86 protein-coding genes and 1 pseudogene (1 of these 87 running past the window's edge) are annotated in these 115,343 nt (G+C 60.2%); 39 read left to right on the forward strand and 48 right to left on the reverse strand.

Annotation, left to right across the window (positions count from 1 at the left end):
* The 3 genes and pseudogenes from RGCCGE502_RS27505 to RGCCGE502_RS27515 all read right to left on the reverse strand — a co-directional run.
* Positions 1–712: pseudogene (locus tag RGCCGE502_RS27505) on the reverse strand (calcium-binding protein); the annotation flags it as partial.
* 90 nt (positions 713–802) lie between these two features.
* Positions 803–2,548, reverse strand: a complete 1,746-nt coding sequence (locus RGCCGE502_RS27510; protein WP_016557488.1) for a type I secretion system permease/ATPase — start codon at positions 2,546–2,548, stop codon at positions 803–805.
* 122 nt (positions 2,549–2,670) lie between these two features.
* Complete coding sequence (locus RGCCGE502_RS27515) at positions 2,671–12,258, reverse strand: peroxidase family protein (RefSeq protein ID WP_016557489.1); 9,588 nt, start codon at positions 12,256–12,258, stop codon at positions 2,671–2,673.
* 385 nt (positions 12,259–12,643) lie between these two features.
* On the opposite strand from RGCCGE502_RS27515, the gene RGCCGE502_RS27520 reads away from it, so the two are divergent.
* The 6 genes from RGCCGE502_RS27520 to RGCCGE502_RS27545 all read left to right on the forward strand — a co-directional run bounded on the left by RGCCGE502_RS27520 (position 12,644) and on the right by RGCCGE502_RS27545 (position 19,692).
* Complete coding sequence (locus tag RGCCGE502_RS27520; protein ID WP_016557490.1) at positions 12,644–14,053, forward strand: sensor histidine kinase; 1,410 nt, start codon at positions 12,644–12,646, stop codon at positions 14,051–14,053.
* 122 nt (positions 14,054–14,175) lie between these two features.
* Positions 14,176–14,925, forward strand: a complete 750-nt coding sequence (locus RGCCGE502_RS27525; RefSeq protein ID WP_016557491.1) for a GntR family transcriptional regulator — start codon at positions 14,176–14,178, stop codon at positions 14,923–14,925.
* Positions 14,926–14,993: 68 nt separating this feature from the next.
* Positions 14,994–16,556, forward strand: coding sequence for a putative N-acetylmannosamine-6-phosphate 2-epimerase (locus RGCCGE502_RS27530; protein ID WP_040675797.1), 1,563 nt, complete (start codon positions 14,994–14,996; stop codon positions 16,554–16,556).
* Between the two features lie 60 nt (positions 16,557–16,616).
* The gene (locus RGCCGE502_RS27535; protein ID WP_040675798.1) at positions 16,617–17,948 is read left to right on the forward strand and encodes an extracellular solute-binding protein; all 1,332 of its coding nucleotides are present in this window, start codon (positions 16,617–16,619) and stop codon (positions 17,946–17,948) included.
* 53 nt (positions 17,949–18,001) lie between these two features.
* Positions 18,002–18,868, forward strand: a complete 867-nt coding sequence (locus RGCCGE502_RS27540) for a carbohydrate ABC transporter permease (protein ID WP_016557494.1) — start codon at positions 18,002–18,004, stop codon at positions 18,866–18,868.
* Positions 18,869–18,870: 2 nt separating this feature from the next.
* Positions 18,871–19,692 (forward strand): carbohydrate ABC transporter permease, encoded by an 822-nt coding sequence (locus RGCCGE502_RS27545; RefSeq protein WP_016557495.1) that lies wholly within the window; start codon positions 18,871–18,873, stop codon positions 19,690–19,692.
* Between the two features lie 359 nt (positions 19,693–20,051).
* On the opposite strand, the gene RGCCGE502_RS27550 is transcribed toward RGCCGE502_RS27545, so the two are convergent.
* On the reverse strand, positions 20,052–20,372 hold the full coding sequence (locus RGCCGE502_RS27550) for a sunset domain-containing protein (protein WP_016557496.1): 321 nt from the start codon (positions 20,370–20,372) through the stop codon (positions 20,052–20,054).
* 625 nt (positions 20,373–20,997) lie between these two features.
* Between RGCCGE502_RS27550 and RGCCGE502_RS27555 the strand changes: the two genes are divergently transcribed.
* The 9 genes from RGCCGE502_RS27555 (at position 20,998) to RGCCGE502_RS27590 (ending at position 37,688) form a co-directional block, all read left to right on the forward strand.
* Positions 20,998–22,389, forward strand: coding sequence for a nucleotide sugar dehydrogenase (locus tag RGCCGE502_RS27555; protein ID WP_016557497.1), 1,392 nt, complete (start codon positions 20,998–21,000; stop codon positions 22,387–22,389).
* 109 nt (positions 22,390–22,498) lie between these two features.
* Positions 22,499–24,148: a glycosyltransferase gene (locus RGCCGE502_RS27560; RefSeq protein WP_019280311.1), complete on the forward strand. Its 1,650-nt coding sequence runs from the start codon at positions 22,499–22,501 to the stop codon at positions 24,146–24,148.
* Between the two features lie 15 nt (positions 24,149–24,163).
* Positions 24,164–25,294 (forward strand): PilZ domain-containing protein, encoded by a 1,131-nt coding sequence (locus RGCCGE502_RS27565; RefSeq protein WP_016557499.1) that lies wholly within the window; start codon positions 24,164–24,166, stop codon positions 25,292–25,294.
* Between the two features lie 110 nt (positions 25,295–25,404).
* On the forward strand, positions 25,405–29,106 hold the full coding sequence (locus RGCCGE502_RS27570; RefSeq protein ID WP_244441805.1) for a right-handed parallel beta-helix repeat-containing protein: 3,702 nt from the start codon (positions 25,405–25,407) through the stop codon (positions 29,104–29,106).
* On the forward strand, positions 29,103–30,275 hold the full coding sequence (locus RGCCGE502_RS27575) for an alginate lyase family protein (RefSeq protein ID WP_016557501.1): 1,173 nt from the start codon (positions 29,103–29,105) through the stop codon (positions 30,273–30,275). The genes RGCCGE502_RS27570 and RGCCGE502_RS27575 overlap by 4 nt, the downstream gene beginning before the upstream one ends.
* The gene (locus RGCCGE502_RS27580) at positions 30,272–33,235 is read left to right on the forward strand and encodes a tetratricopeptide repeat protein (protein WP_016557502.1); all 2,964 of its coding nucleotides are present in this window, start codon (positions 30,272–30,274) and stop codon (positions 33,233–33,235) included. Before RGCCGE502_RS27575 ends, RGCCGE502_RS27580 begins: the two co-directional genes overlap by 4 nt.
* Positions 33,219–33,494, forward strand: coding sequence for a hypothetical protein (locus RGCCGE502_RS36850; protein WP_141652429.1), 276 nt, complete (start codon positions 33,219–33,221; stop codon positions 33,492–33,494). The genes RGCCGE502_RS27580 and RGCCGE502_RS36850 overlap by 17 nt, the downstream gene beginning before the upstream one ends.
* Before the next feature lie 12 nt (positions 33,495–33,506).
* On the forward strand, positions 33,507–36,374 hold the full coding sequence (locus RGCCGE502_RS27585; protein ID WP_016557503.1) for a tetratricopeptide repeat protein: 2,868 nt from the start codon (positions 33,507–33,509) through the stop codon (positions 36,372–36,374).
* A gap of 24 nt (positions 36,375–36,398) precedes the next feature.
* Positions 36,399–37,688 (forward strand): tetratricopeptide repeat protein, encoded by a 1,290-nt coding sequence (locus RGCCGE502_RS27590; protein ID WP_040675799.1) that lies wholly within the window; start codon positions 36,399–36,401, stop codon positions 37,686–37,688.
* A 32-nt stretch (positions 37,689–37,720) separates the two neighbouring features.
* Here the strand turns inward: RGCCGE502_RS27590 and RGCCGE502_RS27595 are convergent, their stop codons facing one another.
* Entirely contained in the window at positions 37,721–38,602 is an 882-nt protein-coding gene (locus RGCCGE502_RS27595) for a right-handed parallel beta-helix repeat-containing protein (RefSeq protein ID WP_244441815.1), read from the reverse strand.
* Between the two features lie 389 nt (positions 38,603–38,991).
* Between RGCCGE502_RS27595 and RGCCGE502_RS27605 the strand changes: the two genes are divergently transcribed.
* A complete protein-coding gene (locus RGCCGE502_RS27605; protein WP_016557507.1) occupies positions 38,992–39,363 on the forward strand; it encodes a hypothetical protein in 372 nt (123 codons plus the stop codon).
* Between the two features lie 168 nt (positions 39,364–39,531).
* Here RGCCGE502_RS27605 and RGCCGE502_RS27610 read toward each other — a convergent pair whose 3' ends face one another.
* Entirely contained in the window at positions 39,532–41,586 is a 2,055-nt protein-coding gene (locus RGCCGE502_RS27610; RefSeq protein ID WP_016557508.1) for a 3-hydroxyacyl-CoA dehydrogenase NAD-binding domain-containing protein, read from the reverse strand.
* 107 nt (positions 41,587–41,693) lie between these two features.
* The gene (gene paaN / locus RGCCGE502_RS27615) at positions 41,694–43,352 is read right to left on the reverse strand and encodes a phenylacetic acid degradation protein PaaN (protein WP_016557509.1); all 1,659 of its coding nucleotides are present in this window, start codon (positions 43,350–43,352) and stop codon (positions 41,694–41,696) included.
* Between the two features lie 100 nt (positions 43,353–43,452).
* Between paaN and paaG the strand changes: the two genes are divergently transcribed.
* From paaG to RGCCGE502_RS27635, 4 genes are all read left to right on the forward strand, one after another.
* Positions 43,453–44,247 (forward strand): 2-(1,2-epoxy-1,2-dihydrophenyl)acetyl-CoA isomerase PaaG, encoded by a 795-nt coding sequence (gene paaG / locus RGCCGE502_RS27620; RefSeq protein WP_016557510.1) that lies wholly within the window; start codon positions 43,453–43,455, stop codon positions 44,245–44,247.
* Positions 44,244–44,693, forward strand: coding sequence for a hydroxyphenylacetyl-CoA thioesterase PaaI (gene paaI, locus RGCCGE502_RS27625; protein ID WP_016557511.1), 450 nt, complete (start codon positions 44,244–44,246; stop codon positions 44,691–44,693). The genes paaG and paaI overlap by 4 nt, the downstream gene beginning before the upstream one ends.
* Before the next feature lie 33 nt (positions 44,694–44,726).
* Positions 44,727–46,037, forward strand: coding sequence for a phenylacetate--CoA ligase PaaK (gene paaK, locus RGCCGE502_RS27630; protein WP_016557512.1), 1,311 nt, complete (start codon positions 44,727–44,729; stop codon positions 46,035–46,037).
* A gap of 102 nt (positions 46,038–46,139) precedes the next feature.
* Positions 46,140–46,736 carry a TetR/AcrR family transcriptional regulator gene (locus RGCCGE502_RS27635; RefSeq protein WP_016557513.1) on the forward strand — a complete coding sequence of 199 codons (597 nt, stop codon included), beginning with the start codon at positions 46,140–46,142 and terminating at the stop codon, positions 46,734–46,736.
* A gap of 24 nt (positions 46,737–46,760) precedes the next feature.
* On the opposite strand, the gene RGCCGE502_RS27640 is transcribed toward RGCCGE502_RS27635, so the two are convergent.
* From RGCCGE502_RS27640 to pcaF, 9 genes are all read right to left on the reverse strand, one after another.
* On the reverse strand, positions 46,761–47,375 hold the full coding sequence (locus RGCCGE502_RS27640) for an acyltransferase (RefSeq protein ID WP_016557514.1): 615 nt from the start codon (positions 47,373–47,375) through the stop codon (positions 46,761–46,763).
* A 1-nt stretch (position 47,376) separates the two neighbouring features.
* Positions 47,377–49,452 carry a phenylacetic acid degradation bifunctional protein PaaZ gene (gene paaZ / locus RGCCGE502_RS27645; RefSeq protein WP_016557515.1) on the reverse strand — a complete coding sequence of 692 codons (2,076 nt, stop codon included), beginning with the start codon at positions 49,450–49,452 and terminating at the stop codon, positions 47,377–47,379.
* A 17-nt stretch (positions 49,453–49,469) separates the two neighbouring features.
* Positions 49,470–50,225: a Phenylacetic acid catabolic protein gene (locus RGCCGE502_RS27650; RefSeq protein ID WP_016557516.1), complete on the reverse strand. Its 756-nt coding sequence runs from the start codon at positions 50,223–50,225 to the stop codon at positions 49,470–49,472.
* Between the two features lie 28 nt (positions 50,226–50,253).
* Positions 50,254–51,330 (reverse strand): 1,2-phenylacetyl-CoA epoxidase subunit PaaE, encoded by a 1,077-nt coding sequence (paaE, locus tag RGCCGE502_RS27655; RefSeq protein WP_016557517.1) that lies wholly within the window; start codon positions 51,328–51,330, stop codon positions 50,254–50,256.
* Positions 51,331–51,355: 25 nt separating this feature from the next.
* Positions 51,356–51,880 carry a 1,2-phenylacetyl-CoA epoxidase subunit PaaD gene (paaD, locus tag RGCCGE502_RS27660; RefSeq protein ID WP_016557518.1) on the reverse strand — a complete coding sequence of 175 codons (525 nt, stop codon included), beginning with the start codon at positions 51,878–51,880 and terminating at the stop codon, positions 51,356–51,358.
* Positions 51,881–51,895: 15 nt separating this feature from the next.
* A complete protein-coding gene (gene paaC / locus RGCCGE502_RS27665; RefSeq protein WP_016557519.1) occupies positions 51,896–52,675 on the reverse strand; it encodes a 1,2-phenylacetyl-CoA epoxidase subunit PaaC in 780 nt (259 codons plus the stop codon).
* Positions 52,675–52,959 carry a 1,2-phenylacetyl-CoA epoxidase subunit PaaB gene (gene paaB / locus RGCCGE502_RS27670; RefSeq protein WP_016557520.1) on the reverse strand — a complete coding sequence of 95 codons (285 nt, stop codon included), beginning with the start codon at positions 52,957–52,959 and terminating at the stop codon, positions 52,675–52,677. The genes paaC and paaB overlap by 1 nt, the downstream gene beginning before the upstream one ends.
* Positions 52,960–53,061: 102 nt before the next feature.
* Positions 53,062–54,066 carry a 1,2-phenylacetyl-CoA epoxidase subunit PaaA gene (gene paaA / locus RGCCGE502_RS27675; protein WP_016557521.1) on the reverse strand — a complete coding sequence of 335 codons (1,005 nt, stop codon included), beginning with the start codon at positions 54,064–54,066 and terminating at the stop codon, positions 53,062–53,064.
* 25 nt (positions 54,067–54,091) lie between these two features.
* On the reverse strand, positions 54,092–55,297 hold the full coding sequence (gene pcaF, locus RGCCGE502_RS27680) for a 3-oxoadipyl-CoA thiolase (protein ID WP_016557522.1): 1,206 nt from the start codon (positions 55,295–55,297) through the stop codon (positions 54,092–54,094).
* Between the two features lie 658 nt (positions 55,298–55,955).
* Between pcaF and RGCCGE502_RS27685 the strand changes: the two genes are divergently transcribed.
* The 13 genes from RGCCGE502_RS27685 to RGCCGE502_RS27745 all read left to right on the forward strand — a co-directional run bounded on the left by RGCCGE502_RS27685 (position 55,956) and on the right by RGCCGE502_RS27745 (position 68,810).
* Positions 55,956–57,392 (forward strand): undecaprenyl-phosphate glucose phosphotransferase, encoded by a 1,437-nt coding sequence (locus tag RGCCGE502_RS27685; RefSeq protein ID WP_016557523.1) that lies wholly within the window; start codon positions 55,956–55,958, stop codon positions 57,390–57,392.
* Between the two features lie 47 nt (positions 57,393–57,439).
* Entirely contained in the window at positions 57,440–58,489 is a 1,050-nt protein-coding gene (gene rfbB, locus RGCCGE502_RS27690) for a dTDP-glucose 4,6-dehydratase (protein WP_016557524.1), read from the forward strand.
* Positions 58,486–59,382 carry a dTDP-4-dehydrorhamnose reductase gene (gene rfbD, locus RGCCGE502_RS27695; RefSeq protein ID WP_016557525.1) on the forward strand — a complete coding sequence of 299 codons (897 nt, stop codon included), beginning with the start codon at positions 58,486–58,488 and terminating at the stop codon, positions 59,380–59,382. Before rfbB ends, rfbD begins: the two co-directional genes overlap by 4 nt.
* The gene (gene rfbA / locus RGCCGE502_RS27700) at positions 59,379–60,263 is read left to right on the forward strand and encodes a glucose-1-phosphate thymidylyltransferase RfbA (RefSeq protein ID WP_016557526.1); all 885 of its coding nucleotides are present in this window, start codon (positions 59,379–59,381) and stop codon (positions 60,261–60,263) included. The genes rfbD and rfbA overlap by 4 nt, the downstream gene beginning before the upstream one ends.
* Positions 60,260–60,820 carry a dTDP-4-dehydrorhamnose 3,5-epimerase gene (gene rfbC / locus RGCCGE502_RS27705; RefSeq protein WP_016557527.1) on the forward strand — a complete coding sequence of 187 codons (561 nt, stop codon included), beginning with the start codon at positions 60,260–60,262 and terminating at the stop codon, positions 60,818–60,820. The genes rfbA and rfbC overlap by 4 nt, the downstream gene beginning before the upstream one ends.
* 70 nt (positions 60,821–60,890) lie before the next feature.
* Complete coding sequence (locus RGCCGE502_RS27710) at positions 60,891–61,274, forward strand: VanZ family protein (protein WP_016557528.1); 384 nt, start codon at positions 60,891–60,893, stop codon at positions 61,272–61,274.
* A 92-nt stretch (positions 61,275–61,366) separates the two neighbouring features.
* Complete coding sequence (locus RGCCGE502_RS27715) at positions 61,367–62,404, forward strand: LacI family DNA-binding transcriptional regulator (RefSeq protein WP_016557529.1); 1,038 nt, start codon at positions 61,367–61,369, stop codon at positions 62,402–62,404.
* A gap of 210 nt (positions 62,405–62,614) precedes the next feature.
* On the forward strand, positions 62,615–63,694 hold the full coding sequence (locus RGCCGE502_RS27720) for a Gfo/Idh/MocA family protein (protein WP_081647323.1): 1,080 nt from the start codon (positions 62,615–62,617) through the stop codon (positions 63,692–63,694).
* Between the two features lie 11 nt (positions 63,695–63,705).
* Positions 63,706–64,608: a sugar phosphate isomerase/epimerase family protein gene (locus RGCCGE502_RS27725; protein ID WP_016557531.1), complete on the forward strand. Its 903-nt coding sequence runs from the start codon at positions 63,706–63,708 to the stop codon at positions 64,606–64,608.
* A 65-nt stretch (positions 64,609–64,673) separates the two neighbouring features.
* Positions 64,674–65,906, forward strand: coding sequence for an ABC transporter substrate-binding protein (locus RGCCGE502_RS27730; protein WP_016557532.1), 1,233 nt, complete (start codon positions 64,674–64,676; stop codon positions 65,904–65,906).
* Between the two features lie 110 nt (positions 65,907–66,016).
* A complete protein-coding gene (locus tag RGCCGE502_RS27735; RefSeq protein ID WP_016557533.1) occupies positions 66,017–66,919 on the forward strand; it encodes a carbohydrate ABC transporter permease in 903 nt (300 codons plus the stop codon).
* Positions 66,916–67,743, forward strand: coding sequence for a carbohydrate ABC transporter permease (locus tag RGCCGE502_RS27740; RefSeq protein ID WP_016557534.1), 828 nt, complete (start codon positions 66,916–66,918; stop codon positions 67,741–67,743). The genes RGCCGE502_RS27735 and RGCCGE502_RS27740 overlap by 4 nt, the downstream gene beginning before the upstream one ends.
* A complete protein-coding gene (locus RGCCGE502_RS27745; protein WP_016557535.1) occupies positions 67,740–68,810 on the forward strand; it encodes an ABC transporter ATP-binding protein in 1,071 nt (356 codons plus the stop codon). The genes RGCCGE502_RS27740 and RGCCGE502_RS27745 overlap by 4 nt, the downstream gene beginning before the upstream one ends.
* A 42-nt stretch (positions 68,811–68,852) precedes the next feature.
* Here the strand turns inward: RGCCGE502_RS27745 and RGCCGE502_RS27750 are convergent, their stop codons facing one another.
* The 3 genes from RGCCGE502_RS27750 to RGCCGE502_RS27760 form a co-directional block, all read right to left on the reverse strand.
* Positions 68,853–69,884, reverse strand: coding sequence for an aldo/keto reductase (locus RGCCGE502_RS27750; protein WP_016557536.1), 1,032 nt, complete (start codon positions 69,882–69,884; stop codon positions 68,853–68,855).
* 341 nt (positions 69,885–70,225) lie between these two features.
* Positions 70,226–70,411: a hypothetical protein gene (locus tag RGCCGE502_RS27755; RefSeq protein ID WP_016557537.1), complete on the reverse strand. Its 186-nt coding sequence runs from the start codon at positions 70,409–70,411 to the stop codon at positions 70,226–70,228.
* 240 nt (positions 70,412–70,651) lie between these two features.
* Positions 70,652–71,494 (reverse strand): class I SAM-dependent methyltransferase, encoded by an 843-nt coding sequence (locus RGCCGE502_RS27760; protein WP_016557538.1) that lies wholly within the window; start codon positions 71,492–71,494, stop codon positions 70,652–70,654.
* A 111-nt stretch (positions 71,495–71,605) separates the two neighbouring features.
* Here RGCCGE502_RS27760 and RGCCGE502_RS27765 point away from each other — a divergent pair, with 111 nt between their 5' ends.
* Complete coding sequence (locus RGCCGE502_RS27765) at positions 71,606–73,639, forward strand: transcriptional regulator family 1 (protein WP_016557539.1); 2,034 nt, start codon at positions 71,606–71,608, stop codon at positions 73,637–73,639.
* 66 nt (positions 73,640–73,705) lie between these two features.
* Here RGCCGE502_RS27765 and RGCCGE502_RS27770 read toward each other — a convergent pair whose 3' ends face one another.
* The 7 genes from RGCCGE502_RS27770 to RGCCGE502_RS27800 form a co-directional block, all read right to left on the reverse strand.
* Entirely contained in the window at positions 73,706–74,533 is an 828-nt protein-coding gene (locus tag RGCCGE502_RS27770) for a shikimate dehydrogenase family protein (protein ID WP_016557540.1), read from the reverse strand.
* On the reverse strand, positions 74,530–75,603 hold the full coding sequence (locus RGCCGE502_RS27775) for a Gfo/Idh/MocA family protein (RefSeq protein ID WP_040675802.1): 1,074 nt from the start codon (positions 75,601–75,603) through the stop codon (positions 74,530–74,532). The genes RGCCGE502_RS27770 and RGCCGE502_RS27775 overlap by 4 nt, the downstream gene beginning before the upstream one ends.
* A gap of 16 nt (positions 75,604–75,619) precedes the next feature.
* Entirely contained in the window at positions 75,620–76,348 is a 729-nt protein-coding gene (locus tag RGCCGE502_RS27780) for an amino acid ABC transporter ATP-binding protein (RefSeq protein WP_051158738.1), read from the reverse strand.
* A 55-nt stretch (positions 76,349–76,403) separates the two neighbouring features.
* On the reverse strand, positions 76,404–77,048 hold the full coding sequence (locus RGCCGE502_RS27785) for an amino acid ABC transporter permease (protein WP_040675804.1): 645 nt from the start codon (positions 77,046–77,048) through the stop codon (positions 76,404–76,406).
* A 9-nt stretch (positions 77,049–77,057) separates the two neighbouring features.
* Complete coding sequence (locus tag RGCCGE502_RS27790) at positions 77,058–77,726, reverse strand: amino acid ABC transporter permease (RefSeq protein WP_016557544.1); 669 nt, start codon at positions 77,724–77,726, stop codon at positions 77,058–77,060.
* Positions 77,723–78,178, reverse strand: coding sequence for a type II 3-dehydroquinate dehydratase (gene aroQ, locus RGCCGE502_RS27795; protein WP_016557545.1), 456 nt, complete (start codon positions 78,176–78,178; stop codon positions 77,723–77,725). Before aroQ ends, RGCCGE502_RS27790 begins: the two co-directional genes overlap by 4 nt.
* Before the next feature lie 102 nt (positions 78,179–78,280).
* Entirely contained in the window at positions 78,281–79,111 is an 831-nt protein-coding gene (locus RGCCGE502_RS27800; protein ID WP_040675883.1) for a transporter substrate-binding domain-containing protein, read from the reverse strand.
* Positions 79,112–79,355: 244 nt separating this feature from the next.
* Between RGCCGE502_RS27800 and RGCCGE502_RS27805 the strand changes: the two genes are divergently transcribed.
* Positions 79,356–81,242, forward strand: a complete 1,887-nt coding sequence (locus RGCCGE502_RS27805; protein WP_016557547.1) for a bifunctional sugar phosphate isomerase/epimerase/4-hydroxyphenylpyruvate dioxygenase family protein — start codon at positions 79,356–79,358, stop codon at positions 81,240–81,242.
* A 15-nt stretch (positions 81,243–81,257) separates the two neighbouring features.
* On the opposite strand, the gene RGCCGE502_RS27810 is transcribed toward RGCCGE502_RS27805, so the two are convergent.
* The 4 genes from RGCCGE502_RS27810 to RGCCGE502_RS27825 all read right to left on the reverse strand — a co-directional run bounded on the left by RGCCGE502_RS27810 (position 81,258) and on the right by RGCCGE502_RS27825 (position 86,603).
* Positions 81,258–81,932 carry a GntR family transcriptional regulator gene (locus RGCCGE502_RS27810; RefSeq protein WP_016557548.1) on the reverse strand — a complete coding sequence of 225 codons (675 nt, stop codon included), beginning with the start codon at positions 81,930–81,932 and terminating at the stop codon, positions 81,258–81,260.
* Positions 81,933–81,964: 32 nt separating this feature from the next.
* Positions 81,965–82,660, reverse strand: a complete 696-nt coding sequence (locus RGCCGE502_RS27815; RefSeq protein WP_019280321.1) for a GntR family transcriptional regulator — start codon at positions 82,658–82,660, stop codon at positions 81,965–81,967.
* 227 nt (positions 82,661–82,887) lie between these two features.
* On the reverse strand, positions 82,888–84,783 hold the full coding sequence (locus RGCCGE502_RS27820; protein ID WP_016557550.1) for an ABC transporter ATP-binding protein: 1,896 nt from the start codon (positions 84,781–84,783) through the stop codon (positions 82,888–82,890).
* A gap of 11 nt (positions 84,784–84,794) precedes the next feature.
* Entirely contained in the window at positions 84,795–86,603 is a 1,809-nt protein-coding gene (locus tag RGCCGE502_RS27825; protein ID WP_016557551.1) for an ABC transporter ATP-binding protein, read from the reverse strand.
* A gap of 435 nt (positions 86,604–87,038) precedes the next feature.
* Here RGCCGE502_RS27825 and RGCCGE502_RS27830 point away from each other — a divergent pair, with 435 nt between their 5' ends.
* Positions 87,039–88,445: an FAD/NAD(P)-binding protein gene (locus tag RGCCGE502_RS27830; protein ID WP_016557552.1), complete on the forward strand. Its 1,407-nt coding sequence runs from the start codon at positions 87,039–87,041 to the stop codon at positions 88,443–88,445.
* Here RGCCGE502_RS27830 and RGCCGE502_RS27835 read toward each other — a convergent pair whose 3' ends face one another.
* The 5 genes from RGCCGE502_RS27835 to cyoA are packed head-to-tail and all read right to left on the reverse strand — an operon-like array spanning position 88,446 to position 93,545.
* Positions 88,446–89,201, reverse strand: a complete 756-nt coding sequence (locus tag RGCCGE502_RS27835) for an SURF1 family protein (RefSeq protein ID WP_040675885.1) — start codon at positions 89,199–89,201, stop codon at positions 88,446–88,448. It lies immediately after the preceding gene.
* A 47-nt stretch (positions 89,202–89,248) separates the two neighbouring features.
* Positions 89,249–89,650, reverse strand: a complete 402-nt coding sequence (gene cyoD / locus RGCCGE502_RS27840; protein WP_016557554.1) for a cytochrome o ubiquinol oxidase subunit IV — start codon at positions 89,648–89,650, stop codon at positions 89,249–89,251.
* Positions 89,647–90,267 (reverse strand): cytochrome o ubiquinol oxidase subunit III, encoded by a 621-nt coding sequence (cyoC, locus tag RGCCGE502_RS27845; protein WP_016557555.1) that lies wholly within the window; start codon positions 90,265–90,267, stop codon positions 89,647–89,649. The genes cyoD and cyoC overlap by 4 nt, the downstream gene beginning before the upstream one ends.
* A 4-nt stretch (positions 90,268–90,271) precedes the next feature.
* Positions 90,272–92,275, reverse strand: a complete 2,004-nt coding sequence (gene cyoB, locus RGCCGE502_RS27850; RefSeq protein ID WP_016557556.1) for a cytochrome o ubiquinol oxidase subunit I — start codon at positions 92,273–92,275, stop codon at positions 90,272–90,274.
* A gap of 46 nt (positions 92,276–92,321) precedes the next feature.
* Complete coding sequence (cyoA, locus tag RGCCGE502_RS27855) at positions 92,322–93,545, reverse strand: ubiquinol oxidase subunit II (protein ID WP_040675806.1); 1,224 nt, start codon at positions 93,543–93,545, stop codon at positions 92,322–92,324.
* Positions 93,546–93,923: 378 nt separating this feature from the next.
* Between cyoA and RGCCGE502_RS27860 the strand changes: the two genes are divergently transcribed.
* Positions 93,924–95,258 carry an MFS transporter gene (locus RGCCGE502_RS27860; RefSeq protein ID WP_016557558.1) on the forward strand — a complete coding sequence of 445 codons (1,335 nt, stop codon included), beginning with the start codon at positions 93,924–93,926 and terminating at the stop codon, positions 95,256–95,258.
* Between the two features lie 103 nt (positions 95,259–95,361).
* Here RGCCGE502_RS27860 and RGCCGE502_RS27865 read toward each other — a convergent pair whose 3' ends face one another.
* From RGCCGE502_RS27865 to RGCCGE502_RS27910, 10 genes are all read right to left on the reverse strand, one after another.
* Positions 95,362–95,832, reverse strand: coding sequence for a cyclic nucleotide-binding domain-containing protein (locus RGCCGE502_RS27865; protein WP_016557559.1), 471 nt, complete (start codon positions 95,830–95,832; stop codon positions 95,362–95,364).
* 90 nt (positions 95,833–95,922) lie between these two features.
* Positions 95,923–98,637: an ABC transporter ATP-binding protein gene (locus tag RGCCGE502_RS27870; protein ID WP_016557560.1), complete on the reverse strand. Its 2,715-nt coding sequence runs from the start codon at positions 98,635–98,637 to the stop codon at positions 95,923–95,925.
* A gap of 195 nt (positions 98,638–98,832) precedes the next feature.
* Positions 98,833–99,966 carry a glycosyltransferase family protein gene (locus tag RGCCGE502_RS27875; protein ID WP_040675888.1) on the reverse strand — a complete coding sequence of 378 codons (1,134 nt, stop codon included), beginning with the start codon at positions 99,964–99,966 and terminating at the stop codon, positions 98,833–98,835.
* A complete protein-coding gene (locus RGCCGE502_RS27880; protein WP_176705737.1) occupies positions 99,963–101,210 on the reverse strand; it encodes a glycosyltransferase in 1,248 nt (415 codons plus the stop codon). Before RGCCGE502_RS27880 ends, RGCCGE502_RS27875 begins: the two co-directional genes overlap by 4 nt.
* A gap of 10 nt (positions 101,211–101,220) precedes the next feature.
* Entirely contained in the window at positions 101,221–102,429 is a 1,209-nt protein-coding gene (locus tag RGCCGE502_RS27885) for a glycosyltransferase family protein (RefSeq protein ID WP_016557563.1), read from the reverse strand.
* 89 nt (positions 102,430–102,518) lie between these two features.
* Positions 102,519–103,691, reverse strand: a complete 1,173-nt coding sequence (locus RGCCGE502_RS27890; protein WP_016557564.1) for an ABC transporter permease — start codon at positions 103,689–103,691, stop codon at positions 102,519–102,521.
* Positions 103,692–104,690: an ABC transporter permease gene (locus RGCCGE502_RS27895; protein WP_016557565.1), complete on the reverse strand. Its 999-nt coding sequence runs from the start codon at positions 104,688–104,690 to the stop codon at positions 103,692–103,694.
* A 3-nt stretch (positions 104,691–104,693) separates the two neighbouring features.
* A complete protein-coding gene (locus RGCCGE502_RS27900; RefSeq protein ID WP_016557566.1) occupies positions 104,694–106,604 on the reverse strand; it encodes an ABC transporter substrate-binding protein in 1,911 nt (636 codons plus the stop codon).
* Entirely contained in the window at positions 106,598–108,490 is a 1,893-nt protein-coding gene (locus RGCCGE502_RS27905; RefSeq protein WP_016557567.1) for an ABC transporter ATP-binding protein, read from the reverse strand. Before RGCCGE502_RS27905 ends, RGCCGE502_RS27900 begins: the two co-directional genes overlap by 7 nt.
* A 153-nt stretch (positions 108,491–108,643) precedes the next feature.
* Positions 108,644–109,987, reverse strand: coding sequence for an adenylate/guanylate cyclase domain-containing protein (locus RGCCGE502_RS27910; protein WP_016557568.1), 1,344 nt, complete (start codon positions 109,985–109,987; stop codon positions 108,644–108,646).
* 469 nt (positions 109,988–110,456) lie between these two features.
* Here RGCCGE502_RS27910 and RGCCGE502_RS27915 point away from each other — a divergent pair, with 469 nt between their 5' ends.
* Complete coding sequence (locus tag RGCCGE502_RS27915; protein WP_016557569.1) at positions 110,457–111,797, forward strand: nucleotide sugar dehydrogenase; 1,341 nt, start codon at positions 110,457–110,459, stop codon at positions 111,795–111,797.
* Here the strand turns inward: RGCCGE502_RS27915 and RGCCGE502_RS27920 are convergent.
* Entirely contained in the window at positions 111,787–112,965 is a 1,179-nt protein-coding gene (locus RGCCGE502_RS27920; protein ID WP_016557570.1) for a DUF3095 domain-containing protein, read from the reverse strand. The two genes, RGCCGE502_RS27915 and RGCCGE502_RS27920, sit on opposite strands and share 11 nt — an antisense overlap.
* Before the next feature lie 126 nt (positions 112,966–113,091).
* On the opposite strand from RGCCGE502_RS27920, the gene RGCCGE502_RS27925 reads away from it, so the two are divergent.
* On the forward strand, positions 113,092–113,571 hold the full coding sequence (locus RGCCGE502_RS27925; RefSeq protein WP_016557571.1) for a class I SAM-dependent methyltransferase: 480 nt from the start codon (positions 113,092–113,094) through the stop codon (positions 113,569–113,571).
* Between the two features lie 382 nt (positions 113,572–113,953).
* Here the strand turns inward: RGCCGE502_RS27925 and RGCCGE502_RS27930 are convergent, their stop codons facing one another.
* Together RGCCGE502_RS27930 and RGCCGE502_RS27935 are read right to left on the reverse strand one after the other, a co-directional pair.
* Positions 113,954–114,838 carry an FkbM family methyltransferase gene (locus tag RGCCGE502_RS27930; RefSeq protein WP_016557572.1) on the reverse strand — a complete coding sequence of 295 codons (885 nt, stop codon included), beginning with the start codon at positions 114,836–114,838 and terminating at the stop codon, positions 113,954–113,956.
* Positions 114,835–115,343, reverse strand: the final stretch of a protein-coding gene (locus RGCCGE502_RS27935; RefSeq protein ID WP_016557573.1) for an adenylate/guanylate cyclase domain-containing protein. The gene runs 1,213 nt beyond the window's last position; the window shows 509 of its 1,722 coding nt (coding positions 1,214–1,722); its start codon lies off the right edge, out of view; its stop codon occupies positions 114,835–114,837. The genes RGCCGE502_RS27930 and RGCCGE502_RS27935 overlap by 4 nt, the downstream gene beginning before the upstream one ends.

The raw sequence follows: 115,343 nt of genomic DNA on the forward strand, positions 1-115,343 counted from the left end.
TCAGCATCGACAGGTTGACCAGGCCATTGGCCAGAACGTTGCGGCCGAGCGACGCCGGCAGCCGGTTGGCGCGGGTCTCGTCATCGTCGTCGTCGCCGCCATCGCCGCCATTGCCGCCATGCTGGCCAGGGCCGCCCGGCAGTGGCCCCCCGTCATGACCGTCGCCGTCGCGGCCGCCGGTGTCGCCGGGACCGCGGCCACGACCTCCACCATGGCCGCCGCCACCGTGGCGGGCCCGACCAGGATTGGGGAAGTGGAAGCTCTCGCCGTTGATGCCGATGCGGCCGTCATTGTCGTTGGCGTTGAAGGCCCGTATCACCGTGTCGGCAAGGTTCGGATTGCGCGGCAGCGGCAGGTCCTCGAAGCTCAGCCGCACCGAGGCGACATGGCGCTTGCGGATGACGCCCGAGGTGCTCGCCATCAGCTCATCGGTCATGTCGCGCAGGAAGGCGGCGACATCGTCGATCGCCGCCAGATTGGTGGCCTCGGGACCGGGCGGCTCCACCGGCGCCGGGCCGGCCGCCTTCTGCTCATGCGCCGGCTCGGGCTTGTCCTTGCCGCTGCCAAGCACCGCGCCGAGCACCCCGAACAGCAAAGGCAGCGAGTAGATCCGCCGGTCGGCGCCCTTGTCGGCGGCAAGCCGGAACCGGTTGGCAGGCGCAACGGCCGCCTGGCCGTCGTCGGGCAGTCCGAGGATCAGTTTCTCCTCCATGACGCTCTCCAATCCTTGCTCTATCCTTTTTTAGGCTTGGCCCTCTTTGGGCCCGGCCCTGTTCAGGCCATTCCTCTTTGGGTCTGGCCGCTATTCGGCGGCGGCATTGGCGATCCGGTCGCGGTCGGCGGCCGGCGGCGTCTTGCCGACGACCAGCGGACGCTTGGCGGTGGGCTGGATGATCTCGTCCTTCGGCCCGAAGGCGGCAAGCCGGCCGTTCTGCACCAGCCCGACCATGTCGACGGCGGAAAGCGCACTCGGGCGATGGGCGACGATGATGACGATGCCGCCGCGCTCGCGCACCTTGGCGATCGCCCTGGTCAGCGCCTCCTCGCCCTCGGCGTCGAGGTTGGAGTTCGGCTCGTCGAGCACCACCAGGAAGGGATCGCCGTAAAGCGCCCGCGCCAGCCCGATGCGCTGGCGCTGCCCGGCCGACAGCGCCGTGCCGTGCGGACCGAGCTCGGTCTGGTAGCCGTCGCGCAGGTGCACGACCAGCTCGTGGATGTCGGCGGCCTTCGCCGCCCGGATGATCTTGCGCGCATCCGGCACCTCGGCAAAGCGCGAGATGTTCTCGGCAATCGTCCCCTCCATCAGCGCCACGTCCTGCGGCAGGTAGCCGACATGCTCGCCGAAGAAGGCCTCGTTCCACTGGCTGAGATCGGCGCCGTCGACCCGAACCGAGCCGCGCAGCACCGGCCAGATGCCGAGGATCGAGCGCGCCAGCGTCGTCTTGCCGCCGCCTGACGGACCGATCAGGCCGAGCGCCTGGCCGGCCTTCAGCGTGAAGCTGACTTCGCTCAAAAGCACCGCGCCGCTGGTCGGCGCCACCGTCGTGATGTTGTCGACCGTTAGGCTCTCATGCGGCGCCGGCAGCTCGACATAGCCGCTCTTGTCGTTCAGCACCGCCAGCGTCTCGTTCAGCCGCTGGTGGCTGCGGCGCGCCCCGACCACGCCCTTCCACTGGCCGATCGCCAGGTCGACCGGCGCAAGTGCCCGCGCCGTGACGATCGACGAGGCGATGATCGAGCCCGACGACAGCTCGCCGCGGATCGTCAGATAGGCGCCAAGCCCGAGGATCGCCGACTGCAGCATCATGCGCAGCACCTTCGACAGCCCCGACAGCGTGCCGCCGACGTCGGACGTCTTCGTCTGACAGTCGAGGTGGCGGCGGTTGGCCTTCTCGAAGCGATCGACGGCCCGCCCGGTGATCCCCATCGCATGCATGATGTCGCTGTTGCGGGCGTTCGAATCGGCAACCGAGTTGCGCGCCACCGAGGCCTTGATCATCGACTGCGAGTGCCGCCGCGTCAGCACCTCGGCAACAACCGTCAGCACCGTCAGCACCACGGCACCGCCGACCGTCAGCAATCCCAGCATCGGATGCAGCAGCCAGACGAACACCAGATAGACCGGCATCCACGGCAGGTCGAACAGCGCCACCGGGCCCTGGCTCGACAGGAAGCCGCGCAGCGTGTCGACGTCGCGGCCGCGCTCCATCGCCTCAGACGTCGAATAGCCGTAGCGCGGCATCTCGATCACCACCTTGTGGGCGATCGGCGCAAGCTCGGCATCCAGCCGGGCGCCGAGCCTGATCAGGATCTGCGAGCGGATGATGTCGAACATCCCCTGGAACAGGTACAGGCTGATCGCCAGGATCGACAGCGCCACCAGCGTCGAGATCGAGCCGCTGGTCAGCGCCCGGTCGTAGATCTGCAGCATGTAGAAGGCGCCCGTCAGCGCCAGGATGTTGATGATCCCCGACAGCCCGAACAGATAGGCAAGGATGCCGCGCAATCCGGGGATCCTGTATTGTGGCTCGCTCTTCTTCTTCGTCATCGCATACCCCCCACATCAGCACCGCGGACCATCAGGGCATCAACCCGTCGCCCGGACCCGGCGCATTGAACAGAAAGTCCCCGACCGGGATTGCCCCGGTCGGGGAGGCGCGCTCGTCCCCTCTAGGAGACGCCGTTGAAGTCGCTGGCCGTCAGGTTGTAGTTGCCCTTCAGCATCAGCACGAAGTCGGCATCGGTGTTGCTGTCGACATTGCCGTGGATCACCGTGAACTCGTTGCCATCAAGCACCTCGTGCGTCACCACCACCTGGCCGGCCGCCGTCAGCGCACCACCCGAGGCCAGCGTGAAGTGCTGCACCCCATCCATCCCGCTGTTGGCGTCGATCGCCGCAAAGTCGATCTTGTCGCCGGGCTGGAAGCCGTGGATCGTGTCGCCATTGGCGGCGCCTGCCGACAGGAAGCGGAAGGTGTCGTTGCCGAGCCCGCCGTCCATGACGTTGACCGCGGCCGTTGCCGTGATCGTGTCATGGCCGGAACCGGTGATGACGTTCTCGAAGCCGTAGACCACATCCGTCCCGGTCGTGCCTCCCGACGTGCCGCCCGACACCTGGCCGCGCTGCATGAAGCCGTTGCCGAGGTCGACCGTCAGGTTCGCCGTCGCCACCGCATAGTCCAGCGTGTCGGTGCCGTCGCCGCCCCAGTACTGGTCGTCGCCGTCACCGGCAGAGGCGATCACCGTGTCGTCGCCGTCACCAGCCCAGACCTGATCCTCGCCGGCACCGCCCTCGATGAAGTCGTTGCCCGCTTCGCCATGGATCATGTCCTTGCCGGCATTGCCGAACAGCATGTCGTCGCCGGACCCGCCGTGCAGCTCGTCGTCGCCGGCCCCGCCGGTGACGCTGTCGTTGCCGTCACCGGCCGTCACCACGTCGTCGCCGTCCTCGCCGCGCAGGATGTCGGAGCCCGCATCGCCGGCAACGATATCCCCACCACCACCGCCAAGGATCGTATCGGCACCAGCCGCACCAAGCAGAACATCCCCGGCAACAGTCCCGATCAACGTCCGCGCTGCGACCGGAAGCGGCATGCTGCCGTCGTCGTCATCGTCCCCGCCAGACGAGGTGTCATCATCGTCGTCGTCATCACCGCCCGAAGACGTGTCGTCATCATCATCATCGTCATCGTCGTCATCGTCACCACCCGATGAGGAGTCATCGTCATCGTTGTCGTCGTCGTTACCTCCAGGGCCGCTGTTGTCATCATCATCATCATCATCATCATCATCGCCGCCACCATGATCGTCATCGTCCTCTTCAAGCGGCTCGGTTTCAAAGATAGTTTCGGAGAGACCCGTCAGGCCGGTATTGCGGGCCACGATGTCGGCAAACTCCTGGCCGTCGATGAAGTTCTCGTAGAAGTCAAAATTGTCAAAGCGGTTGAGGTAGTAGAACCGGTCGGCTTCCTGCAGCCGGTCGAACTGCTCTTGCAGCACGACCCAGAAGGTCTGACCGACCATGCCTCCATTAATGTGCTTCTCGGCAAGGCCACCAACCCAGAGGTCGACACGGTCGATACCCTTGACTATGCCGGTGCCATTGGCCTGGATCGCAACCTGAATATCAGGGTTGATCGCCTGGAAGCTCGCGATGTCGCCAGACTGCAGCACGAGGTCCGGATAGGCCTGGCGGAACTGGTTCATGACTGCCTCCGACAAGCCGTTGCGCGCCTGGAAGTCTTCCCAGGAGGTATAGGCCGAGAGGTTTCCGGCGTAACCAAGCGCTTCCTTGACATAGGGATCGGTCGATGCGGCCAGATCTATGCGCACCTGGTTCAAGGTACCGAGCCCGACATCCCAGGCGCGGGCGACGTTGAAGGAGAACAGGTCAGCGTTGATGCGGACGAGATCGTTGCGCACCGCATCGACGATGTTGAAGTCCACTTCCTCCGCATTTTGGGTGACGATACCGCCAAGGATCGAATTGACCCCGAGCTGCTCGTATCCGGGTTGTGGCACGTAGCCCGGAGGCAACGGACCCTTGAAGACGCCCGGATCGTTGCTCGGATTGAGGAAGGCGTCATAGAGCGCCACCTGCCTCGGCTCGCCATCCGGCCCGATCACCGTCATCGTCTGGCCGATCAGCGAATGGCCGACGCGATAGACCGCTGCGGCGAACTCATGCGAGATCGCGGCCGTGGCATTGGGGTTGTATTCCTCAAAGCCATGATCGCCATCGCCCCTGATGCCCCCGATCAGCATGTCAGCGAACTCGCCGAACACAACGCGCTGATACTCGGCCTCGTTCACCATCTTGGCCGCCTGGAAAAGCTCCTCGGCCGTTCCCTGGAAGCCGGACTGCTCCAGAAGGTTCACATGAAAGTTGTGATTGCGGGCCCAAATCGTGTGCATCGAGGTCAGCGCAAAGTTCTCGTTCCCGCGTCCATCGCCGACGACATAGTGATCGAGCTGGCTGATGAAGGGGTTGGCGTCGAGCAGCAGCGCATGTCCACTGCCCATGAAGTTCGACGTCATCTGCGGCAGCATCGCTTCATTTATGTGACCGGTAGCATCGACCAGGCCGGCGAAATAATCGCGGAAACTCATCTGTCCGCCTGGTAACCCCGCACCATCAAAGATCGTGTTGGCCTGCCAGTGATGGATGATCAGTTCACGCAGCGTCGGCAACAGCCGGAACTCCGTGTTGGACGGATCCACCGCACCCTGCAGCAGGTGCGAACCGAAGCCCTGGTTCCCATCGCTTTCGCGGAGGAACTGACCAACCAGTTCATGCGAGCCGTACGCCTGGTTCTGGTCGACGAAGGGCGAGGTCTTGTTGAGATGCTGCGTCACGCCATTGTTGTCGATGTCGTAGACGGTGCCGCGCGTCAGATCCGCGGGATTGCCGGAACCAGGTGCACCATTGCCAGGCGCACCGATCTGGATCGATCCGTTGCCACCCTTCGGCAGGAAGTCGAGGCCATGGTCGAAATACTGGCCGAACGCCATGAAGAAGATGTTGGCGTTGGAGGCGTTCTTTGCAAGGTTGGCTTCCTGGGACCCGAGCACGTTGCTGATGCTGCGTGGATCGAGCCCTTCGAAGATCGGGTTGATCTGGTTGTTGCCGGTCGCCGCTTCGTACTCGCCAAAGTGCGCATTGGTGATCCGGATGAACGGCTCGTCGGCGGCACCCCAGTCGGAGTGCTGTTCATTGTTGCCGTGGCCAGACAGGCTGCGTACGCCGCCGAACCCGTCCGTGTCGTCGTCGTCTTCGAAGGCGGGAAGACCGTTCACCAGGTTCTTGAGGCCGGCGAGGTCGGCTGCGGTATATCCGAAAGGACCCGAATTCGTGTCGTCGTCCGCAGAGGCGAACTGCGGCGGAACGACACCGGTGAACGTGATTGAATGCGTGCCGTTTGCAAGCGTCCGAGTTCCGTTGGCATTGTCGCTAAGCGTATAGCCCGAAATCGCCGATCCGGGGGCAAGTTCGACAACATCCTGCGGGCGAAGCGTGCCGACGATGGTGTCGTCACCGCCGTTGGAGCGGAAGACGATGCGATGCTGCGAGTCGAGGCCGGTGATGTCGACGGTGTCATCGCTGCTGGTGCCGTCGATAGTGATCGTGCTTGGATCGAGATCCGTACCCACGAAATCGCCCGAAACGACAAAGGTGTCGTTGCCGCCGCCGCCGTTGATATCGATCTCGTCGATTCCGTCCAACTCCGCCACCACGATTGCCGGCCCGGCACCGACCCTGCGAGAGATGACGATTTCGGTCGTCGCCTGGAGCGAGGTTGCCGGAAGACCGGTCCTTGCCAGATAGTCGGCTACGTCCTCGATAAGAAACGTCTCGTCGTTGTTGTCGCCCCGAATACGCAAACGATCCACGCCGGCTCCGCCGTCAATGATGTCGCGACCATCCCCGACCTCCCAGGCAACCGTATCGTCGCCTGCACCGGCATTGATCACGTCATCTCCCAGACCCCCGACGAGGTCATCGTCGCCACCGAGCGCGTTGATCGTGTCATTGCCGCCAAGCGCATCGATGGAGTCGGCACCTTCGGTTCCGATGATAGTGTCGGCGCCGTCCGTTGGGATGGTGTCCGGCAGGCCCGCTTCCACCTCGGCAAGCGTCACAGTACCATCGTTGAACTGAAAGTTCTCGATGCTGATGACGGCATCCTCCTCATTCGTGCCAACGACCTCCAACTGGCCTTCGGCGTTGATCTCGAACGTGAAGTCGGCGCGATTGCCGGCAAAGACAGCGGTATCATCGCCTTCTCCGCCATCGAGAATGTCGTTGCCGTCACCACCTGCCAGGGTATCATCACCGAGCCCGCCAAATATTTCGTCGTCACCGGCCCCACCACTTAGGTCGTCGTCTCCAGCCAGTCCGAAGATGATGTCGTTGCCGCCGAGGCCGTCGATCGTGTCAGCGCCAGGCGTTCCGACCAGAACGTCATCGCCCTCCGTCGCTACAAGGTTCGTCGCTGGAACAAGCGGATCTGTCGGTATTGAAGCGACAGAGTAGGGAATGCCGTTGGCATCGGTATAGCGGACGATGGCGCGAACGCGGACGTCCGCGCCGACTTCGAATTCACCGTCATTTGCGGGCGTGAAAGATGGACCACGGAAGCCGGTATCGACGAAGATGCCAGGATCCGTTTCGATCTGCCATTCGATGATCAGCGGCGGGAAGATCTTGCCGCCATTCGGATTATCCGAATCCGTTACACCCGCCAGCGAGCCGTCGGGCGCCATCTGCACCTTGAGCAGCTGACCGATCTGGGCAACCCCTTCGATTAGCGGATTGCCTACCGGTGCTTCGTCGTCAACCTCGACGAGCTCCACCGTCTGATCGGCGAATTGCAGGCGCTCGATATTGCTGACCTTGTCGACGCCATCGTTGACGGCAACGCCACCGACAACAGCATTGACCAGGTGCCGAACGATCGTCTGTTGGTCGCCGTCATCGTCAAAATCAATGCCTTCGATCTCGTATTCGCTGCGACTGCCGCGGAAGACAGCCGTGTCGATATCACCGTCACCGTCGGCCGTGAGGACTTCGCGCACAATGTGCATTTGATCCGGTCTGACAGTGCGGCCGACCAGAAGCTGGAAAAGAGACTTGCCAATCCATGACGGTGCGGGAGCTTCGGCTGCGGTGAACACGTGCCGGAGACTGTCGACAGTAGCGATCTGATCTTCAGCGGAATTCGTCGATCCGGTTGTTATGCGGATCCGCACGTTGAGCCACCGGTCACCGTCGATAATGTCGTCGCCGCCGTTGCCCTGCAGCAGGTCGTGGCCACCGCCCCCAAGCAGGATGTTGCCGCTCTCATAAAAGCCCGTGGTGGGGTCAATATCTACGATCTCAGAGAGCCCGGCGATGCGAGCCAGCCCCTCGGCATCGAGACCATCATTGAAGAAGATATTCTCTGTCGTGGCGACCGTGTCTCCGGGTGCAATTTCGCCAAATGTGCGCTCATCACCAATGAGGGTGTCATTGTGATTCCATCCCGAGAGAGCTTCGACCTTGTCGAACCGATTGCGAAGAATGTCCTCCTGCTCGGTAGTGAAGATCGGAATGTTCATGTCGGCGTGGGCGTCGCGTGCAACGCCCTTGAAGATTGCCCAGTCGAAACCGAACATGCCTTCATTGCGCATGACGCTTTCGCCCTGCACCATGATGTCGTCACCCGACTCGCCGTCGAAATCGTTCTCCTCATTGCCGGCGAACATCACGTCATGGCCCTTGATGACGCTGTTAAAGAACAGCTCCGAATTGTCGCCGGCCGTTGTGTCGAAGCCGCCACCGCCTTCGATCCAGTCATCCCCTTCATTGCCCATGAGCAGATCGACACCTTCGCCGCCGACGATGAAGTCATCGCCTTCACCGCCGAAAACCTCCGTGTCATCGACACCGACAAAGATTGCGTCCTTGCCGATACCACCCATCAGGATGTCGATACCGTTGGAGTTGGCAATAACGTCGTTGCCTTCGTCACCCTTGATGAAGTCGCCGCTGTCGCCGCTGTCGGTAAGGATGTCATCCCCCGCACCGCCGTTGACCAGATCGACGCCTGCGCCAGATTCGATCCGATCATCTCCGGCATCGCCCCAGATCCCGTCATCCCCGAAATCCGTGATGATCGTATCGTTGCCGTCTGTGCCACCAGCAACAATGTGCTCGCCGCCGGTGAAGCGGAGATAGTTCGCGTCCACGCCTGGTGTACCGGGGTCGTCGCGCGCTACCTTGCCGAGGCCCATGGCTTCAAGTGCGGCGTCTGTACCAAGCGGATCAACACCTTCCGCAGCACCGTTGTAGTCGGCCTGGTTGGCCGCGTTGACTTCGAGGACGAAATCATAGTTGCCGAACGAATCCACGCCCATATGACGGTTGACGATGTCGTCAGCAGTACCCCGAATGCCGTCCGGCCCGGGCTGGGCAATGTCGGTGTTCGCCATGATCATCTTGGCGAACGAGTTCTGCTCCAGCATATTCAGGAAGTTCTGCCCCTGTGTGCGGGTCAGATAGTAGAGCCGATCGCCATCCTGCAGATTCTCAAGCTGAGCTTCAAAGATCGCATTGAATGTCGAACCGAGAAAGCCACCGAACGGCATCTTCTTTTCGGCAAGTCCGCCGATCCAAAGGTCAATCGCATTAAGTCCGCTGTTGGCAGCCGTCCATGTGCCAGTGCTATTGAGGAAGCCCAACCTGTCCGCATTGAAGGCGTCAGCTGCGGCGCCCGTCAGGCTTTCGTCGCCAAATACCAATGCCCAGGCGGCATCCCGCTTGCCTGCCACCGTCGCTTGCGCGGTGATCGAGGCGTGGGTTCCGTAGGCTGCGATGAAGTTCACGACCGATATCGGATTCTTCAGATTGGCCGCGAAATCAGTCCAGCTGTCATAAGGCGTGAGGAAGCTCGAGCCGGTTGCCGCATAGAGCTGCGTGCGCGCGTCGTTCAATGTCGGGATGCCTGTATCTCGACCTCTGGCGATGTTGATGGATGCAAGATCGAGCGGTAGGCCGAGCAAGCTGTTTCGCAGCGCGCCCGTAATAAATTCGTCGATTTCATTGCCACGTTCGACCGTCATGCCACGAACGATTGCGCCGGCGGCCTGATCAGCTGTCACTGCGCCATCATTGTTGAAGGCGACAGGATTGAGGAATGCCGTGATCAGTCCCATGTTGTCGGTGCTTGTCACCGCACCATTCGCGTCGATGAAAACGCGTGGCATGTTCTCCGTCAGCATCGAGTGACCAAAGCGGTAGACGGTGTTGGCGAACTCCGAGAAGATCGAGGGATTGATGTCGGTGATGTTGTTGAAGACAAACGGGTCAATCGCCGGCTGAATCTTGCGGGCGAACTCCTCGAAGACCAGATGCTGATACTGCATCTCGGTGGCAAACCGCGCGCCCTGGAACAGACGTTCGCCGTCCCAATCGAGCGTATCGGCAAAGGTGAGTTGCTGAAGCGCCGTCATGGTGGCAAAATCGACAGGCAGACCGGTCAAGTCCTCGCCGACCAGCCATTCGTTGATAAAATCAAGGTCGCCACTCTTCAGAATAGTGAGTTTCTGAGAGTCGATCTGGCGATTGTGTTCCGAGTGGAAGATGTGGTGGACAGCGGTCAGTCCGATGTTCTCGTTGCCGCGGCCATCACCCGTGATGAAGTGACGATCAAGAAGCTCGTTGTCGTATTGCGCGACGTTCGACGTGAGCCTGACATCGTCGATGAGGACTTGCCCGGTCCCACCATGGGTGACGACAATTTTAAGTTCCTGACCAGCAGCGCCGGCCGGAACAGCACCTGAACTCAATGTCACCGGCAGCCAGCCGCCCTCTGCAGGCGTCGGCAGCGCCAGGGTCGAGAGGATGATTCCATTCGCGGTAACGAGTTGAACCGTACCTCCACCGAATGTCTGGTCGGTCCGGTCACCGACATTGAGCGTCAATGAATAGGTCCGGCCAGCCTGCAGAAGAACACCAGTATCGTGCGCCAGAACGGCCCCGGTATCGAGGAAAACGACATTGCCGCCCCCGTGTCCCGTTTCCGCGCTAACAGAGGTTGTCGGGTCGTAGACCCCGCCGAACCCTCCTGTGATCTCCCAGCCGAGGGGAGCCGTGGTGGTCCAATTGCCGAGCAGCGGATCGACATTGACGCCGGCGGCGCCATCACTGAGGTCGACCGCATCAAAGCCATCGAGGACCGGCGGCGGTGTGCCGATACCGCTATCCCCATCCGCAGCTTTGAACTGCCCGGTCTGGCTATCGAAGGGGTTCGCCTGGTGAGCGATATCATCAAGGAAGGCGTGGCCGGTGCGAACGGCACCGACACTGAACGTATTCACAGGGGTGGCGCGATTGCCCTCCACAACGATATCGTCTTCAGTATTGGGAACGCCGTCGGCTCCCAATCCGAGTACGATCAAGGGTAAACCATTGTCGCCGCGAATGAACTCGCCGTAAGCGTCGGTGCGCAGCAGCGGAAGATTGATGATGTCACGATCGGTCAGCTCGATGCCGAGCAGCTCACGCGCCTGATCCTTGATGTCCCTCCAGGTTGGAAGTCCGTTTGCCGAACCATCCAGCAGCTTTCCTGTGGCCACTGGCATATCGACCAGCGCTTCGTTGGGCCTCATGACGTATTCACGCAGGAAGACCTGATGGGAGGCGTGTGACGTGTAGGTCTGGTTCTGGTCGACGAAGGATGTTGTCGTATTGGTTTGCGACCCGTCCGCCGTGGGTGCCGCGCGTGTCAATACCATGAAGTTTGCACTCCCGCCCGGGACGTACAGCGGATCGTCGGGTTGCAGCGGAATGAAGACGGTGCCGTTGTTGCCTTTCGAGATGAGATCGAGGCCGTGGTCAAAAAACTGTCCGAAGAATGTCATCCAGGCATTGAACGGAGCAGATAGGCCTTCGTCAGGCGCAATGTTTGGAATAACGAGCGTGCCTTGATCATTGACTGTGAGACCGAGCTCTTCGGCGAAGGCAATGAAAGCCGCCATCGGATTGGCAGCAACAGCTGTCGCATGAGCGAGTGTTTCTTCGGCCGCTGTGAGCGCTTCAGCCGCAGTCTGGATCGCGTCCAGGGCCACCGGGTCTCCCGGGACATAAGCCGCGACCGCCGCATTGACCGCCGTTTCCGCATTTGCCACGGCCGTCTGAGCAGCTAGAAGCGCGGCATTCGCCTCAGCCTGGGTGACCCGTGCAGCAAGCAGCCGCTCGAGATCTCCTTGCGGATCTTCTGAACCTGCGTACGTCAACGCTGCAAAAATCGCCGCTGGATTGTTGATGCTCATGTCAACGACGAGATTGGAAATGATGCGAGGATCGGCGTCAGCGACGTTTCCCGTATGTCCTCCGTTGAGGCCGCTCGGCACACCGACAACGCCATAGTCGTTATTGGTGACAACCGGCGATCCTGGAGGGCCGAGTGGCATGGTGTCGCCATCGGCATCGTTGACGAAACTGCCGTCGAGCAGCCTCGGCATCTCCTCGTCCGCCGCACCCCAGGTCTCCCGGCCCGGCACCACATTGTTGTAGGTCCCATCGACCGTCCTGAGACCGGCTGGAACATGGGGATCTGGAATCGCGAGCATGGCGCCCGGTGTTCCCGCAGGTACGACATTGCCCTCGGCATCTACATAGATTTCGGTCAGAGCCGTCCCGTCAGCGTGCGCCTCGGCAATCTTGATCTGACGAAGAATGAACATCATGTCCTGCAGGTTCAGTGTAAACGCGGTCATTTCCCTCTCCCCTAGAAAACAAATTCCCTCACCCGTCCGACAGCATGTATAGCCGGCCGACTTTGTGGTATTTCTTATTTTATATTTATAGATTTCGCGTATTGAAGCCGTCAGAGAACAAGGTCGAGCAAATATCAGGACTATAGTATTTGGACACAAACAACGAAGGTCGTAATTCTCGACCATGCCTTAGGTCAGGAAGAACTGTCCCACGGGACAGTAATCGGCGGACCCAGGGTCACCGCACGTCGCTTTGACTGATCGTCTGTTGGAATAACCGAAAGTGTGTTGCCAGCGGGGAAAATATTCGCAAACATTAATATAATCATCGGCGTCGAGGTTCGGGGGGAGCATGACGTTAACTGAGAGCGAGACGAAACGGGTAATGCCCACGAGCATGGTCGCCACATGGCGATGGATCACAGATCGGGTGCGCAAGGCACGCCTCGAGGTGAAATTCATTCTCGTCGCTTCGCTGGTCGTACTTGCGCTGATGTTCCTCCTCGGGCTTTGGACCACGAAAAGCATCGAGCGAGCGATCATGCAGGGCGCAGGCAGCGTCGGAGCGGCCTATCTCCAGACCTTCGTCGAGCCGCTTATTTCTCAAGAAGAGGTCCGTACGAAAACCCTGTCCCCGGAAGTAAAAGCCAAACTCGACCAGCTCCTCGGCGACAGCCCGCTTGGCCAGCACGTGCGCGAAATCAAGATCTGGAACCCCGATGGCAGCCTGTTCTATTCGACGGCGGGGCAGAAGGTGGACAAGGAGCAGGTTTTTGACGAGTTAAAGCGGGCGATGAATGGCGAAGTCGTCGTTTCGCGCACCATGATCGCAAAGCACACCTACTCCGGAGACGAGCGAAGGTCCGAATACATCGAGGTCTATGCACCGTTGGTGCGTGACGCCTCTGGCAAAACGATCCTCGTCGGAGAGTTTTACGAACGGCCGAACTACCTGCTTGCGGAAATCAAGGGCGCGTGGCGGTCGACGCTGATGATCGTGCTCCTGGTTACCGTTCCGATGCTCGCGCTTCTTTTTATGATCGTTCGCAGCGGCAGCCGCACGATTGACGACCAGCACACGGCGCTGCGCGCGAGCCTCAGGCACGCGCTGGAACTGTCGAACCAGAACCGGCGCCTGCGGCTTGAGGCCGAGCGCGCAAGACGGGAGGCTGGAAAGCTCAACGAAAAGATTCTCGACCAGATCGGCAGCGACCTTCACGATGGCCCGATACAGGTGCTGACACTCGTCAAGCTCAGATTAAGTGACATGAGGCCATCGACCACGGGAAGCGACACCCTGACCGTCCCTGCCGAAAGCATGGGCAAGCTGCAGCAATTCGTGACAGCCGTGCTGGAGGACATTCGCAACATATCCTCCGGCCTCGTCCTGCCGGAGCTCGACAACCTTTCGCTCAACGAGACCATTCTGCTTGCCGTTCGCCGTCACACGGACCTGACCGGCAATCGTGTAGCGGTGAAGGGCCAACTCGATGTCAATCCCAGCCGCGGACATTTGAACATCTGCGTCTATCGCTTTATTCAGGAAGCCTTGATGAATGCTCATCGGCATGCACCCGGCAACATCCAGCAGCTGCGCTATGGCATGCGGCGAAATCGCATCGTGATCGCCATCGCCGATATCGGCAGCCCACCGAAATCACCAACCCTGGCCTCGCAGCGGATCCGCCTCGGAAAGCTGATGCAGAAGCGCCGCATCCGCGCCTTCGGGGGAAAAATCCGTACGATCCGCCGCAGCAACGGCACGCTCGTCATCGTACTGCTGCCGCTGGAGTGACCTAACATGAGGTCCAGGGATCGAGGCTGCTCTTCGGCAATTGCACGAATACGATAATACCAGTATAGCTCCAGAGATTGATTTCCAGGGTCTTTGGCAATCGATCCGCCGGAAGGAGCGCCATGTCGGATTTAAGCTTGATCGAACGTGTCAGTAAGGAGCTCGCCCTGACCGCGCCCGATGTGCCACTGTACAAACGGCTCAAGTCGGCGATTGAGGCTGCCATTCGCTCCAACGCTGTGAAGCCCGGGGGGCTTCTCCCGGGCGAGCGGGCGCTGGCGGAGAGCCTGTCGCTATCGCGCGTGACGGTCCGGAAGGCGCTGTCACTGCTGGAGGAGGAAGGACTTCTCAACCGGCGCCATGGGTTCAGGACAGAGGTTGGCTCACGTGTCGAAAAGTCGCTTTCGACGCTGACAAGCTTCTCTGAGGATATTCGAGCGCGCGGCATGGAACCCGGATGTATCTGGCTTTCCAAACAGATAAGCCGGCCATCGCCGGGCGAAATGATGGCGCTTGGTATTTCTGCAAGCGCAACGGTCCTCCGTATGAGACGCGTTCGCACCGCAGACGGTTTACCGATTGCAGTCGAAAGTTCGACTGTACCGACGCGCTTCATTCCATCGCCTGATCTTGTTCGCGACTCGCTGTACGAGGCGCTGGCCGCGCGCAGCTTCATGCCACAACGGGCCATCCAGCGGATGCGATCAAGAGCAGCCTCCAGCGAGGACGCCTTGCATCTCAATTGCGAGCCCGGCGCACCGCTGCTCGTGACCGAAAGACGCTGCTTCCTGCCCGACGAACAGATCGTCGAATATTGTGAAACCCGATACAAGGGCGAGGTCTATGACTTCGTATTCGAACTGCAGAGATAAGACCAGTTACAAACTGGTTGTATTCTGGTATTTTCCATCTATCGTGATGCCGAAATGGAGTGTCGCGGGTGCTAAGGGAAGACATCAGGAATAGCCTCATCGTATCCTGCCAACCGGTTCCGGACGGGCCGATGGATCACGCCGATTTCGTAACGGGCTTCGCGAAGGCGGCCCTTGATGCCGGCGCCCGTGCATTGCGGATCGAGTCGGTTGACTACGTCAAAGCCGTGCGAGCCGCCGTGACTGCCCCGATTGTCGGGATCGTCAAACGGGATCTTTCAGACAGTCCGGTGCGCATCACGCCCTTCGTATCCGATGCTGAGGCGCTGGCCGACGCCGGTGCCGATATCGTCGCTTTTGACGCCACCGATCGCGCCCGTCCGGCGTCCGTGAAAGAGCTGGTCCACGCGATAAAGGCGAAGGGCAAGCTTACAATGGCGGACTGCTCCTCGCTCGAGGATGCAAGGCGCGCCCTTGCTGCCGGCGTCGATTTTGTCGGCACCACGCTTTCAGGCTACGTTGGCGGACAGGAACCGGTCGAACCTGATATCGAGCTGATTGCCGCCATGCGTCAACTCACGCCGTTTGTCATTGCCGAGGGACGCATCCGCTTTCCTGATCAGGCAGTATCGGCAGCAAAGGCCGGAGCATTTGCCGTGGTCGTCGGCTCCGCGATCACCCGAACCGAGCATGTGACCGGCTGGTTCAGGGAAGCGATCGGAAACGCATACCAGTCGCACCCTGAAACGGGGCACGACGCTGTCCTTTCGATCGACATAGGCGGCACGAAGACAATGGCGGCCCTCGTCTGTGGGGACAATGTTGTCGAGGAGGTCGTCGTTGCGACCGAACGCGGCGCCGGGCCAGATGCTTGGATCTCGACGATTTTTGAAACCACATCCGGCTGGGCCGACCGATACCAACGCATCGGCATCGCCGTCACCGGCGTGACCGAGGCTGGTACCTGGTCAGCCCTCAACCCGGCGACGCTTCCCATTCCTGACCGCTATCGTCTGGTCGACTGCGTCGAGACGCTATTTGGCAAGCCGGCGTTTGCCATTAACGATGCGCAGGCCGCTGCCTGGGGCGAGTACAGGTTCGGGGCCGGGACGGGCGTCAGCCGTCTTGTCTTTCTGACAATCTCGACCGGGATTGGCGGCGGGGTCGTCATCGACGGCAAGCCGCTGCTTGGCCTCGCCGGACATTTCGGGCTGATCCGCTCTCAATCTGAGGGACAGTCGCCCTTCGAGGACCAGACCTCGGGCAGGTGGATCGCCAGCGAAGCCGCGCAGAACGGCCACCAGATCGACGCCGTTGGCGTGTTCGACCGCGCGCGAAACGGCGAAGGCTGGGCGGCCGAGATCGTTTCCCGCTCCGCCCTGCGCGCTGCGACCCTCTGCAGGGATATTCAGCTGATGCTCGATCCCGACGTGATCGTCATCGGCGGCGGCATCGGCCTTGCGGAAGGTTATCTCGACCTGATGCGCAGCCACTTCAAGGAATTGTCGCCGAGGCTCGCACCCCGTCTGGTGGCGGCAAGGCTCGGCCGGCATGCGGGCATCATTGGCGCTGCGGACCTTGCTGGAGAGAGCAGGGCTGGGGAGGGCAGGGCTGAAAAGGCAACCGCTTGAGGGAGCAGGACTGCGGCGGCGAAATAGCGACTTAAAACCAAACAAAGAAAGGGAACGATGATGACATTCAAAAGCAGGTCAATTGCGCTTGCGGCAACACTCCTTGCGGGGGTCGCTGTGCCCGAAATAGCCAACGCCACCGTAACGGTGCTTGGCTGGCCGGGCGGTTCGGAGGAAACCGCGCTTCGAGCCACGGTCGAAGCCTACAATGGCCAGGCCGGCATCAGCGATACCGATAAGGTCGAGCTTCTGTTCTTCAACCGGGACGGCTTCTTCGACAAGCTGCAGGCCGACATGGCGGCCGGCTCCAGCGCATTCAACGTCAATCTCGTCGCCACCTACTCGATCGGTCGCTACGCGTCCTACATGGAACCCGTGGACCTCGGTCCTGACGCCGCGAAGGTCTTCGGTGAGTCCGTCCTCAAGACAATGCAGTTCGACGGCAAGCAGTATGGTGTTCCGACCGATCTTTCCCTGCATTTCATGTACTACCGCAAAGACCTGATAGATGCCCTGTTGAAGGATGATGCGGCAAAGAAGACCTACGGGGACATTGCAAAGAAAGTCCTTGGAAAGGAGCTTCAGCCGAAGGATCCCGACAGCTGGACCTGGGATGACTGGGCGGCAACGTCCCTCTATTTCAGCAAGCAGGCGAATTCCGCAAGCCCCGTGCGCTACGGCACCGTCCTGCAGATGAAGAACCTGCTGTTCAACATGATGGTCTTTCAATCCCTTCCACGATCCTACGGCGGTGACTGGATGGACAAGGACGGCAAAATTACCGTGGACTCGGACGCCTACAGGACGGGTCTAGAGCTCTACAAGAAGCTCTACGATGCCGGCGCCTCGCCAAAGGACTCGCTGAGCTACGAATACGCCGAAACCAACGCCGCCTTCGGCTCGGGCCAGGCTGCGACCGCGCTGCAGTGGAACGCTGCGGCAGCCGACCTGACCAACGCCGAAAAAACCCCGGCTGTCGCTAATGTGACCGGCATCGTCGCCCCTCCAGCCGGCCCCAACGGACGCGCTGACCACATTCATGGTCTTGGCCTTGGCCTCAACAAGAATGCCAAGAACAAGGAAGGAGCGGTCAAATTCCTGAAGTGGCTGGCGAGCGAAGATGCGGCATTGCTCTATGCCAAGAGCGGAGGTTCCCCGGCACTTTCCCCCGACGTCGTCGCCAAGGTCGCCAAGGAACGTCCCGACCTCGTCAAGCTCGGCGAATTTGCCAGCAAGTACGGCTACGTGATGAATGGCGCCACCTCCGCCAACGCGCTGTCGGTCTACGAACTCCAGGCGAAGGAATTCACCGGCTACTGGGCCGGTCAGCAGGGGCTTGACGATGCGCTCGCCCATGCAAAGGCGGGCATGCAGGATCTCTTGAAGAAATAGAACGAGAAAGGCGTCAGTCCTTCGGCTGGCGCCTCCACTCCCGGCGGATCATGATGGCTATTGTAAAACATGCCGAGGGCAGGGCCTACCTCACGCCGCTTGTGGCGTTCCTGCTTCTCTTTCTCGGCTTTCCTTCTCTCGTCAACCTGATCTATTCAGTCTCCACGGTCAGTTTCGAAAATCTGCGCAGTCCAAGCCTGACCGGTCTCGGCAATTACACGTCGGTGCTTGCTGACCGGGAATTCTGGCAGGCCGTCTCCTTTTCCATGCGGTTCGGCACTCTGACCGCGCTCCTCGAATGCCTGATGGGGCTGTTCCTCGCAATCTTCCTTGCGCCGCTTCTTGCCAGGCGATCCTTCCTGATGGCGCCATTGATGCTGCCGCTGATGGTTGCTCCGGCGATGGTCGGCCTGATGTACCGTCTCGTCCTGCACGAGTTCGCGGGACCGGTGCCCTACTATCTGTTCCTGTGGTTCGGGGACAGCCCGGCTTTCCTCGATGTCACCAACGCCTTCCGTACCCTTGTTGTCGTCGAGACGCTGCAATGGACGCCGTTCGCCTTCTTGCTTTTCTACATGGCCTACGGTGCTATCCCCCTGGATGTCCGAGAGGCTGCCGCGCTCGACGGAGCACCATGGTACAAGATCCTTTGGTGGATCGAGCTTCCGCTGATGGCGCCAACACTCGTCATCGCCTTCTTCATCCGCTTCATCGATGGCTTTCGCGTGTTCGACAACGTCTATGCCCTGACCGGAAGCGGCGCGGGCGGTTCGACGACATCGCTGTCGATCTACATCTACCAGGCATTTTTCAAGCAAGGAGCGATCGGAAAGGCAGTCGCAGCGTCGGTCGTGCTGTTCATCGCATCACTCGCCGTGCTGCACGGGCTGAACTGGCTTGCCGGCCGTAGGAGGACATAGCGATGCTCAACGCCGTTCGCTGGATCGTTTTTTTGCTAGCCGCTTTTGTCATGAACTTTCCGGTGATTGTCACGTTCGTGACCTCGCTCAAAAGCGCGCGGGAACTGTCAATGAATGCCGGCCTCCTGGTCAGCCAACCGACACTCGAGAACTACCTTGGCGTCCTGACACAGACGGATCGTTTCAATATCTATTCCTATCTTCTCAACAGCACGATCGCTTCCCTGATCGGCACGAGCCTTGCCATCGTCCTGGCATTTCCGGCCGCCTACGCCATCGCCCGGAGCGAGGCAGGCAAACGAACGCTGCTGCCTGTCATCATCAACCTGCGGGCCGTACCGCTGATCATCTTCGCAATCCCGCTTTACATGATGTATCAATGGCTTGGGCTTCTCGATACCCAGCTCGGACTTGGGCTTATCCTGACGATCGTCAACACGCCGCTCGCACTCATCATCATGGTCAATGCGATTTCCGACGTCCCGCTCGAGCTCGACGAGGCTGCGAAAGTCGATGGTGCGAGCTCCCTTCAGGTCATGCTCATGATCATCCGGCCGGTCGTCCGGCCGGCGCTGGTGACCACTTTCATTTTTGGCTTCATCACCGCCTGGAACGAATTCCTGTTCGGCCTGATGCTGACAACCAGTCGTGCCGTTCCGATGACAGTCGGCGCCTCGTTTTTCTTCGCGGCCAGCGGCGGTGGCGTCCGGTGGGGAACGGCTTCGGCCGTGATGATGCTTGGCGCGCTACCACCGGCCGCGCTCGGCCTTCTCATGTACCGGCAGATCTCGGGTTCGATGACCGCCGGCGCCATCAAGGGATAACCGTTCCTGCACCGGCGGCTCGTGACCAAGGTCTTGCAGCGCATCAAACGTTCCGTTCGCAGAGCGGCGATGTCGTGCAAAAAAACGGCTCGCCTGAGCTGCCAAGCTTCTCTATGGCGTGAATGGCGCGTGCAAACGAATGCGGCTGATCTATGGGAACGAAGTCCGCAAGGTCTCTCAATCTCCTGGAACAAAGGCACACACTCAAACGCTCCGCGGTCGCCGCGGCGGTGAGTGGGGTAGTAGACCTCCAAAATGTCGTTAAGCGGCTCCGCAGCACGGATCCTTTGCTACAACGCGCCGTGCGTCCTTGGCTCCGGTTGAACTGAAGAACCCCTATCGCCTCCAGCTCCGCGCGTCTAATACCCGGCCTTGCGCCATCCCGCGGCGCGCGCTTCTTGTTCGGAGCAGAACCAGCGCTCCCCGTATTGAGGCGATATCTTCGTTGCCTCGTAGTAGTGTTGGCCTGGAACGTGATAGATGCGTTCGCCCGAATTGATGCTGACGTTGCCCTTGATGTTGCAGGCCGTGCCGCGTTGAATGATCACACCGTTTTCGATGATCATCGGCTGTGACGGCGCAGCGAACGGGGAAGTCACGGCGTCCGGTAGAACCGTATAACCGCCGGCTCCCAGAAAGGCCGCTGCCGAACATAACCCCACAACTGCTGCAAACTTCATGCATCACCCCTATAACCTCTCAGGGTTGTAGCACGACGCCGTTAGCGCCGCGTATACGAGTTCTCTTAAATGCGAGATGAAAAGATTTGCGCCGACAGCAGAATTGCAAAGCGCTCTGTGCGGGGGTTTTGCACGCTGTGCTTGGCTTGGCCATATTTGCGCAGTTCAAGCGAGAGACGCAAAGGCGGTTATGCCGCGTCGCGGGACTTACATGTTGCGGGCTGCAGCAAAGGACTGCGGACATCGGCGCTACTCTGCACTTGCAGTATAATTCACCAGAACTGACTATTCGCGTCAAGATTTCCAATATACATTTGAGGTAGCCAAATCTCGCACCGATGCTTGAATGTTAGACTTTATATTTCTATTGAAAGGTGGCGCATACTCGCGCGTAATTGCCTGATTTTCCTGATTTAATCCAGTATAGGATTTGTACCTGAAGCTTTATATTATAGCCCGTTTGTTTTTATTAGTTGCATACGGAGTTATTTGCGCCTAGCATGTAATCGCCGCGATACCAAGGACGATCAATAATACGTCCGGGTGGGGTTTCCTTAAACTGCAAGAATTCGTTCCGTAGAAGCCATTCATCGGAAAGTTTAACACGCGCAGACAGAGGCCGCCCATGGAACTTGATCTTCATTCCATTCACCATGCTTCGAAGCAAAAAGTTGCCCTTCTTGACACGTATTATCCGGGCACCGAGACGCGCACCCATCGGGTCAGTGTCTTTGGTGCCGGCTATGTTGGTTGTGTATCTTCCGCATGCCTTTGCAATGACGGATTCCCCGTAGTGGCGGTTGATCCCGACCCCTTCAAGGTTGAGCACCTCGCCGATGGTCAGGCCCCGATCGTAGAGCCAGGTCTGGACGAGCTGCTTCAGAACGCCCACGCCGGCGATCTGTTAAATGCCACACAATCGGCAGCCGACGCCATCAACGACACGGATATCTCGTTTTGCTGTGTCGGCACGCCAAGCCTTCCCGACGGAACCCTGGATACCAATCATGTGCGCCAGGTTTGCGAGGATATCGGCAAGGCGCTTCGGCACAAGAACGACTTCCACATCGTCGTCATGCGGTCGACCATCCTTCCCGGGACGATGGAAGAAATCGTCATCCCGACACTGGAGAGGGCTTCCGGCAAGGTCGCTGGACGTGATTTTGGTGTTGCCTACTATCCGGAATTTCTTCGTGAAAGCACGGCGATTGCCGATTACTACAAGCCCGGCGCCATCGTGTTTGGACAGTATGCGGACGATACGCGTTCGATTGATGTCCTCAGGGAACTTGTCGGCAGCATCGGCGTAACACCACACGTCATCCCGATGCGGAGCGCTGAAATCGTCAAGTATGCCAACAACTGCTGGCATGCTGTGAAAATCAGCTTCTCCAACGAGATCGGCAATATCTGCAAGGCCAAGGATATCGATAGCCATGTGGTGATGGACGTGCTCTGCTCGGACACCCGCCTGAACATTTCCCGTGCCTACATGAAACCGGGATTTGCCTTTGGCGGCTCCTGCCTTCCCAAGGATCTCAGGGCATTGACGGCGCTCGGCCGATCGATGAACGTCCCGACACCGCTTCTGGACGCGGCCAGGCTTGCCAACAACGTTCAGATCGATCACGCACGTTCGCTCGTTGATGCGGCACCACATGAAAAAATCGGGTTCATCGGCGTGACCTTCAAGGCTGACACCGACGATCTCAGGGAAAGCCCGCTCCTCGCGTTGGTCGAGGGCTTCCTTGGCAAGGGCAAGGAGGTGACGATCTACGATCCAAACGTTGCCAGGGATGCCAGCCAGGGCCGCAACTTCCTCAAGCACATCGCCGTCCTTCTGCGCGACGGCATGGACGAGGTCATTGCGTCCTCCGAGGTCATCGTCGTCGGCAACAAGTATCCCGGCTTGAAGGATGCGCTCGAAGCCGCCGGCATGCCTGTTACCGTCATTGACCTCGCCCGCATCGAACGGCCCGAGAACGGGAACATCACCTACCACGGCTTGTGCTGGTGATTGTTCCGCGCCGGCCGCGGCAGGTGGCCGGCGCACCGTCCGGGTTCTGAAGGGGAACGCGTCGGGCTTACCGATATCTATCAGGTCATAATCAATAAGGCAGATGCCAATGGCGGGGATACGAGACGCCGATCACGAAGGACCAGTAGCGACGCCAGTGGATCGTCTGCTTGGCGCGAAGTCATACACGCGCGAGGCCCGTTCCGCCTCGCGCTTCGTCGCCTGGAGCGAGACGCTCGAAGCCCATCTCGCCTATATTGTCCTCGTCGTCTGCATCGCCTGCATTACCCCGATCGACAGTCTTGCAAGCGCCCACTCGGGAGCCCTGTTCGGCCTCGGCTTGCTTGCGCTTTGGCGCTATGGCTGGGGACTGACGCATTTCGTGCGGTCGAACATCTATCGCTCGCTCGTGTTTCCCAAAATGCGCAAGGTCGCCGATGACTGCATGCTGGACAATGATGGCCGGGCGACGAACCAGCATGCCTTTCTGCTCGTCACCAGCTACCGCATCGATGGGGATACGACCGCCGCCGTCTATCGCGCGGCATTCGAGGCTGCAAAGGGGGCGCCCTGTGAGGTCACCGTTGTGGCCTCCATCGTCGAACTCGGCGACCAGCGGTTGGTCAAACTGCTTCATCGGCTGATCTGTAGCAATGACACGAAGGTGTCGCTGATTATCACCCGCATTGCCGGCAGCGGCAAACGCGACGCGCTGGCCTATGCCTTCCGGGCAATATCGCGACAAGACCCCGGAGAAAACGACATTGTCGCAGTCATCGACGGCGATTCGATCGTGCCACCCGACCTTGTCAGCAAATGCCTCGGCTTTTTCCGGGCAAATAGCCGTGTTGGAGCGCTGACGACCGACGAGGTTTCCCGCGTCCACGGCAAGGCGAAGTTTCATATCTGGTACAGCCTGCGTTTTGCCCAGCGCCACATTCTCATGTCGTCGAACGGGCTGTCACGCAAGGTGCTCACGCTAACCGGGCGCATGTCTATGTTCCGGGCGTCGATCATCTGCAACCCCGACTTCGTAAGGCAGGTCGAGTCTGACTACGTCGACCACTGGCGCTTCGGACGACTGAAATTCCTGACCGGTGATGACAAGTCGAGCTGGTTCTGGCTCCTGCGCAACGGCTACCAGATGCTTTACGTTCCTGACGTCGTTGTCGCAACCGTCGAGGAACCTCCGTCGAAACTGTTTTTCCCGGCTGCGACGCAATTGATGGCGCGCTGGTTCGGCAACATGCTGCGGACGAATTCTCGGGCATTAGCGCTCGGACCGCGCAAAGTCGGCTACTTCACATGGTGGACAATCTTTGATCAGCGCGTTTCGATGTGGACCTCCCTTGCCGGACTGGCGATGGTGTTTCTTGTCGGCCTGTTCGAAACGCCATTCGCGTTCCTAATCTACATTCTCTGGGTCCTGGTCACTCGCTACATATTGACGCTGATGCTGTTCAATTCCAGGCCGAGGGCGTCTGCCCTCTACCCCTTTTTCATCTATTTCAACCAGATCTACGGATCGATCATCAAGACCTACATCTTCTTCCATCTGAACAAGCAGCGGTGGACCCGTCAGAAGACAACGCTTGCAGATGGTCGCTCCCGTTTCGCAGGCCGCCTTGGCGAATTTTCGTCCGCTTTCGTGCAGGCCACCGCAGTCACGGTATTCATCACCATCGTCGCTCTCGTCCTCGGCCAGATTGCTGTCCCGGACGCATCCATATTTGCAATGGCCTACGGCCTGGACAGATAGATTGAGGAAGCGGATATGAACGTCGTTAAATTTGAAGCCGATGTACAACGCCAGCATCCACGTTTTAAGCTTCCCTTGAAATGCGTCATCGAGGGCTATCGCTATGATTGCCTCGACTGGTCGGTCGGTGGCATAGGCGTCGCGACCGGCAAAACCGTGTTACCAGAGTTCACGACATTTCCGGTCGACCTGGAATTCCCGTTCGACGGCTTTGTCTTCACCTTGAGGGTTAACGCGCAGATTCGCTATTGCGATCCGGTCAAGGGACGAACCGGATTCCAGTACATGTCCCTGACGGAAGACCAACTCCGATTTCTCCGGTATGTCAGGGATGCCCATCTGACGGGCGAGGTTGTCACTCTCGACGACCTCCTCGATCTGTCGAGCCGATCCATCGACCACCACAGCCGGAAGAAGGAACCAGAACCTCAGCGACAGTCGGGACGCCATCGCTACACGGCCCTCGCGAAACGGTCGCTCCGCATTGGGTTGCTGGCAGCTCTCTGTCTGGCGGTCGTCCTGTTCCTGTGGGGTGCGCTCTATCAAAAGCTTTGGACATTCCGCGCCGACGAGTCGCTCGTGACGATCGATTCAGCTGCCGTGATCGCGCCGTCCGACGGAGTCGTCACCAACGTTGTTACCCAAGGGGCTGTCAAGGCAGGCGATCCGGTTGCCACGATACTGCCAACGGCGAACAACAAAAGTATCAGCGTGCTTGCCCGCTGTGACTGCATTGTCCAGGACGTCCAGGTGGAACTGGACAGCCAGGTGCGGGCCGGGCAGCGGCTCCTTTCCCTGCGCATGGCGAATGCGAAACCTCATATCGTGGCGATGGTCGACTACACCCAGGCGCAGCGTCTCTTCAGGGGCGCCCGGGTGCTCGTCGATCTTCCCCATGGACCACGAATCCCTGATGCATCGATCCGAGATTTGCCGAAACTTACAACCACCGACCTTGAATCCGGCAACCGCATTCCGATCAACATCGACGTCGGCAATGCAGATCTGTCTTCGTTCGTCGGAACGCCCGTGACCGTACGCTTCGTGCAATTGCCGTGGACGGGCCTGCCGCTTGCCGAAGCGGTGAGTGAGGCGGTCGGGACGATCGATACCGGGAGCGCGCCGCCTGCGCAAACGAAGGGGTGAGCTTCTGAGCAACAGCACGTCGCGTCAAACGAGCTCGACAGTCTGCAATGACGAGGAAACTGACGGAGTCCATGCGTATGACCTGCAAAAAGCGATCCCTTGCAGAATTGATGACTGCTAGCCTGGCTGGCGTCGTCCTGTTCGCTGCCAGTCTTGGCCCGGCATTAGCGCAGGCAGCTGATGGCGCCGGCGAAATCGTCGACAGGATCCGACAGTCCGTCCTTGACGTCGACAAGGCCAAGATGCCTGCCGAGCGCGTCAAGGCCTATGAGCGGGCCCGCGACGAACTGACTGCGCTCACTCAGGCGGCACAGAGCGGTGACGAGGCTGCCCGAACGGGCATCGAAGATCTGAAGACGGATGGCATCACGCCAGATGTCGTGACATCGGGATCGCTGAGCGCGACACTGTCCAGTCTGACCGACAAGGGCCTCGATCCCGACGAGCGGATCGCCACGCGGTTGAAGATCGACGATCTGATCGAAGCGCTGTCGGCCCCGGAGCTCAAGGTATCGGCCCTTGCCTTTTATGCCCGCCAGATCGCAAGCGATCATGACGCGGCGCTTGCCCTCCTCGAGCGGGCGATTGGTGAGACCGCCAAATTGACCGGGGCGGAAGAAAAGAATGCAGCCCTGAACGACATCGCCCAGGTTGGGTCCTATGTCGAACCGATGCTGACGTCGAAAATCATCAACAAGGCGATCAGTGGCATGTGGCCGACTCGGATGCGTGGGTTTGCTCGCTACGATGTTGCCCTTAGGATCCTCGGCGATCGGAAAATCGGCAAGAAGGATGTCAGGGACGCCAAGTTCGAAGAGATTTCCGCCGCGATCGGAACCGAGCTCAACGCCGGCCGGATGGAGCAAGCCCTGCTTCTCGCCCTTGCTGTCGATCCGGAATCGTCAAGACACCGCGCGGATGCCGTGAACGAGGTTCTGAACGCTGCGCTCAAGGTGAACGCCGTAAACCTTTTCCCGGTGCTGGCAACCAGTCTCTCCGACAGGAGCGACCAGGAAGACCTCATCGTTCGCATCGTCAAGAACCGTGTCGATGCCAATCGCCTGATCGATGCGACCGCGATGACCGATGCGATGGACAGCGGCCCGGGGCTCGCGGAGATCGACTTCATCCTTGCGACCGAACTCGATGATCGCGGCCTGACAAAAATGGCCAGTGAGCAATATGAACGAGGTACGATCGTCGCCAAAGGGTTGAGCGGCGAGGCGAAGGAAGCAGCGCTGATCGCTGCCATCAGTGGCGCGACCGATCTGAAGCGCTTTGACGATGCCACCTCGTTTGCCGATCAACTGAAGGACATTGCAGGCGCGTCAAATGCCCTCGGCAACCTTGCGAAAGCTTTTGCAGACAGCGACGACCTCACGAAGGCTGAGGCGCTTCTGCCGAAGATTGCGGAACTGAAGGACCGGGAGCAAGCCCTCTCAGGCATAGGACGCGCCAAGGCAAGGGCGGGCGATCTTGATCAGGCCGCCAGGATCGCGAACGAGATCGCAAACGATGAAGACAAGGGCCGCGTACAGTCGGAAATTGTTCGCGTCATTGCTCGCAGCGGGAAAATCGATGATGCGCTCGGCCTCGCAACCTCTATCAGGGAGCCGGAGTATCGTGTTGAAGCGCTGCTGCGCCTCGCAAAGGAAATGTCCGGAAAGAATGGTGGGGACCGGGCCCGCGACGTCATCGGTCAGGCGATCAGTTTCACCGGCGGCATAGGCAAGGCAGAACAACGCGATGACCTTTATTTCGACATCATCGACTACCTGTCCAAGTCCAACCAGATCGAGCTTGCCAAGACCCTCGTTGGCAAGATCTCCGATGAGAAGTTGAAGGCCAAGGCGGCCGGACGCATTGCCAGCCGCGCCGCCTTGTCCGGCGATGCCAAGAGTGCGTTCGCCTATCTCGAGACCCAGCCCTCAGCGGGCGGCGAAGCCCTCAGGGCCGAGGTGCTGGTCGCAGCCGCAAGCGATCCGGCCTATGTCAAGACAGCTGTCCTGTCGACCCGCGACATTCGCGATCCGATGCTGCGCGTCAAAACGTTTCGCGCCATCGCTGAAGTTCAGCTTGCTCATCTCGACCGCCTTGGTTTCGGGATGGGCAAGGGCGAGCCGGCCGACTACCGGGCACAGTTGACCTTGCCGCAGGATGACGAGGAAACCCTCGCAAGCGTTTCCACGTCGGTCTTCAGCGACGGCAGGATGTCGCTCCATACGACGTCGATGCCGCCGCCGCTTGCCGGATACGGCTATCCCGATATCAGCAAGACTGCAGCGACCACGCGCGCAATGATTCCGCTGCCTGTCGCGGGCCGTGTATCGATAACGCTTGGGAACCTCAGTCCCTATGAAAGCAAGTTCATGGAGGATCTCGCCGGCGGATTTACCGGCCTCTCTCATGCCGCACGGGCGCAGGGCCTGCTTTATCCGCGGATCATTGTCATCCAGAGCGGGATCTATACCCTCGGCAGCCTGGCGACGCAGCTTGACAGCGTTGCCGGCGCGCAGCTCGTAGAACGGGATGGCGATGTCGTGACGCTTCGCGCTCCCTTGCTTGTCGGAGAGGCAGCGAGCCTTATCCTATCCGGACAGGAGGCTTCCGTCTATCGCCTGTCCGCAACCGCCGGAGCCTTCGTCGCAGTCGCCGGCAAGCTCTACATCCAGGACACGACAGTGACGTCGTGGGACGAGATTTTGCAGGAGGCGAGGAGCTCCAACAAGGCCACGCGCGGAACGTTCCGGCCGTTCATCGTCGGCTGGAGCAATTCCGAAATGTATGTTGGCGGATCGGTCCTTAATTCGCTGGGCTATGCAGCCTCGAAGTCCTTCGGGCTGACTTTTTCAGCTGGTCCGAAAGCCATAGCCAAGGCGCGCGATACATTGAAAAACCCGACCGGCATTGTCGTCGAGAATTACTTCCACAATTTCGAATACGGCTTCTACTCATACGAAGCCGACGACATATCGCTTGTTGGCAACGAATACGCGAACAACGTTCTTTACGCGGTCGATCCACACGACCGCTCACAGCGACTGCTGATCGCGCTCAACACCGCCCATGATACCATGGTGAAGCACGGGATCATCATCTCGCGGGGCGTCGACGCAAGCTGGAAGGTCGGCAATGTCGTCTTCCACAACAAGGGTTCCGGCCTGATGCTGGACCGCGACAGCGTCGACAACCTTCTCTACGGCAACTTCTCCTTCGAAAACGACCAGGACGGACTGACCTTCTTCGAGAGCAGTTGCAATCTTGCCGTCGCAAACGCCTTCGTCGACAACGGCCGGTCCGGGATCAGGCTTCGCAACAGCTGGGATATCGCCGTCAGGGACAATACAATCGTCAGCAACAAGCTCGAGGCGATCAGCGGCTACATCAGCGATCTGGCTCTCGCGGAGGACGAGCACAGGCGTGATCTGGTGATGGATCCCTATGTGCCGCTGACGACCTTCACGGCGACGGGAAATCTGATTTCCGCCAATGGCAAAGGGATCAAGGCGGATGGCGTTTCCGGTGTGACGCTTTCGCAAAACGAATTCCAAAACCAGGAAGGACGTCTGCTCGACGGCGACGCTCGTCCCTTTGAGGGACACGTCCTGCGCTTCAACGGGCATGAACCCGTCGCCATCGCATCCACATGTCGGCCGCTGCGTCCGGCGAACTACCAATGTGCATTCAGAAAGGCCAGGCTGCTCGGGGAAAACGATAGCCTCTTCTTTGACAGCAAGGCGGCCGGCAACTGCACGGATGCGCATGGCTCGGTGCAGTTCGACGGCTTCCACACAAAAGGAGACAACACGTGAAAAAAGTGGCTCCCACCTTCATGGCTGTGCGCCACGGGCTCGCCATCCTGGCGCTCTTCTTAGCGAGCGGGGCAATATTGCCGCTTGACACGCTGGCAGCTGGTTCGCAGCCGATGGACAGCGGCTACCAGGGTCTCTTCGACGTTGCAGCTCGCAAGGCCTTCCTCGCGCAGAAGTCATCGTCGGACGCACGCACGGCATGTCTTGCGGTCGACGCTGATGCCAAATGGATGGACATTGACGTCATCAAGGGACTGACCACGACCGAAGGCTACGGAACCGACCGGTCCGGCAATCAGTATGCCTTTGCTGTCATGGTCCTGTCTGGCCGCGCGCTCGCAGGCGACAAGCGTGCGGAGGACATGCTGAAGCGGTTTCTGCTGAAATGGGCCGACGCCGGCGCATTTTCCGAAACCGAGAAGGTCCATGACGCCTATTACGCCCTGAAACGGCTGATGCTGCCGACCGTCGTTGCCTTCTCCATCATCCGCGATGGCCTCAGCGATGAAGACAAGCAGAAGCTCGTTGCCTGGATCGATCCGCTGGTTCGGCGCACCGACCAGATATTCGAAGGGAGCGTTGACTACAACAATCACCGCTATCTGGCCGATAGCGTGCTGATGGCCTGGGGAAGCCTGACCGGCGACAGGGCGCTCTATCAGAAAGGCATCGACCGCTTCCGCATCATCCTTGATGATGCGCGTGCGGATGGCAGCCTGCCTCTCGAAACCCGCCGCGGAGCGCGCGCGCTCTGGTATATGCGCCAATCCTTGACGAGCATGACCGTCATGGCCGAAGTCGCAAACGGCGCGGGCGACAATCTGTTCGATTCCACGGCCGCGGCCGATGGTTCTAAAAAATCCATGTGGACGGTGCTGTCCTACTGGATGAACGGCATGACCAACCCGATCCTCGTCAACGCCTACTCGGCGGAGAATTATATTCCAGGTCCGGAGCAGGATTTCCTGAAGCCGGATTTCGGCTTTCTGGAAAACCGGGGCAACGGGCGCCACTATCTCGCCTTCCTCGAAGCCATCGCCGTCCGCGAGCCAGAGAACTTTCCTGGCCGGCGTGCGAGTGCTCTCCTCGAGCGGGAAGGCGCCAACGAACGTCCTCTCATCGATGAATTCGCCGGTGGCAACGCCACCTGCTTCTGGAGGCAAGGATGACCGATCGCCGGAAACGCCGCCCAAATGTTCTTGTTGCAGCCTTATGTCTCGGCCTTTCGACGCCGGTCCTGGCAGCCGATGAACCGACGGCAGAACCGGCACAGCAGGTCGATCTCCTGATCCAGCAGCATGACAGCGACGGCCTTGTTAAGCTCGCCAGGCAATTGCAAAGCGGGAATGCGGTCTCGGTCGACAATCCGCTCAGGGTTCCAGACTTTCCAAAGGCACGCCAGGCACTCGAGGCCGCCGTCACGATGCCGGGTGCAAGACAGGCCGAAGCCAAGCTTTTTCTCGCCAAGATGATGCTTGGCGGTGAGGGGGGACCAGTCGATGTCGACCGCGCGATTTCCTTGCTCGCCGATGTCATCAAGACAGGCAATGCCGAAGCCGCCTTTCTTCGCGGACAGAGGCTAGCATCGCGTCCAGAGCGGATCGCAGAAGCCCGTGATGACCTCAGTCTTGCCCTGCGCCTCGGTGACGCGGCGGCAGCATTCGAGCTTGCGAAGCTCGCCGGCTCTACCCCTGAACAGGCCGCCGCTATGACGCAATTCGGCATCGATCTTCTTGGCCAGCGGGCAGCGCGCGGCGACGCTGGCGCCGCATTCGATCTTGCCGGTTACTATCGCAGACTGTCGGATAAAACAGAGGACCAGGAGAAGGCGCTCTCCTGGTATCGCAAGTCGGCGGAACTCGGACAGCAGACGGCCGCCCTGTGGGTCGCACGGCTGCTTGGAAATCCGGACTCCCCTCTGTTTGATCCGGCCGCTGCGGTCAAGCAGTACGAGGCGGCCGCGCGCGCTGGGTCGATAGAGGCTGCACAGGAGCTGGTGAGGGATTTCGCAGATGCCGGTACGCTCGCCGTTCCGCCCGCAGTTTACGACGTATGGATCGGAAAGCTGATCGACGCCAAGGATGCGACGGCGGTTCTCTACTATTCCCGGTCTCTGCAGGAGACGGCCGAGCAGCGACGGACGTCATCGGACGCCCTTTACGGAGCAACCATGTCCGGTCGTGTGGCTCCCGAGGACCTGGTCCGGATCGGCGAGAGCTTCCGGGACGGCACCGGGGTCGTCATCGACCAGACGCGCGCGGCAAACATTTTCAGGCTTGGCGTCGAAAACGGATCGGGCGCGGCGCTGACACGGTTCGCGCATCTTGTCATCGATGTCCCGTCTCTGCGCAGCCATGAAAATGTGGCCCTTGCCGCCGCAAAACTGTCGGAGCTTTCATCAAAAGGCAGCGTTACCGGGCAAATGCTGCTTGGCGACATGTATGCAAAAGGCGTCCTTGGCGCCGTCGACGAGACGAGAGCCATCGACTACTACCTCAAGGCACTTGCGCACGCCGAGTCGGTCGAGGTCCTCAATCGCCTTGCCGACGTCTACCTTTCCTCTCCCGACAGCGACACGCGCATGAAAGCATTTCCCTTCATCGAACGCGCCTCGCGTGCCGGTAGCGAAAGCGCCATGCTCAAGGAGGCCCAGGCCTATGCGGACGGCAAGCTGGTTCGACAAGACTTCGACAAGGCCGTGACGCTCTACAAGAAGGCAATCGCGCTTGGTGCGACCGACGCCCTGGTGAACCTTGCCAATCTCTACCTTTCGCGGGGCGGAGAAAGCGCCTTTAAGGACGCGCATGAAGCATTCTCGAATGCGATCTCTGCGGGAAACCGGGAAGCCCCGGTCGAAATGGCGAGATTTCTCAAGGCGAACGGCAAGCTCGACGAAGCGATCAGCCGACTGACCACAGCGGCCCGGAAGAAAAACAGTCCGGCCGCGGTCGAACTCTACGAATATCTGTCGGAGCGGGCCCAGGATCCTGATGTCGGCGCCGAATGGCTGCGCCTCGCGCTCAAGACCGTCAGCGATGTTCCACGCGAGAAAGTACGCCTGGCAAGTGCCATGCTCATGCCCTCTGATGTCAGGCTGAATGGTAAGGCGTCGATCATGCTGCGTGAACTTGCCGGTGCCAAAATTCCCGGCGCCGCCGTTGCTCTGTCCGATGCCTACATCGAGGGGAAAGGCATTGCCAAGGATGTTACAGCCGGCCTCGAGCTGCTTGAACAGGCATCGCAGAAAGGTGACATCGATGCCCTCCTGAAACTGGGCGATCTCTTCATGGACGGCCAGTTTGTCAATGGCGACGAAAAGCGCGCAGTCGACTACTACCGCGCAGCGATCATGCTCCACCCGACAGATGCGACCGCCAACATGCGCATGGCGCGCGCCTATCGCGAGGGCCGCGGCGTTGCGCGCGATCTCGCGGTCGCCGCGAACAACCTGAAGATTGCCTCCGATGCCGGCAGTCCGATGGCGACACGCGATCTCGGGATGGCCTACATGTGGGGCAGCGGTGTCGAAAAGAAGGAAGACAAGGGCCTTCAACTGCTGCGGTCGGCAGCCGAGCATGGCTATGCATTTGCCTGGCACGACCTTGCCGAGACTTATGGCTCAGCCGTCGGACCCGATGTCGATGCATCGCAAACATTCCGGCTGAACATGCGCGGTGCAAAGGAAGGTCATGTCACCGCGATGATCGGGGCCGGCATCGCGCTCTTATCCGGTTTCGGCACTCAACGCGATCCCGAGGCGGGCATTCTCTGGCTGGAACGGGCCTCCGCCGGCACGGGATGGGATGCCTCTGACGCCATGTACCGGCTGGCCGAGGTCTACCAGTTCGGCATCGGTGTCGACAGCAATGTTGAAAAGGCGCTGGAATGGCAGCTGCGCGCCGCCAATGCGGGAAGCACCTCGGCAATGTTTCATCTCGCCCTGCAGCTCGAAGCCGACAATACGGATGCGAGCAGGGCCGAGGCCATCAAGTGGTTGAAGAAGGCCCGCGAGCTGAAGCACGTCCAGGCGGCAAAGAAACTCAAGATAATGGAAGCGGGAGGCAGCTCTTCCGGATCGTTGCAGGGGGCAGAAGACAAAGGGATGGATGACAATGGTGTGGAAGAGTGAGCGCCAACGCAGCGTCACGTTTCGCAGGCGAATACCACGTCCGCCGCTCGGCGGCCTGAACCTGCAAGGAAATCCTGAGAGCAATTGGCGGGTAATGGCATGCACCGCGCTGATTGTTCCGGCACGTGGCCGTGCCCATGGCCCGGCCAACGACTGGGTCATCCTCGTGAGAGACGAAATCCTCTCGCAAGCGCGTCAGCGCCTGCTGCGCAGAGGAAAGGCGACCATAGGCAAGAACAACGGCGACCGGAAGCAATAAGGTGACGTTGGCATGGCGAACGGAAACGAGAAATTGAATGCGGTGCAGGTTCGCGGGAGGAGGGCTCTTTACGGATTGGCAGTGACAGCGATGCTCGCCGTTTATCCCGCGATCGTTGCGACAGACGCCATTGCCGCTCCGGGCACGTTGATCCCGTTGAGCCCCGATTTCGACTACTCGCACCTCTGCATCGCGCCGCCCGCCGTGCCAGCGCCGAAAAACTGGAGCAACTGGAATGGCAAGAGTGCCAGCACGGTTTCGCCGGACGACATGCTGAGGGATGCCCAGACGCTCTTCAATCCCTATAGTCGCTTTTCAAGAAGCCCGGCAACCGCTGAGCGCATTGCCGGTTACCTGACGGAGGTTCCTTTTGCAGGATCCGGACGGGCACTGCACCTCTATGGCCGCATTCTCGCCGACAAGGATGACGCTTCTCTTCATGGCGATGAAATCGTCAAGGTCGAGACCGACGCAATCAGGCGCGGTACGATCGAGGCGGGAACCTTCCTTGGCCGGCTGTATCGCGAAGGGTCTGTTGTTACTGCCGACGCCAACAAGGCTCGGGCCTACCTGACAGCGGCGGCAAATGCCGGTGATCCTGCCGCCGACCTCGAGCTTGCGCGCCTCTACTTCCGCAATCCTGCCCTCTCCAGCACCCCAGACGAAAGCCATGTCTATCTGAACCGCGCGGTGGCGAAGCTGTCGGAAAGGCTGGGAGCGGGCGATTGCAGCGTCCTGACCGCCTTTGCCGATATCATGACCGATCCAGATCTGGGGCTCGATGACGGGGCGGGAGCCGCACAATGGCTGCAGGCGGCTGTCAAACTCGGCGACCTCAGGGCAATGTCGACGCTTGCGCGTCGCTATTTGCAGGACAATGATGATGTCAAGAGGCAACAGGCCATCGACCTGCTCAGGCAGGCCTCGGCGCTTGGCCATTCCGCAAGCCGGCTTGCCCTTGCCGATCTTCTGCTTTCGTCATCGCCGCAGGGCAGCGGCAAGACCGAGGCATTCAACCTGCTTGCAGCGGAGGCAGACCGGAACAACCCGCGCGCCTACGAAATGAAGGCATCCTACTATCGCGGAGCCTACGGAGCCGGCATCGATACTGGTCTCGAGCTGCAGGCCCTCGAGAAGGCGGCCGCACTGCCGGATGCCAATCTGAGGACGCTGGAACGGCTCGGCATGCTCTATGCCAGCAGCGCCAGTGCTCCTGACTTCGAGCGTGCCAAAAAGATATTCATGAAGGCCGTCGATCGTGGATCGTCCCTATCGGCATTCGAGCTATACAGGCTTTCGTCAGGAGCGAAGCCGTCCATCAGGCTCGAGGAGGATCCGCTCGGCTATCTCAAGGCTGCCGCCGAACAGGGCCTCGGCGTCGCGATGAGCGAACTGTCGTCGCTTTATAGCTGTGGCGCCGGCGTCGAGAAGAACCCTCAGATCGCCCATGCCTGGCTCGAAAAGGCCGCGGCCGCGGGCAACGCGGGGAGCCTCCTTGCCTTGGCGGATGAGGCGTTAGCCCAACGGACAGATGCCGGAAACGCAGCATCGGTCGGCTTTCTCAGACAGGCGGCCGAACAGGGCGACGTGGAAGCCATGATGCGCATCAGCCTGTCTTACCGCGACGGGAAGGGCACGCAAAAAGATGGCGATGCTGCCGAAGCCTGGCACAGGCGCGCCATGACGGCCGACCCCGCCGTTGCGACCTTGGCTGAGGCGCGCTCGCTTCTGTCGCCCGATGCTCCCGAACAACGCGATGCCGTGAAGGCGCGGGCGATCCTCGAATCGTCTGCCCCGACAGGCAACCCAGATCTGCTTTTCGAACTGGCGAGGCTTTATATCGACGCCGATCCGACACTCGAACCCGATCCCCGCAAGGCAACGTCCCTCTTTGCGGCCGCAGCCGTCAAGGGGAGCGTTCCGGCCATGCTGCGACTGGTGGACATGAAGGTGGCGGCTGCTGACGGAGGCGGGATGGATTGGCAGCAATGGCTCGCCCGGGCGATCGCCACAGGCGATCTGCGCGCCACCCTCGTGCAGGCAGAACTCGAGGCCCGCGACGATCGGAAGGTCGCCATCCTCAAGTCTGTCCTCGACCGGCCGCTCTGCTCGGAAAAGGAACAGGTGCAGGCTGCCCTGGCGATGCGATCCTTGCCGCAGTTCAAGCAGGATTATGTCAATCTTTTCGAAAGGGTCATGGCAGCGCCAATGCGAGACCCGACCACGCAGTACCAGGTCGCAAGGTTTCTTCTCAACGAACGCCCGGCCGAGAAGCCAAGAGCAATCGAGCTACTCAAAAGCGCCGCCGAAGGTGGAAAACGGGAGGCCATGCGCGAGATCGGGCGGATGTACGGAGCCGGCGACGGTCTGCCTCGCGACGACAAGAACAGCTACCTCTGGCTCGTGAGGAGCGCAAGGCTCGGAGACGAGGGTGCCTTGGAAAGCCTGGTGAAGGAGATCCTGTCCGAGCAGAGCTCGCTGAATGATCCGACAAGCGGCGACGCAAAGGTCGAAACCCTGCTGCGCGATCTCGAGGCGGAGAATTCGCCTCAGGTCGCAAGCCTATTGTCCAGGCTCTATCTCAGGCTCGCCGAAGGCAGCCCCGCCTTTGCGCCGGCGGCGAAGAGCTGGACCCTCAAGGCAGCCTCGCTCGGAAGTGGGCCTGCCATGCTGAACGTCTCCGACTTTTATGCGGCAGGCACCCATGGGTTCGAACACTCCGACAGAAAGAGCACCGAATGGCTCGCGAAGGCGGCGCATGCCGGGTACCGCGGCGCATTCGAGAAGTACGCAATCGCCCTGCAGATCGGTTTCGGCACGAAGGCCGATTCCGAAGAGGCGCAGCGATGGCTTGTGAGATCGACTGACCGGGCAAAATGAAAATTGAATGCAGGAGCAGGCGTCATGAAGAGCACCCTTTGCATAGTACTAGCCGCTCTGATGGTAACAGCGGGGGCCATGCCCACCTCGGCCAAGGTCGTCAAGCCGACGCCGAAGCCCGTTGTCGAAACATATGCAAACTTCGAGGCGATGCGGATCGCAAAGGGCTGGCCCGACGTCTCAGCGGCAACGAAGCTTTCCCTGCCGAAGCGGCTGTTGATCGCCACGGCAGCCCTGACAACCAAGGACAGGATGGTGCGCGATCCCGATTACGGCTTCGCGCTTCTGCTCGCCGGGCCTACCTCCCGGGATGCCACACGTCTACTCGCCAAGGGCGTTCTGATGAACGACTATAGCTTCGGGGAGAGGACACCGGCCGTCCTTCGCTCTCTTGCAAGCGAAGCGATGCGCGGATGCAAAAGCTGTGTGGCGGCCTATGGATTGATCCACTTCGAAGGCGAGGACATTCCCCGGAATGATGCAGTCGCCTATAAATGGTATCGCTGGGCGGCGGTCGTCGGAAACGCAAAGGGCATCGAGGCAACGTCCCTTGCGCTTGTCGAAGGTCGCGGCACGCCGAGGAATATTGCCGAGGCCAAGAAATGGGCCGCCCGCCTTGAGCCGGCACGGCGGGCAAAGCTCTACACCGAGATGGCTAAGCGCGTCGTGTTGAGCAATAGCGACGAGGACATGGCGGCAAGCGCCGACCTTCTCTTGCAATCGATGACACTCAATCCGGCGGATGCCGGCCGGCCGGCAAAACAGCTTCTCAATCTCGACTACGATGCTCCCACGCAGGAAAAGGCAATGGCGGCGATCCGGGCCGCCGGTCCAAAGGTCGACCCGAATGCGCTCAAGGTCATGGCAGAGGTCCTGTGGAAGAGGAGCAATCCGGAGGCGGTCAGCGAGGCTGTTTCAATGTTCCAGACGCTGGCCACGAGGGGCGACACCGAGGCCGTCGACTATTTGTCCCGGGCGCTTGCCCGCTCGGATCTCGACAAGGCGACGAAAGACCGGATCGTCGCAAGTCTGACCCTCGCCGCAGACAGCGGTTACGCACAAGCCTCGAAGGCACTTGGCAACGCCTATTACTACGGAACAGGGGTCGACGCCTCGCTCGAGAAAGCGGAAAGCTATCGCGAGAATGCGGCCAGGCAGAATGATCCCGAAGCCCAGTATCTTCTTGGCATGATGTTGCTGCAGTCGACGGGCGATAGCGAGAATGACGCCAGGGGCCGCCAATGGCTCGAGAAGTCCGCGACAGGTGGATATCCATTGGCGCGAGCTGCACTCCAGAAGCTGTCATCGAATTGAGCGCCGCAGCAGGGTGCCTGCCTGAGATCGGATCAGCAGTTACGCAGCGGTTCCAGCTTCAATTTTCCCGCTTTTGTTTTCCTGCCGTCACCGTCAAGTGTGTTGCCGCAGACCTTGCCTTGGGGTCCACGCTGCGCCTTGACGACGCCGACTCCCACTTTCCGGAAGGTGTTGCCGTAGACGTCATTGTTGATGCCGTCCGTTTCGCTATCGCCGCCGAGGCGCACACCCGCCCCCTTCACGTTGCTGACGGTATTATAGCGGAATACGTTGTTGTTCCCGCGAGAATCAAAGCCGGCGGAATGCTTGTCCTTCTGGCCGCTACACCGGTTATGCTCGACGATGTTGCGGCTCGACCCCTCTTTGATGTCGACGCACTCATTGCCGTTCGTGTCGATGACGTTGTGATGCACGTGGTTGCCGTCGGAGGCATCGATGGCCCGATCCGGCGCGCCGTGGGCGCCGCGCTGTTCGGGCGCGGTGCCTATATAAATTCCCTCACCGTTCTTTCCGCCACCCCTGAAGGCGAAGTCATAGAGGCCACAATTGCCGATCCTGGAATAGGCAATCTCGTTTCGACGCGTCTGGTAACGGAGCCTAATGCATTCACCGCCGGCATTGATGACCAACATGTTCACAATGCGAAGTCCCGTCACACCGTCACCGGGCCTCTTTCCGACGACATAGATCAGCTTGTCCCGGTAACTGCCCTTGTCGTGGCGCGCGCCGAATTTTCCGTCAACCGTGAAGCCCCGCAATTCGAGAAAGTCATGATTGATCTCGATCACCCTTGGTGCTCCGCCACCCTTGACGATCGCGGCGCGCGGACCGGTGACAATAATCGGATTGCCTGGCTTGCCGTCCCGAACCGTTTTGAAGTCCTGATAGTAAATCCCTGGCTTCAACCGGATCACGTCCCCTGGCCCAGCACTGTCAAGCGCCGACTGGATCGTCCGGCTCCCCGATGGAGATACATCAATGGTCGCCGAAAACCCGGAATTGGCAAACGCCATGCATGCACAAACCAGCGTTACAAGGAAGGCAAGACGACAGGACGGGGATGGAGGGGCCATTGCATGTCTCTCGCGTTTCATCGACGGATTGAGGCAGGCGGTGCAAGCAGGCTTTCCCATGGCAGTTCTTTTGAAGTCCGGCCAACGGCCAACCATGCCGGTTTAACGCAAGACTTTGTCAAATCATGGATAGGAGACAAATATTTCGCCGCCTGCTCGTAAAAACGTGAAGTCCCGTCGATCCACCGGCCGACATCGCCTTTTGGGATCGACATCGAAGGAGATGAACCATGTTTAAACTCGTCCTTGTTGCCTCCGCCACTCTGTCATTGTCCGCAGCGGTCGGGCTTGCCGACAGCCCCTGGTATCGGATCATTCCAGTGCCGAACGCACCCGGCTGTAAGGTCCTTGCCGATGCGAATGGCCGACCGATCCAACAACGATACGAAAGCGGCGGCGCGCGTATCTATGGGCTCGGCGGAAAGGCCTGCCCTGAACGGTTCCCCGGCGAGAACTACGCGACGATCTCGACCGCTCGATCGATAACAACAGACGGAAACTTCGCGCGGATCGTGACGAAGACGCGCAAGCTGGTCGTCACCCGAGGCGGTACCGGGAGCAACTATACCTTTGCCATCAACAAGCTCGACGTTCCGAGATAGACAAAGGATGCCGACCTGTTGTCCGCTTTCAGCCTTCCGCATCAGGACCAGGCGAACGCACTTGCGCGCCCCGGCATTCCCTCACGATAAGGACGGCTCGTCCGGTCATGGAAAGGCCGAAACTGCCCATTCGATGTGGCAGGTTGGCGGCCTCCATCGAACACTGAGCTATGGTGAGCCGAGGCGGCCAGAATTTACGCTCCTTCGCAAAAGGTCGCAGGGGCCTTCCACAAGTCCTTCGTCGGCGAAACCCTCGAGTATGGCAACGACATCGCCAATTCCCCGCTTCTCGGCATAATGCATCAGGCCGCCCCTGAAGCGCGGGAAGCCGTAACCGTGAATTTGAACGAGATCGATGTCTTCGGCCCTTGCGGCAATCGTCTCGTCGAGGATTTTTGTGGCCTCGTTGATCATGGGCAGCACGATGCAATCGATGATCTCGTCTTCGCGCCACTTTCGTTGCGGCGTTGATGCGGCTTCGGCGGCGATAATCCGTTCGACCGCAGCTGATGGCTTGGGCGTCCGGTCGCCCTTTTCGTAGTCATACCATCCACCGCCGCTCTTCTGTCCGAAGCGACCCAACCCACAGAGCCGCTCCGCGACCGGTGCAAAGGGCGTTTCACCCCTTTTCCGTGCAGCCTGACGCTGGAACGCGGCGATGTCGAGGCCGCCGAGGTCCTGGGCCTCGAAGGGGCCCATGGGCAGGCCGAAGCGACGCATGGCGGAATCGACCGCCTGCGGTGCCACACCGGACAACAGCAGGCGTTCCGCCTGTGCGCGCGTGACCTTCAAGATCCGGTTGCCAATGAAGCCATCGCAGATGCCGGCACGAACCGGAATCTTGTTCAGCATGCGAGCAAGTGAAAACCCGGTTGCGAGCGTAACCGCAGCCGTATCCCGTGTCGGCACGATCTCCAGCAGTTTCATCACGTTAGCCGGACTGAAGAAATGCAGGCCGAGAAAGCGCTCCGGATGCTTGATCCCGGCCGCGATCTGCTCGGGATCGAGATAGGAGGTGTTGGTGGCAAGCAGAGCGTCGGGGCGGCAAACTGCCGATAGTCTGCTGAAGACGTCGCGCTTGACGTCAAGGTCCTCAAAGACGGCCTCGATGACGAGATCGACGTCGGCGAGGGTCCCATAATCGGTCGTGGCAGTCACTCCCGAAAGCCGCTTCTCCGCAACGTCGGAACTGATTTTGCCGCGTTTGACGGAGCCTTCGAAGATCGAGCGCAGATTGGAAAGTCCGCGTTCGAGTGCTGCACTGTCACGCTCGACCAGTGTAACTGGCAATTCTGCATCACAAAATGCGGCTACGATTCCGGCACCCATTGTTCCACCGCCGATGACAGCAGCAGACCTGATCTGTCGCGGTGTTGTTGCGCGAAGCTCTGGCGGTCTTGGCGCCGCACGTTCCGCGAAGAAGACGTGGCGCAGCGCTTCGGCCTGGGGCGAGGCCCGCAAGTCAAGAAAGGTCTCGCGTTCAAACCTCATTGCAGCCTCGAACCCGCCTTCCGAGGCCTTGCGGACACAGTCGAGGGCGCGAAGGGGAGCTTCCTCCCGCTTGGCGCGCTGCGCAACTGTTTTTGCGGTGGTTTCCCAAAAGCTCGCATCCACAACAGGTACGCTTCGCTCGCAAAGAGGAGGCGGAAGGGGTCGATCGAGTGCCAGGCGGACGAAGTCGATCGCGCTGGTTTCGAGGTCGTCTTCGACAACAGCGTCGATCAACCCTTGCTCCTGAGCCCGCACGGCCCTGACCGGTTGGCCCGAGGTTATCATATCAGCGGCGAGTGCCGGTCCGGCGAGACGCGGAAGTCGCACCGTGCCGCCGGCGCCCGGAACGATCCCCAGCCGAACTTCCGGCAGGCCAACGCTCGCCGATGGGGTGGCGACGCGAAAACGACAGCCAAGCGCCACCTCAAACCCTCCTCCAAGCGCACTGCCATGAACGGCCGCGACCCACGGTTTGGCGGCCTTCTCGATGCGCGTGACGAGATCTGGAAGGTGAGGAGGGAGGGGCGGTCTGCCGAACTCACTGACATCAGCTCCGGCAATGAATGTCCGTCCGGCACAGATCAGGACCACGGCCTCAACCGAAGGATCGCTGTCCAACGTTTCGGCGGCGCTCCAAAGACCCTGTCGCAGAGCCTGCGACAGGGCGTTGACCGGCGGATTGTCGACGGTCACCACGGCGATATTGCCGGACTGCTTGATTGTCAGCGTCATTGTCGCATCCTCGTCTGCACTGCAAATGTGCCTGTTTGCATCCCCTCTGCACCTCCTTTAGTTCAGAAGGGAACAGGCTCCATGCGATTGCCCGTTCGCAAAGCTGGTCAGGCCGCCTTCGGTTGGCGCCACATAACGATGCGGAACCGGTTTGCCACAAAGGCCGCGTCGGTGAGGCTGGCATTGCCTGCGGGGTTTGCACCTGTGACGTGGAAATCACTGAACGCTGCGCTCTGGTTCACGAAGATTCCACCCGTCAAATTGATCGAAAGATTGACGCCGGCTGCGCAAAACGCGTCCACGGCATCCTCAATCCTGGTCCCGTCGGTGTCATAAAGCGCCGCCGTGATCGCGCCCTTCCGACGGGCAAGGCTTGCCGCCTTCACAATGCCATCGGAGGCATCGGCGACTGCGACGATGAAGGCGATCGGGCCAAAGCGCTCTTCCTCATGCGCATTCGTCTGGTCGGCATCGACGCCAAGGACAAGGGGTGTTGCCGTGCGCGTATCCCCGGCGTTGATCGGGGCAGAGTCGCGAATGAGCGTTCCGAGGCTGCGGGCTTTTTCGATCCGCCCTAGGGTCGCCGGGTTGGCGATTGCCCCACAGACGCCGGCAGCACGTGCAGGGTCGGCAAGAAGGTCGTCGATGGCAGCGGCAACTCCCCTCGCCACGTCGTCGAAACTCTTGTGGCCCTCGTTCGTATCGATGCCGCTCCTCGGGACATAAATGTTCTGCGGAGCGGTGCACATCTGGCCGCTGTAGAGCGAGAGAGAAAAGGCGAGGTTGGCGCACATGCCGGCAAAGTCGTCGGTCGCGGCGACGACGATCGAATTGACGCCGGCTTCTTCGGTGTAGACCTTTGCCTCCCCGGCATTCTTGCGCACCCAGTCACCAAAACTGCTCGAGCCGGTGTAGTCGATGATCCTCACAGCGTCGTTCTCAACGAGATCGCGGGTGATTTCTGCACCGGGAGCATCGGCTGCGAGAAGCGCGATGTTGGGGTCAAATCCCTCTTCGGCAAGTACCTGTCTGATGACCGAAATGGTAATCGCCAACGGTAGGATCGCGCCCGGATGCGGCTTGACGATGACTGTGTTGCCTGTGGCAAGACTGGCAAACAGGCCGGGATAGCTGTTCCAGGTAGGGAAGGTCTGGCAGCCGATCACCAGCGAGACGCCACGCGGCACGACCCGCCAATGCTTTTGAAGAACGATGGACTCGGCTTTTCCCTGCGGTTTGATCCAGACCGCCTGAGCCGGCGTGCGGGTTATCTCGGCGAAGGCGTAGGCAACGGCCTCCAGGCCGCGGTCCTGTGCATGCGGTCCGCCAGCCTGGAACGCCATGGCAAAGGCCTGCCCCGTCGTGTGCATGACGGCATTGGCGATCTCAAAGCTCAGGTGATTGAGGCGCGTGAGAACTTCGAGGCAGATGCCGGTTCGGGTCTTTACCGTGGCAATTGCCCATGCGGGTGCCGCTGTCTGCGAGGCGGCAACAAGGGTGCTGGCATCGGATGCCGGATAGGTGATGCCGAGCGCCGAGCCGAATGGGGAGACTTCCGTGCCGACTTTCCCCGTCCCGGGATGATCGGGCAGGTCGAAAGGCTTGGCGAGCCTCGCGTTGTAGGATGCCAGGCCGTCGTCCTTGGCGGTTTCGCCATAAATCTTGCCGCTTGGGGTTTCAGGATAGGCCGACCAGTAGCCGCGCTCCTGCGCGGCCTTCAGTGCAGAGGCAAGTGTCGACTGGTGTCGGTCAAAAAGGGCATCCATCACATGTTCCTCTCATCGTGCGGATTTATAATTGACCGGCCGGTCGGTTTATGCAAGAGTTTTTTCTTAACCGTCCGATCCTGGCGGAACTGGAGGAAACATGTCCGAATCCGACACAGTCCTGTCGGCGTTTGCCGATGGCGTCCTTGTTTTGACGCTCAATCGTCCCGACAAGCTCAATGCCTTTAACGAAGACATGCACCTGGCGCTGCGCACCGGCTTCGAGCGCGCCCATAACGACGCCGCGGTGCGCGCTGTGCTTCTGACCGGTAGTGGCCGGGGCTTTTGTGCCGGGCAGGACCTCAGTGATCGTGATCCACGAAAGGGTGGCGCAGCCCCGGACCTTGGGGGCACTATTGAACAATTCTACAACCCGCTGATCCGCCTGATCAGGACACTCGACAAGCCCGTTGTCTGTGCCGTGAACGGCGTTGCCGCTGGCGCCGGCGCCAATATCGCGCTTGCCTGCGACATCACTCTGGCAGCACGCTCGGCGCGCTTCATCCAGGCCTTTGCCAAGATCGGGCTGGTACCCGATTCTGGTGGCACCTGGAGCCTGCCGCGTTTGCTTGGTGAGGCGCGCGCAAAGGCGCTGGCTCTGACGGCCGAACCGCTCGACGCTGAAACGGCGGCGGGCTGGGGCCTGATCTGGAAGACGGTCGACGATGCGGCACTTCTCGATGAAGCCACGGCTCTTGCCACCAAACTCGCAGCCGGACCGACAACGGGCCTCGGCATGACCAAACGCGCCATTCAGGCGGCCGCCACCAATTCGCTGGATGAGCAGCTTGAACTCGAACGCGATCTGCAGCGCGAGGCGGGACGGAGTGCCGATTACGCCGAAGGCGTTGCCGCATTCCTCGACAAGCGCAAGCCGGAGTTTAAGGGACGATGACGGACAGGATGGTTCTGACGGCACAGGCGCTTGCCGATGCCTGTGCGGATGCGATGTGGCGAGAGGACAATGCGACGCGCCACCTCGGCATGAGAAGGGACCGCGTCGCGCCCGGCCTGGCGGTGATCTCGATGGTGATCAGACCGGAAATGACCAACGGACACGGAACCTGCCATGGCGGCTATATCTTCACGCTGGCTGATTCCGCGTTCGCCTTTGCCTGCAACACATACAATCAGCGTGCCGTCGCACAGCATTGCTCGGTCACCTATATCGCGCCGGCTTTTGCCGGCGACCGGTTGATGGCGACGGCGCGTGAGGTTTCGCGACGCGGCCGCGGCGGCATCTACGATATCAACGTGACCAATCAGAACGGCGCGCACATTGCTGAATTCCGCGGCCATTCGCGCACCGTCAAGGGCACTCTTTTGCCGGAAGAGGCGTAAAGCCGCCGGCCGCTTATCTCGGAGGAGACAGACATGGAAGACCTAACACCCCGCCCAGGCGACCTCGACGCGATCGAAAGGGCATCGCGCGACGAGATTGCCGCCCTCCAGCTTGACCGGATGAAATGGTCGCTCGGCCACGCCTATGACAACTCATCCTTCTACCGTGCACGGTTTGACGAGGCAGGCGTCCATCCCTCGGATCTGAAGTCGCTTGCCGATCTTGCGAAGTTCCCGTTCACGACCAAGAAGGACCTCCGCGACACCTATCCGTTCGGAATGTTTGCCGTGCCGCGGGAGAAGCTGGTGCGCATTCATGGATCTTCGGGCACCACAGGCAAGCCGACGGTCGTCGGCTATACGCAGAAGGATATCGACACCTGGGCGGATGTGGTGGCGCGCTCGATCCGGGCTGCGGGCGGACGGCGAGGCGATATGGTGCATGTAGCCTACGGCTACGGGCTTTTTACCGGCGGCCTTGGCGCCCATTACGGGGCCGAGCGACTTGGCTGTACCGTCGTGCCGATGTCTGGTGGGATGACGGAGCGGCAGGTCACCCTGATGCAGGATTTCAAGCCGCGCATCATCATGGTGACGCCCTCCTACATGCTTTCGATCCTCGACGAGTTTCGAAGGCAAGGGATCGATCCGCGCGAGAGCTCGCTGGCGGTCGGCATCTTCGGCGCCGAGCCCTGGACCAATGCGATGCGCCAGGAAATCGAACAGTCGTTCGACATTCATGCCGTCGACATCTATGGCCTCTCCGAGGTCATGGGGCCCGGCGTTGCCAGTGAATGCGTCGAGACCAAGGACGGCCTGCATATCTGGGAAGATCACTTCTATCCCGAAATCATCGACCCGGCGACGGGCGAAGTTCTTCCCGATGGCGAGGTGGGCGAGCTTGTCTTTACGACGCTGACCAAGGAAGGCCTGCCAATCATCCGCTACCGCACGCGCGACCTGACGCGGCTATTGCCCGGCACGGCCCGCTCCATGCGGCGCATCGAAAAGATCACCGGCCGCTCCGACGACATGATGATCCTGCGCGGCGTCAACGTCTTCCCGACCCAGATCGAGGAGCAGATCCTCAAGTGTCAGGGGCTTGCCCCACATTTCCAGATCGAACTCAGCCGGGCCGGCCGAATGGACCAGATGACGGTGCATGTCGAGTGTACGCCCGACGCGGCCGACGAAATGGCACGCGCCTCCTCGGCAAAATCCCTTGCCCACTACATCAAGAGCGTCGTTGGTGTTACCACAAGGATCGAGATTCGCGATCCGGGCGGAGTCGCCAGATCCGAAGGCAAGGCAAAACGGGTCCTCGACAACAGACCCAAGGAATAAGGACAAAACGCTTCCCGGCACGATGGGTCGGGAACGCCGCCAAAAGCTTTAAAGAGCTTATCGCGTGGAGGGCGCGAAGGAAGAACAGGAACACAGGATCATATGGCACGAACGCGCGCGATCGACTTTGAAGAGAAACAACGCAGCCTCTTGAGCAGCGCCGCTGCCGTCTTTGCGGAGATGGGGATGGAGAAAGCCTCCATGGCCCACATAGCCTCGCGCAGCAACGTCTCCAAGGCTCTCCTCTATCACTATTACCCAAGCAAGGACGCGTTGATCTTCGACATCATTCGCAACCACCTCGAGGACCTGGAAGCCGCCGTTGCTGCGGCAGACGAGCCCACCGCGACACCTGAGGTTCGGCTTCGGCTGCTGGTGCGGCAAGTGTTGGAGAATTACCGCGACGCCGACAACGAACACAAGGTGCAGCTGAACGGTACGAGTGCGCTCAGCCAGGACCAGCTGGACGAGTTGCGTGCCATCGAGCGTCGGATCGTCAAACGCTTCTCCAGTACCATCATCGAGATCAATCCGGATCTCAATGCCAACAAACCTCTCCTGATGCCCGTTACGATGTCGCTCTTCGGCATGATGAACTGGGTCTACATGTGGTTTCGCCCAGGCGGCCAGGTCAGTCGCGACGAGTATGCCGATATTGCCACGACCTTGATCCTCGAGGGCGTCAAGGCCGTCCGCTAAAAAGCCGGCTCTATCGCAGCCGGTTCAGTCACCGAATTTCAGCCGTTCCAGGATCAAGGGATCATAGTCCGGCGCCTTTATCCGTCGACGGTCTGTCTCTGGCACGGTGAGCGGCTCGGCCGGCTGAAGTTTTTCCCTGGCCTCAAGGGCGAGGCGTTGATAAACGCCTGTGCCTTGGCGCTTCCAGGCGATTTCCTTATCGCTGAGTTCGCGGATGACCCGGGCCGGTGATCCGACGGCCAGGCTGTTTGGAGGAATGTCTGCTCCTGCCTTGACGAAGGCCATGGCGGCAACGATCGAATTTTCCCCGATGACGGCCTCGTCCATGACAACCGCATTCATCCCCACCATTGCATTGCGTCCAATGATGCAACCGTGCAATACGGCGCCATGGCCGATATGGCCGTCTTCGCCAATCACCACTTCCACGTTGGGGAAGCTGTGTACGACGCAGGTTTCCTGGACATTCGAACCGCGCTCCATGACGATGCGTCCGAAGTCCCCACGCAACACGGCACAGGGCCCGACATAGGAGCCAGCTCCGATGATGACGTCGCCGATCACCACGGCGGCCGGATGGACGAAGGCTGCCGGATGAATGACGGGCACGACGCCATCATAGGAATAGACCTGTGTCATGTCAGTCAGCCCCTTGTCCTGGCGACCTTGTCTTGGCGACCATCGTCAACACGTCGTATTGGGCGACTGTCGCCGCATCCTGGTTGGTCACCCGGCAGTCCCAGCGCACTTCGCCATGCTCGGCGCCGATGCGGGGATTGATCTCCTTGCAGGTCAATTGCACCTGCAATGTGTCGCCCGGATTGACCGGCGTGAGGAAGCGTAGGTTGTCGACGCCGTAATTGGCAAGAACCGGTCCGGGGGCCGGGTCTACGAAGAGGCCGGCAGCAAAGGAGACGATCAGATAGCCATGGGCAACGCGCCCGTCGAAGAACGGATTGGCCTTGGCCGCATCCTCATCCATGTGGGCGTAAAACGTATCGCCGGTGAAGTTCGCGAAATGCTCGATATCCTCAAGCGTCACCTTGCGTGCTCCGGTCATCAGCTGGTCGCCGATCCGCAGCTCCGCCAGCGACTTGCGGAAGGGGTGTTCCTCGTCCCTGCGCACCTCGGCATCCGGAACCCAGCGACCGGTGACCGCCGACAGCAGCGTCGGCGAGCCCTGGACGGCGGTGCGCTGCATGTAATGCTTGACCCCGCGAATCCCGCCCAGTTCCTCGCCGCCGCCGGCACGTCCAGGACCGCCGTGCACCAGGCCCGGCAACGGCGAACCATGGCCGGTCGAGGTCTTGGCGCTGACGCGATTGCCTATCAGCACCCGGCCGTGGAAGGGAGCCATGCCAAGGACCACCTCTTCGGCGAAGGCCGGATCGTTGGTGAAGACCGAGGACACCAGGCTTCCCTTGCCCCGGCGGGCAAGATCGACGGCCTCCTCGGCGCTGTCATAGGGCATGACCGTGCTGACCGGGCCGAAGGCTTCGACGTCGTGAACGGCCCGGGCTTGCCAGGGCTTGTCGCAGTAAAGGAGAACCGGATTGAGGAATGCGCCAGCTTCGGCGTCGCCCGAGACGATGCGTGGGTTGTCCGGATCACCGGCGACGATCTCGGCATCAGCAAGAAGCTCGCGGATTCGGGCACGGACCTCGTCGCGCTGGGCAAGGCTTGCAAGGGGTCCCATGCGGACGTTTTCATCGGCGGCGTTGCCGAGTGCCGTCTTGCCAAGACGCTCTCCGAGTGCAGAGACCAGCGCGTCGCAGTAGGCGCGAGGTGCGATGACGCGACGAATGGCCGTACACTTCTGGCCGGCCTTTGCCGTCATTTCGCGGGAGACTTCCTTGACGAAAAGGTCGAACTCCTCGGTCCCGGGAGCGGCATCGAGACCGAGAACAGAGGCATTGAGGCTATCTGCCTCCATCGTGAAGCGGACCGAGTTCTCGATGATTGCCGGATGCGTTTTCAGCTTGCGGCCAGTCCAGGCCGAGCCGGTGAAGGTGACGGCGTCCTGACCTTCGACATGGTCCAGAAGATCGCCGACAGAACCGCAGACAAGTTGCACGGCGCCTTCGGGAAGCAAACCCGTCTCAACCATGCGACGGACGATGAGTTCGGTCAGGTAGGCCGTCTGGCTCGCCGGCTTGACGATCGCCGGCATCCCGGCAAGCAGGGTCGGCGCCAGCTTTTCCAGCATGCCCCAGACCGGAAAGTTGAACGCATTGATGTGAATGGCGACGCCCTGCAGGGGTGACAGAATGTGCCGGGCAGCGAAGGTTCCGTCGCGCGACAGGGGCTCCACCTCGCCGTCAACAAGCACTCGCGTATTGGGCAGTTCACGCCGACCCTTCGAGGCATAGGCCAGCAAGGTGCCAATGCCGCCATCGATATCGATCCAGCTGTCCGACTTGGTCGCACCGGTTGCCGACGAAAGCGCGTAGAACTCTTCCTTGCGCTCCATCAGCGCCTGACCAAGTGCCTTCAGCATGGCGGCGCGCTCATGGAAGGACATGCGACGCAACCCCGGGCCAACCTTGTCGCGGCCGTAGGCCAGAGATGCGGCAAAGTCGACGCCGGTGGAATCGATTGTTGCCACCGGGACGCCCGTCGAGGCATCGAACAGCGCCGTGCCATCCTTCGTGCCGGGAACCCAGCGGCCGTAAACGTAGCTTTCGAGACGGCGGGGCGGGTTTACCAGAACGTTCATTGTCTTGTCCTTCCGGGTCAGTTCAGATTGAGCGCAGCAAGCTCAGCGTCAACCGCCGCTTGCCATTCCAGGAGCAGCGCCTCGTTGGGGGTGTGGCGGAGCCCGAAGCGCGCCAGCGTTTCGTAGCGCGCCGAGCCGGAAAGCCCGAAGCTTGCTGCAACGCGCGGGCGCCAATATGCGATCGCAGTGCGCGCTAACGTCGCCCCGTCTTCACTTTCGACGATACGCTTCAGTCCCTCGATGCCGAGTTCGGTGTGATGTGCCTCGCGCGGCAGAATGGCACGGAACACGTCGGCAAGCGGCTGGTAGGAAACGCGGGTAAGCTCGCGAAGCTGGATGGTGCCGGCACTGCCCATCAGCACATTCATGACAACCGCGTCGACCCAGCCCTGCAAGGGATAGTGGAAGACCGAAATCCGCATGTCGCCGGCCTGACGGGCAGCACCTATATCGGTCTCTCGAGTCAGCCGGGCATCCCAGGGATGATGGACCGCATAGCGGCCGGTGTCGGCGCCGAAACTCCCCATGATCTGAAGAACCCGACCAGCATGGTCGGTCTTTTCCAGCACGATCTTGGCAGAAGCGATGCGCTCCCTAATACCGGGCGCATCGTTGATCGTGTCGGCAAATCCGGCGGCGCCCGCAAGCTCGCTATCGACGAAACTTGCCATCAGGCGCAGAAGCTCGCCGCGATAGCGTGGTGTCACATTGTCAGGCGACGTCAGCACGCCACCCTTGAGCAGGTATTCCTCGATCGGCATCGTATCGGACATCGGCAATTCCTCCCTCGCTTTCGCGCGCCTATTGGTCGTAGCTGACCACGACGCGGTCGCTCAGCGGATAACACTGGCAGGTCAAGACGTAGCCCTGGCGCACTTCGTAGTCCTCGAGTGCGTGGTTGACCTCCATCTCGGTCTCGCCCTCGATCACCTTGGCCCGGCACGTTGAACAGACACCTGCCTTGCAGGCGTAGGGGACGTCCATGTTGTTCGCCAGCGCGGCTTCCAAAAGGCTTTGCCCCTGCTTCGGCATCTTGAAGACACGAGTTGCACCATCGAGCGTGACCGTCGCCTCGCAAGCCGCTTCGCGATCGGCAGAGGCAGCGCGTTCGGTCTTGCGACGCGCCCGGCCTGGCTGCGACGATGCAAAGAGCTCGAATTTGATCTGTTCGTCGCGCATGCCGTGATCGCGAAGGGCGGCTGCGATCGTCAGCATCATCGGTTCGGGACCGCAGATGAAGGCCGTGTCGACTGACGTCAAGTCAACCCAGTGCCGAAAAAGCGCCGCACATTTGTCTGCATCGATACGCCCGTTAAAGAGGTCGATATCCTGCGCCTCGCTTTCCAGCACATGCAAGATGGACAGGCGGCCGAGGTAGCTGTTCTTCAGGTCATCCAACTCCTCGCGGAACATGATCGAACTGATCTGCCGGTTCGCGTAGACGAGCGTGAAGCGCGATCGCGGTTCACGCGCCAACGTGGTCTTGATGATGGAGAGGACCGGCGTGATGCCGCTGCCGGCGGCAAAACCGAGGTAATTCCTGGAGATCTCAGGTTCGATCGCGGTGAAGAAGGCGCCCATCGGCGGCATGGCTTCCAGTGTATCACCGATTTGCAGTTCCTCGTTCGCCCAGGTCGAGAAGCATCCGCCGTCCACCCTCTTGATGCCGACCCGCAGCACGCCCTCGTCGCGCCCGGCGCAGATCGAATAGGATCGGCGCAGCTCTTCGCCGTCGAACTGGCGACGGAATGTCAGGTACTGGCCCTGGGTGAAATCAAAGGCACCGCGCTCCCCGTCGAGCGGGGCAAGCGTGACGACCACGGCATCACGCGTCTCGCGCCTGACGTCGGTGACCTGAAGGGAATGAAAACGTGCCATATTGCGGACCTCACTAGGCAAAGGGTCAGATGCACTTGAAATAATCGAATGGTTCCAGACAGTCCGTGCAGCGATAGCTCGCCTTGCAGGGCGTCGAACCGAACTGGCTGATCTTTTCCGTGTTCGTCGATCCGCAGCGCGCACAGGGGACCGTCAGATTGGAGCGGCCGGAGAGGCGATCGACGCGCAGGCGCATGAGGCCGTCTATCGCGGTCCCGTCAACAGGTGGCGCAATGCCGTAGGCCCTGAGCTTTTTACGCCCTTCGGCACTGATCCACTCCGTTGTCCAGGCAGGTGAAAGCTGGCGCTCCAGCCGCAGCTTCTCGATCCCCTTGTCCTGAAGCGCCCGCTCGATATCGAAGTTGATGATCGCGGTCGCCGGACAGCCGGAATAGGTCGGTGTTACCGTCACAACCAGCGTGTCGTTCTCAAAGGCGACGTCCCGGATGATCCCGAGATCGACAAGCGAGATCACCGGGATTTCAGGATCCGGGACCTCCCCAAGCCACTGCCAGACATCGGCGGTGGATGGCAAAGTTGCGGTCGTCATAACCGCCTCCTTCCGTTACCAGGTTGCACCCGGGTAAGCCCGCTGCAGAAATTGCAGCTCAGCCAGGATGAAGCCCATATGTTCGGTATGAACACCGTGCTTGCCGCCCCTGTGCATGAAACCGTCGGCCGGCTTTTTGAGCGTCGCCTCCGCGAGCGCCTCGCCAACCAGCTCATCCCAGGCAGCTTTCAGGCTTTCGGGCTCCGGCGCGATGCCGGCCGCGGCAAGCTCCGCGTCCGATGCGTCGCCGAGGAAAAGCTCGCCAGTATAGGCCCAGAGATCGTCAAGCGCTTCCTGCATGCGCCGATGGCTTTCGCCGCTACCGTCGCCGAGGCGAATGATCAGGTCGCGGCTGCGATCGAGGTGATAGGCAACTTCCTTCGTGGCTTTTTCGGCGATGTCGGCAATGCGCTTGTCGGTCGAGCCGCAAAGCGCCTTCAGCATCAGGAAATGCCAGGCGTCGAACAGAAACTGGCGCATCAGCGTCTTGCCAAAATCGCCGTTCGGACGCTCGACCAGCAGAACGTTGCGGAAGTCGCGGGCATCGCGCAGATAGGCAAGACCGTCGGCGTTGCGACCACGACCCTCGACCTCGCCAGCAAGGCCGAGCCAGAGCTGTGTCTGGCCGATCAGGTCAAGTGCCGTGTTGGAAAGCGCGATATCCTCTTCAAGAGCCGGCGAGTGCCCGCACCATTCGGAAACCCGATGACCGAGGACCAGGGCGTTGTCGCCGAGACGGGTCAGGAACTCGCATAGCGCAGCGTCGCTGACTGACGTATTGGAGATCGCGCTCATCACATATGCCCCACTTCATCTGGAATGTCGAAGAAGGTCGGATGGCGATAGACCTTCGAGTTCGACGGATCGAACAGTGGACCCTTGTCCGACGGCGCGCTGGCCGTGATGTCGCTGGAACGAACGACCCAGATACTCACGCCCTCATTGCGGCGGGTGTAGACGTCGCGGGCATTGTTGACGGCCATTTCGGCATCGGGCGCATGAAGGCTGCCAACATGCCGGTGGTTGAGGCCGTGCTGGCCGCGGATGAAGACTTCCCAAAGGGGCCATTCGCTGGACATCGGTGTTTCTCCCTGCTCGCGGTTCCTCGGCCGAAGGCCCGACGAACGCATATTTGTTACGATAGCAACTGCTCAGAGCGGGCGCCTTGCGACGTCCTGGCACTATTCGGCGGCGGTCCGCGCGGCAGCGCGACGCGATTTCACCTTGTCGGCATGGGCAACGAGCCCTTCACGGAACCAGGCGCCGTCGCTCCATGCCTTCTGCCGTGCGCCAAGGCGCTCGGCATTGCACGGGCCATTGCCGGCGATGACGGCGAAAAACTCGGTCCAGTCAGGTTCACCGAAATCGTGGCCGCCCTTTTCCTCATTCCACTTCAGATCCGGGTCCGGAACCGTGAGGCCGAGGTATTCCGCCTGCGGCACGGTCTGGTCCACGAACTTCTGGCGCAGCTCGTCGTTGGAGTTCTGCTTGATCTTCCAGGACATGGATTGAGCCGAATGCACCGATGCGTCGTCGGAGGGGCCAAACATCATCAGGGATGGCCACCACCAACGGTTCAAGGCGTCTTGGACCATTTGCTTCTGGGCGGGCGTTCCCTTGACCATCTTCATCAGGATGTCGAAGCCCTGGCGTTGATGGAAGCTTTCTTCCTTGCAGATGCGGACCATGGCGCGGGCGTAAGGACCGTAGGAACAACGCTGCAGTGGCACCTGGTTCATGATCGCCGCGCCATCGACCAGCCAGCCAATCGCACCAATATCGGCCCAGCTCAGCGTCGGATAGTTGAAGATCGAGGAGTATTTTGCCTTGCCGCTATGCAGCTGCTCGTACATTTCGTCCCGGCTGATGCCGAGCGTTTCAGCAGCACAGTAGAGGTAGAGTCCGTGGCCTGCCTCATCCTGCACCTTGGCCAGCAAGATTGCCTTGCGCTCAAGGGTCGGGGCGCGGGTGATCCAGTTGCCTTCAGGAAGTTGGCCAACAATCTCCGAATGGGCATGCTGGCTGATCTGGCGCATCAACGTCTTGCGATAGCCTTCCGGCATCCATTCCTTTGGCTCGATCTTCTGGCCGGCGTCGATCCGTTCCTGGAAGGCCCGTTCGACGGGATCCATCTCCTCGAGCGTCTTGACGCGGGCGCTGTCGGTCTTGACCATCTGTGCGTACATGGTTCGTCTCCCTTGCCTTGGCGCGTTAGACGCGCTCGAGGATGATTGCGATGCCCTGGCCAACGCCGATGCACATCATGCAGAGCGCATAGCGGCCGCCTTGGCGGTGCAATTGATAGGTTGCCGTCGTAACCAGCCGGGCACCGCTCATGCCGAGCGGATGACCCATTGCGATGCCACCGCCATTCGGGTTGACATGGGGCGCGTCATCGGGAAGGTCCAGATCGCGGAGTACGGCAAGCGCCTGGGCAGCGAATGCTTCGTTGAGCTCGATCACGTCCATCTGCCCGATAGCAAGGCCAGCCCGCGCCAGGACTTTCCTTGCAGCTGGCGCCGGACCCACACCCATGATGCGCGGCTCGACGCCGGCCGCAGCCATCGCGACGATGCGCGCTTTCGGCGTCAACCCTTGTGTTCTTGCGACCGCCTCGCTTGCAATAACGAGCGCCGCAGCGCCATCATTGACGCCTGAAGCATTGCCCGCAGTAACGCTGAGATCTGCACCGTTAACGCCTTTGAGCCTTGAAAGCTGCTCGGCCGTCGTTCCGGGACGGGGATGCTCGTCGCGGCCGACGACAACGGGATCGCCTTTCTTCTGGGGCACCCTGACTGCGACCAGTTCGTCGGCAAACAGACCCGCTTCCTCAGCCGAGGCCCACCGTGCCTGGCTACGTGCCGCGAAGGCATCCTGATCGGAGCGGCTGACGCCGAAATCAGCTGCGACATTGTCAGCGGTCTCCGGCATTGAATCGACGCCAAATCGTGCCTTCATCTTCGGATTAACAAAACGCCAGCCGATCGTGGTGTCATAGACAGCACTTGTCCGGGAAAACGCGCTGTCTGCCTTTGGCATGACGAAGGGCGCCCGGCTCATGCTCTCGACGCCTCCGGCGACGAGGAAGTCACAGTCGCCTGCGCGGATCGCGCGCGCAGCCATTCCGACGGCATCCATGCCGGATCCGCACAGTCGGTTAATGGTCGTTCCGGGGACGGTGACCGGCATGCCAGAAAGCAGGACTGCCATGCGGGCGACATTGCGGTTGTCTTCGCCCGCCTGATTGGCACAGCCAAGGATAAGATCGTCGACCTTGCTCCAGTCGACGCGGGGATTGCGCTCCATCAGTGCAGCGAGCGGCAAGGCTGCGAGATCGTCCGCGCGCACCGATGAGAGTGCACCGCCATAACGGCCGATGGGTGTGCGAACGGCATCACAGATGAATGCATCAGGCATGCGCAAATCCTCCTGCTCCCGATCGGCGTCCGGATCCAATACATTAACCGACCGATCGGTCATGTATTTAGCACGGGTTATGTCACAGATCAACGGGAATTTCTCGTAGAGCTGTGATGTTTAATATTCGCCCGGGAATCCTAGCACCGCAGTCGCAGATTTCCTCGCATTTTGTGGTGCGGTAACCGTTGGCGATGCTTGATGTTTCCGTCGCCAAACAGCCCATTGAGCCAAACAGACCATCGAATCATTGAATAAAGGAGAGGATGCCCGGCCCGGACCTGCCTTCCGGTGTGCCGCGCCTGAATCGATCGAGATAGCGCTCTAAAAACGCGGCCACTTCTACGACTGCAAGGACCCGCAATGGAATAATCGATGGCCCGTGACATCAATACTGTTCTGAGTGACAACCGACGAGTCCCTGCGAGGCCACAAGGTGAGGGGCGATTGAGATTTGAAGGCCCGTGAATCCCACGGTAAAACCATCAAAGTAATACGCTTGGTTGCGTCACAAGATTTATAATAGTTGCAGTATTACTTCTGTAATTAGTCTCGTTGTTGCAATAGATTTTAGATTTACCCAATAAGGCGTATCGGGGGTGAATTGTTGCGCGCGTTAATCCCATGCTAACTATACGGCAGGGTTGAGGACGTGACTATGACTATTCCGGTCGAATACAACTGGAGCCCGAATCGTTCCGTCAGAGGCGACCGGAAATGGCTCGGCTTCGATACCATTGCGATCTCCTGCATAGCCTCGACGTGCGACTTTGTCGTCCTGATCGGGGCAAGCGCTGCCGGCCATCTGCTTTATCAGCAGATCGGATCAGGCGACGCCACGGATCTGTCCCTCTATGTCGGGGTCGGGCTTTTCATCGCGACGGTTTTCGTCCTGGCGATGTTTGGCGTCCACGCCTATCGTCCGGCCGAAATCCGCTCTGTTCGGCGTCAGTTGCCTCTGATTCTTGCGCTCCTGCCGGCAGCGATCCTTTTCTTCATTGCCGTTGCCCTGTTCCTGAAGATCGGGACAACCGTCTCCAGGGGCACGATGATTACCACGGCCGGCCTCTCCGTCACGGGTCTCCTTGGACTGCGACTGTTCTGGCGCCACATCGGCAATGCGTTTTCCCGTGCGCGGTTTCCCTCCCGCAAGGTGCTTCTGATTTGCCCGGGCACGATGCAGGTCGAACCGGTCATTCAAAGGGCGACCCAAAGCGGGCTCTCCGTCAATCACATCATGACTATTGCCGAGAGCGACCTTCCCGTGGGCGGGATGGGTGAAGCCTACCAGCGAAACGGTATCGACGACGTTGACGAGGTCTTGGTCGCCTGGAGTGACTACGGCAATCTTCGCGCGCTGGAAAAGTGCCTTTCCGACCTTCGCCAGTTCTGCGTGCCGGTCAGTGTCATGTTCGGTGGCGTGGTTGGCGAGGTTGTCGAGGGTTTCGCCCAGACGGTCGGCGAGCGGCGAGCCTTCCAAATTCACCGGCCGCCACTCGATTTCTTTCAACGCTTATTAAAACGGGCCTTCGACGTCGTCTTTTCGATCGCCGCACTTCTCGTCATGTTCCCGATCTGCGTGATGGTCGCAATCGCGATCAAGCTCGACAGCCCGGGGCCGATATTCTTTGCCCAGTCACGCAAGGGCTACAGCGGCCGCGCTTTCCGCATCCTCAAGTTCCGCAGCATGTCCGTCATGGAAGATGGCGGAAACGTCCGCCAGGCGACACGCAACGATCCCCGGGTCACCCGGGTTGGCGGCTTCATCCGCTCGACCAGTCTCGACGAACTGCCGCAATTTTGGAACGTCCTCCGCGGCGACATGTCCGTTGTCGGACCGCGCCCACATGCCATGGCGCATGACGACCTTTACGGCGCGCTGATTGCCCAGTACGCGTCGCGGCGGCACGTCAAGCCGGGCCTGACGGGCTGGGCCCAGATCAGCGGATGCCGAGGAGAAACACCGACACTGGACAGGATGGCCGACCGGGTTCAACACGATCTGTGGTATATCAACAACTGGTCCTTCTGGCTTGACGTGAAAATAGTAGTACTGACGATTCGCACAATGTTTGATCGGAGTAATGTTTACTAGAGGTCAATCGCTGTTTAGTGTTGCGTTGCAACAGGGGTGTCTCGGCAATGATTTTGGTGACTGGCGGAGCCGGTTTTATCGGTTCGAACTTCATTCTCGACTGGTTGGCGCACGATAACGAGCCTGTCGTCAATCTCGACGCGCTCACTTACGCTGGCAACATCCGCAATCTTGATGCGCTTGCCGAGGACAAGAGGCACATTTTTGTGCACGGCAGCATCGCAGATACGGCGCTGGTCTCGAGCCTTCTCGAGCGCCACAAGCCGAGGGCCATCATCAACTTCGCGGCCGAAAGCCATGTCGACCGGTCCATCCATGGACCCGAGGATTTCGTCCAGACCAATATCGTCGGGACATTCCGACTTCTCGAAGCTGCCCGCGCCTACTTTGCAAAGCTGCCCGATCGCGACGCCTTCCGCTTCCTGCACATATCGACCGATGAAGTGTTCGGCACGCTTGGGCCGGACGATCCGGCATTCGACGAACAGACCCAGTATCAGCCCAACAGCCCGTACTCAGCGAGCAAGGCGGCAGGCGACCATCTCGTGCGCGCCTATCACCACACCTACGGTTTGCCCGTCCTGACCACCAACTGCTCCAACAACTACGGTCCCTATCATTTTCCGGAGAAGCTGATCCCGCTCGTCATTCACAATGCCTTGCAGGGCCGCCCGCTGCCGCTTTACGGCGATGGCCAGCAGATCCGTGACTGGCTCTATGTCAAAGACCACTGCAGCGCCGTTCGGCGTGTCCTCGAAGCTGGCATTCCCGGCGAGACTTACAATATCGGGGGCTGGAACGAGCGGACCAATCTCGACCTCGTCAACCTCCTCTGCGATACCCTCGACGAAATGGCGCCGAAGGCCGACGGAACCTCGTATAAGACCCAGATCACCTTTGTGACCGATCGTCCTGGCCATGACAGGCGCTACGCCATCAACGCAGGCAGAATGGAAACCGATCTCGGCTGGCGGCCCATGGAGACGCTGGAGAGCGGCATCAGGCAGACCGTTCGCTGGTATCTCGACAATGCCGAGTGGGTGACGGGTGTCACCACGGGCAGCTATCGAAACTGGATCGCCAAGCAATACGCATGAACATCCTTCTCCTCGGCAAGAACGGCCAGGTCGGCCAGGAACTACAGCGCACACTTCTGCCATTCGGCACGGTGACTGCACTCGGTCGCGACGGCCTCGATATGGAAGCAACAGACAGGCTTGCCGAAACCGTCAGGGCTCACGCGCCCGATATCATCGTCAATGCGTCGGCCTGGACAAAGGTCGACCTGGCGGAGACGGAAACCGAGCGGGCATTTCGTGTCAATGCCGAAGCCGTCGCGGTCCTTGCGGGGATCGCGCAGGAACGCAAGGCAACGCTTGTCCATTATTCGACGGACTACGTGTTCGACGGGAGCAAGCCCTCGGCTTATCGTGAGGACGACGGGACAAATCCGCTGAGCGCCTACGGTCGATCAAAGCTTGCGGGCGAAGAGGCAGTCAGGTCCAGCGGATGCGATGCGATCGTGCTGCGGACGAGCTGGGTCTTTTCCCAAGAGGGCACGAATTTTATTAAGACCATCCTTCGCCTGGCCCGCGAGCGGAAAAGCCTGCGGGTGGTGGCAGATCAGTTTGGCGCCCCGACGTCGGCGGAATTGATCGCCGACGTCACGGCGCTGGCGATTGCCGCGCATCGTCGCGGTGAGCTTCCGGGCGGGATTTATCACCTGACGGCCCGTGGAAGGACGAGCTGGCACGAGCTTGCCTGCTACGTCGTCGGGCGCGCGAGCGCGCTGGGCTTTGAACTGCAGGCCGGGGCAAACGACATTCAGCCGATTGCCACCGAGGAATATCCGCTACCGGCAACCAGACCATCCAATTCCGTGCTCGACAGCGGCGCGCTCGCCAGCCGCCTTCGACTGGACCTCCCGGACTGGACTGTCCACGTGGAAAGAATGCTTCATCAACTCCGGAGACGGGAGCTGCAGTCTTGAACCGAAAAGGCATCATCCTCGCCGGCGGCTCCGGCACGCGGCTTCACCCGGCGACCCTGGCGATCAGCAAGCAACTGCTGCCTGTGTTCGACAAGCCGATGATCTACTACCCGCTGAGCACCCTGATGCTCGCCGGCATTCGCGACATCCTGGTGATCTCGACGCCTCAGGACATTCCGCGTTTCGAGCAGCTCCTCGGGAGCGGCAGGCAATGGGGTGTCAACTTCTCCTATGCTGTTCAGCCGTCGCCCGAGGGGCTGGCCCAGGCCTTCATCATCGGCGAGGACTTCCTCGCCGGCTCGCCTTCGGCACTGGTCCTTGGCGACAACATCTTTTACGGGCACGACCTGCCACTGCTCCTGCAGAGCGGCATGTCGCGCGAAACCGGGTCGACCGTCTTCGCCTACCACGTTCTCGATCCGGAACGGTATGGCGTCGTGGAATTCGACGGCATGAACAAGGCGCTCTCGATCGAGGAAAAGCCGGAGCGAGCGAAATCGAACTACGCGGTCACCGGCCTTTACTTCTATGACACCCGGGCGGTCGAGTTCGCCAAGGCGCTCAAGCCCTCGCCACGCGGTGAACTCGAGATCACCGACCTCAATCTCCGCTATCTCGAAGACGGCAACCTGACAGTGGAAATCATGGGGCGCGGCTATGCATGGCTCGACACCGGAACGCATGATTCGCTGCTTGACGCCAGCCAGTTCATTTCCACGCTCGAGCATCGGCAAGGCCTGAAAGTTTCCTGTCCAGAAGAGATCGCATTTCGAAACGGCTGGATCGATGTCGCAGAGCTTGAGCAACTGGCACGACCACTGGCCAAGAGCGGATACGGAAAATATCTCTTGAGGCTCGTCTCGGAGGCTGGCCCCCGATGAAGGCGACACCCCTTGCAATCCCCGAGGTGCTGTTGATCGAGCCGATGGTTTTCGGCGACGACCGCGGCTTCTTCTTCGAGAGCTTCAATCAGGCGAAGTTCAACGCGCTCGTCGGTTCCGATCAGAGCTTCGTCCAGGACAATCATTCGAAATCGGCAAAGGGCGTCCTCCGAGGACTGCACTACCAGGTCCGGCAGCCACAGGGAAAGCTGGTGCGGGTCGTCGAAGGCGAGGTGTTCGACGTCGCCGTCGACCTGCGCAGGAATTCGCCGACCTTCGGCAAGTGGGTCGGAGAAATCCTCTCTGCCGAGAACAAGCGGCAGGTATGGATCCCGACCGGCTTTGCCCATGGCTTCCTCGTTCTCTCGCAGACCGCCCAGTTCCTCTACAAGACGACGAACTTCTATGCGCCGGAAAGCGAGCGGGCAATCGTCTGGAACGACCCATCGCTCGCGATCCGTTGGCCGATCGATACGGCTCCGCTTCTGTCGGGCAAGGATGCTGCCGCAGCAGCCTTCAAGAACGCCGAGGTGTTCGAGGACACCTTGGTCAGCTGATCGTTGATGAGCGCTTTCTCGGACCGCGAGGTCGGCGTTGATAGGTCCGGCAAAAACTGGCAGTCAAAGGATGAAAAGCGTGTGGAATGATCTTAGCGGCGGATCCTACCCGACCCTCTACGCCCAGGTGATAGCATGGGCGCTGTTGGTCTTCATTTTTTTCGTAACAGTTTCCCCGATCAGGATGCGGCCGCGCACGATCACCCGCGTCAATCTCGACAGGGCGCTTGTCTTCGCCTCCATGGCATTCTTCTTTGTGCTTGGTTATCCACGCTATACGACACCAGTGGTCCTGGCCTGCGTGGTCGGTTCCGGCCTCTCGGAACTGCTGCAGCTCGCATCGCCCTCGCGGCATGCCCGACTTGGCGATGCGATGGCCAAATCGATCGGAGCCGCCGCTGGCGCCGGCGTTGCAATCGCCGCGCTCCTAACATCAAGCCTCATGGCAACCTGAACTATCGAAAAAGCATTCGGCGATGGCCGCTTTTCGGAAACGTTTTAGTATGGCAGATAGGAACGGGTTGATAGGGAGAGAGACTGCCGCAGATGAAGGGAATTCGCCAACTCGCCAAGCATCTCGATATTTCAATCGGAACAGTTTCACGTGCGCTGAATGGCAGACCTGACGTCAATGAGGACACGCGCAAGCGCGTGCTCGCGGCCGCCGAGGAACTCGGCTATGTCGCCAATCAATCCGGCAGAAGTCTTCGTCAGGGGACGACGAATGTCATTGGCCTGATGATCGAATCCAGCAAGGAAACAGTCGAAAACAGCGACAACTTCTTCCTCGGCGTTACCGGCGGCCTGCAGAGCGTCCTCTCCCGACACAAGCTCGACCTGCTCATGTTGCCTTGCCCGAATGACGAGGACCCGCACGAATATCTGAAACGGATGGTTGCGCGGCGGATCGTCGATGCGATGATCATCTCCGCCACCCAACGCGTCGACAAGCGAATCGATCTTCTGATCAAGACCAAGATCCCGTTCGTGGCGCTCGGACGCAGTACCTCCGGCGGCAACCACACCTGGATCGACCTCGACTTTGAAGGCGTTGCCGCTTGCGCCGTCGACCGGCTTGTTTCGAAAGGGCATCGCCGCATCGCCATTGCCGCGCCGTCGAACGATATCAATCTCGGCTATATTTTCGTTGATGCCTACCGCAAGTCGCTTGAACGACACGGCATCGCCTTTGATCCTGCGCTGGTGATCCGTGTCAAATCGAGCGAGCAGGGCGGCTATCAGGCGGGCCACGAAATGCTGCGGCTCGAGAGCAAGCCGAGCGCGATCATCCTGATCTATGAACTCATGGCGATCGGTCTCTACCGCCGCCTCAACGAGGCGGGCATCGTACCCGGACGAGATCTCGCCGTGATCGGCTTTCGCGAGGAACCGCGCGGTAAGTTCCTGCAGCCGTCACTGACCTGCTTTCGCATGTCGCTTCGTGATCTCGGCGTCGAACTTGCCGAAACCCTGCTCGCGACGATGCCTGCCTATGCCGAACACTATCCGAAGGGGGCCCGCAGCACGATCTGGCCGCTGGAGCTCGCCCCGGGCGAAAGCGATGCGTTTTCGCTGACCTCGTAGGACGGCGCGTCAGGGGCGGGCGGGAATGCGATTGCAGTGCGCGAAAGAGGCACGCAGGATTGGCTTCAGCAGACCTGATTTTTTTGCTGCAATGCAGCGCAGACCCGCCTAAAGTCTCGCCATTCCACGCCTTTCCGCAGCATTTATTGCCAAATTGTATGGTATTGACAGCAGGAAACGTTTCCGCTTAGTATCGTAAACGTTTACGGGATGTGTTTCGGGAGGAAAGCCGAAAACCACCCATCGGAGGAAATCGTGATTTTGAAAGCCGTTCTATGCGGGTGCGGAGCCATGTCCAAAGGCTGGTTGCGTGCCATCAAGGAAACCCCGGCGTTGGCAGCCGCCATCGCGGTCCGGGGCCTCGTCGACGTCAATCCGGCAGCCGCCGAAGCGCTGGCAGCCGAGTTCGGACTCGAGGGCGTCGTCACCGGCACGGACCTGTCCGACGTCATTGCACGGACGAACGCAGACATCGTGCTCGATGTCGTGGTGCCCTCCGCACGCTTCAACATTGTCTCTACCGCGCTGAAGGCCGGATGCCACGTGCTTAGCGAGAAGCCGATGGCGACGTCGCTGGTTGAAGGGGCAGCACTGATCGATCTTGCCGCCGAAACCGGCAAGATCCATGCCATCATCCAGAACCGCCGCTTCATATCGGGCGTGCGCCGCATGCACCGCTTCGTCAAGAGCGGTGCGATCGGGGACCTTACCGCCATTCATTGCGACTTCTTTCTCGGCCCCCATTTTGGCGGGTTCCGCGAGGAGATGGACAACGTCCTCCTCCTCGACATGGCCATTCATACCTTCGACGCGGCGCGTTTCGTCGCCGACAAGAAGCCACTTGCCGTCTATTGCGTCGAGCGCAATCCGAAGGGCTCATGGTACAGGCATGGTGCCACCGCCAATGCAACTTTCGAATTTTCTGATGATGTCGTTTTTACCTATCGCGGCTCCTGGTGCGCCGAGGGGGAGCGCACGAGCTGGGAAAGCGAATGGCGTCTCGTCGGCTCGCGCGGCATGTTGACCTGGGACGGCGCCGACACGTTCAGCGCCGCCGTCGCCGGCACCGACCCTGGCCTGCTGCATGGCTTTGTGCCCGTAAACGTTCCCGGCCCGATGCATGAAGAAGAGACGCACGGTCATGCCAGCGTCATGTCTGACTTCGTCGAGGCAATCAGATCAGGCAAGCGCCCGGAAACCGCAAGCTCCGACAACATCAGGAGCCTTGCCATGGTCTTTGGCGCGATTGAGAGCGCCAAAACCGGCAAGCGCATCGAAATTTCAGCATAAGGAAAGTGATTGTGAGCAATCCCGCCAACTCCATTCGTATCGGTACCATGGTCAGCGCCTCCAAGAGCGGCGCCGACAAGCGCATTGGCCAGATCGCCGATATGGGCTTCGAAAGCTTCGAGCCCTTCTTCTGGCAGACGACGAACCGGCAGGATCTTGCCGAGCTCGGAAAGCGCTGCATCGACGCCATCGGCGACCGCGACATCACGATTTCGACGCTCGGCATGTTCGGCAATCCGCTCGAAACCACCGAGATCGACCTAGAGACGCTGCAGGGCTGGAAGGACTGCATCGACAACGCCCACCATTTCGGAGCAACCTGCGTTGCCGGATTTACCGGCCGTGTCCGCAACAAGCCGCTGACCGACAGCCTGCCGCGCTACAAGGAAATCTGGAGCGAGCTTGCCAAGCGCGCGGCCGACAAGGGCATCAAGATCGCTTTTGAAAACTGCGCCATGGACGGCAACTGGGCGACCGGCGACTGGAACATCGCTCACAACCCCGACGCCTGGGAACTGATCTTCAACGAGACCCCGGACGACAACATCGGCATTGAATGGGAGCCCTGCCATCAGATGGTCTACCTGATCGAGCCGTTGCCGCAGATCCGCAAATGGGCCAAGAAGATCTTCCACGTGCATGGCAAGGACGCGACCATCCGCTGGGACGTCATCAGGGAGCACGGCATCTTCGGCAAGGAGAAGTTTGTCTTCATGCGCACACCAGGCTTTGGTGACAGCAACTGGACGGACATCATTTCCGAACTGCGCCTTGCCGGCTGGTCCGGGTCGATCGACATCGAAGGCTGGCATGATCCGGTGTATCGCGACCAACTTGAGATGACTGGCCAGGTTCATGCGCTCAACCACCTCAAGCATGCCCGGGGCGGCGCTTTCGTCGTCGATCCGGTTTGATGGAATAGTGGCCGGCGAGGAGGAATCGCCGGTTTTTCAAGGGATAACCACCAAGGAGGAGAACTATGGGTATCCGCAAGTTTGCAATGATCGGCGCCGTGGCGCTTGCAGGCGTTTCTCTCTTCGGCCTTTCCGCGAAGGCCGAGGATGTCACCCTGACACTATGGTCGCTGGACAAGGACATCCAGCCGGCGCCCAATCTCGTCAAGGAATTCAACGCCCAGAACAACGGCATCAAGATCGAGTATCGCCTGATCCAGTTCGATGACGTCGTCACCGAAGCGATGCGCGCCTATGCCACCGGACAGGCACCCGACATCATTGCCGTCGACAACCCCGAGCATGCGATGTTTGCCTCGCGTGGGGCCTTTCTCGACCTCACCGACATGGTGAAGTCGTCTTCGGTCATCAAGCCGGACAACTATTTCCCGGGTCCGCTGAAGTCCGTCGAGTGGGATGGGAAGTACTTTGGCGTGCCCAAGGCGACGAACACGATCGCGCTCTACTACAACAAGGAGATGTTCAAGGCGAAGGGCCTCGACCCGAACAAGCCGCCGCAGACCTGGGACGAGCTTGTCGAGGATGCGCGCAAGCTCACCGATCCCGCCAAGAACGTCTATGGTCTCGCCTTCTCCGCCAAGGCGAACGAGGAGGGCACCTTCCAGTTCCTTCCCTGGGCTCAGATGGGCGGCGGCAGCTACGAGAACATCAATGCCGAGGGTGCAGTGAAGGCGCTGGAAACCTGGAAGACGATCATGGACGAGAAGCTCGCGTCTCCTGATACGTTGACACGCGGCCAGTGGGACTCCACCGGCACCTTCAATTCAGGAAATGCCGCCATGGCGATCTCCGGCCCCTGGGAGCTTGATCGTATGACGAAGGAAGCGAAGTTCGACTGGGGTGTTGCCCTGCTTCCGGTTCCGAAAGAGGGCGCCGAGCGCTCCTCGGCAATGGGCGACTTCAACTGGGCGATCTTCGCCAGCACGAAGCATCCGGCCGAAGCTTTCAAGGCGCTCGAGTTCTTCGCCTCCCAGGATGACAAGATGTTCAAGAACTACGGCCAGCTTCCGGCCCGTTCCGACATCACCATTCCTGCGACCGGCGAAAAGCTCAAGGATGACGGGCTGAAAGTCTTCATTGAACAGCTGAAATACGCCAAGCCGCGCGGTCCACACCCGCAGTGGCCGAAGATCTCCAAGGCAATCCAGGACGCCATCCAGGCTGCCCTGACCGGTCAGATGTCGGCGAAGGAAGCACTCGACCAGGCTGCCGACAAGATCAAGGCCGTGCTCGGCTAACCCTTTCCGAACAACCGGATGGCTTTCGGGCCATCCCACCATTTCCTCCCGGGAGGGGCTGTGTTTCAGCGCAAGCTTAAGGCAGCCCCGTTCGGAGTATCGGAGGATCGATGAAACGGATTCTTTCAAGCGTCAGGGACGGCCGCGGCTTCGACATCGTGCTCGTCGCCTTTCCGCTGGCGTTCCTGTTCCTCATGGCGGGACTGCCACTCATCTACAACGTGGTGATGAGCTTCCAGGAGGTTGACATGTTCAGCCTCGGGACCTTCTCGCGCCCCTTCGTCGGTTTCAAGAATTACACGGATCTCTTTGCCCAGCCGGAAACGTGGCCGATCCTCGGCAACACGGTGATCTTCGTCCTTGGCTCAATCGCCGGGCAGTTCCTGATCGGCTTTGGCCTCGCCCTGTTCTTCTGGGTCAGTTTCCCCGGCGCCTCCTGGCTGAGAGGTCTGTTTCTGGTCTCCTGGGTCATGCCCGGCCTCGTCGTCGGCGCGATCTGGAACTGGATCCTCTCGGGCGACTTCGGTGTCCTCAACTTCATCCTGAAGGAGAGCGGCATCATCAGCGGCAACATCTTCTGGCGTTCCGATCCGCACTTCTCGCTCTATGCCGTGATCATCGCCAATGTCTGGCTTGGAACAGCCTTCAACATGATCCTGCTGTCGGTCGGCCTGTCTGGCATTCCCGGCGATCTCTACGAAGCAGCCGAGCTTGATGGCGCCAACGCCTGGCAGCGCTTCTGGACGATCACGCTGCCGATGATGCGCTCGACAATCGGCGCCATCATCGCGCTTGGTCTGATCTTCACATTACAGCAGTTCGACCTCTTTGCCGCCATTACCTCGGGTGGCCCGAACAATTCGTCCAACGTCACGCAATACTGGGCTTGGGACCTATCCTTCCGCCAGTATGATTTCGCCAAGGGTGCGACCATTTCCGTCATCATGATTGTCTTCGTCATGTTCGCCTCGGTCGTCTATGTCCGCTCGACACGCCATGAGGTGCGGGGATGAGCGAGACGATACGCAACCGCATGATGCTCGTGATCGCCATCCTGATGGCCGCGATCTATCTGTTCCCGCTCTATTGGATGTATATCACCGCACTTAAGGGCGGATCCGAGATGTTCGCCACGCCGCCGAGCTTCTGGCCGGCCGAGCCGCAGTGGGGCACCTTCAGCTATGTCTGGGAAAGCCGCGGCATGGGCCGCTACCTCTGGAACTCGGTGGTCATCGCCGTCGGCGCGGTCACGCTGATCACCGTGCTCGGCGTCGGCTGCGCCTACGTGCTGGCACGCTACCGCAACGTCTGGGTCGACATCGGTCTCTTTCTCATCCTGATGCTGCAGGTTCTGCCGGCGTCGCTGATGGTGACGCCGATCTTTGTCGGCTTCTCGCAGCTCGGAATGCTCGATTATCCGCGTCTAGCCGTCATCATCGCGATTGCCGCAAAAAGCATGCCCTTCTTCGTCGTCCTGGTCAGGGCCACATTCATGGCAGTGCCGATGGAACTCGAGGAGGCTGCGCTTGTCGACGGAAACAGCCGCGTCGGCGCCTTTTTCACCATCGTCCTGCCGCTTGCCCGAAACGGCATCCTGGTCAGCGCGATCCTGATCTTCATGCAGGCCTTCGGCGAGTTCGTCTATTCGAAATCGATGATTCAGGCAGCCGAGCTTCAGCCGGCTAGCGTTGGCCTCAACTCCTTCATGGGGCCGAATACCAACGAATGGAACAACATCATGGCCTACGCGACGATGTATGTGACACCGATCCTCGCCATTTTCGTCCTCTTGCAGCGCCGCATAGTATCCGGCCTCACCTCTGGAGCCCTCAAATGACCAGTCAGATCGAGCTCAGCGGCGTCAACAAGCATTATGGTGCATTTCACGCCTTGAAGAACATCAACCTGTCGATTGCCAAGGGTACCTTCGTCGCACTTGTCGGCCCGTCCGGCTGTGGAAAGTCGACCCTTCTGCGGTCGCTTGCAGGGCTTGAAAGCATCTCGGAAGGCGAGCTCAAGATCGCCGGCGAACGCATGAACAACGTGCCGCCACGCAAGCGCGACGTCGCCATGGTGTTCCAGTCATACGCGCTCTACCCGCATATGACGGTGGAGGAAAACCTCACCTACAGTCTGCGCATACGCGGTGTTGCAAAGGCTGAGGCCAGGAAGGCAGCAGCGGACGTTGCTGCGACCACCGGCCTGTCGCATCTGCTGAAACGCTACCCGCGCGAGCTGTCAGGTGGGCAGCGCCAGCGTGTCGCGATGAGCCGCGCCATCATCCGCCACCCGAAGGCCTTCCTGTTCGACGAACCGCTTTCAAACCTCGACGCCGCCCTTCGCGTCCATATGCGCAAGGAAATCCGCGCGCTGCATGATCGGCTGCACGCGACCTCCGTCTACGTGACCCATGACCAGATCGAAGCCATGACCATGGCCGATCATGTCGTCGTCATGCGCGAAGGCGTGATCGAGCAGCAGGGCAAGCCGCTTGATCTCTACGACAAACCCGCCAACAAGTTCGTCGCGGGCTTCATTGGATCGCCCGCCATGAACTTCATTCCGGCTCTGGTCGCCGAGGACGGCAAAAGCCTGACGATCGATCTCGGTACCGTCAAGCACAGGATAGCGATCGATCATCAGGTGCAGACGGGTCGCAAGGTCACTGTCGGCATCCGCCCCGAGCATATCGGCATCACCGCAGCAGGGCAGGGGATCTTCGACGTCCCAGTGTCGGTGGTCGAATCGACAGGCTCCTCCACCTTCGTCACCGCATCGACGACCCCTGAGCTGACGGTTGTCGAGACGGGCCGGGGAACTGCCCGCGCCGGCGAGATGATCGGCATGAACGTCGATCCCGCGAACCTGCATCTTTTCGACGAGACAAGCGGGCTGCGCCTCTGATGTCGAGAAGCGGCCGGACGACAATCCGGCCGCCGATCGATCCTAGCGGCCGCCTTCCATTTTGCGGTGCCGCTGGTTCGTCCCGCCGGCTCCGTATGGATAGTCGGCCACAACAGGCTGGCTGATTTCGCTCAGCCTCGCCATCTCCTCCTCCGACAGGACAAGCTTTGCCGCCGCGAGGTTATCGGCGAGCTGTTCGTTCGTTCGGGCTCCCAGAATGACCGAGGTCACCGCCGGCCGCGCTGCCGTCCAGGACAATGCGACCTGCGCCATGCTTACGCCACGGGTCTTGGCAACGTCCGCCACGGTGTCGATAATTGCCCAGGTTCGCTCCTGCGCGTTGCGGTTCGCGTAGGATTCCATTCCCCTTGCGGGATTTTCGCCGAGACGGGTGGTGCCTGTCGGGGTCTCGTCGCGCCGATACTTGCCGGTCAGCCAGCCGCCGCCAAGCGGCGACCACGGTAGCAGGCCCATGCCGGCATCCTGGCAGGCAGCAACGATCTCAAGCTCGATGTCGCGCACCAGGAGGCTGTACTGGGGTTGCAGCGTCACCGGCAGGCTGTAGCCCCGCGCCTTGGCAATCTCCGCTGCCTTGGCAATTTGCCACCCGACATAGTTCGAAAATCCATAATAGCCGATCTTGCCTGCGGAAACAGCATCGTCGAGGAACCGCAATGTCTCCTCGATCGGCGTCAGCGCATCCCATGCATGCATCTGGTAGAGATCGATATGGTCAAGGCCGAGGCGCGCAAGCGAAGCGTCGAGAGCTTGGTTGAGGTGGCGACGCGACAGCCCGATGTCGTTCGGGCCTTGCCCCATCGGAAACCGGCCCTTTGTCGCAATGACAGCCTGTTTGGCTTCCGTCGGCCGCTGCTTCAGCCAGCGGCCGATGATTTCCTCTGATGCTCCGGCGCTGTAGACGTCGGCCGTGTCGATGAAGTTGCCGCCCCAGGCGAAGTAATCGTCGAGCAGCCTGTGCGATGCCGCTTCGTCTGCCTCAGCACCGAATGTCATCGTGCCGAGGCAATAGGCGGTCACGACCGCACCGCTGTTGCCGAGCCTGCGATAGTCCATGGAGATCCTCCTCTTCTTGACCGGAAAGATTTGCCTGAGCCTCTGAAATCGTACGCGACGACATCCGATGTGATTCCGAGCTTGCCAGGAAACACGGGTATCTACGACTTCTCACGACAACCGAGACGATACAAGCGACAAGTTCGTGACATTGACGGTCGGCAGCAGGTTGCACTCCCGAACCCAGAGACTATGAGTAACGGTAGAGCAACTGTCGCAGGCTCATATAGAGGGGTTGGCAAAAACAGAAGCCCTGCCGCAGCCATGCCCGGCTCCGGCAGCCTCGTACGCCGACATCAAAACAGCGTTGCGACTGTCCGGAGCAGCTCTGGGTAAAGTGACTAAGCGGGCTTTGCTACACTCGGATCTTCCGAAAGAACGCGCGCCTCGAGAATAGAAACGCCATAGGCTGCCATCAGCCACAGGCACAAGGCTACGCAACGCGGAACGGATTGCTCGCCGGTGGCCAACCGCCGCCTGGTTTGTTCGTCGATCCCGAGCAGTTCCTGAATGTCGCTTGCCGACATTCTCGCGACCTCCACGGCCGCTCTAAATTCGGACGGTGTCATGTTACCCCCTAGCGCGGTTCCGACCGCGCATCTCCTCCAATCAGGGGCAACCCTTCCATCGGGGCATCCGCATCCAAGATCAGAGCATTGTTCCAATTCCAAGCGGGCAGCAGCGCCTGGCTCAAGAACATCCGCTCGACCTGGCGGCCGAGCATCGGGCTACAAGTCCCATGCTCAGCCGGTGTCGGAAGCCTGTGTTCAGAGCCTCGTGATGATGACCTCCAGATATTCGCTTGGTACGACCACGGTACCGTCATCGGCGCGATTGAAACGTTCCATGAGCGCCAGCAGGTCGTTGGTCAGTGTATCTCGCGCCGCCGGATCAAGGGCGGCGAAGGTTTTCAGGACGGGACCATAATAGGTCCGGAAGACCTCAAGCCAATGATCCGGCGACTTGTAGCGGAACACGAACTGTCGCGGCGTCGCGGCGATCGACGCGATCGCTGCTGGGAACAGTTCCTCAAGCCGCACCCGCGAACCCCAAGCCGCTGGCGAGCGGGCACCTGCCGGAGGCTGCACATGCTTGCCGATCGTCTTGAACATCTGCCCGATGAAACCGTCAGGGGTCCAGTTCGCAAGACCGACCGAACCACCGCGCTTGCAGACCCGGAGAAGTTCTGACGCGGCCCGCTCCTGGTCGGGCGTGAACATCACGCCGAAAATAGAAAGCACGTTGTCGAAGGATTGATCGGCAAACGGCAGTTGTTCCGCATCAGCCTCCTGGAAGACGATCGGCAGCCGATCGGCCCGGGCGCGTTCCTGGCCGCGTTCCAGCAGAGCTGGAACGTAGTCGGTCGCGGTCACCTCGCACCAGCGTCGGGCGGCGGCAAGGGCGCCGTTGCCGTTTCCGGCCGCAACATCGAGCACCTTCGAGCCTGCGCGCAGATCGAGCGCTTCGCAGAGGCTTTCACCGACAATTTGCAAGGTTGTCCCAACGATTGCGTAGTCGCCCGAAGACCAGGCACTTTGTTGCCGGGCTTTGATCGCTCCGAAATCGACGGTGGGCTGAGTATCACGCGCGACGGCCGCAGATGTGGACATTGCTTTCTCCTTGGGTCAGATTGGTCAGCCTCATGGTGCGTCTATGGCAACCGTGGTTGGGCACGTGTCGTGCCGCGGTCTCTGGCTTAGATAGGGATAGTGGGGGTCGGCGTGGCAGCTGGCGTGGGAACGAGCGTGGAATCGCATGGCGAGGAAGCCAATCGGCCCGGGCGCTCGCTTGAGATCCGACTGCTTGGGCCGATGGCGATCCGACGTGACGGCGTCGACCTGAAACTCCCCGGATCCCGAAAGGTGCGGTCTCTTCTTGCTTACCTAGCGCTGTCGCCGCGGCCGCGTGGGAGGACACAACTTTGCGATCTCCTATGGGACATTCCTGACGATCCGCGCGGGGAGCTGCGATGGTGCTTGAGCAAGATCCGGTCGCTCATCGGGGAACAACGCGTCACCACCGACGGCGATGCTGTTGGCCTGGAACTATCGGACTGCTTTGTCGATGCGATCGAGGCGGCGACGGCTTACCAACACGGCTTCAAGACGCAGACAATCGACCAGTTGCGAGCCCTGGCGGGCCTTTTTGCCGGTGACTTCCACGAGGGGTCGAGCCTCGAACGAAGCCCCGCATTCGAAACCTGGCTGGTGTCGCAACGTCGTCGGTTGCGTGACATTCATGCCGCTCTTCTTGAGCACATGGTGCAGCGTTTGCCGCCGGAAGAAGCCCACGCCTATCTCGATCGCTGGATCCAACTGGCGCCCTTCGATTTTCGCCCGCACGAACTGCTGCTGATTTCCATTGCCAAGGCGGGCCGTTTTCGGGAAGGCGAGGAGCATCTTGAAGCGACCACGAAACTATTTCGTGCCGAAGGTATCAACGAGCGACCCCTGCATGACGTCTGGCAGACGGCCAGAACACAGACAGACGAAACCTTCCCGCCACGACAGATCAGTGCCAGTGCTGTGCCCGCATCATCTTCCCGCGACACCGAAACCTTCCCAAGGGAGCCGCGGCGGCCGTCGATCGCGATCATGCCGTTCAATGAGCTATCGGCCGTAGCCGCGCCTGGCGGCCCTTCGGATGCCCTCGCATACGACATTATCACCCGGCTTGCGAAGCTCCGCTCCTTCCATGTCATCGCGCAAGGCACGATGTTCGCGCTGAGAGAGCGCCGTCATACGGTCGACGAGACAGCGCGGCTGCTCGGCGTCGACTACATCGTCGACGGATCGTTCCAGCGCATCGGTGACCGCATCATCGTTCGCGTCGAGTTGACCGAAGCAAGAACGGCTCGCATCGCCTGGACCGATGTCTTCGAGCGCCGGGTTGCCGATACCTTCCTCCTCCTTGACGAAATTGGCAGCAGGATCGTCGTCTCGATCGAGCGCGAAGTCGAGACGATCGAGAGCAACCGTGCCCTCCTAAAGGCGCCGAACTCTCTCGATGCGTGGGAGGCTCACCACCGGGGACTCTGGCACATGTATCGCTTCACCAAGAGCGACAATGAGAAAGCCCAGCACTTCTTCGAGCGAGCAATAGGACTGGACCCGACCTTTGCCCGTGCCCATGCCGGCCTGTCCTTTACCCATTTCCAGAGTGCCTTCCAGCATTGGTCGGACCGCGATACCGAGGCCGATCTTGCCTACCGGGCGGCGAGCCAGAGCATGATGGCAGACGAGCTCGATCCTACGGCCCATCTCGCCATGGGACGCGCACTGTGGTTGCGAACGCTGCATGATCAGTCGGTCGGCGAGCTGCAACAGGCGGTCGAACTTAGCCCCAGCTTCGCCATTGCCCATTATTCTCTCGCTTTCGTTCAATCTCAGTCCGGTGATCCGTGGGCGGCGGTCGTTGCGGCCGATCACTCGCGGGCGCTCAGTCCTTTCGACCCGCTGCTTTTCGGTATGCTCGCCAGTCGCGCCTTGGCCCTCGTGCGTCTCGGCAGTATCGAGGAAGCCGCAGATTGGGGTATCAAGGCCGCGGCCCGTCCGAACGCCCATGCCCATATTCTGGCAATCGCGACGCTTTGCCTTTCAATCGCCGGACGCCTTAGTGAAGCAAAGGCGTATTTGGCGATGCTTCACGTTCGATATCCTGCGTACCGCCTTGATGACTTTATGTCGGCCTTTCATTTCCCCTCCGCCGACCAGCTACTGTTTCGGCAGGGTGCAAAGCGCATCGGATTGGATTGAAGGAGCCATTCCGTCCTAAGTCATCGGCCGCTCGCGCACCTATTCCCTGTCGGCGCAAAGCGCCCGTCAGATGCTTGCAATCTTTCGTAGTTCCTCGGCGGTCGTTGTCTGGAAGCCGAAGAATTCGAGATAGGCCGGGATCTGTTCGAAGAGCATATCGGTCCCGACTTGAAAGGCGCATCCCCTGGCGCGAGCTGCAGCGAGAAACGGGGTGATCTCGGTTTTCATGACGACTTCGCCGACGAAGGTGTTCGGAGAGAGGCGCGATACATCGACGGGCAGTGGATCGGCCTGGCGCATGCCGAGCGGGGTTGCGTTGACAACGATGTCGAAGCCCGCAGGGTCGCTGGAGCCGGTCGTCACCTGTGTGCCCGGATAATACGTGTTCAGTCGTTCATGCAGCCCGCTCAGAGCGATCATGTTATCGTCATGAAGAGCAATGCGCCGCACGCCTGCAGCAGCCAGCGAAGCGGCGATCGCTGAACCAACGCCGCCAGCGCCGACGATCAAAACGTCAGATTCTGCCACCTTCTGGCCCTTGCGCAAAAGCCCCCGCACGAATCCGTCGCCGTCGAACATGTCGCCGATCAGTTCGCCATCCCCGCCAAGGCGGATCGCATTGCATGAGCCCGCTACCTTTGCATTCGTGGAAATTGTGTCGAGGAGCCTCATCGTCGTGACCTTGTGCGGCATGGTGACGAGGGCCCCATGGATGTTAGAGAGCCGGAACAGGACCTTGAGGAAGGACGGGTAGTCCTCAGGTTTGCAGCCCATCGGGACAACGATGGCATCGATCCCGCTGGTTTCGAAGTAGGGATTGTAGATCAGCGGCGCCTTAAAGGACTCCGTCGGGTAGCCGAGATGTGCGATGAGCCGTGTGGTGCCGCTGATCATGAAGGCTTCCCCTGCGCCATCGCGTCGTTGAGAAGGACGGTGTGACCCGAACGGGCTGACGATTTGATTGCCTCGATTACGCGTAGGGTCGCAAGCCCTTCTCGCGCACTGACGAGAGGGCCTGCCTTGCCTGATATCACATCACAGAAATGGTTGAGCTGGGCGGCGAGCGGATCGGCAGCATCAAAGGTGACGCGCTCCTCCACCAACTGTTCCAGCCAGTTCGGCGCTGCCGCACTTGTCCACAGTACGAGCTGGGGGATGGAAAGCGACCCGATCGTGCCTCCAATCTGATAGCAAGGCTGATCCTGCCGGGGATAGGCGGGGTTTTCGCCGGCGGTCAGTTCCCAGCTCCATGGCGAGGCGATGGCATCGGAGGCATTGAGCGTCGCAAGAACACCGCTCTTGAAACGCAGGAGGATGACAGCGGTATCCTCTACAGCCAGCCCTCTCGTGGAGTCCGACTGGATCGCATGGACACTGTCGACCTCCCCAAAGAAGTAACGGAAGAGATCAACATCGTGGACCAGGTTGATGAGGATTGGGCCGCCGCCTGCCTCGCGCCGCCAGTGGACATCAAAATAATCGACCGGCTTGGCAACCCAAAAGGTCCCGTGGGCGGTTAGGACCTTGCCCATCCGGCCGCTGTCAAGGATGCGTTTGACCGCCTTGATCATCGGATTGTGGCGACGGTGATGGCCGATCAGTATCGGTACGCCTGCCGCTTCGGCAGCGGCTACGATCGTCTCTGCCGCAACAGCATCGTGCGCGATCGGCTTTTCGATCAGGGCCGGCAGCCCCGCGAGAACGGCTTCAAGCGCGTTCTCGGTATGAAGCTCGTTGGGCGTAGCGATGATGATGCCGTCAAGCGCCGCATTCGCTGTCGCTTCCGCGAGGGTTGGGAACCAGGCGGCCCCCTTAAGACCAGCGAAATCTCTTGCAGCGTCGGAAGGATCAATGACCGCGGCAAGCATCGCGCGCGGCTGAGCCACTATCCTTTCAATATGGCGCTTGCCTATCAGGCCCGCGCCCATGACGGCGATCTTAAACGGGTCAGTTCGGGTAGGCATTCAACGTCCCCCGGATTCAGTTACGAAGGATTTCGCCGAGGAACTTGCGAGTGCGTTCGTGGCTCGGATTGGTGAAGAAGTCCGACGGATGGGCTTCCTCGACGATCGCGCCGCTCGCCATGAAGATCACCCGATCGGCAACCTGGCGGGCAAAACCCATCTCATGCGTTACGCAGATCATTGTCATGCCTTCGTCGGCGAGACCGATCATGGTGTCGAGTACCTCCTTGACCATCTCGGGATCGAGAGCCGAAGTCGGTTCGTCGAAGAGCATCACCTTCGGGCGCATGCAGAGCGCTCGCGCGATGGCAACGCGCTGCTGCTGGCCTCCGGAAAGCTGGACGGGGTATTTCTTAGCCTGTTCCAGAATCTTGACCCTGTTCAGCAGTGCCCGCGCACGCTCTTCGGCCTCTGCCTTGCCCACGCCTAGTGCCCGCATCGGCGCCAGCATGCAGTTCTCGAGCACTGTCAGGTGGGGAAAGAGATTGAACTGCTGGAAAACCATGCCAACTTCGCGGCGGATGGCGTCTATTGCCTTGGCTTGATTACCCATCAGAATGCCGCCGACGCGGATTTCACCCTTCTCGTAGCTCTCCAGGTGATTGATGCAGCGGATGAGTGTCGACTTGCCGCTGCCGGAGGGGCCGCAGAGAACGATCTTCTCGCCCTTTTGCACGGACATGTTGATGTCGTGCAGCGCTTGAAACGCGCCATACCATTTCTCCACGTGGGTCATGGTGATCATGGTCTCGGCGGAAGTTGTTGAAATGTCGCTCATGGTCTCGTTCTCATCGCGGCCGTCAGCGGGCGCCAGAGGCGGCGAAGCGGCGTTCAAGCCGCGCGCCGAGGATCGTCAGCGGGCAGCACATCAGGAAGTACAGGGCACCGACGATGCCAAAGACCGTCAGCGGCTGGAAGATCTGGTTTGAGATGATGTTGCCGGCCCGGGTCAGTTCGGTGAAGCCGACAATCGAGGCCAATGACGTTCCCTTGATTAACTGCACGAGGAAGCCAACCGTCGCGGGCAGTGAGATACGGATTGCCTGCGGCAGGATCACATCCCTCATGCGCGAGAGGTATTTGAGGCTGAGCGCCTTTGCCGCCTCCGTCTGCCCGCGAGGCACTGCGTCGATCGAGCCGCGCCAGATCTCCCCAAGGTAGGCGCTGGCATGCAGCGTCAAACCGATCGCGACGGCAAGCCAGGCGTCGAGCTTCAGGCCAATCAAGGCAAGACCGTAGTAGACGACGAAGAGCTGCATGAGTAGCGGCGTGCCTTGAAAAATAGCGATGTAGCCCGCCATCACTCGCTCTAGTAGAGGCAATTGTGAGGTCCGCGCCAAAGCCACGGCAAGCCCCGCAATACCACCGCAGACGAAGCCTACTGCTGACAGGAGAACAGTCCACTTAAGGCCGATTAGGAGAAAGACGAATTCTTCCCTGCCCACGTTCGTCTCCTATTTGACCGGATAACGGAAGTAGCGGGCCGATAGGAGCGAGAAGAGGCGCATCATCAGCCAGGAAATGACGAGGTAGAAGATCGTCACGGTGAAATAGACTTCGAAGCTCCGAAAACTCTCGGACTCGATACGCTGGGACACAGACGTCAACTCGTAGGCAGAAATTGCCGAGGCAATGCTGGTGGTCAGCGTCAGCAGTACAAACTGGCTGGTCAACGACGGATAGATCGCCCGTAGCGCAGGCTTCAGGATGACCAGACGAAACACCTGCAGCTTGTGCAGGCCAAGCGCCAATCCGGCTTCCATCTGGCCCTTGGGGATGGATTGGACGCCGCCGCGGATAATCTCGATCGCATAAGCGCCCCCATTGATGCCAAGTGCGATGATCGCCGTCGGCGTCGGGTCGAGCCGGATGCCGGCAAGTGGCAGGGCGAAATAGAGAAAGAAGATCTGCACAAGGAACGGCGTGTTGCGGATCAGTTCGACGAAAGCGATCACCAGCCAGCGGACAGGCTTCAGAGGCGAGTCGCGCAGGGCTACGCCGCCAACGCCAATGATGATCGCAAGCAGCATGCCGCAGATCGCCAGCAGAAGGGTGCCGAGACAGCCAAGAAGCAGACTGGGAAGGCCCTCGATGACTGGTGTGAAATCAAGCCGGTAGTTCATGTCTCACTTGAGCTCCGCCCTGCCATGTCGGCCATCGCCTCGATCGCCAGTTCGTAACCACGGGCCCCGAAGCCAATCATGATTGCACTCGCGACACGCGAGATCAGCGAATTGTGGTAGATGCTCTCGCGCGCATGAACATTCGATATGTGCAGTTCGATCTTCGGCGCATCGAAGGTCTTCAGTGCATCAAGAAGTGCGATAGACGTGAAGGTATAAGCAGCGGGGTTGATGATGATGCCGCAAGCTTCGTTACGCGCCTGGTGCACGCTTTCCACGAGTTCTCCCTCGAAATTGGTCTGGCGGAAATCGACCATAAAACCGAGGCCCCGTGCTCGGGCGATGCATTTTTCCTTGATGTCGGCAAGCGTCGTTGTGCCGTAAATAGCGGGCTCGCGCTGGCCAAGGAGGTTAAGGTTCGGCCCGTTGAGCACAAAGATGGTTTTGGTCATGGTCGCGCTCCTTGAAAAACGGCGCTCGTCTTCAGGTACGGAGGTAGCGTTGACGGGCATCGTGATGCCCGTCGCTCTGTCTGCCTAAAGCAAGTGAGCCGCTCAGTTGACGGCGAAGGGGATGCCCTCGAGCTTTTCCGGAAATTCCGGTACAGGAACTTTCATCCACTTATCGTAGATAGTCTTCAATTCACCGTTAGCCTTGATCTTGTCGATAAAGACGTTGATCGAAGCATTGATTTCCTTTTCACCCAGCCGCGTGCAGGCGCCATTGTAGAGTTTCTGGAATTCGAGCTTGTTTTCGAATTCGCCCGGGCGAGCCTTCTCGACACGGTCCATGTAGAAGATGTTGCCACCGAGCGCTTGCACTTGCCCCGAGACCAGCGCCTGGACGCTCGGAGCGTCGCCATCGAATCGGCGGATCGTCGCCGTCTTCGGCGCATTTTTGGTCACCTGGGTATCCTGTGCCGCCCCCTTCGCGACCCCGATCGTCAGGTTGGCCATGTCGTCATTGGTTTTTATCGGCATCGATTTCGGTGCAATCAGCACGATCGCATTGGCGACATACGGCTTGGAGAATTGGACGGCCTTGGCGCGGTCCGGCAGCATCGCCATTGTTGCGAACAGCACGTCCACGCGACCCGTCGTCAGCGCCGGTATGCGGTTGTTGACCTCGAGCGGGACGAACTCGACCTCGACGCCGAGCTCCTTGGCATAAAGCGTTGCGATATCCGCATCCAGACCATCCTGCTTGCCGCCGCTCGTGACGAAGCCCCATGGTGGGTTATCACCCTGGATGCCGACGATGAGTTTTCCCTTGGCCTTGATTTCGTCGGGGGTAACGGCGGCCGCCGGCCTTGCAAGCCCGGTTGCGGCAATAAGAGCTGCAGCGCAGAGCATTGCGTTTCGCCGCGTTAGCATCGATTTCAGCATGGTTTCCTCCTCCATTGGGCGGCCGCGCTGACCGCAACAGTCACTCTCCCTGACCGTATAGGCATAATTGCCAGACAGCTCGTCATAAATCAACATATTTTTCGGATAATCTATGATGATTTGTTTTTTGCCAATTGAATTGAAATAATCACGACATTCGGCATAATACCTCCCAATCGATTTTGGGAGGATGGCGGTATCAGGCCCCATTGCCCGATTTGCTGAGTGCGAAAGGGTTCGGACCATGAAGACCTCGATTGCCACGGTGAGCATCAGTGGCGAGTTGCCCGAAAAGCTGGAAGCGATTGCGAAAGCTGGTTTCGACGGTGTGGAGATTTTCGAGAACGACTTCCTTGCCTTCGATGGGCGGCCCTCCGAAGTCGGGAGGATGGCAAGGGATCTCGGTCTGGAGATCACGCTTTTCCAGCCGTTCCGTGATTTCGAAGGCATGCCTAAACCCTTGCGCAGCCGTACGTTCGACCGGGCCGAGCGCAAGTTCGATATCATGCAGGAGCTCGGAACCGACCTTGTACTTGTCTGTTCAAACGTATCGTCCGCAGCGCTTGGCGGCATCGATCGCGCAGCATCGGATTTTCACGAACTCGGCGAGCGCGCTGCAAAAAGAGGCTTGAGGGTCGGATACGAGGCGCTTGCCTGGGGACGCTTTATCAGTGACCACCGGGATGCCTGGGAGATCGTTCGAAGGGCAAACCACCCGAACGTCGGGCTCATCCTCGATAGCTTCCACTCGCTCTCGCGAAAAATCGATGTCAATTCAATCCGTTCCATCCCGCCGGAGAGAATCTTCATCGTCCAACTCGCCGATGCTCCGCTGATCGATATGGATCTCCTCTATTGGAGCCGACACTTCCGCAACATGCCAGGCGAGGGCGATCTGCCGGTCGCCGCATTCGCCGAGGCTGTCGCCGCGACAGGCTACGATGGCTACTTCTCACTGGAGATCTTCAACGATCAGTTCCGCGGTGGTTCGACCCGCGCGATTGCGGCAGACGGCCACCGCTCGCTGATCTATCTCGGTGATCAGGTCAGCCGGAGCACGAGGGCCACGATCGGCATCGACATGCCCCCGAGAGCGTCGGCGCAAGGCGTCGGCTTCGTTGAATTTGCCACCGATGAGGACGAGGCTGTCGAACTCGATGGCCTGCTCAACGCACTCGGCTTCCGCAAGGCGGCGGTTCACCGCTCCAAGAAGGTCAATCTCTATCAGCAGGGCGAGATCCGCATTCTCGTCAACGTCGAGCCGGTTGGTTTTGCTTATGCAGCGTATGCTGTCCACGGAACTTTTGCTTACGCGATGGCACTCGCGGTTGACGACGCCGCTGCGGCTTACCGGCGCGCGCTCGCGCTTGATGCCGAACCGTTCCGTCAGCCCGTTGCCGACGGCGAGCTCCAAATTCCGGCCATTCGCGGCGTCGGCGGCGGGTTGATATACCTGATTGACCACAAGAGTCCGCTCGGGCAATTTTCCAACATCGACTTCGAAGCCGTCGATGGCGAGGACGCCGGTGATGCGGGTCTAAAGCGGATCGATCATATTGCGCAGACCCTTGCCTACGACGAGATGCTGACGTGGCTGCTGTTTTACACTGCGATCTTCGAAACAAGAAAGACGCCGATGGTCGACATCATCGATCCCGGCGGTGTGGTGCGCAGTCAGGTTGTAGAAAATGACACGGGCTCGCTCCGCATCACAATGAACGGCGCGGAAAATCGTCGCACGCTTGCCGGCCACTTCATCGCAGAGAAGTTCGGATCAGGCATCCAGCATCTCGCATTTTCCACTGACGATATCTTCGCCACAGCGAAATCTCTGCGCGAAAGGGGCTTCAAGGCGCTCCACATCTCGCCAAACTACTATGATGACGTCGAGGCGCGCTTCGGCCTTGATCCTCACCTCAGCGAGCAGTTGAAGGCTGAGAACATTCTCTATGATCGCGACGAGCACGGCGAATATTTTCAGCTCTATAGTGGGACCTACGGCGAAGGCTTTTTTTTCGAAATCGTCGAACGCCGCGGCTACCGCGGCTATGGTGCGTCCAACGCCATCTTCCGCATTGCTGCATTGAAGAAGCAGATGCGGCCGGAGGGCGTGCCGAAGGATGCTATCTGACCCCCTGTGGGCGGCCTAGGAAAGCCGTCCGCTGTTCAAAACGTGGTCCACGCCACTCTGGATATGCTGCCGGACCACGGCTTGCGCGCCTTCAACATCGCGCTTCAAAGCAAGCTGGAAGAGAAGCTTGTGATCGTCGACGACTGGCTGTCCACGAAAGCTGCGGGCGAGCAAGTGATAACGCAGGAAACGGTCAAAAACCGAAGAAAGAACTGTCATCAACGTGGTGGAGTTGCAGGCCGACACGATCGCCTGGTGGAACTCCCAGTCGTAGCGCACCCATTCGATCGTGCGTGAGGCATCACCCGACAACAGCGTCTTCTCCGCGGCCGCAAGTTTGTGGTGCGCGGCAACGATCCTGCCCTCCCATTCAAGGTTTCCGGCAGAAAAGGAGAGAGCGATCGCATGCGTTTCCAAGACCAGGCGAAGATCTGCAAGTTCCTCCAGCTCTTTGCGAGACGCGGGGCTCACTTCGAAACCGCGCTGACCTTCTGCAAGCACCAGGTTTTCGGTGGTTAGACGGCTCAGGATTTCTCGCAGCGAAGACACGCTGATCGAATAGCGCTTCCTTGCTTGTTCAAGCTTGATCTTGGCGCCCGGCGCGAGCCTGCCCGAAATGATGTCCTCGCGGATTTGACGCAGGACAACATCGCTGACCGTTTCAGAGGGGTCGGTTACGGGCTTCAGCATGGTATTCCCTTGTGTGCGTCTACTGTCACGCGTCAGAGGCGGTGCTTGGTAAGGGCGTGCTCGACCCCGTCCAGAATATGGCGCTGCAGGATAGTCTTCGCTGTCGCGCTGTCGCGGGCGAGTGCTGCTTCCAGAAGCTGCCGATGTTCGGCTTCTGCGACGCTTCCGCGGTATGACAGGGCCACCATCTGGTAGCGCAGGTATTTGTCGAAGACGGCGGAATGCGTTTCCATGAGGAGGCGCGATCCGCAGGCGGAGATCAAAGCCTGGTGGAATTCCCAATCGTAGCGCTTCCAGTCTTCAGCTCTGCTGGTGTCGCCGGAGGCCATCACCTCTTCCATGCGGGCAAGCTTGTAGTGAGCCGCCATCAATGCGGCCTCCCATTCGACACCGCCCTGTGCGAAGGATTGATCGAGAGCGTGTTCTTCCAACAGCAACCGCAGCGCAGCGATTTCCCGCAGATCCGCCTCCGAAACAGGCGCGACCTCGAATCCGCGCTGACCCTCGGCGATGACCAGCCCTTCCGATGTCAGGCGATTGAGAACCTCACGCAGAGTGCTGACGCTCGTATCATAAGCTGCTTTCAGGTTTTCGAGCTTCAGCTTTTGCCCGGGCGATAGTCTCCCGAAGATGATATCTGCCTTGATCTGCCGGTAGCTGCTCTCCGCGACGGTTTCGCCCAAAAGTTTCTGGAGCAAATCGATCTCCGATATTTTGCATTTTGTCATACGTATATCGACACGGCCGTGAGCTTTCAATCGGTAAATACAATTTGACACGTCGATTAAGAGATGCGCCGGTTCCAGGAGGTGACAGGTTCAACGGCCGCCACGCGATGTTGGCGAAAGCCCATCCATAGAAACCCCAGTGTGAGCACGCTGTCCGTTGTATGGCGACCCCACGAAGGCAATGGGGATCAATCAAGAGCGATCGCGTAACTGTGGGGCGCGCCTCTCTACGTGGCTGATGCGTTGGTTTTCTCTTCCAGCAGAGCCTTCGGAATATCGTCAAACGACGCGTAGTTGAGATTGTAGAGCCTGGAATAGAGCTTGCGGTTCTTCATGAGCTGCTGGTGGTTGCCGCTCTCGATAAGTTCCCCGTTCTGCAGAACGATTATGCGATCGGCCTCGCGGATGGTGGCGAGACGATGGGCAATGACAAGCCCCGTGCGATTTTCCAGAAGCTTGACGAGCGCCTTCTGGATCTGCATCTCGGTATAGCTGTCGATATTGGCCGTGGCCTCGTCGAGCACCAGGATCTTCGCGTCGGCGACAAGCGCGCGGGCGAAGCTCAAAAGCTGGCGCTGTCCGAGCGAAAGATTTCCGCCGCGCTCGCCAAGCATGCTGTCGTAGCCCTCTGGCAAACGCATGATGAAATCATGTGCCCCAACCGCCTTGGTCGCGTCGATCACCTGTTCGCGCGTTGCCTGCGTCTTGTGGTAGCGAATGTTGTCGAACACCGTGCCGGTAAATAGGAAGGGTTCCTGCAGGACCATGGCGATCTGGTCGCCGAGTGAATCCTGCTTGAGGTCGCGGACATCATGTCCGCCAACGAGCACCTGTCCCTGCTGGACGTCGTAGAAGCGGTGGATCAGTGACATGCAGCTGGACTTGCCGGATCCCGTCGGCCCGACGAGCGCAACCGTTTCGCCGGGATTTACCTTGAAGCTGACATGCTTCAGGACTGGGTGCGCGGGATTATAGCCGAAGACGACGTCACGAAACTCGACGGATCCGTCCATGTCGGCGCTAAGCTCCTTCGCGTCAGGCGCGTCCCTGATGTCGACAGGAACATCCAGAACTTCAGTCAGGCGCTGACCGGACGCCATGGCGCGCTGCATCACCGAATATTGCAGGGTCAGCGACCTGATCGGATCGAAGAACCGCTGGATGTAGAACAGGAAGGCGACGAGGACACCAACGTCGAGCGCCTGATTGAGAACGCGCGCACCGCCGACGACGATGACGAGCGCCATGGCGACGCCGGTCAAGGAATCAACGATTGGCACCATGACCTGGGCGTAGCGGGCAGCTGTCAGGTGGGTCTTCAGGTTCGCCTTCGCCTTGTCGTCGTATAGCATGAAGTTGACGCCCTGGCGATCCATGGCCTGGACGGCGCGCACGCCATGGATGGCCTCGGCGAGCGCACCGTTGGCAACCGAATTGGTCTCGTGCGCCGCCATGAAGGACTTGCGCGCCAGTGGGAGCCAGAAGAGGCGAACGACAAACAGGATTGGCAGGACGGACAGGGTGAGAAGGCCGAGCTTGAAGTCGAGATAGAGCATGACGAAGACGATACCGAAAAGCAGCGCGATATCGCCGACCGACAACACCGACGTCTCCAGGAATTCCTGCATCGAATTGACGTCGCCCTGCAGGCGCGACATCAGTCGTCCGACCTCGGTCTTGTCCATAAACGACAGCGAAACCCGCTGAAGGTGCGAAAACATCGCCCTCCGGATGTCGAACAGAACCTCCTCGGCGACAGTCCCGACAAGCATCTCCTGGGCGTAACTGGCGCAGTAGTTGACCAGGATCGCGGCGAGAAAGGCGATCATCGACCACGTCAGCGCCGAATGGCCAGGATCCGTCCGCATCCCGTGGTCGATCGCATAACGGATGATCAGCGGGATGAGCAGCTGCATCGACGTGAACGTCAGTACTGCCGCTAGGGAAAACCATACCTGCCTTCGGTAGGGATGCACGAACGACCATATGCGCTTGACGATGTTGCCGTCGAAGGCCTTTCCAAACATCTCCTCCTCGATGCGGTGGGAGCCGACAACCGCGCGCGGCGGCCGGCGTCCATCCTCGCGAACGTCGGAGCGCTCGGTTTCCAGTTCCTCGGCCATGTCGTTCCTTTCTAGGCGCTGAGGGCGTCGCCGCCCGGTCGCACCTGCAGTTCATAGAGCGCCTTGTAGCGCCCGCCGACAGCCAGCAACTCCTGATGCGTGCCCCGCTCGACGATCTCTCCGTTCTCGACGAACAGGATCTGGTCGGCATGCATGAGCGAGCCCAGCCTGTGGGCAACGATGATGGTGACGCGATCGGCCGCATATTTGCGCATCGCCGTGCGGATGCGCTGCTCGGTCGCGGCATCGATTGCCGCTGTCGAATCGTCGAAAACCATGACAGCCGGCTTCAGCATCAGCGCACGGGCAATCGTCAGGCGCTGGCGCTGCCCGCCGGAGAGCGAAACGCCGCGTTCGCCGACGACAGTGCCGTAGCCCGTCGGCAGGCCAAGCACGTAGTTGTGGAGCTGCGCGCTTTCGCTGGCCCGTTCGATGCGGCTTTCTTTAGCCCAGGGATCGCCGTAGGCAATGTTGTTTTCAATCGAGGTGGTGAACAGGAAGGAATCCTGCTGCACGACGGCGACCGACCGGCGAAGCGACTGCAGGGTTGCCTTCCTGATATCCTGGCCGTCTATCGTGATCCTGCCCTCCGTAACGTCGTAAAAGCGCGGGATGAGATGGGCAAGCGTCGACTTGCCGCTGCCCGGCGGACCGACGATACCGATCGTTTCGCCGCGCCTTGCCTCGAAAGTCATGTCGCGCAGGACCGCGTGCATTGGCGCGCCGGGATAGGCAAAGCCGACCTTCTCGAAGCGAAGCGTACCGTCCGAAATCGTGAGATCCTTCGCGTCGGGCGCATCGCGCACGGCAACCTCGAGATCGAGCAGGTTGAAGAGCCTTGTGCCGCAGGTGGAGGCGCGGGCAAAGGCGTTTACCATCAGACCAAGCTGGCGCACCGGCATCTGCAGGATCGTCATGAACGTCAGGAACGATGCAAGCGTACCGACCGTGATCTCGCCTGACATGACCTTGCCACCGCCGATCCATAAAACGAGACCCATCGCCGCAAAGAAGGAAAAGGTCATAGCGCTGGTGTTGACGACACGAATGCCGACACGCTGGTGGGCGAGCGCCAGGGCATTCTTTGACGCCGTCTCGAACTTCATCATTTCGTGCGCCTGGGCGGCAAAAGCCCGCACCACCCTGATACCACCGAGGTTCTCCTCCATGATGCGCGTCAGGACGGAAAGCCGTTCCTGCAGGTCGAGCCAGGTGGCGCGAAGCCGCAATTGCGTGACCGAGGAACGCCATGCGACGAAAGGCACGAAGCTCAGCGCCAGGAGGCCGAGCACGACGTCGGTGGTCAGAAGCATGTAGGCGCCAATGCCGATCAGCATGGTCAAAAGCACCATGCGCACAAGGGCCGTCGAGAAATACATGCGAACCCCTTCAAGGTCGAGCAGACCGACAGTGATCAAGTCGCCCGAGTGGACGCTGTCATGGAAGCTGAAGGAAAGCCGCTGGATTTTCTCGTAGCAGGCGAGCCTGAGCTCGTAGCCCATATGATGGCCGACACTCTCGCTGAAGTAGTTCTGGACCATGGTGAAGAGGCCGCGAAGGACGCTGGCACCGAGCAGCAAGAGTGCCGTCGTCAAAAGCGCATCCTGTGCCACTTGTCCTGCCTGGCCGCCTGCCATCGCACCCTGGGTGAGGTCCACTGCCTGGCCAAGCAGTCGCGGGATCATCAGCTGAAAGGTCGAAGCGACGAGGGTAGCACTGATTGCAAGGCCAGATTGCCAGGGATGGCGGAACGCCATGACGGTAATGCGGACCAGCGTGAAGAGGCCCTTGCCCCAGCCCGCCGCGGTCGCCTTCGCCATTGACGCCGAGGGATTCGTCGTGCGTGTTAAAGCATCGCTGCTCACGGTGATGTCCAATACAGAGGTGTGATCGGACGCTGTCCGAACAATGGAATCAATGGAAGGATTGATTAGCACCCTTACTTTTGCCGATTCCTTTAGGCCCTTCAAGTCAAGAATTCACCAGTTGGTTATTTTATCGTGAGCAGAAAGATGCGCTCGCGTCGGCCGGATTGGCGCACTCTGGATAGAGAAAACTCCCAATTTTTTCCGTTGCTTGTCTCCTGTCAGGCGGGCCGCGAGACAAAGCGCTTGCCTAATTGTTTTTTTGAAGCTTTGATACACGACCAGTTTGATAGACTATGAGCGGTTCAAAGCCGCGCGAACCCAAGCGGCGCGGACGTTCCGCGTTGCCACCAGTCGAGACACGATGCGCAAGGTCGCAGGGGAGTTGAGATGACGGTTCATGGCCTGTTTTCCTCGAAATCAGCGGCGGCAGCACGGGCGTCCGCCATCCCGCGGATCGCAATTGTCGGGCGCGGTTTTTCCGGAATGATGACCGCCATCGCGCTGATGAAGATAGTACGCACGCCCTTTCACCTGCAGCTCTTTGATCCCAATTCCTCGGTCAGCGGCGGACAGGCGCTCTCCACAACGCGGGCCTCGACCATCCTCAACACGCGCGTTCGCGATCTCTCGGTCTCGAAAGGTGATGCAGATGACTTCAACGACTGGCTCTGTAGCAACGCGGAATTCCGCGCCGCGGTGCCTGCGGCCATTCCAGGATTCCGCCAGATTTTCGTGCCTAAGGACATCTTCAGCGACTATGTCTACCAGCGCTTCTCGGAAGCATTTTCCGCGCGCAGGGATATCAGCGTCCAGGTTTGCCCGGAACCGGTCGTGGCAATTAGGCGCATGCACAGTGGACGCTTTCTGCTCGAAAGCGGCAGCCCTACCAACCCTCTGTTTGACATCGTCGTTCTTGCAACCGGCTACGGATTGCCAAAGGCCGAGGATCGCGCGGAAGACCCTTCACCGGTAAGAGCCCAGCGCCTGGTGGCACGCCCTCACACGGTGCTGCTCGGAAGCGGCATCAGGGTCGTCGACCAGCTCTTGCAATTGCGCGACACCGGCTATGGCGGGCAAGTGACCATCCTCTCGAGGAACGGGTTCCTGCCCCAGCGCCACACCCCGAATTCTGCCGATCCGGTTTTTCCGGCTGACGCCATGCCGGGGAACCTCTCCGATATCCTGCGCTTCATCCGCAAGGCCTGCCGCGAGGCGGAGGCGGAAGGCCGCAGCTGGCAATCGGTCATGAACGGCCTGCGCAAGCATGCCCGCTCGCTATGGCGCTCCCTGCCGGCGCGAGAGAAGCAGCAGTTCAACCGGCATTTGCGGGCGATCTACGACAGCCATCGCAACCGGTTGCCGGAAGCGATACACGCGCGCCTGCAGGGAGAGCTCGCCAGTGGCAATACCGTCCTTCGTCGCGGCGTCGTCGGCCGCCAGGGCCTGGGCGGCCTGTTTTTTCGCCCTGCCGGTTCAGGCGCGGACGAAATCGTGCATGCTGAGCGCGTTCTGGATTGCCGCTGCCGCGGGCCGCAACTGACATCACCGATGATCGCAAGCCTGCTCGATGAGGGATTGGCACTGCCTGACGAGCTGTCGCTCGGTCTCGCAGTCGATCAGTATGGCCGCCCATGCCTCGACGACGGGTCCGTGGTCGAGGACCTGTTTGCCGTCGGCCCCCTCGGTCTCGGCAGTCTGCCCGATATCGATCTCGTCCCCGAGATCGTCAGCCAGGCTTATGCCGTCGCTGAGCACGCCGCGGAGCGTGTCTATCCCTGCAGCCGGGCGATCTGATCATTCTTTTCGCGCCCGGCTTTCGTTGCTGAGGACGAAGACAAGCAGTCCGGAAGGCATGAGCGACAGAACAAACCAGGTGATCGCGTAGACCAGGTGATTGTTCGCAAAGGCAATCTGCGTCAGCCCGCCAACCGGCAATCCGCCCGGATTGGGCGTCGCGTCGGCGTCGATGAAATAGGGGGCGACGCCATCAATGCCACGTCGATCGGCAATTGCGTCAACGTCGCGCGAGTACCAGCGATCGGTTCCCGGATCGTTGGACCTGATCACCGTGCCTTTCGGCTCCGTGATCCTCAGAAGGCCAGTGATGACAACTGTACTGACCACCTGTCCCTCGCTGCGCGTCGAGGGATCACGCCGGTCCGTCGGAACGAAGCCACGGTTGATCAGCACGAAGGTGCCGTCCGTCCGTCTGAGAGGGGTCAGGACCCAGTAGCCCGGGCCGAGCGTCGTCGACGCATAAACCAGCGTCTCCCTGTCGTTCTCGAGGGTGCCTGCGACCGACACGCGCCGATATTCGTCATCGGCACGGCTAACCTTGTTCCACTCGGCTTGCGCCGGAGCGCCAACCTGTTCTGTGTGGACGCGCTCCTCGACCCGCGCAATCAGCTCCCGTTTCCAGGCCAGCCGCTCGACCTGCCAGAGACCGAGCGCAACCAGTGCGACAGTCAGCGCAACCATCAGGCCGCAGAAAATCGCGAAGCCGGCGACGCTATTCCGTTTTTGTGTCCTGTCAGGGGAGGTGTCGGCCATGGCCAGAAAAACCTTGGCGGGCGGCCAACCGCCGCCCGCTAATGCCACTAGGGCATGTTCTTCATCATCTCGGGGGTCATCGGCATCATGTTCGTGTTCAGATGATGCATGACCCAGAGAGAGCCGGCGAGCGCAATGGCGACGATCAGCAGCGTGAAGATCAGCGCCATCATCGTCCAGCCTCCTTCCGACTGCGGATTCATATGCAGGAAGAAGATCATATGAACGACGATCTGGACGGCTGCGAGCCCCATGACCCAGGCGGCGGTGACGGTCGAGCTCTCGAACACGTCGGCCATGACGAGCCAGAACGGGATTGCGGTCAGGATGATCGAGAGCACGAAGCCGATCATGTAGCTCCTGAAGGTCCCGTGGGCAGCTTCATGCCCGCGGCTGTGGCCATGGTGGGCTTCGTGAGCGTCCTCGGTTGCGGGTGCGTGGGTGGTCATCCGAGAACTCCCATGAGGTAGACGAAGGAGAAGACGCCGATCCAGACGACGTCGAGGAAGTGCCAGAACATCGACAGGCACATCAGGCGGCGCCGATTTTCCGGAATGAGACCGTGCAGCGACACCTGTACCATCAGCGTGACAAGCCAGACGATGCCGAAGGTGACGTGCAGGCCGTGGGTGCCGACGAGCGTGAAGAAGCACGACAGGAAGGCACTGCGGGTCGGGCCGGCCCCCTCGTGGATCAGATGCGCGAACTCATAGAGTTCAAGCCCGAGGAAGGCCAGGCCGAAAACGCCGGTGACGGCAAGCCAGAACAGCGTCGCACCCTTCTCCTTGCGCTCCATCTGCAGCATGGCGAAGCCGTAGGTGATGGACGACAGAAGAAGCATCGAAGTGTTGATCGCCACCAGCGGCAGATCGAACAGATCAGCCGGCGAGGGACCGGCCGCATAGTTGCGGCCGAGAACCCCATAGGTAGCAAAGAGCACGGCGAAGATGAGGCAGTCGCTCATCAGGTACAGCCAGAAGCCCAGCATCGTGCTGCCTTCCGGATGGTGGTCTTCGGTCAGGTAGAATTCAGGCTTGTTGGCCTTGTCGATCACAGTATCGCTCATGGTCTTACACCTGCTCGGCAAGCAGTGCGGTCCGCTTGCCCTCTGTTTCCATGACTTCCTCGGTGGGGATGTAGAAGTCGCGCCTGTAGTTGAAGGTGTGGCCTATCGACACGGCGATCATGGCAACGAAGGACAGGATAGCCAGCCACCACATGTACCAGATGAGGCCAAAGGCCAGCCCGATGCTGAGAACCCCGAGAATGAAGCCGGTGCCGGTGTTCTTCGGCATGTGGATCGGCTTGAAGCCTTCCAGCGGACGGGCATAGCCGCGCGCCTTCATGTCGTACCAGGAATCATGGTCGTGCACGACGGGTGTAAACGCGAAGTTGTAGTCCGGCGGCGGTGAAGACGTCGACCATTCGAGTGTACGGCCGTCCCATGGATCACCCGTGGTATCGCGCAGCTCCTCGCGCTTGAAGAAGCTGACGATGAGCTGAATGATGAAGCTAGCAATGCCGATCGCGATCAGCACCGCACCAAAGGCAGCAAGGATGAACCAGATCTGCAAGGACGGATCCTCGAACTGGGAAAGACGGCGCGTCACGCCCATCAGGCCGAGCACATAGAGCGGCATGAACGCGAAATAGAAGCCGATCAGCCAGAACCAGAAGGACATCTTGCCCCAGAACGGATCGAGCTTGTAGCCGAATGCCTTCGGAAACCAGTAGGTGACGCCCGCCATCAGGCCGAACACCACGCCGCCGATGATGACATTGTGGAAGTGAGCAATGAGGAAGAGGGAATTGTGCAGCACGAAGTCGGCCGGCGGTACGGCAAGAAGAACGCCGGTCATGCCGCCAATGACGAAGGTGACCATGAAGCCGATCGTCCAAAGCATCGGTACTTCATAGCGGATCCGCCCCCGGTACATCGTGAACAGCCAGTTGAACATCTTCGCTCCTGTTGGGATCGAGATGATCATCGTGGTGATCCCGAAGAAGGAGTTCACGCTCGCGCCCGATCCCATCGTGAAGAAGTGGTGCAGCCAGACGAGGTAGGACAGGATCATGATGACGCAGGTCGCGTAGACCATCGACGCGTAACCGAAGAGACGCTTGCCGCAGAATGTGGCCACGACCTCTGAGAAGATGCCGAAGGCCGGCAGCACCAGGATGTAGACCTCCGGGTGGCCCCAGATCCAGATGAGGTTGATGTACATCATCGGATTGCCGCCGAGGTCATTCGTGAAGAAGTTCGTGCCGGCATAGCGGTCGAGCGACAGCAGCGCCAGCGTCGCCGTCAGGATCGGGAAGGTCGCGACGATCAGGATGTTGGTGCAGAGCGAGGTCCAGGTGAAGACCGGCATCTTCATGAAGCTCATCCCGGGTGCACGCATCTTGACGATGGTCGCAATCAGGTTGATGCCCGACAATGTCGTGCCGACACCGGCCACCTGCAGTCCCCAGATATAATAGTCGACGCCAACACCCGGGCTGTAGTCGGCGCCAGAAAGGGGCGGATAGGCAAGCCAGCCGGTCTGGGCAAATTCGCCGATGAAAAGCGAGATCATGATGATGATCGCACCTGCTGTCGTCATCCAGAACGAGAAATTGTTGAGGAACGGGAACGATACGTCGCGCGCACCGATCTGCAAGGGAACGACGAGGTTCATCAGCCCGGTGACGAACGGCATCGCCATGAAGAAGATCATGATGACACCGTGCGCGGTAAAGACCTGGTCATAGTGATGGGGAGGCAGGTAGCCAGCCGAGCCGTTGAAGGCAAGCGCCTGCTGAAGGCGCATCATGATGGCGTCGGAGAAACCGCGCAGCAGCATAATGAGGGCGAGGATGACATACATGATGCCGATCTTCTTATGATCGACGCTCGTCAGCCACTCGCGCCAGAGGTAGCCCCAGAGTTTGAAATACGTGACGACGCCTAGAAGCGCGATGCCGCCCAGCGCGACGACCGCAAAGGTCACGACCAGGATCGGCTCGTGATAGGGGATCGATTCTAGGGTCAACCGACCGAAGATGAACTTCAGGAGGTCAGGATTCGAAAACATGGATTAACCCGTTCATTGATGTCGTATCGACGCAAAGCGCCAGGTCTTAGTTGCTGTTTGGTTGCGCGGGCGCTGCGGCGCCGCCGGTTCCGTGGTCCATGCCAGGCATTGCGTGCCCGTCATGCTGCATGTCCTGCGCACCCGGCGTCGCTGGCGCGACCGAGATACCTGGCATGTTCTGCATGTCGCCGCTCTGGCCATTGCCGTTTTCAGCGCCGGCCGGCTTTGCTTCATCAGGCTTTGTTTGCTCGGCGCCGAGACCTTCGCCCGTCAGGGGATGCACGCCACTCGTTTCGCCGACATGGCGGTCGTCATAGCGCAGCTTTTCACGATTTTCGGCGCTTTCCCTGCCGCCGCCGCCCATCCTGTCGATGTGCATCATCTCGTTCATGCACATTTTGCCTGGGGCTGCGCACATGTTGAGAATTGCGTCGAAGAGATCCTTGTCGACAGACGAGAAGTAGCGAACCGGTTCCCTCTCGCTCGGACGCTCGAGCTTCAGATAGGTGTCCCGGTTGAGCGCTGTACCCTTCTCCTTGACCTGGGCGATCCACTGGTCGAAGCCCTGCTGGTTCACGCCATGGAACTTGAAGCGCATGTGGGAGAAGCCTGCGCCACTGTAGTTGGCCGAAAAGCCGTCAAAGACGCCTTCCTCGTTGATCACAGCATGCAGCCTGGTCTCCATGCCGGGCATGGCATAGATCTGGCCGGCGAGCGCCGGAACATAAAAGGAATTCATCACCGACGAGGAGGTGATCCTGAAGCTGATCGGGACATCGACGGGTGCGGCCATTTCGTTGACGGTCGCAATGCCGAGCTCGGGATAGAAGAACAGCCATTTCCAGTCCAGCGCCACGACCTGGACGGTCAGTGGCTTGGCATCCGCAGGAACGGTGCGCTCGGCGTCGATGCGGTCCAGCGGGCGGAAGGGATCGAGCTTGTGCGTGCTGATCCAGGTAATCGCTCCGAGTGCGACGATGATCGCGAGCGGCGCCGCCCAGATGATGACTTCAAGACGTGTGGAATGATGCCATTCGGGATCGTAAGTCGCGGTCGTGTTCGACCGGCGATAGCGCCAGGCAAAAATGAAAATGAGGAAGATAACCGGAATGATGATCAGCAGCATAAGGACCGTCGATACGATGATGAGGTCGCGCTGCTGTATCGCGATATCGCCCGATGGCGACATGACCACCAAATTGCACCCTGCCAGGGTCAAAAGCAGGGGCAGAATGAGGAGATGGCGGGAAAACCTTGGCAGTTTTTGCACGTCTCTATGCTCTTGTTGTTTCATCCAATTGGCGACTAAAGCACTGTAGCTGATAGCAACATGAGGTGTTTGGTCGCAGTGCAGCAGAAATGCCGCACTGCGGGATAGGTGAGGTAGCGCAGGATGTCAAAACTCCGATACGGGTCGAGGACGTTTACGCGCGACTATTTTGAAGGGCTAATATATCCGGGAAGTCCAATCATGCCAGCATCCCCGCGGCGATTTCTCCACCGAGCCCGCCATTTTTCGCAGGCGCTCGATTTTCGAGGTCGCGCGAGAAACTATTTAGTGTGTTCGGACTTGATAAGCGCGGTAGATTGATCAAGATCGCTCGTGAGGCGCTTTGCCACAGGAGTGCCTCAACGAGGGAGGCATTGCATGGCAGGTACCACGACAAACTACGGCCCATCGTCGACATCGATGGAACAGGATGCACGCCGCATCCACGGCGACAAGCCGGTTTCACCGGGCAGCATCGCGATCGGCGTCGTCATCGGACGCATGTCCGAATTCTTCGACTTTTTCGTCTACGGCCTGGCATCCGTCCTGGTCTTTCCGCAGCTTGTGTTTCCCTTCGCCCCTGACCAACTGACGGCAACACTCTATTCCTTTGCGCTTTTTTCACTCGCGTTCCTCTCACGACCCGTCGGATCAGTCGTGTTCATGACGATCGACCGCCTTTACGGGCGTGGTGTCAAGCTGACGATCGCCCTATTCCTGCTCGGAGGCTCAACGGCCTCCATCGCCTTCCTGCCCGGCTATGCCGAGATTGGCGCCTGGTCGATCGCGCTTTTGGCACTCTTCCGGCTCGGCCAGGGCTTTGCCCTTGGCGGTGCATGGGATGGACTGGCCTCACTGCTCGCGCTCAATGCTCCGCCCAACCACCGCGGCTGGTATGCGATGATCCCGCAGATCGGCGCCCCCATCGGCTTTGCGCTCGCAAGCGCACTCTTCGGATATTTCATCGCAAACCTCTCCAATGAAGACTTTCTAAGCTGGGGCTGGCGCTACCCGTTCTTCGTCGCCTTCGCCATCAACGTGGTGGCGCTGTTTGCGCGCCTGCGCCTCGTCATGACGCCGGAGTTCGGCAGTGCACTCGAACAGCACGAACTCGAGGCCGCACCGATCCGCGACGTGCTGCGCGTTCACGGCCGCGACATCCTGCTTGGCGCTTTCGTTCCGCTTGCAAGCTTCGCCATGTTCCATCTGGTCACCATCTTCCCGCTTGGCTGGACGTCGCTCTATGGCACCCAGGCAGTCGGGGCATTCATGGTGGTGCAGATCGTCGGCGCCGTCGTCGGCCTGATCGCAATCGTCGTCTCGGGCATGATAGCCGACCGGATCGGGCGCCGCGCGCAGCTTGCTATCTGCGCTGTCCTGATCGCGGTCTTCAGCTTCGTCGGTCCGTATCTGATCGCAGCCGGCCCGAAGGGCCTGGATGCCTTCGTGATCGTCGGCTTCGGTGTGCTCGGACTATCCTTTGGACAGGCGACCGGGTCGATCTCCTCCCGTTTTGGCAGAGGCTATCGATACACTGGTGCTGCCTTCACCTCCGACCTTGCCTGGCTCGTTGGTGCTGGCTTTGCGCCACTCGTCGCACTGACGCTCTCCAGCCGCTTCGGCCTGCCCTTCGTCGGCTACTATCTCCTGTCGGGCGCCATCTGCACACTCGCCGCCCTCGCATTCAGCAGGGCGCTGGAACAGCGAGACTGATCCTTTGTCAGGCAAGTAGCCAGACCAGAAAAACCCGCCTTGCAGTCGCGAGGCGGGTTTTTTCATTGACCAGTTTGCTTGACCGGATCGTGCGCTGATCCGACTACATCGCCGCAGCTTGCGTCTGCTTGGCGGCGCGCATAGCGGTCAGTTCGGCCGTCGTGTGATTGAGGCGGTCGGCCAGAACGCGCATGATCTCGACGGCCATTTCAGGGAAATCGCTGAGCAGCTTCAGGAAGTGCTCCTTGCTGATGCGCAGGACTTCCAGCGACGAGGTGGCGCGAACCGTCGCCGTACGGGATACGTCGCACAGGATCGCAATTTCGCCGACGATGGAATTTAATTCCACATCGGCAACCTTGATATCGCCGGCCGGCGAGCGAACGAGGATATCGGCAGTACCTGACAGGACCACGTAGGCTGCATCGCCGGGATCACCTTGATGGAAGAGATCCTGCCCAGCCTTGTATGAGATGCGATCGGATGTGAAGGCCAACAACTTGAGCTTTGCTGGCGCGATCCTCGAGAAGATCGGCACGCGCCGCAGCATTTCGACTTCGTCTCTCAAGAGCATATACGTACTACCCCTGCCGCACTTCTCCGGTGCGCGGCTAGACCGTGGCGCCTCTCAAGGGGTGCCATCTTGTTGTCCCGCCTTAGAGTATTACGATAACAGTTCCTTGAACATACCGTTTTGCTCGGAAAGCTCCGGAAAGTTGCCGGCCTCGGCCAGCGTTCCCCGGTCGAACAGCAGGATACGATCGAAGATCTCGGCAAGTTTCGCGTTCGACAGGACCCAGATAATGGCTGGCTTTTCGCCTTCCTTGTGCAGGCCCTCCACGATGTTTTTGGTGATGGCGTCTTGCACGCGCTGATCAAGCGCTGACAATGGCCGGTTGAAGATCAGGTAATCCGAGCGTTTCAGCAGCGCACGGGCAAGGTTCAGCTTCTGGCGCTGCACCATGGTGAGCCTCTTCCCCCCGGAGCCGACGTCGAATTCGAGACCAATCGATAGGACGTCGTTGAAAAGGCCAAGCGATTCGAACAGATCTCCCATGACCGACCTGATGCTGTCGGAGGCATCCGCCTGCTGGTAGGCGATGCGCCCGAACAGGACATTGTCCATCAGGCTGGCGGACGAGATGAAACCCTGCGGATCGTAGCGTTCGATCACGGCGGCAAGATCATCCGGAATGTTCTCGTGGAATTGCTTGCGAGCACTGACAATCTTGTCCATCAACTCCTCGGTCAAAAGACCGAAACGATGGCGCGGCTCGATATAGGCGAAGCTCAGCCGGATGATTGCAGAGCGTTCCTCGGGCGTTGCGTCGTCGAACCGCCGGCTTTGCAGCTTCTGCAGCAGCGCCTGATAAGTCGGAATGTCATCAGCCGTCATGAAGGTGAGCTGCTGGAAGAACGGGTGGTCAGGCGGCAGATCGTGGAAGAGTTCGACAGCGTTCTCGGCAATCTCAAGGCCCATTGCCCAGAGGTCGTTGCTCAGTCCAGTCTCGCGGAACAGCGTCTGGAAATAGGGATGCGCCGCCAGGCGCCGGTTGTTCATCAGCGGCCGCTTCATCGATCCGAACAAAAGGTTTTCGCCAACGGTCGCCTGGGGGTTGTAGGCATCGAAATCAAAAGGCACGATGATGTTGCCGTGTTCGGTCTCCTGCATGCGCTGGCGCAGCGTCTCCCTGAGATCAACGATGTGATCGGCAAGCGCCACATGAACCTTGGTGTCGACGTTCGAGCGCAAGGCAAGGTCAAGAATGTCCTGCGAAAGGAGGACAGCGTCGAGCACCGGGCGGATCGCGGTCAAAATGTCGTCCGGGCCCGTCGCACCGGCGGCCTGGTAATCCACCCAGTCGCTGTTGATATCCATCGTCGGGTTGCCAGCCTTGATGGCCTCCTCGGCGTGCCATTTCGCCTCTAGCGCCGCCTTGTCGTCATAGTCAGGCTGCCGGAGCGGAGCGTGCTTCAGGGCGTAGAGGAGGTTGTCGAGCAAGGTTCCATGAAAGAAGTATGTGTCGGCCGATGCGTAGGACATCCGTCTGCCAGTAACGGCCTCCGGCAGGTCGAGGAGATCCTTGCCGCCAATCGTCACGCGCCCGGAATCGGGCCAAACCAGTCGACCAAGTGCTTCCGCGAAGGCCTCCGCCCCACTGGAGTTCGGGCCGACCACGGCAACCGTCTCGTTCGGCTTGATCTCGACCGAAACGTGATCGACCAATCGCGCGCCGCTATCGTCACTGACGGACAGGTTGGTCACGACAAGCGGCGCGGTCAAGGCACCGATTGGCTCCGACGACATGTCCTGAATCCCCGCCTCTATCAGCGGTTCGACATTGAACTGCTCATAGACCTGCTGGTACTTGACCTGCACGTCCTGGCGCATCTGGTCCCAGTCGATCAGTTCCTTGAGCGGCCCGGGCAGGTCCTTGTAGGCGCTGATGACAGCGACGAGCTGGCCGATGTCGAGCCGGCCCTGCAGGGCGAGATAGCCGCCGATTGCGTAAAACAGGAAGGGCGTCACCTGGGCAAGGAAGTTGTTCAGGAACTTGACCAGGAACTTCCACTGATAGAGGTCATAGCGGATCGAGAAGATCAGGCCGAGCCGGGTCGCGATATCGGCGCGCTCGAAGTTCGACGTGTCGTTACCATGGATCGTTCCGATGCCATCGACGATCTCGCCGACACGACCCGACAGTTCACGCGCCGTCAACTGGCGCTGGCGACCGAGCTCGAGCAGCCGCTTTCTCATGCGCGGGATGACCACCGCCTGGACGCCGACGATTGCAGCGGCGATCATGCCCAGCCAGAAGTTCTGAACGATGATGAAGGCCAGTGCCGTCAGCGCCTGACCGCCGAGGAGGGCAGGCGAAACGAAGGCGTCACCGGTGAAGCCGCCCATCGGCTCGACCTCGTCCTTGATCATCGTCGCGATCTCGGCCGACTTGACGCGCTTGAAATGCGATGGCGGAAAACGCAACACCCGGTCGATCAGCTCGAAACGGATGCGCCGCAGCATTCGCTCGCCAAGCCGGCCCTTGTAGGTGTTGATGTAGAATTTGAAGAGGCCGTTCAGCACGACAAGCGCCAAAAAGACGAGGCTCAGCCCCATCAGCATCTGCAACCGATCAAGCTGAATGCCCTTGAAGAATTCCACCTCGCCGACGATGGGCAAGGTATACGCGATTCGCATGAAGGTCTGCGTCGCGCCCTGACCTTCGAAGCCCGAACCCTGGATCGGCCCATTGACGATCTGCTTCGGCAGATCGAAGGACAGGAAATACGGGATCATGGAAACTGCAACGACCCCGAGGATCCAGAGCTGCTGCAGCCGCGTGTTCGACCAGATGTAACGCGCGAGGCTTTTTTCCATTGCTAACCGTCAGTTGCCTGGGAAATCTGGGGGGCAGTGGACCTGCGGCAGAACGATGAGGAATGCCATGAAGGGACCATGCAACCGGACCGCCGGATCTCAAAATGAAAACAAGGCAAGTCGGCTTCCCGTCGTCATGCCGATTCTCGCCGGGACGTTGTTTATATCACATGACTTTCGAAAAGTGCGAGGGTTTCAACCAGTCAGTAAACGAATGATCGCCGCTGTTTTTTCTGCCCCGGCAAGGTCGAGCGGCACTGCGGCGCTGCGCGGCGCCGATAATGCTGCCTCGACGGCTTCGGCGACGATCCCAGGGGTCAGCCCCGCCTCCGGCAGGATATCGGCAAGTCCAAGAACCTTCAGCCGCTCGGCGCGCAACGTCTGCTCCGTCTCTCCGCCGGCTACAAACGGACTGAGGATTGCCCGGCAGTCAGTCTGCAGGAGATCACCGACCGTATTGTAGCCCGCCTGCGATATCGAGACGCGCGCGCCTCGCAACAGGGATGGGAAGTCCTTGCGAAAGCGCGTCAGCGTGACATTGTCCGAAGCCGCCGCGACAAGGGCCGCCAAATCACCCTCAGGAAGATTGGGCCCGCTGATCAATAGCCACCGCAGCATCTCCGGCAGTCTCGCCGCCGCGCCGTTTGCCGCTCGAAGCAGATCGATACCGACCGCACCGCCTCCCGCTGACGCTATCACGTCGAAGATCTCGACCGGCTCGGCGGCTGGCGGGGCAGTCACCATGCCGGTGTAGTGGATTTTCGAAGCGATGTCGGCTGTCAGGGGAAATGTCTCTTCCAGCCTCACGAAGCCAGGGTCGCCGTGCACCAGCACAGCATCGAAATGATCCCGGACCAGGGCTGCAGTCTCCTCGTTGCGTCCAGGCTTGCGGTTTTCCTGTAGGATATCGCGCACCGAACTCAACAGCTTCGGCCTTGGATGCGATTGCTCGATCGCTTCGACAAGCGGCAGCAGCTCGAAGCGCATCTGACGCCTGCCGAAGGGAAATGCCTCGACGACGACGATATCGGGCTTCGCTTGATGATAAGCCGACAGCAGCATGTCCCGACGCCTGGCAAGGAAGGCCTCGTCCGCGACGACACCCTTTTCATCCGCAAGTCCGCTAAAGCCCGCATTGCTCGCAACGACCGGCGGCAGGGCGACCGTGGTAACGCCCTCTCCAGGAAAGCCCGGGACCGGTAGGCCGCCGGTGACCACGATGACCTCGAAGCCATCGCGAACGAGGGCGGACGCAATGCGGCTTGCCCGGGCAATATGCCCGATACCAAGCAGATGCTGGACGTAGAAGAAGACACGTTGCATTTTCATGAGGCTGTCCGCCATTCCTCTTCGAATAGCTGGCCAAGCTGCTCGATGCTTGCCTCGTGGTCGAAATGCTCGCGCACGCGCCGCTCTGCGGCATCGCCGAGCTGCATGCGCCTTGCGGGATCACCAATCAGCGCCGCAAGCGCCGCTGCAAATGCCGCAGGATCCTCAGGTGGCACGACCATGCCGTTCACGCCATCGACCAGAAGCTCCGGAATACCTGAAACCGATGTCGATACACAGGGCAGGCGCTGGCTGGACGCCTCGACCAGCACGTTCGGCAACCCGTCGCGGTCGCCATCTGAGGCGATGCGGCACGCAAGGGCGAAGATATCCGCCCGGCGGTAGTGTTCAAGCACCTCATCCTGGGCAAGCGCCCCCTTCCAGATCACGCGGTCAGCAACACCGAGTTCTCTTGCAAGGGCCTGCAATCGTGGAAGCTTGTCTCCGCCACCAATATGCTCGAAGCGCCAGTTCAGATGAGAAGGCAGGAGCGCAAGCGCTTTCAGGAGCGTTTCGTAGCCCTTCTTCTCCACCGCCCGCCCGACGCTGAGAAGAAGCACGGGATTGGCAGGATCGCGGCCATCACGCCCCGATCGCCCGCCATCGAAATGGCCAAAGCGCGCGAGGTCCAGGCCATGATAGCTTAAGTGGACCGCATTCTTGCGCGGCGTCAGCGTGCGCATGTGATCGTAGCCGCTCCGCGTGCAGGTCACGGTCCAGCGGGCACTTCCGAGTTTTTCGTGCAGGTCCCAGTCGGGGGAGGTCCAAATGTCCTTGGCATGGGCCGAGCAGGTCCAGGGAACGCCGGTCAGGATGCTGGCATATTCGGTGACCGAAGCCGGAGTGTGGATGAAATGCGCATGCAGCCACGCACCGTTTTCAGGCCATTCGCGGCCGAGGACGAACGCCTGGCCGAGCCGCCTGAAGCGATTGCGCGAGACATCGCGCCACAGGTCCTTCAGGAAGCGCTTCCACAGCGCCTTGATGCCCGGCTTGCTGAAGCTCGCAAGAAAGCCTTTGAGGACGCGCAACGGTTCCTCGTGCAGATACTCCGGCAGGTAGATGACGCGGGCCTTGATCTCGTCATGGACCGGATGACGCTTCTTGTCCGTGGGGCGACGCATGGAGATCAGCGTCAGGTCAAAGCCGGCCTTCTCCAGGCCAAGCAGTTCCTGTGCGATGAAGGTTTCAGAAAGGCGCGGATAGCCTTTCAGCACGACGAGAATCTTGCGACGTTGCATCAGGATCCTGGACTTACTCGGCCCCAACGACCGACAGGTGGCGGCCGCGGCCGTCCAGCCAGCGACCGACGGTCTCGGAGATATGGTCAAGGCCCTGGAGCTGCAGGGTCCCTGCGCTTTCTGAAGGCGGTGCGCGATGAGGAAGGCGCTTGAGCGCTTCGGACATGACCGCCGGATCCGCGGATTGGTCCGGCAAAAGCATGTCGATGAGACCAAGCTCGCTTGCCCTGAGAGCGCGCAGGAGCTGCTCCTCCCGAGGCTTCACGCGCGGCACGATCAGCGCCGGCTTGTCAAAGGACAGGATCTCGCAATAGGTGTTGTAGCCACCCATGGCGACGACGCCCGTGGCGCCGGCGATCAGCTCCTCCATGTGATTGTCGAACTCGATCACCTCGATATAGGGAATGCGCGATCCCTTGGCGACCAGCTTCGAACGCTCGACCGCGGGCATGTAGGGCCCGAGGACGACGAGCGCCTTCTGCTGAAGGTTTGCATCCTGTTCGTACGCGTTCATCACGTCGTGAACCAGATCCGATCCGTCACCGCCCCCGCCCGTTGTGACCAGGATGTAGTTGTCCGAGCGCGCATTGATGGACGTCTTGCTGGACGAGACACTCCGCTGCAGGAATCCGACGAAATCCATTTTCCGGCGCACGCTTGGCGGCACATCAAGGCCGATCAGCGGGTCATAGAAATCTGGCGGGCCATAGACCCAGACAGCATCATAGTACTGGTCGATCTTCTGCATGATGCCGTTGCGCTTCCATTCTGCATCGAGCAGGTGCGGGGCATCCATGATCTCGCGCAGGCCCAGCACCAGGACCGTGCCACGTGCCTTGAGATAGGTAAGCGTTTCCTCGACCTCGCCCTTCAGGCCCATCGGCTCCTTGTCGACGATGAAGATGTCGGGCTGGAATGTTTCCGCGGTATGCCGGATGCTCGATTCGCGCATCTTCAGCGTTTCGTGCAGGTCGATGTGACTTGCCATCGACGTATACTCGCCGTTGCGAAGCTTGATGACGCTCGGGATCTTCACGAAGTCAACGCGCGCACGGTAATCGAACGCACCGGCAATCGTCGCCCCGGAAATAATGAGAATGTTGAGACCGCGATAGTCCTCGACCAGAGCATGCGCGATGGCGCGGCACCGACGCAGGTGGCCGAGCCCGAACGTGTCGTGGCTGTACATGAGGATGCGGGCATCTTCCAGGCGCCGTGCCATGGGCACTCCTTCTGCGCTTGATGTCATACTAGCACCGTCGGTTTCCGCTGGCCGTCAGAAGACAGAGCGGTGCTCCGCCGGGTTGGCCGCTATTTGTAGGGATCTGCCGCATCGCGCAAGCCGTCTCCCAGAAAGTTGAACGCCAAAATCACCAGAACCACCGGTATAATCGGAAAAAGCAACCATGGGTAGAACGCAATGACGCTTACGCTCTTGGCCTCGGTCAACAAAATACCCCAGCTTGTGATGGGTGGCCGAAGACCAAGTCCAAGGAAACTCAACGCCGTCTCGCCGAGGATCATGCCCGGGATCGAAATCGTCGCCGAAGCGATCAGGTGCGACATGAAGCCGGGAACCAGGTGCCTGCCGATAACGCGGGGCGTGCTGGCTCCCATCAGCTGGGCTGCCTGGACATAGTCTTCCTCGCGCAGCGCCAGAAGCTTCGAGCGGACGGCGCGCGCCAGCCCCGTCCAGTCGATGATTCCGAGAATGACGGTTATCCCGAAATAAATGACGATCGGGCTCCAGGTCACCGGCATGATCGCCGCAAGCGCCATCCAGAGCGGCAGGCTGGGCAACGACTGCAGCACCTCTATCAGGCGCTGGACGATCAGGTCGAAGATGCCGCCCCAATAGCCGGCAAGTCCACCGATGATGATCCCAAGGCAGAAGCTGATTGAAATGCCGATCAGGCCGATCGTCAACGAAATCCGCGCACCGTATAAGATACGGGAGAGTACGTCGCGACCAAGGCGATCAGTACCGAGCAGGAACATCTGGCCCCCGTCCGCCGGGCAGACCAGATGCCGGTCCATGCTCACCAGTCCCCAGAACTTGTAGGGGTCACCGCGGCAGAAGAAACGGATTGGCTGCACATCGCCAGGCTTGTCCGTATAAATGCGATGGAGAGTATCGAGGTCGAGGGACATGGTGCGGCCATAGACGAACGGGCCAACGAACCTGCCATTGTCGAAGAAATGGACGCGTTGTGGCGGCGCATGGATGAAGTCGACATTCTTGGTATGCAGGCCGTAGGGCGCAACGAATTCGACGATGATGATCATCAGATACACGGCAAGCAGGAAGATACCCGAGGCCAGCGCCAGTCGATGCTGCTTGAACTTCCACCACATCAGGTGCCTTTGCGAGGCAAGATGGATGCGCGACTGCGCAGCCGTCATTCCTTCGGTCGCGATGGGATCGAAGGGCGCCGTGGAGACGTAATGTGGCAAGGGTGCGCCGGGCGGTGGCAAGGGCGACATCTATTTGGTGCTCCTGCCTTGCAGGCGAATACGCGGGTCGAGGAAGCCTAGCGCGATGTCGGAGACGAGAACCCCGATCACGTTGAGGAAGGCGAGGAACATCAGGAAAGAGCCTGCAAGATACATGTCCTGGCTCTGCAGCGCTTTGATGAGCATCGGACCGGTCGTCTCTAGAGACAGAACGATCGCGACGATCTCCGCGCCAGAGATGATCGATGGCAGGATCGACCCGATGTCAGCGACGAAGAAGTTGAGCGCCATGCGCAGTGGATATTTCACCAGCGCCCGCAAGGGGTGAAGCCCCTTGGCACGGGCGGTGACGACATACTGCTTCTGCATCTCGTCAAGCAGGTTGGCCCTGAGGCGCCGGATCATGCCGGCTGTCCCTGCCGTGCCGACGATGATCACGGGAATCCACAGATGCGACAGGATTGATCGCGCCTTTTCCCAGCTCATCGGCTCGTTCAGGAACTTCTGGTCCATCAGGTGCCCGATCGATACGCCAAACCAAATGTTGGCGAAGTACATAAGGATCAGCGCCAGCATGAAGTTCGGGATGGCGATGCCGAGAAGGCCAAGAAAAGTCAGGCCGTAGTCACCCCAGCTGTACTGGTGGGTTGCCGAATAGATGCCGATCGGGAAGGCGATCAGCCAGGTGAGCAGGATTGTCGAAAAAGACACCAGCATCGTCAGCCAGAGGCGATCCCCAACCACCTCCGAGACGGGCAGCTGATATTCAAACGAATAGCCGAAGTCACCGTGCAGCATGCCGCCGACCCAGTAGAAATAGCGCAGGATCTCGGGCTTGTCGAAGCCATACTGCTTCCGTAGCTCTTCGATTTCCTGAAGGTTGGCACTTTCCCCCTGCGCCCGCAATTCGGCAATCTGGCTTTCGAAGAAGTCGCCTGGCGGCAGCTCGATGATGGTAAAGACGAGTGCCGAAATGATGAACAGCGTCGGCACCATGGCGGCAATGCGCCAGAGGATGTATTTCAGCATTCCTCAGGCCTCCTTGAACCAAAAGGAGTCCGGCATGTAGAGGCCGAGATAGGAGGTCGGATCGAAGCCATAGAGCGCCTCGGCCGGCACGTTCTGGAGCTTGGCCGAACGCAGGATCGGCTGCAAAGTGCTATTGATGAGGCCGATCGAGAAGACCTGCTGGGTATAGAGCGAGAGCATCTGGTGCCAGATCACCTCGCGCTCCTCGAACCGCATCGTATCGCCCCAATGGTTCAGGAGATCGACGAGTTGCCGCACTTCCGGCAGGTCGGGAGGACTGCCTTCCTGCCCGGCGGAGAGGTAATGCATCCCCCACAGCGGCCACTGCAGTTGGTCATCCATGGTCGGGGCGAGCTGTCCCGGGGACATGTCGGCAGTTGCGACACCGTTTTCGATACCGTACCAAATCGACATCATGATCGTTCCACTCATGGCGCGGCTGCGAAACACGTCGCGCTGCGATGTGCGGGTGTAAAGAGCGATCCCGACCTCGCGCCAATGGTCGCGCACCAGTTCCAGGACGTCGGTATCGAGGTTGCTCTCGCCGGCCGTCTCGACGGTGATCTCGGCGCGGCGGCCATCCGGCAAAAGGCGAATCCCCTCGTCGTCGCGGTTCTTCAACCCAACCTCGTCGAGGAGCTTGTTTGCCTGCTCCTTGTCATGGGCAATGAAGGCATCCGCATATTCCTGCCGGAAGAGCGGGCTGTCGGGCAGCACGGTGTCGGCACTTGCCTTGCCAAGGCCGTAGAAGGCAACCATGTTGATTTCGTGCCGGTCGATCGCGAGAGACAGGGCACGCCGTACGCGGACGTCGCGAAAGAGCTTGCGCCAGACATCGTCGGCGCAGTTGAGGTTCGGAAGCAGCGCCACGCGCGATCCACGCACCTGCTTCCACAGGCTGACCTTCACCGGGAACCGCTTCTCGGCATCCTTGAGGAAGGTGTAGTCATTGAAATCCACGCCGGTCGCCTGCAGGTCGGATTCACCGGCACCCGCCTTTGCCGCGATGATCGAGGACGAGCTGACGTTCAGGATGAACTTGTCGATATAGGGAAGCTGCACCCCGTTCTCGTCAACCCGGTGGAAGAAGGCATTGCGCACGAACACGAACTGTTCGGAGGGCAGGGGCGTCGTGTTTTGCCAAGGATCGAGTGTCGGCAGCTCCGGATTCTCGGGGCGCGATGCCCGAGACATCTTGATGTGCAGGTCGGCCCATTTCTTGACCCGGTTTTGCTTCATCAGCGCCGAAAGACGGAAATCGTCCTGGTACTTCTTGTGGAATTGCCTGAGGTAGTGGCCAGGGCCGAAAATCACGAGAGGCAGCGGGCCGGCGAGGGCCGGCATGAACATTGGGTTGGGCCGTTCCCAGCTGTAGCGCACCGTCAGGTTATCGACGACCTCGAATTTCGGCAGGGTGCCATGCGGCCGCAGCTCGAGCGCACCACCGCCCGGCGTCAGGTCCTTGCTGAGGATCACGTCCTCCCACCAATAGCGGAAATCGTCGACGGTAAAGGGGTGGCCGTCGGACCAACGATGTCCTTCGCGCAGATGGAAGGTGAAGACCGTATCGTCGGTGGATTCGAAACCGAGCAGAATGTCCGGTTGGAACATCAGGTGCTTGTCGTAACCAATCAGGCGGGAATAGCCGTAGACGGTCATGTAGCGGATGTCTTTCTGGCTTCCGATGATCGTTCGCACCGTGCCGCCATAGACGCCAGGCTGCCGCCCCTCAGCCTTCATGTTGACGATCCGCGGATGGGTCGGCAGCCGGTCCACCATGGCGGGAATACGGCCGGCCCGCAGCCAGTCCCGAAGGAATTCCGGTTCGATGTCACGATCCGCCGCCGCCTTTGCGACGGATGGAAGGACGGCGGAGCCGATCAGGCCAGTCAGAAACGTGCGTCGCGTTACCATGAGCGGAGCTCCTTTGCGTCCGCACCCTTGCGAGCCCTGACAAGGTGACCGTTGCCGAGATCGGCATAGTCTAGCTCGGAAGCGTCGTCGTGTTCGGCCGTAAAGGTGATACCCCAGTTCTGCTTGTCGGCGGCGCCGTTCTTTCTTAGCGCCTCGAAGTCGAGTGGTCGGTCGAGGTCCGGGAAAGGAACGGCAGCCAGGAGCGACTTCGTGTAGGGATGAACAGGATCGCGCAGGATGATTTCGCGCGGCGCGATCTCGACGATACGCCCCTTGCACATCACGGCTATGCGGTCGGCCATGTAGTCGACGACCGCGAGGTTGTGCGAAATGAAGAGATAGGTAAGCCCGAGTTCCGTCTGCAGATCCTTGAGCAAGTTCAGGATCTGCGCCTGGACCGACACGTCGAGTGCCGACACAGGTTCGTCAAGGATGATGAGCTTCGGCCCAAGCGCCAGTGCGCGGGCAATGCCTATGCGCTGTCGCTGGCCGCCGGAGAAACTGTGCGGATAGCGGTTTAGATATCGCCGGTCGAGGCCGATCGCACCCATCAGCGCCTCGACCCGCTGCCTGCGCTCGGCACTGTCGCCACGGTCATGGATTTCCAGCGGCTCGCTGAGGATGTTCCTGACCGTCATGCGCGGTGAAAGCGACGACACCGGATCCTGGAACACCATCTGAATCTTCGTGCGCAGGTCCTGCAGGTCGTCGCCGGAAACATCCAAAACGTCGATGACGTCTTTGCCATCGTTGAAGATCACCGAACCGTTGTCGGGCGTCACGGCCCGCATGAGGATCTTGCTGACGGTCGTCTTGCCGCATCCGGATTCTCCGACGAGCCCCAGGCATTCACCCCTGCGGATGTCGAAGCTGACGTCATCGACAGCGCGGACCGCGGCGGCTTCACGTGTTCCAAACAGTCCGCGATTGCGCGTCTTGAAGCTTTTCGTGAGATTGTTGACCGACAGGAGCAGTTCCGGGCCTTCGGCCTTCACCTTCTTCTTGCCGATCAGCGATTCGAGGTTGACAGGGACGTCCCTCAGCGCCTTGAGGCGCTCGCCGGCCCGCATGTCGAAATGCGGCACCGCGGCCATGAGCCCCTTGAGATACGGATGCTGCGGGTTGCGGAAAATCGGGCCCACCGGTCCCGCCTCCATGATCTCGCCGTGATAGATCACCACCACCTCGTCGGCCATGTTGGCGACGACCCCGAGATCGTGGGTAATCAGCAGCATTGCCATGCCGAGCTTGTGCTGCAGGTCGCGCAACAGCTCCAAGATCTGCGCCTGGATCGTCACGTCGAGTGCTGTCGTCGGCTCGTCGGCGATGAGGAGCGCCGGATTGCAGATCAGTGCCATCGCGATCATCGCACGCTGCCGCATGCCGCCCGAAAGCTCGAATGGGTACATGTCGAAGGTTCGCTTCGGATTGGCAAACCCGACAAGGCTAAGCATCTCCTCGGTCTTCTCGCGGGCCTCCTTGTTGTCGGCTTCCGTGTGGATCAAAAGCGCTTCGCTGATCTGGTTGCCGACCGTATGAAGCGGCGACAAGGATGTCATCGGCTCTTGAAAGATCGTCGCCATACGTCGACCCCGCAGGTCACGTATTTCCTCGCTGTCGCGCGAATACCTGAGGATGTCGGTCGTCTTGCCGTCCAGGGGGTCGGTAAACAGGATCCGGCCCTCGGCCTGCGCGGCATTCGGCAGAATGCCCATGATGGCCTGACTGATGACGGACTTTCCGGAGCCGGATTCTCCGACCAGCGCAGTGACCTTGCCTGGCAATATGCGGAGATTGGCGTTTCTTACGACGCGCAGTCGATCGCCGAAAACCGAGAATGAAATGTCGAGGTTCTCGATGCGCAACAGATCCGAGGCGGACGCCATACCAATGAAATTCCCCAGTTATTCTTTGTTCCCGTTAAGGCACACTAGCGTACCGCAATCAGGGTGTCCAGTTGATGACGGACACGGAAAAAACTGGTGCGTTTCAAGGGATTGTAAAGGTCGGCTGCCGACCCTTTGCCAGGTATTGGAACGCTACTGGACGAACTTCTCGACGACAGGCTTTTCGGCCTGCCGGCGTGCGTCTCGATGAAGCATGATGACCTGCTCGGCTTCCGAAAGGCCGATCGGAGCCACCTCGCCGAAGCCTTCCTCGACATGGATCGCCGGCGCCGCGACACGGGGCTGCAAGACGGTGACCTTCTGGCGGACCCCGCGAAGCTTTTCCTCGCCGAGAGTATGCCATTCGCCGCCGCAATAACCGGCAAATGCCTGGCTTGCAACGACCTCGCTTGAATATTTCTTCGTCAATGACTGCAGGCGCTGCACTTCGTTGACGGCGGAGCCGAACGCCGAGAAGGTCAACCGGTCCTTGAGACCGACATTGCCGAACATCACGTTGCCGACGTGCAGCCCGATGCCGTAGGACACCTTGCTGAGGCCCTGCTCGAGACGCTCCTTGTTCAGTTCGGCGACACGCGCTTGCGCCTGGTGAACGGCGGAGAGCGCAGCCTGACAGGCGATCTTGGAGGGGTCCTTGTGGCGACCACAGGGATAGACCGCCAGAAATCCGTCTCCGAGGAAGCTCAAGATTTCGCCGCCATTGCGGTTAAAGGGCGCGGCGATCGCGTCAAAGAACTGGTTCAGCGTGTCGATATAGGCCTGCCGGCCCTCCTTTTCGGCATAGACGGTCGACTGGCGCATGTCGCCCATGACGAGCGCGGCGCGGATCGTCTCGCCGTCGCCGCGACGGATCTGGCCGTTGAGCACGCGCTTGCCGGCATCGCCTCCGAGATAGGTGGTCAGCATGTTGTTGGCGAGCTTGCCGAGGACGGCCATCTTCGCAGCGACCGCAAGGTGGTTCTGCATGCGCAGCAGCGCGTCGATCATGTCATCTGAGAATCCGACATGGCTATCCGTCGACCATGACCCCATCATCCCCTGGACGGACCCGTCGCCAAACGGCTGGACAAAGGCGAGGTAGTCGGTGATCCCCTCCTGCCTGAGGTCGATGAACACGGGGAACTCGGCCGGACCGTCGGCCGGGATACGGCGTCGAATGTGCTGCAGGTTGTTGTCGAGGAGATAGTAATAGGGGCTTTGCAGGAAGCGGTCAGGCTTCTGGCCGGCGGTGTGGCGATAGCCTTCGATCGTGACGCCACTCGCACGCCGCCAAGTAAAGCTCAAGGCATCGTAGAGCGGGTGCAGCATCGAGAAGGTCAGGTGCACGCGCGAGATCGGCAGGCCGGCGGAGGCGATCCGCTCGCAAAACCCGCGCACGATCGTCTCGAGATCATCGCCAGCCAGGGAGGAATTTGTCAGCCACTCGGCAACCCGGTCCAATAAAATAGACGAGACGCTGGATTCGATGGTGCCCATTCTCGGTAGTGTCCTCATAGAGCACGTCCACTCCAAAAACGCCAGAAACCCTGCCTGCAGCATCTTCTGCGCAAGAGGGGAAGGAGGATGGACGAGCGGTAATATTGTGTCAACGATCTGCCGGGAGCCCGGCAGTGGCACCTGTCAACCCGTTGATGTGATGGGCAGGGCAGGCAATCCTTTCGCGTTTCGTTACTCCCTGTAAATAGGCAGCGCGGAGGCCCCGAACAATGGTGGTTGATGAGTTTTTGAAGCCTGGCGGATGCTCCCGGGACGGGCTGAGTCATTTTTGCCACACTCACAGCACACGAAGGGGTGGTGTCGCCGCCCCCCACCGCACCGCCTGTGAGCGAAGCCTTGTCAAAACCCGTCGTCCCAGCATCGGCTCAGCATGCAGTGAAGGCGGGTTTCAATTGCTCCGGTCTTCCATTAGATCAGGGGACCCTTCAGCATTCACGCGAGATCTCCCTTGGCAAGTTCCCCCGCCCACGACGCCCTTTCCCGCAAGATCGAAGCACGGACCGCCCGGGCTGGCGTCATCGGGCTCGGCTATGTCGGGCTGCCGCTGGCGATCGCCATTGCCCGGAGCGGCTTTGCCGTCACCGGATTCGACATTGACCCCGCCAAGATCGTCTCGCTCGAGGCGAAACACTCCTACATCGATGCTGTAGCAAGTGACGACCTTGCGTTGGCGACCGACAATAAGCGCTTTTCGGCCACCACGGATTTTGCCCTGCTTGCTGATTGCGACGTCATCATCATTTGCGTTCCGACGCCACTCACCCGCCACCGCGACCCGGACCTCTCCTTCGTCGACGCAACGGCCCGGTCGATCGCAAAGCATCTGAGAAGCGGCCAGCTCGTTGTGTTGGAATCAACGACCTATCCCGGCACTACAGACGATGTCGTCAAGGTCATCCTGGAGACCACCGGTCTGAAATCCGGCACCGACTTTTTCATCGGGTTCTCGCCGGAGCGCGAGGATCCCGGCAACCAGCACTTCAACACGGCAACCATTCCGAAGATCGTCGCAGGCGACGGCGCGGATGCCCTCTTATTGATGGTTCGTTTTTATGGCGCCGCGGTCAAGACCGTCGTTCCGGTGTCGTCGAATGCAACCGCGGAGGCGGTCAAGCTGACGGAGAATATCTTCCGGTCCGTCAACATTGCCCTCGTCAACGAGTTGAAGACGGTCTACGCCGCCATGGGGATTGATGTCTGGGAAGTCATCGACGCGGCAAAGACCAAGCCCTTCGGCTACATGCCATTCTACCCTGGCCCCGGTCTCGGCGGGCACTGCATTCCGATCGACCCCTTCTACCTGACATGGAAGTCGCGCGAATACGAGCTGCCGACCCGCTTCATCGAACTCGCCGGCGAAATCAACTCGGCCATGCCGCGCTACGTGATCGCAAAGCTGGCGGAGGCGCTGGACATGCGTGCCGGCAAGGCGCTCAGCCGCTCGCGGGTGCTGGTCCTTGGCCTCGCCTACAAGAAGAACGTCGCCGACATCCGCGAAAGCCCGTCGCTGCGCCTGATCGAGATCATCGAGGAGCGTGGCGGGAAGGCCGACTATCACGATCCGCTGGTCGGCGAGATCCCCTCGACACGCGAGTATCAGCACCTGAAGGGCCGCGCGTCGGTCGATCTCACACCCGAAACGATCTCATCCTATGACGCAATCCTCGTCGCGACGGACCATGACCAGGTCGACTATTCGGCGATCACCCGCAACGCCCCGCTGATCGTCGATACCCGCAATGTCTTTTCTAGGCTAGGCCTCTCCGGAGACCACATCATCAAGGCTTGATGTCGGCGGGCGAAAACGTCTTGCCTGAAATCTGGCTTGCGGCGACGGCATAGCCGCCGCTGGCGCCGTCGATGAAATGCACATGGTCGCGCGACATCGGTGTCGGCACGAAACAGGTCATCAGGGCAGAAGACTGGCGATGCAGCCCGTAGCGGGCGACGCCCTTTGCCTTTCCCTCCTCAAGTAGCCTCTCGATCCGGGCAAGATGCGCCGCATCAACGTCGATCGTCATTTTCAGGCCGTCGTCAAACTTGCGGAAATCGGAATTGCCAGACACGTCTTCGGTGTAGCGCCGGGCGTCGAAACGGCCGAGCTTCAGCCCGAGCGTGTGCAGCGCGACTATCAGGAGGCTCTGGAAAAGGATGTATAGCTTCACGCCGAGCCGCTTGCCCGCCGGCGCAAGCGCCCGTGCCTCGCGGTCGAAACCCTTTATCGAAAAGGAAAATTCAGGGCCACCTGATGGAACCGGATGGCCGCCGCGCCCCGCTTCTGCGGCAAGGGCAATCACCTCGGTCACGAGCTTGCGGAATTCCGGACTCGGCCTTCCGTCCTCTGCCGGTATGGCAATGATCGAGACGATCTCTCCATTATGGGCCTTGATCGGGTTCCACCGGCAGGACAGGCCAGTCAGATCGGGGCGCGCCCCTGAGGGCGCCTGCTCGATGCCATAGCGACCGCTCTTCATCTGCCGCTCGGCCCAGGCCGCGCCACCGCCGGCAAACATCGCATAAGTGACGTTCTCACTCGCCGCATGGCGCGCGACACGCACGTCGAGCCCCTCCTTGCGAATATCCGCGAGCGGCACGATCGCCACGCGCAGCGCAAGATCGAGTTCTTCCTGCACCCACCGCTGCGTTGCCGCCAATGCGCCGCGCGCAGCATTCTCCAGATCGTAGGGCAGTGCGACGACCGCGCCGTCGCCGCCGAATACGTATGGATAGTCGCCCTTGTCCACCGCGTTGAGGATAGCCGAAATGACGCTGGCGCCGGCCATGTTGACGTCCTTGTAGCGACCGGCGCCAATGGCGTTAGTCGATCCGACAATGTCAGCAACCGCCAAGAACCAGCCGTCGGGCAACGGCCGGTAGTTGCTGGTGTCGGTCACCCGCTCGAAGTCGGTAAAGACAGGCACATCGGCATAGAATCGATCGTTGGACAGGTCGCTCATGTCAGAAAACCTAGCACAGACCCATGCTGCCACTGCAATGCGATTTTGCATGTACGGCAATCGACGGCCTGGGGTTTCATATGGTAGCACCGAAGCGAAAATATAAATGAATGGACAAGGACATAGATGAGCCGCCTGGACAGTTTCATCCGCCGCCTGACGGCTCAGCGCGACATTTTGAATGCCGTAGTCGAACTGGTGAACGGGACAGAAGGCCCTGTCCTTGAGTTCGGCCTCGGCAACGGGCGCACCTATGATCACCTGCGCGAGGTTTTTCCGGGGCGGCGCATCGTTGCCTTCGACCGCGAGGTACGCTCCTATTCCTTATCGACGCCCCCAACGGAAAACATGGTGACGGGCGATATCCGGGAGTCCGGCCAGGCGTTCGTCGGCATCGGCGCAGCACTCGCGCATGCCGATATCGGCACCGGCCATGACAACATCGATGCCATCACGCTGACATGGCTGCCGCAGCTGATGGTCGGCGTGCTTGTCAAAGGCGGAATTGCGGTCAGCGGGCTGCCGCTCGATCGCCCAGAGCTCGAGCCCATCGTACTGCCGTCAGGCGTTAAGGAGGGGCGCTACTACCTTTACCGACGGATCTAGACCGCTTTTGTGCCCGCCGAGGGATTGATCCCCAAAACGAAATTTCACGGCCTGGTAGCTCGCCGCCGCGAAAATGCCTTTGGCTCCTCCACGTATATTGTCGGCGTCGGACCGACGATAAAAACCAGTGGTCGCTTCCAGCATCAGCCTGACTTTTGGCGCAAAGCTATCGTCGGCCACGCGGCATGCCGATGGGGGGAAGCCTGTTTCCGCGCGCCGCGCCTCGATAAGCGCCGACGGCCTGAGTTCGGACCGCGTCGCTATGTTTTCACAATCGATCGCTGTTGACGCGTTAGCCAAGGCGACACTTACAATGCCGTATCCACATAGGCGACGCGCGACCCCGCCAGCTACGCATTGTCGTCGACGCCACCTTAGTACGTCAGGGAAGGAAGAGCACGTCGTACTGCTCGACCCCGCCGGGGAGATCGACGACGCGCATCTCGCGTGGCAGTTCGTCGTCCTCGAAAAAGACGAGGCAGGTCTCGTAGAAACCTGCGAGCATCTCAATGAATTCCCCGGTCTGCTGCGATCCGTAGAAAAGGGGCGTGAACTCCATGTAAAAAGGAACCCGCCGCGACAGGAGGGGCGTCATGGACCGGCAGGCGACCGGTTCATAGCCCTCTATGTCCATCCAGACCAGACCGACATCTGAAGGGTTGATCAAAAGCTCCTCGAGGACCTCGTTCACCGGCCTCACAGGGACGCTGATCTTGCGGTCGCTGGGGCTCTTTCTGAAGGCACTGCTCTTGCCGTGGTTGCTTTCGTTCATGAAGAAATCGATCCGGCCGGAGGCGGCTCCGGCAGCGCAGTTGACGACCGTCACCGTGCCGTCGAGCTTATTCTGGTCAATATTCCTCCGGAGTAGGTCGACGTTGCGCGGGTCAGGTTCGATGCTGACGATGCGCCGGTAGGCGGCGCTTAGCGCAAAATAGACGGTCTGCGTCCCGATGTTGCCGCCGATCTCAAGGAGACAGCTGTGCGGGCGCAAAAGTCCGCGCTCCCTCAGCACGGAGAGCAGTCGGTCGACATGCTGGCGCTCGAAATGTCCCTTGCGAAACACCTTGCGCCCGATGTAGTCGGCAGGCGAAAAGGTGATGAGGTGATCGCCCGCATCAATCGTCATCGACGCTACCCGAGGGCCGATGTTTTCGATCAGCAGCCGTCGTCCCGTGCGGGTGTCGAATAGCCTGGTCAAGACAGCATTGCGCCCCTTGCGCAAGCGCTTGCTCCAGAATTTCGCCGTCAGCCAGCCGCGGCCGCTCATGTGTCTTTTCCTTCGATCAAATCGGCGGCCTTGTCGCTCGAAATCACGTAGACTTTCAAGGGCAGGGCGCGGCCGCGCACACTGATTTCGCGGCTTTCCACACTTGCCGTGTCGGCGCCCGCAAGGTTTGCGACCGCGTCGGAAATGACGATCGCCGCATTGAACTCCTTGGCGGCCGTCTCCAGGCGGCTTGCGACATTAACCGTATCGCCGATTGCGGTGACGCTTCGCACGCGGCCATAGCCAAGTGTTCCGACGACAGCGGGCCCGGTGTGGATGCCGATGGCAATGTGAAGTGGCATGGTAAGCTCGTCTCTCAGCTCCGCATCGAGCTTGCCGATGTCGCGCACGATCGTGACGGCAGCCTCGATCGCCTGTCGGCATGCGTCCTCGGCCGAGTTGCCGATGCCGAAAAGCGCCATGGCGCCGTCGCCGATAAACTTGTCGATCCGACCACCTGCCTTTTCGACGGCATTGCCGACCAGGGCGAAATAGCGGTTGAGCA

The organism is Rhizobium grahamii CCGE 502, assembly GCF_000298315.2.
In the GTDB taxonomy this organism is placed as follows: Bacteria; Pseudomonadota; Alphaproteobacteria; order Rhizobiales; family Rhizobiaceae; genus Rhizobium; species Rhizobium grahamii.

Bases quoted from the DNA above. Each gene is read 5' to 3' on its own strand.
- RGCCGE502_RS27510 (WP_016557488.1), bottom strand. From the start codon at position 2,548: ATGACGAAGAAGAAGAGCGAGCCACAATACAGGATCCCCGGATTGCGC.
- RGCCGE502_RS27515 (WP_016557489.1), bottom strand. From the start codon at position 12,258: ATGACCGCGTTTACACTGAACCTGCAGGACATGATGTTCATTCTTCGT.
- RGCCGE502_RS27520 (WP_016557490.1), top strand. From the start codon at position 12,644: ATGCCCACGAGCATGGTCGCCACATGGCGATGGATCACAGATCGGGTG.
- RGCCGE502_RS27525 (WP_016557491.1), top strand. From the start codon at position 14,176: ATGTCGGATTTAAGCTTGATCGAACGTGTCAGTAAGGAGCTCGCCCTG.
- RGCCGE502_RS27535 (WP_040675798.1), top strand. From the start codon at position 16,617: ATGACATTCAAAAGCAGGTCAATTGCGCTTGCGGCAACACTCCTTGCG.
- RGCCGE502_RS27540 (WP_016557494.1), top strand. From the start codon at position 18,002: ATGGCTATTGTAAAACATGCCGAGGGCAGGGCCTACCTCACGCCGCTT.
- RGCCGE502_RS27545 (WP_016557495.1), top strand. From the start codon at position 18,871: ATGCTCAACGCCGTTCGCTGGATCGTTTTTTTGCTAGCCGCTTTTGTC.
- RGCCGE502_RS27550 (WP_016557496.1), bottom strand. From the start codon at position 20,372: ATGAAGTTTGCAGCAGTTGTGGGGTTATGTTCGGCAGCGGCCTTTCTG.
- RGCCGE502_RS27555 (WP_016557497.1), top strand. From the start codon at position 20,998: ATGGAACTTGATCTTCATTCCATTCACCATGCTTCGAAGCAAAAAGTT.
- RGCCGE502_RS27560 (WP_019280311.1), top strand. From the start codon at position 22,499: ATGGCGGGGATACGAGACGCCGATCACGAAGGACCAGTAGCGACGCCA.
- RGCCGE502_RS27565 (WP_016557499.1), top strand. From the start codon at position 24,164: ATGAACGTCGTTAAATTTGAAGCCGATGTACAACGCCAGCATCCACGT.
- RGCCGE502_RS27570 (WP_244441805.1), top strand. From the start codon at position 25,405: ATGACTGCTAGCCTGGCTGGCGTCGTCCTGTTCGCTGCCAGTCTTGGC.
- RGCCGE502_RS27580 (WP_016557502.1), top strand. From the start codon at position 30,272: ATGACCGATCGCCGGAAACGCCGCCCAAATGTTCTTGTTGCAGCCTTA.
- RGCCGE502_RS36850 (WP_141652429.1), top strand. From the start codon at position 33,219: ATGGTGTGGAAGAGTGAGCGCCAACGCAGCGTCACGTTTCGCAGGCGA.
- RGCCGE502_RS27585 (WP_016557503.1), top strand. From the start codon at position 33,507: ATGGCGAACGGAAACGAGAAATTGAATGCGGTGCAGGTTCGCGGGAGG.
- RGCCGE502_RS27590 (WP_040675799.1), top strand. From the start codon at position 36,399: ATGAAGAGCACCCTTTGCATAGTACTAGCCGCTCTGATGGTAACAGCG.
- RGCCGE502_RS27605 (WP_016557507.1), top strand. From the start codon at position 38,992: ATGTTTAAACTCGTCCTTGTTGCCTCCGCCACTCTGTCATTGTCCGCA.
- RGCCGE502_RS27610 (WP_016557508.1), bottom strand. From the start codon at position 41,586: ATGACGCTGACAATCAAGCAGTCCGGCAATATCGCCGTGGTGACCGTC.
- paaN (WP_016557509.1), bottom strand. From the start codon at position 43,352: ATGGATGCCCTTTTTGACCGACACCAGTCGACACTTGCCTCTGCACTG.
- paaG (WP_016557510.1), top strand. From the start codon at position 43,453: ATGTCCGAATCCGACACAGTCCTGTCGGCGTTTGCCGATGGCGTCCTT.
- paaI (WP_016557511.1), top strand. From the start codon at position 44,244: ATGACGGACAGGATGGTTCTGACGGCACAGGCGCTTGCCGATGCCTGT.
- paaK (WP_016557512.1), top strand. From the start codon at position 44,727: ATGGAAGACCTAACACCCCGCCCAGGCGACCTCGACGCGATCGAAAGG.
- RGCCGE502_RS27635 (WP_016557513.1), top strand. From the start codon at position 46,140: ATGGCACGAACGCGCGCGATCGACTTTGAAGAGAAACAACGCAGCCTC.
- RGCCGE502_RS27640 (WP_016557514.1), bottom strand. From the start codon at position 47,375: ATGACACAGGTCTATTCCTATGATGGCGTCGTGCCCGTCATTCATCCG.
- paaZ (WP_016557515.1), bottom strand. From the start codon at position 49,452: ATGAACGTTCTGGTAAACCCGCCCCGCCGTCTCGAAAGCTACGTTTAC.
- RGCCGE502_RS27650 (WP_016557516.1), bottom strand. From the start codon at position 50,225: ATGTCCGATACGATGCCGATCGAGGAATACCTGCTCAAGGGTGGCGTG.
- paaE (WP_016557517.1), bottom strand. From the start codon at position 51,330: ATGGCACGTTTTCATTCCCTTCAGGTCACCGACGTCAGGCGCGAGACG.
- paaD (WP_016557518.1), bottom strand. From the start codon at position 51,880: ATGACGACCGCAACTTTGCCATCCACCGCCGATGTCTGGCAGTGGCTT.
- paaC (WP_016557519.1), bottom strand. From the start codon at position 52,675: ATGAGCGCGATCTCCAATACGTCAGTCAGCGACGCTGCGCTATGCGAG.
- paaB (WP_016557520.1), bottom strand. From the start codon at position 52,959: ATGTCCAGCGAATGGCCCCTTTGGGAAGTCTTCATCCGCGGCCAGCAC.
- paaA (WP_016557521.1), bottom strand. From the start codon at position 54,066: ATGTACGCACAGATGGTCAAGACCGACAGCGCCCGCGTCAAGACGCTC.
- pcaF (WP_016557522.1), bottom strand. From the start codon at position 55,297: ATGCCTGATGCATTCATCTGTGATGCCGTTCGCACACCCATCGGCCGT.
- RGCCGE502_RS27685 (WP_016557523.1), top strand. From the start codon at position 55,956: ATGACTATTCCGGTCGAATACAACTGGAGCCCGAATCGTTCCGTCAGA.
- rfbB (WP_016557524.1), top strand. From the start codon at position 57,440: ATGATTTTGGTGACTGGCGGAGCCGGTTTTATCGGTTCGAACTTCATT.
- rfbD (WP_016557525.1), top strand. From the start codon at position 58,486: ATGAACATCCTTCTCCTCGGCAAGAACGGCCAGGTCGGCCAGGAACTA.
- rfbC (WP_016557527.1), top strand. From the start codon at position 60,260: ATGAAGGCGACACCCCTTGCAATCCCCGAGGTGCTGTTGATCGAGCCG.
- RGCCGE502_RS27710 (WP_016557528.1), top strand. From the start codon at position 60,891: ATGAAAAGCGTGTGGAATGATCTTAGCGGCGGATCCTACCCGACCCTC.
- RGCCGE502_RS27715 (WP_016557529.1), top strand. From the start codon at position 61,367: ATGAAGGGAATTCGCCAACTCGCCAAGCATCTCGATATTTCAATCGGA.
- RGCCGE502_RS27720 (WP_081647323.1), top strand. From the start codon at position 62,615: ATGTGTTTCGGGAGGAAAGCCGAAAACCACCCATCGGAGGAAATCGTG.
- RGCCGE502_RS27730 (WP_016557532.1), top strand. From the start codon at position 64,674: ATGGGTATCCGCAAGTTTGCAATGATCGGCGCCGTGGCGCTTGCAGGC.
- RGCCGE502_RS27735 (WP_016557533.1), top strand. From the start codon at position 66,017: ATGAAACGGATTCTTTCAAGCGTCAGGGACGGCCGCGGCTTCGACATC.
- RGCCGE502_RS27740 (WP_016557534.1), top strand. From the start codon at position 66,916: ATGAGCGAGACGATACGCAACCGCATGATGCTCGTGATCGCCATCCTG.
- RGCCGE502_RS27745 (WP_016557535.1), top strand. From the start codon at position 67,740: ATGACCAGTCAGATCGAGCTCAGCGGCGTCAACAAGCATTATGGTGCA.
- RGCCGE502_RS27750 (WP_016557536.1), bottom strand. From the start codon at position 69,884: ATGGACTATCGCAGGCTCGGCAACAGCGGTGCGGTCGTGACCGCCTAT.
- RGCCGE502_RS27755 (WP_016557537.1), bottom strand. From the start codon at position 70,411: ATGTCGGCAAGCGACATTCAGGAACTGCTCGGGATCGACGAACAAACC.
- RGCCGE502_RS27760 (WP_016557538.1), bottom strand. From the start codon at position 71,494: ATGTCCACATCTGCGGCCGTCGCGCGTGATACTCAGCCCACCGTCGAT.
- RGCCGE502_RS27770 (WP_016557540.1), bottom strand. From the start codon at position 74,533: ATGATCAGCGGCACCACACGGCTCATCGCACATCTCGGCTACCCGACG.
- RGCCGE502_RS27775 (WP_040675802.1), bottom strand. From the start codon at position 75,603: ATGCCTACCCGAACTGACCCGTTTAAGATCGCCGTCATGGGCGCGGGC.
- RGCCGE502_RS27780 (WP_051158738.1), bottom strand. From the start codon at position 76,348: ATGATCACCATGACCCACGTGGAGAAATGGTATGGCGCGTTTCAAGCG.
- RGCCGE502_RS27790 (WP_016557544.1), bottom strand. From the start codon at position 77,726: ATGAACTACCGGCTTGATTTCACACCAGTCATCGAGGGCCTTCCCAGT.
- aroQ (WP_016557545.1), bottom strand. From the start codon at position 78,178: ATGACCAAAACCATCTTTGTGCTCAACGGGCCGAACCTTAACCTCCTT.
- RGCCGE502_RS27800 (WP_040675883.1), bottom strand. From the start codon at position 79,111: ATGCTGAAATCGATGCTAACGCGGCGAAACGCAATGCTCTGCGCTGCA.
- RGCCGE502_RS27805 (WP_016557547.1), top strand. From the start codon at position 79,356: ATGAAGACCTCGATTGCCACGGTGAGCATCAGTGGCGAGTTGCCCGAA.
- RGCCGE502_RS27810 (WP_016557548.1), bottom strand. From the start codon at position 81,932: ATGCTGAAGCCCGTAACCGACCCCTCTGAAACGGTCAGCGATGTTGTC.
- RGCCGE502_RS27815 (WP_019280321.1), bottom strand. From the start codon at position 82,660: ATGACAAAATGCAAAATATCGGAGATCGATTTGCTCCAGAAACTTTTG.
- RGCCGE502_RS27820 (WP_016557550.1), bottom strand. From the start codon at position 84,783: ATGGCCGAGGAACTGGAAACCGAGCGCTCCGACGTTCGCGAGGATGGA.
- RGCCGE502_RS27825 (WP_016557551.1), bottom strand. From the start codon at position 86,603: ATGGCGAAGGCGACCGCGGCGGGCTGGGGCAAGGGCCTCTTCACGCTG.
- RGCCGE502_RS27830 (WP_016557552.1), top strand. From the start codon at position 87,039: ATGACGGTTCATGGCCTGTTTTCCTCGAAATCAGCGGCGGCAGCACGG.
- RGCCGE502_RS27835 (WP_040675885.1), bottom strand. From the start codon at position 89,201: ATGGCCGACACCTCCCCTGACAGGACACAAAAACGGAATAGCGTCGCC.
- cyoD (WP_016557554.1), bottom strand. From the start codon at position 89,650: ATGACCACCCACGCACCCGCAACCGAGGACGCTCACGAAGCCCACCAT.
- cyoC (WP_016557555.1), bottom strand. From the start codon at position 90,267: ATGAGCGATACTGTGATCGACAAGGCCAACAAGCCTGAATTCTACCTG.
- cyoB (WP_016557556.1), bottom strand. From the start codon at position 92,275: ATGTTTTCGAATCCTGACCTCCTGAAGTTCATCTTCGGTCGGTTGACC.
- RGCCGE502_RS27860 (WP_016557558.1), top strand. From the start codon at position 93,924: ATGGCAGGTACCACGACAAACTACGGCCCATCGTCGACATCGATGGAA.
- RGCCGE502_RS27865 (WP_016557559.1), bottom strand. From the start codon at position 95,832: ATGCTCTTGAGAGACGAAGTCGAAATGCTGCGGCGCGTGCCGATCTTC.
- RGCCGE502_RS27870 (WP_016557560.1), bottom strand. From the start codon at position 98,637: ATGGAAAAAAGCCTCGCGCGTTACATCTGGTCGAACACGCGGCTGCAG.
- RGCCGE502_RS27875 (WP_040675888.1), bottom strand. From the start codon at position 99,966: ATGAAAATGCAACGTGTCTTCTTCTACGTCCAGCATCTGCTTGGTATC.
- RGCCGE502_RS27885 (WP_016557563.1), bottom strand. From the start codon at position 102,429: ATGGCACGGCGCCTGGAAGATGCCCGCATCCTCATGTACAGCCACGAC.
- RGCCGE502_RS27890 (WP_016557564.1), bottom strand. From the start codon at position 103,691: ATGTCGCCCTTGCCACCGCCCGGCGCACCCTTGCCACATTACGTCTCC.
- RGCCGE502_RS27895 (WP_016557565.1), bottom strand. From the start codon at position 104,690: ATGCTGAAATACATCCTCTGGCGCATTGCCGCCATGGTGCCGACGCTG.
- RGCCGE502_RS27900 (WP_016557566.1), bottom strand. From the start codon at position 106,604: ATGGTAACGCGACGCACGTTTCTGACTGGCCTGATCGGCTCCGCCGTC.
- RGCCGE502_RS27905 (WP_016557567.1), bottom strand. From the start codon at position 108,490: ATGGCGTCCGCCTCGGATCTGTTGCGCATCGAGAACCTCGACATTTCA.
- RGCCGE502_RS27910 (WP_016557568.1), bottom strand. From the start codon at position 109,987: ATGGGCACCATCGAATCCAGCGTCTCGTCTATTTTATTGGACCGGGTT.
- RGCCGE502_RS27920 (WP_016557570.1), bottom strand. From the start codon at position 112,965: ATGAGCGACCTGTCCAACGATCGATTCTATGCCGATGTGCCTGTCTTT.
- RGCCGE502_RS27925 (WP_016557571.1), top strand. From the start codon at position 113,092: ATGAGCCGCCTGGACAGTTTCATCCGCCGCCTGACGGCTCAGCGCGAC.
- RGCCGE502_RS27930 (WP_016557572.1), bottom strand. From the start codon at position 114,838: ATGAGCGGCCGCGGCTGGCTGACGGCGAAATTCTGGAGCAAGCGCTTG.